The 115,343-nt window shown below is 65.0% G+C and carries 95 protein-coding genes and 2 tRNA genes (1 of these 97 running past the window's edge); 60 read left to right on the top strand and 37 right to left on the bottom strand.

The window, feature by feature from the left end:
- Positions 1-1,209, top strand: partial view of an aminotransferase class V-fold PLP-dependent enzyme gene (locus tag JOF48_RS13965; RefSeq protein ID WP_209681621.1) — the 3' portion only. The gene continues 24 nt to the left of window position 1, outside the view; the window shows 1,209 of its 1,233 coding nt (coding positions 25-1,233); its start codon lies beyond the left edge, outside the window; the stop codon is at positions 1,207-1,209.
- A gap of 86 nt (positions 1,210-1,295) precedes the next feature.
- A complete protein-coding gene (locus tag JOF48_RS13970) occupies positions 1,296-1,739 on the top strand; it encodes an SRPBCC family protein (RefSeq protein WP_209681623.1) in 444 nt (147 codons plus the stop codon).
- 125 nt (positions 1,740-1,864) lie between these two features.
- Here JOF48_RS13970 and JOF48_RS13975 read toward each other — a convergent pair whose 3' ends face one another.
- The 3 genes from JOF48_RS13975 to JOF48_RS13985 form a co-directional block, all read right to left on the bottom strand.
- Complete coding sequence (locus JOF48_RS13975) at positions 1,865-2,044, bottom strand: LuxR C-terminal-related transcriptional regulator (protein ID WP_209681624.1); 180 nt, start codon at positions 2,042-2,044, stop codon at positions 1,865-1,867.
- 131 nt (positions 2,045-2,175) lie between these two features.
- A complete protein-coding gene (locus JOF48_RS13980; RefSeq protein WP_209681626.1) occupies positions 2,176-2,883 on the bottom strand; it encodes a response regulator in 708 nt (235 codons plus the stop codon).
- Between the two features lie 3 nt (positions 2,884-2,886).
- Positions 2,887-4,206 carry a sensor histidine kinase gene (locus tag JOF48_RS13985; RefSeq protein ID WP_245346547.1) on the bottom strand — a complete coding sequence of 440 codons (1,320 nt, stop codon included), beginning with the start codon at positions 4,204-4,206 and terminating at the stop codon, positions 2,887-2,889.
- 315 nt (positions 4,207-4,521) lie between these two features.
- Between JOF48_RS13985 and JOF48_RS13990 the strand changes: the two genes are divergently transcribed.
- The 9 genes from JOF48_RS13990 to JOF48_RS14030 all read left to right on the top strand — a co-directional run bounded on the left by JOF48_RS13990 (position 4,522) and on the right by JOF48_RS14030 (position 13,061).
- On the top strand, positions 4,522-5,610 hold the full coding sequence (locus JOF48_RS13990; protein ID WP_209681627.1) for a 3-isopropylmalate dehydrogenase: 1,089 nt from the start codon (positions 4,522-4,524) through the stop codon (positions 5,608-5,610).
- A gap of 116 nt (positions 5,611-5,726) precedes the next feature.
- Positions 5,727-6,839, top strand: coding sequence for a branched-chain amino acid aminotransferase (locus tag JOF48_RS13995; protein ID WP_209681628.1), 1,113 nt, complete (start codon positions 5,727-5,729; stop codon positions 6,837-6,839).
- A gap of 184 nt (positions 6,840-7,023) precedes the next feature.
- Positions 7,024-7,404 carry a DUF4282 domain-containing protein gene (locus JOF48_RS14000; protein WP_209681630.1) on the top strand — a complete coding sequence of 127 codons (381 nt, stop codon included), beginning with the start codon at positions 7,024-7,026 and terminating at the stop codon, positions 7,402-7,404.
- A gap of 340 nt (positions 7,405-7,744) precedes the next feature.
- The gene (locus JOF48_RS14005; RefSeq protein ID WP_209681632.1) at positions 7,745-8,233 is read left to right on the top strand and encodes a hypothetical protein; all 489 of its coding nucleotides are present in this window, start codon (positions 7,745-7,747) and stop codon (positions 8,231-8,233) included.
- Between the two features lie 64 nt (positions 8,234-8,297).
- Positions 8,298-8,807: an RNA polymerase sigma factor gene (locus tag JOF48_RS14010; RefSeq protein WP_209681633.1), complete on the top strand. Its 510-nt coding sequence runs from the start codon at positions 8,298-8,300 to the stop codon at positions 8,805-8,807.
- Between the two features lies 1 nt (position 8,808).
- The gene (locus JOF48_RS14015) at positions 8,809-10,002 is read left to right on the top strand and encodes a hypothetical protein (protein WP_209681635.1); all 1,194 of its coding nucleotides are present in this window, start codon (positions 8,809-8,811) and stop codon (positions 10,000-10,002) included.
- A 62-nt stretch (positions 10,003-10,064) separates the two neighbouring features.
- Positions 10,065-10,841: a fumarylacetoacetate hydrolase family protein gene (locus JOF48_RS14020; protein ID WP_209681637.1), complete on the top strand. Its 777-nt coding sequence runs from the start codon at positions 10,065-10,067 to the stop codon at positions 10,839-10,841.
- 241 nt (positions 10,842-11,082) lie between these two features.
- Positions 11,083-12,408 carry a sensor histidine kinase gene (locus tag JOF48_RS14025; protein WP_209681639.1) on the top strand — a complete coding sequence of 442 codons (1,326 nt, stop codon included), beginning with the start codon at positions 11,083-11,085 and terminating at the stop codon, positions 12,406-12,408.
- Entirely contained in the window at positions 12,405-13,061 is a 657-nt protein-coding gene (locus JOF48_RS14030) for a response regulator (protein WP_209681640.1), read from the top strand. The genes JOF48_RS14025 and JOF48_RS14030 overlap by 4 nt, the downstream gene beginning before the upstream one ends.
- Before the next feature lie 62 nt (positions 13,062-13,123).
- Here the strand turns inward: JOF48_RS14030 and JOF48_RS14035 are convergent, their stop codons facing one another.
- Positions 13,124-14,488, bottom strand: coding sequence for an MFS transporter (locus JOF48_RS14035; protein WP_209681642.1), 1,365 nt, complete (start codon positions 14,486-14,488; stop codon positions 13,124-13,126).
- Positions 14,489-14,566: 78 nt separating this feature from the next.
- Here JOF48_RS14035 and JOF48_RS14040 point away from each other — a divergent pair, with 78 nt between their 5' ends.
- The 6 genes from JOF48_RS14040 to JOF48_RS14065 all read left to right on the top strand — a co-directional run bounded on the left by JOF48_RS14040 (position 14,567) and on the right by JOF48_RS14065 (position 21,604).
- Positions 14,567-15,190 carry an ArsR/SmtB family transcription factor gene (locus tag JOF48_RS14040; RefSeq protein ID WP_209681644.1) on the top strand — a complete coding sequence of 208 codons (624 nt, stop codon included), beginning with the start codon at positions 14,567-14,569 and terminating at the stop codon, positions 15,188-15,190.
- 189 nt (positions 15,191-15,379) lie between these two features.
- Complete coding sequence (locus JOF48_RS14045; RefSeq protein WP_342591249.1) at positions 15,380-16,822, top strand: amino acid permease; 1,443 nt, start codon at positions 15,380-15,382, stop codon at positions 16,820-16,822.
- 252 nt (positions 16,823-17,074) lie between these two features.
- The gene (locus tag JOF48_RS14050; protein ID WP_209681645.1) at positions 17,075-18,232 is read left to right on the top strand and encodes an ROK family transcriptional regulator; all 1,158 of its coding nucleotides are present in this window, start codon (positions 17,075-17,077) and stop codon (positions 18,230-18,232) included.
- A 64-nt stretch (positions 18,233-18,296) separates the two neighbouring features.
- Complete coding sequence (locus tag JOF48_RS14055) at positions 18,297-19,556, top strand: extracellular solute-binding protein (RefSeq protein WP_209681647.1); 1,260 nt, start codon at positions 18,297-18,299, stop codon at positions 19,554-19,556.
- A gap of 114 nt (positions 19,557-19,670) precedes the next feature.
- Positions 19,671-20,654, top strand: a complete 984-nt coding sequence (locus JOF48_RS14060) for a carbohydrate ABC transporter permease (RefSeq protein ID WP_209681649.1) — start codon at positions 19,671-19,673, stop codon at positions 20,652-20,654.
- Positions 20,655-20,734: 80 nt separating this feature from the next.
- The gene (locus JOF48_RS14065) at positions 20,735-21,604 is read left to right on the top strand and encodes a carbohydrate ABC transporter permease (protein WP_425353739.1); all 870 of its coding nucleotides are present in this window, start codon (positions 20,735-20,737) and stop codon (positions 21,602-21,604) included.
- Positions 21,605-21,707: 103 nt separating this feature from the next.
- On the opposite strand, the gene JOF48_RS14070 is transcribed toward JOF48_RS14065, so the two are convergent.
- The 3 genes from JOF48_RS14070 to JOF48_RS14080 form a co-directional block, all read right to left on the bottom strand.
- Complete coding sequence (locus JOF48_RS14070; RefSeq protein ID WP_209681650.1) at positions 21,708-23,294, bottom strand: family 20 glycosylhydrolase; 1,587 nt, start codon at positions 23,292-23,294, stop codon at positions 21,708-21,710.
- A gap of 313 nt (positions 23,295-23,607) precedes the next feature.
- Positions 23,608-24,093 carry an SRPBCC family protein gene (locus JOF48_RS14075; protein ID WP_209681652.1) on the bottom strand — a complete coding sequence of 162 codons (486 nt, stop codon included), beginning with the start codon at positions 24,091-24,093 and terminating at the stop codon, positions 23,608-23,610.
- Positions 24,090-24,449, bottom strand: a complete 360-nt coding sequence (locus JOF48_RS14080; RefSeq protein WP_209681654.1) for an ArsR/SmtB family transcription factor — start codon at positions 24,447-24,449, stop codon at positions 24,090-24,092. The genes JOF48_RS14075 and JOF48_RS14080 overlap by 4 nt, the downstream gene beginning before the upstream one ends.
- Before the next feature lie 244 nt (positions 24,450-24,693).
- On the opposite strand from JOF48_RS14080, the gene JOF48_RS14085 reads away from it, so the two are divergent.
- From JOF48_RS14085 to JOF48_RS14115, 7 genes are all read left to right on the top strand, one after another.
- Positions 24,694-26,610, top strand: a complete 1,917-nt coding sequence (locus JOF48_RS14085) for a S53 family peptidase (protein WP_209681656.1) — start codon at positions 24,694-24,696, stop codon at positions 26,608-26,610.
- A 198-nt stretch (positions 26,611-26,808) separates the two neighbouring features.
- Positions 26,809-28,308 carry a glutamate--tRNA ligase gene (gene gltX, locus JOF48_RS14090; RefSeq protein WP_209681657.1) on the top strand — a complete coding sequence of 500 codons (1,500 nt, stop codon included), beginning with the start codon at positions 26,809-26,811 and terminating at the stop codon, positions 28,306-28,308.
- A 70-nt stretch (positions 28,309-28,378) separates the two neighbouring features.
- The gene (locus tag JOF48_RS14095; protein ID WP_245346549.1) at positions 28,379-29,149 is read left to right on the top strand and encodes an HAD family hydrolase; all 771 of its coding nucleotides are present in this window, start codon (positions 28,379-28,381) and stop codon (positions 29,147-29,149) included.
- 130 nt (positions 29,150-29,279) lie between these two features.
- Positions 29,280-29,351 (top strand) — tRNA-Gln (locus tag JOF48_RS14100).
- An 88-nt stretch (positions 29,352-29,439) separates the two neighbouring features.
- Positions 29,440-29,512 (top strand) — tRNA-Glu (locus JOF48_RS14105).
- 504 nt (positions 29,513-30,016) lie between these two features.
- Entirely contained in the window at positions 30,017-31,798 is a 1,782-nt protein-coding gene (locus JOF48_RS14110) for a dynamin family protein (RefSeq protein WP_209681662.1), read from the top strand.
- The gene (locus tag JOF48_RS14115; RefSeq protein ID WP_209681664.1) at positions 31,795-33,405 is read left to right on the top strand and encodes a GTPase; all 1,611 of its coding nucleotides are present in this window, start codon (positions 31,795-31,797) and stop codon (positions 33,403-33,405) included. Before JOF48_RS14110 ends, JOF48_RS14115 begins: the two co-directional genes overlap by 4 nt.
- 145 nt (positions 33,406-33,550) lie before the next feature.
- Here the strand turns inward: JOF48_RS14115 and JOF48_RS14120 are convergent, their stop codons facing one another.
- The 3 genes from JOF48_RS14120 to JOF48_RS14130 are packed head-to-tail and all read right to left on the bottom strand — an operon-like array spanning position 33,551 to position 36,414.
- Entirely contained in the window at positions 33,551-34,090 is a 540-nt protein-coding gene (locus JOF48_RS14120; protein WP_209681665.1) for a DUF1697 domain-containing protein, read from the bottom strand.
- 56 nt (positions 34,091-34,146) lie between these two features.
- Positions 34,147-36,174, bottom strand: coding sequence for a hypothetical protein (locus JOF48_RS14125; RefSeq protein ID WP_209681667.1), 2,028 nt, complete (start codon positions 36,172-36,174; stop codon positions 34,147-34,149).
- 42 nt (positions 36,175-36,216) lie between these two features.
- Complete coding sequence (locus JOF48_RS14130) at positions 36,217-36,414, bottom strand: hypothetical protein (protein ID WP_209681669.1); 198 nt, start codon at positions 36,412-36,414, stop codon at positions 36,217-36,219.
- On the opposite strand from JOF48_RS14130, the gene JOF48_RS14135 reads away from it, so the two are divergent.
- Positions 36,413-36,796 (top strand): CAP domain-containing protein, encoded by a 384-nt coding sequence (locus tag JOF48_RS14135; protein ID WP_209681670.1) that lies wholly within the window; start codon positions 36,413-36,415, stop codon positions 36,794-36,796. The two genes, JOF48_RS14130 and JOF48_RS14135, sit on opposite strands and share 2 nt — an antisense overlap.
- 68 nt (positions 36,797-36,864) lie before the next feature.
- Here JOF48_RS14135 and JOF48_RS14140 read toward each other — a convergent pair whose 3' ends face one another.
- Together JOF48_RS14140 and JOF48_RS14145 are read right to left on the bottom strand one after the other, a co-directional pair.
- Positions 36,865-37,503, bottom strand: a complete 639-nt coding sequence (locus tag JOF48_RS14140) for a hypothetical protein (RefSeq protein ID WP_209681672.1) — start codon at positions 37,501-37,503, stop codon at positions 36,865-36,867.
- Positions 37,504-37,621: 118 nt separating this feature from the next.
- The gene (locus JOF48_RS14145) at positions 37,622-38,338 is read right to left on the bottom strand and encodes an IclR family transcriptional regulator (RefSeq protein WP_203315162.1); all 717 of its coding nucleotides are present in this window, start codon (positions 38,336-38,338) and stop codon (positions 37,622-37,624) included.
- 193 nt (positions 38,339-38,531) lie between these two features.
- Here JOF48_RS14145 and leuC point away from each other — a divergent pair, with 193 nt between their 5' ends.
- Entirely contained in the window at positions 38,532-39,995 is a 1,464-nt protein-coding gene (leuC, locus tag JOF48_RS14150) for a 3-isopropylmalate dehydratase large subunit (protein WP_209684575.1), read from the top strand.
- Between the two features lie 10 nt (positions 39,996-40,005).
- A complete protein-coding gene (gene leuD, locus JOF48_RS14155) occupies positions 40,006-40,605 on the top strand; it encodes a 3-isopropylmalate dehydratase small subunit (protein WP_209681674.1) in 600 nt (199 codons plus the stop codon).
- A 247-nt stretch (positions 40,606-40,852) separates the two neighbouring features.
- On the opposite strand, the gene JOF48_RS14160 is transcribed toward leuD, so the two are convergent.
- Positions 40,853-41,779, bottom strand: a complete 927-nt coding sequence (locus JOF48_RS14160; protein WP_209681676.1) for a hypothetical protein — start codon at positions 41,777-41,779, stop codon at positions 40,853-40,855.
- Between the two features lie 604 nt (positions 41,780-42,383).
- Here JOF48_RS14160 and murA point away from each other — a divergent pair.
- The 13 genes from murA (at position 42,384) to JOF48_RS14225 (ending at position 58,646) form a co-directional block, all read left to right on the top strand.
- Complete coding sequence (gene murA / locus JOF48_RS14165) at positions 42,384-43,709, top strand: UDP-N-acetylglucosamine 1-carboxyvinyltransferase (RefSeq protein ID WP_209681678.1); 1,326 nt, start codon at positions 42,384-42,386, stop codon at positions 43,707-43,709.
- A gap of 93 nt (positions 43,710-43,802) precedes the next feature.
- Positions 43,803-44,633 (top strand): lysophospholipid acyltransferase family protein, encoded by an 831-nt coding sequence (locus tag JOF48_RS14170; protein ID WP_209681680.1) that lies wholly within the window; start codon positions 43,803-43,805, stop codon positions 44,631-44,633.
- Positions 44,630-45,667: an NAD(P)H-dependent glycerol-3-phosphate dehydrogenase gene (locus JOF48_RS14175; protein WP_209681682.1), complete on the top strand. Its 1,038-nt coding sequence runs from the start codon at positions 44,630-44,632 to the stop codon at positions 45,665-45,667. Before JOF48_RS14170 ends, JOF48_RS14175 begins: the two co-directional genes overlap by 4 nt.
- A gap of 4 nt (positions 45,668-45,671) precedes the next feature.
- Positions 45,672-46,808, top strand: coding sequence for a D-alanine--D-alanine ligase family protein (locus JOF48_RS14180; RefSeq protein ID WP_209681684.1), 1,137 nt, complete (start codon positions 45,672-45,674; stop codon positions 46,806-46,808).
- 467 nt (positions 46,809-47,275) lie between these two features.
- On the top strand, positions 47,276-48,019 hold the full coding sequence (locus JOF48_RS14185) for a hypothetical protein (RefSeq protein WP_209681686.1): 744 nt from the start codon (positions 47,276-47,278) through the stop codon (positions 48,017-48,019).
- Complete coding sequence (locus tag JOF48_RS20035) at positions 47,991-49,889, top strand: glycosyltransferase (RefSeq protein WP_209681688.1); 1,899 nt, start codon at positions 47,991-47,993, stop codon at positions 49,887-49,889. The genes JOF48_RS14185 and JOF48_RS20035 overlap by 29 nt, the downstream gene beginning before the upstream one ends.
- A 94-nt stretch (positions 49,890-49,983) precedes the next feature.
- On the top strand, positions 49,984-51,363 hold the full coding sequence (locus JOF48_RS14195; protein WP_209681689.1) for a UDP-glucose dehydrogenase family protein: 1,380 nt from the start codon (positions 49,984-49,986) through the stop codon (positions 51,361-51,363).
- A complete protein-coding gene (locus tag JOF48_RS14200) occupies positions 51,360-53,765 on the top strand; it encodes a glycosyltransferase family 2 protein (RefSeq protein WP_209681691.1) in 2,406 nt (801 codons plus the stop codon). The genes JOF48_RS14195 and JOF48_RS14200 overlap by 4 nt, the downstream gene beginning before the upstream one ends.
- Positions 53,762-54,847 carry a glycosyltransferase gene (locus JOF48_RS20040; protein WP_209681693.1) on the top strand — a complete coding sequence of 362 codons (1,086 nt, stop codon included), beginning with the start codon at positions 53,762-53,764 and terminating at the stop codon, positions 54,845-54,847. Before JOF48_RS14200 ends, JOF48_RS20040 begins: the two co-directional genes overlap by 4 nt.
- A gap of 28 nt (positions 54,848-54,875) precedes the next feature.
- The gene (locus JOF48_RS14210; RefSeq protein WP_209681695.1) at positions 54,876-55,943 is read left to right on the top strand and encodes a GSCFA domain-containing protein; all 1,068 of its coding nucleotides are present in this window, start codon (positions 54,876-54,878) and stop codon (positions 55,941-55,943) included.
- Positions 55,940-56,725, top strand: a complete 786-nt coding sequence (locus JOF48_RS14215) for a hypothetical protein (RefSeq protein WP_209681697.1) — start codon at positions 55,940-55,942, stop codon at positions 56,723-56,725. Before JOF48_RS14210 ends, JOF48_RS14215 begins: the two co-directional genes overlap by 4 nt.
- A 96-nt stretch (positions 56,726-56,821) precedes the next feature.
- Positions 56,822-57,967 carry a methyltransferase gene (locus tag JOF48_RS14220; RefSeq protein ID WP_209681698.1) on the top strand — a complete coding sequence of 382 codons (1,146 nt, stop codon included), beginning with the start codon at positions 56,822-56,824 and terminating at the stop codon, positions 57,965-57,967.
- Between the two features lie 121 nt (positions 57,968-58,088).
- The gene (locus JOF48_RS14225; protein ID WP_209681700.1) at positions 58,089-58,646 is read left to right on the top strand and encodes a GIY-YIG nuclease family protein; all 558 of its coding nucleotides are present in this window, start codon (positions 58,089-58,091) and stop codon (positions 58,644-58,646) included.
- A 54-nt stretch (positions 58,647-58,700) separates the two neighbouring features.
- Here JOF48_RS14225 and JOF48_RS19895 read toward each other — a convergent pair whose 3' ends face one another.
- Complete coding sequence (locus JOF48_RS19895; protein ID WP_281067984.1) at positions 58,701-58,826, bottom strand: hypothetical protein; 126 nt, start codon at positions 58,824-58,826, stop codon at positions 58,701-58,703.
- Entirely contained in the window at positions 58,823-59,281 is a 459-nt protein-coding gene (locus JOF48_RS14230) for a DUF3515 family protein (protein ID WP_209681701.1), read from the bottom strand. The genes JOF48_RS19895 and JOF48_RS14230 overlap by 4 nt, the downstream gene beginning before the upstream one ends.
- A 153-nt stretch (positions 59,282-59,434) precedes the next feature.
- Between JOF48_RS14230 and JOF48_RS14235 the strand changes: the two genes are divergently transcribed.
- The 9 genes from JOF48_RS14235 (at position 59,435) to JOF48_RS14275 (ending at position 71,979) form a co-directional block, all read left to right on the top strand.
- The gene (locus JOF48_RS14235; protein ID WP_209681702.1) at positions 59,435-60,505 is read left to right on the top strand and encodes an LCP family protein; all 1,071 of its coding nucleotides are present in this window, start codon (positions 59,435-59,437) and stop codon (positions 60,503-60,505) included.
- Positions 60,506-60,707: 202 nt separating this feature from the next.
- Positions 60,708-61,100: a hypothetical protein gene (locus JOF48_RS14240; RefSeq protein WP_209681703.1), complete on the top strand. Its 393-nt coding sequence runs from the start codon at positions 60,708-60,710 to the stop codon at positions 61,098-61,100.
- The gene (locus JOF48_RS14245; RefSeq protein WP_209681704.1) at positions 61,093-62,394 is read left to right on the top strand and encodes a glycosyltransferase family 4 protein; all 1,302 of its coding nucleotides are present in this window, start codon (positions 61,093-61,095) and stop codon (positions 62,392-62,394) included. Before JOF48_RS14240 ends, JOF48_RS14245 begins: the two co-directional genes overlap by 8 nt.
- A complete protein-coding gene (locus tag JOF48_RS14250) occupies positions 62,394-64,154 on the top strand; it encodes a glycosyltransferase family 4 protein (RefSeq protein WP_342591250.1) in 1,761 nt (586 codons plus the stop codon). Before JOF48_RS14245 ends, JOF48_RS14250 begins: the two co-directional genes overlap by 1 nt.
- Positions 64,147-65,034: an ABC transporter permease gene (locus JOF48_RS14255; RefSeq protein WP_209681705.1), complete on the top strand. Its 888-nt coding sequence runs from the start codon at positions 64,147-64,149 to the stop codon at positions 65,032-65,034. The genes JOF48_RS14250 and JOF48_RS14255 overlap by 8 nt, the downstream gene beginning before the upstream one ends.
- The gene (locus JOF48_RS14260) at positions 65,021-65,917 is read left to right on the top strand and encodes an ABC transporter ATP-binding protein (protein ID WP_245346551.1); all 897 of its coding nucleotides are present in this window, start codon (positions 65,021-65,023) and stop codon (positions 65,915-65,917) included. The genes JOF48_RS14255 and JOF48_RS14260 overlap by 14 nt, the downstream gene beginning before the upstream one ends.
- On the top strand, positions 65,917-67,818 hold the full coding sequence (locus JOF48_RS14265; RefSeq protein WP_209681706.1) for a glycosyltransferase family protein: 1,902 nt from the start codon (positions 65,917-65,919) through the stop codon (positions 67,816-67,818). Before JOF48_RS14260 ends, JOF48_RS14265 begins: the two co-directional genes overlap by 1 nt.
- On the top strand, positions 67,799-69,091 hold the full coding sequence (wecC, locus tag JOF48_RS14270) for a UDP-N-acetyl-D-mannosamine dehydrogenase (RefSeq protein ID WP_342591251.1): 1,293 nt from the start codon (positions 67,799-67,801) through the stop codon (positions 69,089-69,091). Before JOF48_RS14265 ends, wecC begins: the two co-directional genes overlap by 20 nt.
- A gap of 116 nt (positions 69,092-69,207) precedes the next feature.
- Complete coding sequence (locus JOF48_RS14275; RefSeq protein WP_209681709.1) at positions 69,208-71,979, top strand: glycosyltransferase; 2,772 nt, start codon at positions 69,208-69,210, stop codon at positions 71,977-71,979.
- Between the two features lie 51 nt (positions 71,980-72,030).
- On the opposite strand, the gene JOF48_RS14280 is transcribed toward JOF48_RS14275, so the two are convergent.
- The 5 genes from JOF48_RS14280 to JOF48_RS14300 all read right to left on the bottom strand — a co-directional run bounded on the left by JOF48_RS14280 (position 72,031) and on the right by JOF48_RS14300 (position 78,524).
- Positions 72,031-74,268 (bottom strand): putative transposase, encoded by a 2,238-nt coding sequence (locus JOF48_RS14280; RefSeq protein WP_209677061.1) that lies wholly within the window; start codon positions 74,266-74,268, stop codon positions 72,031-72,033.
- A gap of 566 nt (positions 74,269-74,834) precedes the next feature.
- On the bottom strand, positions 74,835-75,611 hold the full coding sequence (locus tag JOF48_RS20045; protein ID WP_209681710.1) for an acyltransferase: 777 nt from the start codon (positions 75,609-75,611) through the stop codon (positions 74,835-74,837).
- Between the two features lie 249 nt (positions 75,612-75,860).
- Complete coding sequence (gene wecB / locus JOF48_RS14290; protein ID WP_209684581.1) at positions 75,861-77,003, bottom strand: non-hydrolyzing UDP-N-acetylglucosamine 2-epimerase; 1,143 nt, start codon at positions 77,001-77,003, stop codon at positions 75,861-75,863.
- A 98-nt stretch (positions 77,004-77,101) separates the two neighbouring features.
- Positions 77,102-77,905 carry an acyltransferase gene (locus JOF48_RS14295; RefSeq protein ID WP_209681712.1) on the bottom strand — a complete coding sequence of 268 codons (804 nt, stop codon included), beginning with the start codon at positions 77,903-77,905 and terminating at the stop codon, positions 77,102-77,104.
- Positions 77,906-77,936: 31 nt separating this feature from the next.
- Positions 77,937-78,524: a YdcF family protein gene (locus tag JOF48_RS14300; RefSeq protein WP_209681714.1), complete on the bottom strand. Its 588-nt coding sequence runs from the start codon at positions 78,522-78,524 to the stop codon at positions 77,937-77,939.
- A gap of 1,498 nt (positions 78,525-80,022) precedes the next feature.
- Between JOF48_RS14300 and JOF48_RS14305 the strand changes: the two genes are divergently transcribed.
- The gene (locus tag JOF48_RS14305; RefSeq protein WP_209681716.1) at positions 80,023-85,140 is read left to right on the top strand and encodes a peroxidase family protein; all 5,118 of its coding nucleotides are present in this window, start codon (positions 80,023-80,025) and stop codon (positions 85,138-85,140) included.
- Between the two features lie 90 nt (positions 85,141-85,230).
- Here the strand turns inward: JOF48_RS14305 and JOF48_RS14310 are convergent, their stop codons facing one another.
- The 4 genes from JOF48_RS14310 to JOF48_RS14325 form a co-directional block, all read right to left on the bottom strand.
- Positions 85,231-86,982: a glycosyltransferase gene (locus JOF48_RS14310; RefSeq protein ID WP_209681718.1), complete on the bottom strand. Its 1,752-nt coding sequence runs from the start codon at positions 86,980-86,982 to the stop codon at positions 85,231-85,233.
- A 151-nt stretch (positions 86,983-87,133) separates the two neighbouring features.
- Complete coding sequence (locus JOF48_RS14315) at positions 87,134-90,793, bottom strand: CDP-glycerol glycerophosphotransferase family protein (RefSeq protein WP_209681720.1); 3,660 nt, start codon at positions 90,791-90,793, stop codon at positions 87,134-87,136.
- 76 nt (positions 90,794-90,869) lie between these two features.
- On the bottom strand, positions 90,870-91,568 hold the full coding sequence (locus JOF48_RS14320; protein WP_209681722.1) for a phosphocholine cytidylyltransferase family protein: 699 nt from the start codon (positions 91,566-91,568) through the stop codon (positions 90,870-90,872).
- Positions 91,569-91,847: 279 nt separating this feature from the next.
- Positions 91,848-93,587, bottom strand: a complete 1,740-nt coding sequence (locus JOF48_RS14325) for a glycoside hydrolase family protein (protein WP_209681723.1) — start codon at positions 93,585-93,587, stop codon at positions 91,848-91,850.
- Positions 93,588-93,947: 360 nt separating this feature from the next.
- Here JOF48_RS14325 and JOF48_RS14330 point away from each other — a divergent pair, with 360 nt between their 5' ends.
- Positions 93,948-94,697, top strand: a complete 750-nt coding sequence (locus JOF48_RS14330; RefSeq protein ID WP_209681725.1) for an alpha/beta fold hydrolase — start codon at positions 93,948-93,950, stop codon at positions 94,695-94,697.
- A gap of 24 nt (positions 94,698-94,721) precedes the next feature.
- Here JOF48_RS14330 and JOF48_RS19900 read toward each other — a convergent pair whose 3' ends face one another.
- The 5 genes from JOF48_RS19900 to JOF48_RS14355 all read right to left on the bottom strand — a co-directional run bounded on the left by JOF48_RS19900 (position 94,722) and on the right by JOF48_RS14355 (position 99,839).
- Complete coding sequence (locus JOF48_RS19900) at positions 94,722-94,988, bottom strand: iron chelate uptake ABC transporter family permease subunit (RefSeq protein WP_209684814.1); 267 nt, start codon at positions 94,986-94,988, stop codon at positions 94,722-94,724.
- Between the two features lie 25 nt (positions 94,989-95,013).
- Positions 95,014-96,828: an iron ABC transporter permease gene (locus tag JOF48_RS14340; protein ID WP_209681727.1), complete on the bottom strand. Its 1,815-nt coding sequence runs from the start codon at positions 96,826-96,828 to the stop codon at positions 95,014-95,016.
- On the bottom strand, positions 96,825-97,916 hold the full coding sequence (locus JOF48_RS14345) for an iron-siderophore ABC transporter substrate-binding protein (RefSeq protein WP_209681729.1): 1,092 nt from the start codon (positions 97,914-97,916) through the stop codon (positions 96,825-96,827). Before JOF48_RS14345 ends, JOF48_RS14340 begins: the two co-directional genes overlap by 4 nt.
- Positions 97,913-98,788: an ABC transporter ATP-binding protein gene (locus tag JOF48_RS14350; protein WP_209681731.1), complete on the bottom strand. Its 876-nt coding sequence runs from the start codon at positions 98,786-98,788 to the stop codon at positions 97,913-97,915. The genes JOF48_RS14345 and JOF48_RS14350 overlap by 4 nt, the downstream gene beginning before the upstream one ends.
- A 223-nt stretch (positions 98,789-99,011) precedes the next feature.
- Positions 99,012-99,839 carry a helix-turn-helix domain-containing protein gene (locus tag JOF48_RS14355; RefSeq protein WP_209681736.1) on the bottom strand — a complete coding sequence of 276 codons (828 nt, stop codon included), beginning with the start codon at positions 99,837-99,839 and terminating at the stop codon, positions 99,012-99,014.
- 228 nt (positions 99,840-100,067) lie between these two features.
- Between JOF48_RS14355 and JOF48_RS14360 the strand changes: the two genes are divergently transcribed.
- Together JOF48_RS14360 and JOF48_RS14365 are read left to right on the top strand one after the other, a co-directional pair.
- A complete protein-coding gene (locus JOF48_RS14360) occupies positions 100,068-100,604 on the top strand; it encodes a PadR family transcriptional regulator (protein ID WP_209681738.1) in 537 nt (178 codons plus the stop codon).
- 29 nt (positions 100,605-100,633) lie between these two features.
- A complete protein-coding gene (locus tag JOF48_RS14365; protein WP_209684583.1) occupies positions 100,634-102,313 on the top strand; it encodes an ABC1 kinase family protein in 1,680 nt (559 codons plus the stop codon).
- On the opposite strand, the gene JOF48_RS14370 is transcribed toward JOF48_RS14365, so the two are convergent.
- Together JOF48_RS14370 and JOF48_RS14375 are read right to left on the bottom strand one after the other, a co-directional pair.
- A complete protein-coding gene (locus JOF48_RS14370) occupies positions 102,260-102,736 on the bottom strand; it encodes a nuclear transport factor 2 family protein (protein WP_209681740.1) in 477 nt (158 codons plus the stop codon). The genes JOF48_RS14365 and JOF48_RS14370 overlap by 54 nt on opposite strands.
- Positions 102,733-103,110 carry a DoxX family protein gene (locus JOF48_RS14375; protein ID WP_209681742.1) on the bottom strand — a complete coding sequence of 126 codons (378 nt, stop codon included), beginning with the start codon at positions 103,108-103,110 and terminating at the stop codon, positions 102,733-102,735. The genes JOF48_RS14370 and JOF48_RS14375 overlap by 4 nt, the downstream gene beginning before the upstream one ends.
- Before the next feature lie 119 nt (positions 103,111-103,229).
- Between JOF48_RS14375 and sigJ the strand changes: the two genes are divergently transcribed.
- Together sigJ and hutU are read left to right on the top strand one after the other, a co-directional pair.
- Entirely contained in the window at positions 103,230-104,117 is an 888-nt protein-coding gene (sigJ, locus tag JOF48_RS14380; protein ID WP_209681743.1) for an RNA polymerase sigma factor SigJ, read from the top strand.
- Between the two features lie 187 nt (positions 104,118-104,304).
- Positions 104,305-105,984, top strand: a complete 1,680-nt coding sequence (hutU, locus tag JOF48_RS14385) for a urocanate hydratase (protein WP_209681745.1) — start codon at positions 104,305-104,307, stop codon at positions 105,982-105,984.
- A gap of 100 nt (positions 105,985-106,084) precedes the next feature.
- On the opposite strand, the gene JOF48_RS14390 is transcribed toward hutU, so the two are convergent.
- On the bottom strand, positions 106,085-107,146 hold the full coding sequence (locus JOF48_RS14390; RefSeq protein WP_209681747.1) for an acyltransferase family protein: 1,062 nt from the start codon (positions 107,144-107,146) through the stop codon (positions 106,085-106,087).
- A 127-nt stretch (positions 107,147-107,273) separates the two neighbouring features.
- On the opposite strand from JOF48_RS14390, the gene JOF48_RS14395 reads away from it, so the two are divergent.
- Positions 107,274-108,182, top strand: coding sequence for an SRPBCC family protein (locus JOF48_RS14395; protein ID WP_209681748.1), 909 nt, complete (start codon positions 107,274-107,276; stop codon positions 108,180-108,182).
- 95 nt (positions 108,183-108,277) lie between these two features.
- A complete protein-coding gene (locus JOF48_RS14400) occupies positions 108,278-108,766 on the top strand; it encodes a hypothetical protein (protein ID WP_245346553.1) in 489 nt (162 codons plus the stop codon).
- 28 nt (positions 108,767-108,794) lie between these two features.
- On the opposite strand, the gene JOF48_RS14405 is transcribed toward JOF48_RS14400, so the two are convergent.
- Positions 108,795-109,169, bottom strand: coding sequence for an ArsR/SmtB family transcription factor (locus tag JOF48_RS14405; protein WP_209681751.1), 375 nt, complete (start codon positions 109,167-109,169; stop codon positions 108,795-108,797).
- Positions 109,170-109,298: 129 nt separating this feature from the next.
- On the opposite strand from JOF48_RS14405, the gene arsB reads away from it, so the two are divergent.
- From arsB to JOF48_RS14420, 3 genes are read left to right on the top strand one after another with little or no spacing between them, the layout of a single operon-like run.
- Positions 109,299-110,402 carry an ACR3 family arsenite efflux transporter gene (gene arsB / locus JOF48_RS14410; RefSeq protein ID WP_342591252.1) on the top strand — a complete coding sequence of 368 codons (1,104 nt, stop codon included), beginning with the start codon at positions 109,299-109,301 and terminating at the stop codon, positions 110,400-110,402.
- Positions 110,399-110,812, top strand: coding sequence for an arsenate reductase ArsC (locus JOF48_RS14415; RefSeq protein WP_209681755.1), 414 nt, complete (start codon positions 110,399-110,401; stop codon positions 110,810-110,812). The genes arsB and JOF48_RS14415 overlap by 4 nt, the downstream gene beginning before the upstream one ends.
- 31 nt (positions 110,813-110,843) lie before the next feature.
- Positions 110,844-112,319 carry an FAD-dependent oxidoreductase gene (locus tag JOF48_RS14420; protein WP_209681757.1) on the top strand — a complete coding sequence of 492 codons (1,476 nt, stop codon included), beginning with the start codon at positions 110,844-110,846 and terminating at the stop codon, positions 112,317-112,319.
- Positions 112,320-112,366: 47 nt separating this feature from the next.
- Here JOF48_RS14420 and JOF48_RS14425 read toward each other — a convergent pair whose 3' ends face one another.
- From JOF48_RS14425 to JOF48_RS14440, 4 genes are all read right to left on the bottom strand, one after another.
- Positions 112,367-112,732 (bottom strand): hypothetical protein, encoded by a 366-nt coding sequence (locus tag JOF48_RS14425; RefSeq protein WP_209681758.1) that lies wholly within the window; start codon positions 112,730-112,732, stop codon positions 112,367-112,369.
- Positions 112,733-112,739: 7 nt separating this feature from the next.
- The gene (locus JOF48_RS14430; RefSeq protein WP_209681760.1) at positions 112,740-113,522 is read right to left on the bottom strand and encodes a GNAT family N-acetyltransferase; all 783 of its coding nucleotides are present in this window, start codon (positions 113,520-113,522) and stop codon (positions 112,740-112,742) included.
- A gap of 230 nt (positions 113,523-113,752) precedes the next feature.
- On the bottom strand, positions 113,753-114,688 hold the full coding sequence (locus JOF48_RS14435; protein WP_209681762.1) for a DMT family transporter: 936 nt from the start codon (positions 114,686-114,688) through the stop codon (positions 113,753-113,755).
- Positions 114,685-115,314: a TetR/AcrR family transcriptional regulator gene (locus tag JOF48_RS14440; protein ID WP_209681764.1), complete on the bottom strand. Its 630-nt coding sequence runs from the start codon at positions 115,312-115,314 to the stop codon at positions 114,685-114,687. The genes JOF48_RS14435 and JOF48_RS14440 overlap by 4 nt, the downstream gene beginning before the upstream one ends.
- Positions 115,315-115,343 lie beyond the last annotated feature (29 nt).

Raw genomic sequence — 115,343 nt, forward strand, 5'->3', positions numbered from 1 at the left:
CCGTCCTCCGTGCTGACTCCGGAAGGGGAACCGGCCGTTGCCGACTGGACCCTGGCGCCGGACTCCATACACCTGAACCACGGATCCTTTGGCGCCGTTCCCCGGGTTGCGCAGGAGCGCGCCCTTGAGTTGCGCCGCGAGATGGAGGCCAACCCGTGCACCTGGTTCAAGGGGCAGCCGGCGAGGCTGGCCGCTGCGCGGGCTGGCATCGCGGAGCACCTGCGGGTCCGGGCCGGCGACCTCGCCCTGGTCACCAATGCCAGCGCGGGTGCCAGCGCCGTGTACAACTCCCTGCCGTTCCGCGACGGCGTGGAGATCGTGGTCACCAACCACGGCTACGGCGCCGTCACGGAAGGTGCCCGGCGCATCGCACGGAGGCACAACGGCCTGGTGCGCACCGCCGAGGTGCCGCTGGACGCGGACGCGGCCCTCGCCGTCGAACGAGTCATGGAACAGGTGGGCGGGCGCACGGGGCTGATCGTCGTGGACCAGATCACCTCGGCCACGGCCCGCCGCCTGCCCGTGGAGGAAATTGCCGCCGCGGCGAAGGAGCTCGGCGTCCCTGTGCTGGTGGACGGCGCCCATGCACCGGGCGTTTTGGCCAGCCCCGTGCCGGACGTTGACGGATTTTGGATCGGCAACCTGCACAAATTTTCCTGTGCACCGAGGGGGACCGCCGCGCTTGTGGCCCGCGGCCCCTTCCGGGAACACCTCCGCCCGCTCATCGATTCATGGGGCTATCCGCACGCGTTCCCGGACAGCTTTGACCACGTGGGGACACAGGATGTGACGCCGTGGCTGGCTGCGTCGGCATCGCTGGAGAGCATCGGGGAACGCTTTGGCTGGGACACCTTCCGCAGTTACGCCGCCCAGCTGGCCGGCTACGGGGCGGACGTGATTGCCCAGGCCTTTGCCGCCCTCGACGGCGTGCCGGCGGCGGTCGAGGTGGGCATGCCCGTGGGGCCGCTGCGCCTGGTCCGGCTGCCGGACGGCCTGCCGTGGCCCGGGGCCGATGTCGGGGCCATCCGCACCATGCTGTCAGGCTCGCTGGGTTTTGAGACTGCCATTACCCAGTTCGACGGCGTGGGCTACCTTCGGCTCTCGGCCCACCTTTACAACACCCCGGCAGACTACGAGGCGTTTGCCGAGCGCGCCGTCCCGGAGCTGGTGCGGCTGGCGCGGGCAGGGCGGGCCCGGACGCAGCCCTGAGGGGCTGGAAGTTGTCAGCAGGTCCCCGGCCAGCTCTCGCTTGAGGGCGATTCGGCCAGGAACAAGCCACCTGACATACTCTGACCATGACAGTCTCCTTCGTGCGCACCACGCGGACCAGCATGCCGCAAGCACAGCTGTTTGACCTTGCCCGCAGCATTGATGCCCATAAAGACTCGATGTCGCATGCTCGTGAAAAGGCCGTGGCTGGCGTCACCTCTGGCTTCATTTCTTTGGGGGAGGAAGTGACCTGGCGGGCTTGGCATTTTGGGGTGCCGATGCGAATGACGAGTCGGATAACACAAATGGAAATTCCCAATTCATTTACCGATGAGCAGGTCAAGGGCCCATTCCTGAGGTTCCGTCACGTCCACGAGTTCAGGCAGGATTCAGGCGGAACCACAATGATTGATCGCATTGAGTTCGCAGCACCCTTTGGCGGGATCGGGCTTCTCGTCGAAAAGCTGGTCCTGGCCCGCTATATGCAGAGGCTGATTGAGACGAGAAACCGGCACCTCACACAAGGGTAATTCGGCCCTGTCCACTGGTTGGGCGCCGTCCTCCGCACTGTCGTCATCCGGGCCACCGCACTGGAAGCGACACCCCCAGCAGCGGTTGGCACGCCGTGGACGCGGGCGGCGGAATCCGCCATTGCCTAACCCTGGGGGACAACGCCACCTTGGTACGCCATGACGGCTGCCTGCACACGGTTGCGCGCACCCAGCTTGATCAGGATGGAGCTGACATGGCCCTTGACGGTGCCTTCCACCAGGAACAGCCTGGCCCCGATCTCTGAGTTGGAATAGCCGGCTGCAGGTGATGCCGCGTTCGCCAAGACAGCGACTTACATGATGCGGGGATCGTGAAAAATGCGGCATATCTGATGCGGCGTTTGACCGCGGCGTTTGAAGAGCATCGGAAGGGTGGCTGGAGGGCCCGTGGCGGGCGCGCGGGCGACGGGCGGGGTCAGCGCGGGGTGACGATGCCTGTCTCGTACGCGATGACAACCACTTGCACGCGGTCGCGGGCGTTGAGCTTGGCCAGGATGTGCCCCACGTGCGTCTTGACCGTGGCCTCGGAGACGAACAGCTGTGCCGCGATCTCGGGGTTGGAGAGGCCGTTGGCGATCAGCACAAACACCTCGTGCTCGCGCGCGGTCAGCGAGGCGACGGCGGCGGCGTTGGCGTCGTTGGCCGGGCTCGGCGCGGACAGCATGGGCGCAACATGGTCCAGCAGCCGCCGCGTGGTGGAGGGCGCAATCACCGCGTCCCCGGCAAATACCGTCCGGATGGCTCCGAGCAGTTCCTCCGGCGGCGCGTCCTTGAGCAGGAAGCCGCTGGCCCCGGCCTGGATGGCCGCAAGGGCGTACTCATCCAGGTCGAACGTGGTCAGCACCACGATCTTCAGCTCCGACAGCCACGACCCGGAAGGCGCCGCCTTGGTCCGCTCCATGAGCCGCCGCGTGGTCTCGAGCCCGTCCATCCCGGGCATGCGCACGTCCATGAGCACCACGTCGGCGGCGGTCGCGGCGAGCCCGGCCAGCGCCTCGATGCCGTTGCCGGCCTGCAGCACCACCTCGAGGTCGGGCTGGGAATTGATCAGCATGCCAAAGCCGGACCGGACCAGCTGCTGGTCGTCCACCAGGGCCACGCGGATGGGGGAAAGAGTGCTCATGAATCAATGCTCCGAATAGGGGATGAAAACTGCAATGCCAAAACCGCCGCCCGCCACCGGGCCCGCCGACAGCGTGCCCTCATACAGCCGCACCCGCTCGGACATGCCGCGCAGGCCGTTTCCGCCGCCTTGGGCGGGGACCGCATCGGTGGGCCGGGCGCCCGGGTGATGGCCGACGTCGGACTCTGCCTTGGTGCCGGCCGGCGCGGACATGGCGGGAACCTTGGGGGACGGGACGCGCGGGACCGGTGCCGTGGCGAGGGCGGCGGTGGCGCCGCGGCCGTCGTCGCGGACCGTGATCTCCAGGCCGCGGGCGTTCCAGGCGAGCGCCACGGAGGCGGTGACGTTGGGGCCGGCGTGCTTCATGACGTTGGTCAGGCCCTCCTGGACCACGCGGTACGCGGTGAGCTCGGCTCCGGGCGGGAGCTGGCGCCGGGGGTCGCCGAGTGCGCTGAAGTCGACCGGCAGGCCGGCGGCGCGGGTGCCGAGGAGGAGTTCGTCGAGGTCGCCCAAGCCGGGAAGGGGGCGTGTGGATGCTTCGTCGCCGCCGCGCAGCACGCCCAGCAGGCGGCGCATTTCCTGCAGGGACGACCGGCCCGTGGCGGCGATCGTGGCGAGCGTTTCGGGTGCGATCTCGGGGTTGGCCACGGAGGCGTAGCGGGCGCCGTCGGCCTGGGTGATGATGACGGAGAGGGAGTGGGCCACGATGTCGTGCATCTCGCGGGCGATGTGGGCGCGCTCGTCGCTGGCGGCCAGCTCGCGCTCATGCTGGGCCTCAATTTCCAGGCGGTGGGCGCGGTCGGAGAGGGCCTGCTCGCGCAGCCGCTTGGTGCGGGTGAGGTCGCCGGAGGTCCAGCTGAACAGCACCAGCACCCAGACCATCAGGACCGTGATGACGGTGTAGGGCAGGTCGCTCAGGCTGATGGTGGAGAATTCGTAGAAGTAGCGCGTGACCAGCATGATGGCGCCGAGCAGGGCCAGGGCCAGGCCGCTCAGGCTTGCCCAGCGGGGGCCGAATGCGGCCAGGGCGTAGACAACCAGAGGTACCGCGATGTCGGCCGGCAGGGGCTGTACATTGAGAGCCCACTGCGCGATGGCAACGCCGGCGATGATGGAGCCGGCCATGACGGTGCGGGTGCGGCGCCAGGCCAGCGGCACTATCAGCGCCGTGGCGAAGGTGCCCGCCACGAGCATGTCGAGCAGGGTGCTGGAGTAGCCGCCGTCGGCGAGGCTGAAAGGGATCACCACGAGCCACAGCACGGACATCAGGACAAAGTCCACGGCAAAGCGGTGCCGCCGGAACCAGTCGTAGATGGAATGCATGATCACACCTTCAACCTTAGGCTGTGCGGTGGGCGCCAGCATCGTGCCGCGGGTGGAGATTCCGGCGTGTTCCGGGCCACAGGCGCGGCAGGGCTGCAGGGCGCAGGTGCAAGGGCGCGGATTCTGCCGGGGCGGGGGAGCGGGGTCTGGGCGGGGGAGCGGGGTCTGGTGGACACGCCGTCCGGCTGAGCCAGCTGCTTGGTGTCTTCTGCTGCCTCAACCCCGCCGCCTGGCAACCGCCCCGCAAGCACCCCATCAAGTCTCAAATAGTGAGATGCTTTGCCCATCATGTGGATGGTTTCGTAGGCTGAATCCATGAGCGCATCGAATGACACTGCAGTTAACGCACCCGCCCCCTCCGCGATCGACATTGCCGTCATCGCCGGCGATGGGATCGGCCCCGAAGTCACCGCCGAGGCCGTCAAGGTCCTGCAGGCCGTGACCGCGTCAGATGGCCTCGAGCTCAAGCTCACCGACTACAAGCTCGGCGCCGAGCACTGGCTGGCCACCGGCGAAACGCTCCCCGAATCCACCATCGAAGCCCTGCGCGGACACGACGCCATCCTCTTCGGTGCTGTCGGCGCGGCCCCCGGCGACACGTCCATCCCCTCGGGCCTGATCGAGCGCGAGATGCTGCTCAAGCTGCGCTTCAGCCTGGACCACTACGTCAACCTGCGCCCTTCTTTCCTGTACGACGGCGTTCCCTCGCCTTTGGCGAACCCCGGCACCATTGATTTCGTTGTCGTCCGCGAAGGCACCGAGGGCCCCTACGTCGGCAATGGCGGCGTGCTGCGCAAGGGCACCCCGCACGAGGTTGCCACGGAAGTTTCAGTCAACACCGCCTTCGGCGTCGAGCGCCTGGTCCGCGACGGCTTCCGCCGCGCCAACGAGCGCCCCCGCAAGAAGCTGACCTACGTGCACAAGCACAACGTGCTCGTCTACGCAGGCCACCTGTGGAAGCGCACGGTCGAGGCCGTGGCGAAGGAATTCCCGCAGGTCTCGGTTGACTACCTGCACGTGGACGCGGCCATGATCTTCCTGGTCACCGACCCGTCCCGCTTTGACGTGATCGTCACCGACAACCTGTTCGGCGACATCGTCACCGACCTGGCCGCAGCCGTCACCGGCGGCATCGGCCTGGCCGCATCCGGCAACATCAACATGGACCGCACAGCTCCGTCCATGTTTGAACCCGTCCACGGCTCCGCACCAGACATTGCGGGCCAACAAAAGGCAGACCCCACGGCGGCCATCCTGTCCGCGGCACTGCTCCTGCACCACCTGGGCCACCACGGCGCGGCCACCAAGATCGAATCTGCCGTCGCCGCCGACATCGCCACCCGCGATGCCTCGTCCCCCAGGCCAACCAGCGCCATTGGCGACGCCATCGCGCAATCCCTCTAACGCCGTCGTCCGCGTCCCGGAGTAGGCTTGGAGTCAATACGTGTGAGTGCCGGCACGAGCCACCGCCACGGGGCGGCGTCCGGACACTTGCCAGGGCAGAAAATTGTGGAGGAAGCATGACCCAGATCGCCAGCGAACTGAGCTTTTCGCAGCAGCTGAACCAGAACCCGAAGAGCCCGGCCGAGCGTGAAGCCATTTTGGCCGATCCCGGTTTCGGCGACTATTTCACCGACCACACGGCCGTGGTGGATTTCAAGGTCGACGCGGACGGGCAGGGCGGGTGGTCGAATGCGCGCATTGAACCGTACGGGCCCATCCAGATGGATCCGGCCGCGGCAGTGCTGCACTACGGCCAGGAGATTTTCGAGGGCATGAAGGCGTACCGCCACGCCGACGGCTCGATCTGGACGTTCCGCGCCGAGGCCAACGCCGCACGCCTGAACGCCTCCGCCCGCCGCCTGGCCCTGCCGGAGCTGCCGCCGGAGACATTCCTGGAATCGCTGCGCCAGCTGGTGCAGGCGGACCAGGACTGGGTGCCCTCGCGCGACGGCGACGCCCTGTACCTGCGCCCGTTCATGATTGCCACCGAGGCATTCCTGGGCGTGCGCCCGGCCCGCGAGGTCTCCTACCGCGTGATCGCATCGCCGGCCGGAAACTACTTCGGCGGCGAGCTCAAGCCCGTCTCCATCTGGCTCACCACCAGCTTTGCCCGCGCCGGCGAGGGCGGCACAGGAGAGGCCAAGTGCGGCGGGAACTACGCCGCATCGCTGGCGGCCCAGATGGAGGCCGAGGCCAACGGCTGCAAGCAGGTGCTGTTCCTGGATCCGCACAACGACAACGCGGTGGAAGAGCTCGGCGGCATGAACATCTTCTTCGTGTTCAAGGACGGCACGCTCGTCACCCCGGAACTCAACGGGCACATCCTGCATGGGATCACCCGTTCCTCGGTCATGCAGCTTGCCGCAGACCGCGGGTTGAAGGTTCAGGAACGCAAGATCACGATCGACGAATGGCGTTCCGGCGTTGCCTCCGGCGAGATCACCGAGGTGTTTGCCTGCGGCACGGCGGCAGTCATCACCCCGATCGGCGAGCTGAAGACGGCCGAGGGCACCATTGCCTCGCCTGCCCAGGGCATCGGCGAGGTCACGGCCGCGATCCGCGAGCAGCTGGTCGGCATCCAGACCGGTGTCATCGAGGACCTGCACGGCTGGCTGACCCGCCTGGCGTAGCCCCCGTCCGCGGCGCCCCCGCCTGCCTTGCGGCGGCCGCCCGTTTTATGCGCCCGTTCCCCCTAAATGCGCCCCGACGTCCGGGCGCATTTAGGGGGAACGGGCGCATTTTTGTTACGCCGGACGGCGGGGCACCGCCCCCGGCTTGGGCGGCCGTGGTGAACTTGGGGTATTCATTGGTGAAATGACTGTAGGGGGAATTGTGAAAGAACTGTTCGACTTGTCGTTTACGCGGTTTGTGGCGCCCAGCGTTGCCCGCATTGTTTACATTGTGCAGATCGTGGTGGTGGCGCTGTCCTACCTGATCGGCGTCATTGCCGCGTTCAGCGAGGGCATCGGGCTGGGCCTGTTTGTCCTGGTGATCGTGGGCCCGCTGCTCGCCGTGTTCTACCTGGTCCTGGCCCGCGTGGGCCTGGAATCGCTCATCGCCACCATCCGCACCGCGGAAAACACGGCAGAGCTGGTGCGCCTCCAGGGCGGGAACTACCCCACCGCACAGCAGGGCACGCCGCCCAACTACCCGCCGGCACCGCAGGATCTTCCCCCGGCGCCGCCGCAGTTCTAACTGCCGCCAGTTCACAGAAGTGGCCCCCAAAACACCCCACACAGGGTGATTTGGGGGCCATTGTCCGTTTTGGGGAGCCTGCCCTGCCTGAAGCACGACGGCGGCGCGCGGCCTCCGCCGGAAGCGGCAGCTCCGCCGTCGGGCCCGGTGACGGCACGGTCAAGACGCCCGGGACCCGGTTCTGCCGGTGGTAGTGCACCGCCGCCACACTGTGGCCCGGCACCTGGGCGCCGCCGAATTGGACAGGGCTGTAACGTCCGGGCCGGATCCGGAAACTATGGGGGTATGGCGGCATTTACCGGCCGTTCGGACAGGCAGCTGAGGCAACAGGAGGATGGCCATGTGGATGCGAACAGCCGCGGCGGCGGCAATTTTGGCGGCAGGGGGACTGGCAGTGCCGGCCGGTGCCACGGCGGACCAGGCCTCCGGCCCGGACCCCGTCCAGCAGCCGACCCTGGCCGCCCACCCGCTTGAGGGCACCGACCCCGTGTCCACCGGGTGCCACATCGGAGCCCATGTGGTGACGTCCTGGGGCATGCACAATGACGTCTACGACGAGGTCCAGGGCCTGGCCCAGTTGGTTTACTCACCGGCGTGCGGCACCAACTGGGTCAATGTGTACGGGTTCACGCCCGGCAACTCCTACAGGGTCGTTCTCTTCGACCACGATGGCGGCAGCGCGTCCTTTGAAACCAGCGTCGGCGCGGGCAGCAATGACGCCACCTTGCAGAAATATGCTCCGGGAAACAGCTGCGTGGCAGTGATGTGGCAGATATCGAACACCACCAGCCTGTTCCGTGAAGGCTGGGGCACCAGCACCATTTGCTGAACCGTGGCGGCCGCCCCGCGGCTGCACCAGACTGGTGAACGAGGACGACGGATGGAGGGATCCGGTGCCGCAGACACAGCAGGACAGCTTTCTGGCACTTTATGAGGCTTTCAGCCCGCGCGTGCTGGGCTATGTCAGACGCCGGATTTCTTCGGACCAGGCCGCCGAGGAGATCACCGCGGATGTCTTCCGGATCGCCTGGCAGAAATCCGGCGTCGAGCCCGATCCGTCCATCGGCTGGCTTCTCAATGTGGCCAGGAACCTGATCGGCAACGAGTACCGCCGCAGGGCCCGGGCCGCGCAGCTGCAGGACAGGCTTCGTGAAAGTGAACGCCTCAATGCCCAGGGCGGCGGTGACGACGGATCCAGGGCCGCCATCGCGGCAGCCCTGGAAAAGCTGAGGGACAAGGACCGGGAAATCCTGCTCCTGAGTTATTGGGAAGGGCTCACACTGGCGGAAATCGCCACGGTGCTTGCCTGCCGGGAGGCCACAGCGAGGGTCCGGCTGCACCGGGCCCGGAAGTCTTTTGAACTGGCGCTGCCCCAACGGCTCCGCCCCACCGGGAGGGATTGAGATGGACCCCATCGAAGCAATGCTGCGCAGCATCAACCCCGTGCCCGACGAGACAGCACCCACCACCCCGGCACCCATGCCGGACCTGGCCGCCACGCCCCGCAGCCACGCACGCCCCTCCCGGCTTGCGCCGCGCAATCCATGGTTCACTGCGGTGCGTGCCGCAGCCGTCGTCCTGGCCGCGGTCGTCGTCATCGCAGCCGCCGGCTTCCTGGGTGTGCTTGCCGAGGGCCTGCTGAAGCCGCAACCTGCCATTCCCACGCCCGTTCCTTCACCAAGCACGACGGCGGCCCCCACCCCAGCGGCCTCGCCGCCGCCGAGCACGTCCCCGGCACTTCCTGCCGCACCTCCCAGCGATCCGTACACCGGGGCGGCCTGCGCCTTCCGGAACGTTTTGGCCGAGGGGCAGGGCGGGCAGCTGGCGGGCAACATCGAGCAGTTCCCCGACGACTTCAGGGTCCTCGGCTGCGCCGGCTCATGGCTGGCGTTTGAACTGACTGACGCCGGCTACCAGCGGCTCCTGGACCAGGGGGCGGGCGAAGGGGCTTTCGGGGTGTACCACTTTGCCCGGTTCAACGTCGGCGGCTACGTCTTCCACCCCGAGCTTTCGGTCGCCGGCTGGAACACCGTCGAACCGGTTGGCGGGACCATGGCTGAGAAGGCCGTGGAAATGGACCGGCAACTGCAGGAAAACCTGGGCCTCCTGCCGGTGCTGCGCCCGGCCCTGGTGGGCGGGGCGCCGGCCAGCCCCGACGCGACACCCGCACCCCCTCTGGAGGCCGGGGTGGACGACCCCAACAAGGGCTCGGACTGCAGCATCGGCAAGATGACAACGGTGGCCGGGAGCGGTGACTGGGTCGCGGAGGACATGGCAGCCCACCCGGAGAATTACCGGGTGGTGCACTGTGCCGGCGGCTGGCTGGCCTTCCAGCTCAGCGAGACCGGCCGGCAGGCCTGGCTCGACGACACCCGCGCCAGCGGCCGGGTCCACGAAGGCGCCGACTCCTTCTATTTTGCGCAGCACGATGGCACCGCGTACGCGTTCACACCCGGGACATCCATCCCGGACTGGGCGTCCCGCACAGGTGCCGGAGCCGGCCCGGAAGCCATGATTGAATCCTTGGAGCGGGACATGGTCGCGGCCGGAATTCCTGCCAGGATCCGGATACTGCTGCTGGGCGAGCCTCCGGAGTGACCGGCCCGGGCGCCGTCGTTCGCAAACAACCGGCCGGGCCTGGAACCGATACACTGAAATACATGCGCATAGCCCGATTTGTAGTAGACAATGACCCCATGTACGGCATCGTGGAAGGGGAGTCCGGCAGTGAAATCGTCACCGTCATCAAGGGTGACCCCTTCTTCAACGGCATCGAGCGGACCGCCGAGAAGCACCCGCTGGACGATGTCCGCCTGGTGGCCCCGATCATCCCGCGCTCCAAGGTCATCGGCGTGGGCCGCAACTTCGCCGAGCACGCCCGCGAACTCGGCAACGAGGTGCCCGAGAACCCGCTGATGTTCCTCAAGCCGAACACCTCGGTCATCGGCCCGAACGAGCCCATCGTGCTGCCGGAATTCTCCGAGGAAATCTCCTACGAGGCCGAACTCTGCGTGGTCATCGGCCGCATCTGCAAGGACGTCCCGGAAGACCGCGTGGAGGAAGTCATCTTTGGCTACACCTGCGGCAATGACTTGACGGCCCGCGACGTCCAGGCCGGCGACGGCCAGTGGGCCCGCGCCAAGGGCTTCGACACCTCCGCCCCGCTCGGGCCCTGGATCGAGACCGAGCTGGACCCCGACGACGTCTACATCAAGGGCTGGCTCAACGGTGAGCTCCGCCAGGACGGCAGCTCCAACCAGATGGTGCGCAGCGTCCGCGAACTCGTCTCGATCGTCTCCCACGCCTTCACCCTGCTCCCGGGCGACGTCATCATGACCGGCACCCCCGCCGGCGTCGACCTCCTCCAGGCCGGCGACCGCTACGACGTTGAAATCGAGGGCATCGGCCGCCTCTCCAACCCGGTGGTCCGCCGCTAGCAATCGTCCCGCAGGTGCCGCCGCCGTCTTTCGCCAGGAAGCACGACGGCGGCACTTGCGTTTTGCCTCCCCGTTCCCGACGCCGCATCAGATAAGTCCCTTTTTTCCCCAACGCCGCATCAGATAAGTCCCGCTTCTCTCCGACGCCGCATCACCCGTCCCTGACCCAGCGCCGGTGCCTCACGGAATGGACAACTTTAGTCGGATGTGGCGGCACTGCACCGAAAATTAGGCTCGAAGCATGAACATGAACAAACGAGTTGTGAACCGCCGCCTGGCGGCCGTGCTGCTGATTTTTGTAGTCGCCGTGGCCGATGTCCTGCTGTCCTTTGTCTCCATCGGGATGGGGCTGGAGGGCGGAACCGTCCCCGACTTGACCGACGGCGGCGGGGCCGAGAACCTGCTCTGGGCCAGATTCGCCATTGCGCCGCTCCTGGCCCCGCTGGGTGCGGTCGCGCTCATCTGGCGCCACCGCTTCCCCCGGTCGGTGGCGGCGGCAACGTCCGTCCTTGGAGCCCTGTCCCTCAGTGGCTTCGCCTTCATCGTGGCCCTGTTCCTGCTGGCCAGGCGCCGCCTGGACTGGTGGGTGGCTGCTGTCATGGCACTGGCACTGGCCGCAGAGGCCCTGCTCGGCACGGAGGCGATGGACTGGCAGATTGCACTTTTGGGTGTGGCCATGCTGACGGCCATTGCGGCTTTGGGAGCGTACCGCGGCCAGCGGGCGCGGCACCGCGAAGCCCAATTGAATGCCCTGAAGGAGCGGGCAGACCAGACGGAGGCCAGGCATGCCGCTGACGTAGAACACAGCCGGCTCGCAGAGCGGCACCGGATCGCCCGCGAAATGCATGACACACTTGCCCACAGGATGTCGCTCGTGGCAGTCCAGGCCGCAGCCCTGCAAGTGGATGCCCCGGACGAGGAGACCGCCGGCTCAGCCCGCCTGATCCGCGAAACAGCACACGCGGCCCTGGGCGAATTGCGCGATGTCCTCGGCGTGCTCCATCAGGACGGCGCCGCGAGCGCGGATGCAGCGTCGGCCGGGAGCCAGTGGATTCCCGTGGCGAACAGCCGTCCGGGAGTCGCTGCTGCCGGAACCGATGGCCAGGTCCGCGCGGCGCCGTCGGGGGTTGCACAGATCCCCGGGCTGCTGGAGGAGTGGCGCCAGGCCGGGGTGGCGGTTGACTACGACCCGGACCCGAACCTGGGGGAAAACCTGCCGGACGCCGTCAGCCGGGCGGCCTTCCGCGTGGTCCAGGAAGGCATCACGAATGTTGCCCGCCATGCCGCCGGGGCAGATGCCGAGGTGAGACTGGAAACGCACGGTGCCGAACACGACGGCACCGGCGCCGGCCGCAAGGAACTGCGCATCGTGGTCTCCAACGGCCCCGGGGGCACGGCCGAACCCGCTGCGGGTGCCGGGCTGGGCCTCGTCGGCTTGGGAGAACGCGTCCAGCTTCTGGGCGGAACCCTGGAACATGGCCCCACCTGGTCCGGTTTTCAGCTGGAGGCCCGCATACCATTTACGGAGCAGCCCCCAAGCGGCACCCCGGAAGGAACCACCGAGTGAGCGCGAAGATCCGCGTCATCGTCGCCGACGACGAACAGCTCGTCCGCGCGGCCCTCGTCAAGATGGTCAACTCCCGCCCCGACATGGAAGTGGTGGGCGAGGCGGCCAGCGGCCCGCAGGCAGTGAGGTGCGCGCAGACGCAACGGTCCGACGTCGTGCTCATGGACGTGCGCATGCCCGGCGGCGACGGCATCACGGCCACCGCCGCCCTCCGTGCCCTGCCCGCCCCGCCGCAGGTCCTGGTGCTGACCACTTTCGACCTTGACGACCATGTGTTCGCCGCGCTCGAGGCCGGGGCGGCCGGGTTCCTGCTCAAGGACACGGACCCTGAGCGGCTGTTCCACGCCATCCGGGCCGTGGCAGCGGGAGAGGGGATGCTGGCGCCGACGGTGACGAAGCGGCTGATCGACCGAACCCGGGAGCGGGCCGCGGCGGCGAGGTCGAATGCCGCGGCGGCCCGGCTCGAGCGGCTCACGGCGCGCGAGGCCGAGGTGCTGGACGCGATTGCGCAGGGCATGAGCAACGACGGGATCGCGCGGTCGCTGTTCCTGAGCGAGGGCACCGTGAAGACTCACGTCTCGCGCATCCTGGCGAAGCTGGAGCTGGAAAACCGGGTGCAGGCGGCCCTGCTGTTCCGGGATTCCCGGCAATGAATGCCCGACGGCGGACACCCGGCCTGGGTGCCCGCCGCCACCCCGGCGCGGGGTCGGGTGTGTTACCCGGCGGCGGCGGAAATTGCGGCGGCGTGCTCCGCCCAGTGGTTGGAGGCCGGCAGCGACCGCAGACCCTTGTTGAACAGGGCAAGAAATGCGGCGGCTGCGCAGGTGGCGGCACAGGCCAACAGAATTCCCGTCCAGCCCAGCCAGGCGTAGCCGAAGCCGGCAATGAGCGGGGACAGGGGAGTGGCGCCCAGGGTCAGCAGGTCCAGGGCGCTGCCGGCCCGGCCCAGCATGTCGGAGGGCACGGCCACCATGAAGTAGCCCAGAAGTGCGGCGTTGATGGACGGCCCGCCGAAGATCGCCACGGCCTGGACCACCAGGACGGCAGGCACCTCGTGGACGAACGGCAGCACGGCCAGGGCGGCGGTCATGAGCAGCAGCCCGGCGATGACGACCCGCCCCGCACCGGCCCGCTTGACCAGGGGCGCCGCCACGAAGGACCCCAGCAGCATCCCAACGCCGATGCCCGCCGAGACCATGCCGATCACAGCCGGCGTCTCTCCCCGCTGCTGGAGCCCGAACACCACCGCCGTGATGGCCGAGTTCAGCCCCAGGTTGATGACGGTGGCCAGGATGACGATCCCCCGCAGCTCCCGGCGGTGGAACAGCCAGGTGATGCCGGAGGCCGCCTCCGCTGCGAACTTCCGAAAGACGCCCCGGCCCGCCACCGCAGGAGCGCCGGGTGCGCCTGCCGTGGATCCGCCCGGATCGCCAGCGGCCTGGCCTGCGTCCCGGGCATCTGCGGGTACCGACCCCGGCCGCAGGTCCGTTCGGATCATGAGGGCTGAGACGACGGCGATGAGGTGGGCCGCCGCCGTCGCCGCAAACGGCAGCGCCCGCCCGAATCCCATGAGCACGCCGCCAACCGGGCCGCCGGAGAGGGCGATCACGGAATCGCGGGCCTCGTTGGCGGCCATGGCCGGGCCGATCTGCCGGGCCGGCACCACGGATTTCAGTGCCGCGTTCGAGGTGGAACTGAAGAAGCCGTTGCGCATGGCCATGAGCAGGTTCAGGACGGTCAGGAGCCAAAAGTCCAGGTGCCCGGCCATTTGCAGCCCGGTCAGCACGGAGGCAATGGCCAGGCCTGTCAGCCCGCCAACAACCATCAGGGTGCGCCTGTTGTGGCGGTCGGCCACCACGCCGCCGGGGAGCGTGGCCGCGATCCGCCCCACCTGGCCAATCCCCGCGATGATGCCGGCCTGGGCCGGGCTGCCGGTGATGTAGAGCGCCAGCAGCGGCACGGCAAAGCCATGCAGTGCCGAGCCAAATGCGGTGAACGTGTCGGTGGCAAGCCACCAGCGGTAGTGGGGGTTTGCGAGGAGCCGTGTGGGGGTGGCATCGGCCTGCCGGGTGGTGGACATGCGCCGAGCCTATACCCGCAAATAAACTTGCGCAATATAAATTGTGCAATTATTTCTGCCTGTTTGTACACTGGTCCCATGGCAACGGAAACACCAGGCACGCCCGCGGGGGAGCGGCCCGCCCGTAAGCGCGCACAGCCCCGCACCATGACCTCGCCCATGCTCAAGGCCATGGCGAGCCCGCTGCGCCGGCGGATCGTGTCGGTGCTGGCCGCCCAGGACTACGCCCGGGCCACGGACCTTGCGCAGCAGCTGGACGTGCCCGCGAACAAGCTCAGCTACCACCTGCGTATCCTGGCCGACGCCGGCATGGTCCGGGAAGCCCCGCAGTTTGCACGCGACAACCGCGACCGCGTCTGGCAGGCCGCCAACGAGGTCTACCGGCTCGGCTCGCCGGAGGACCCCACCCCGGACCGGGAAGCGCTGTCGCTCGGCGCCTACCTTTCCCAGATGGAGCTGGACCAGCACGCAGCCCTGTCCCGCGTGCTCGCCTGGGTGCCTGACTACGCCACCGGCCGCGACGCCGAACCCAAGGCGGAACTGGCCATCGGCACGCTGCGCCTGACCCCGGCCGAGGCCAAGGACCTCTTCCAGGACATCGAACGCGTCGTTGAGGCAGCCCGCAAGCTGCACCGCGAGCCCGGCGAGCCCGGCGTGAAAACGTGGGACTACACGTTCATGGCGGTCCGCGAAGACCTCTAGAAATTCCATGCCCGACGGCGGAGCGTGCCAGCCGCAGCCGGCAAGCCTTGCGCTGTGGCCGCCCGCGCCCGGGCCTCTGCCCAGCTGCGCATAGTAGAATCGACAAGTCTTTCGCCGGCCGGGTCGAGATTTTCCGCGACATCACGCGGTTCTGCACAGAAAGGCAGTCACCTATTTAAGGATTCCTGCGTGTCACACGACGTCACAGACACAGCCCCCACGCCTTCCGGCGGAACCCACGTCTCGGCAGAGGGCTACCAGCAAACGCTCTCCCGCCGGCACGTGACCATGATCGCCATGGGCGGGGCGATCGGCGTCGGACTCTTCATGGGCGCAGGCGGGCGGCTGGCCTCAACCGGCCCGGCACTCATCTTCTCCTACGCCATTGCCGGCGTCATCGCATACCTGCTGATGCGGGCGCTGGGCGAGCTGATCATGTACCGGCAGACGTCCGGGTCCTTTGTCTCCTACGCGGGGGAACTGTTCGGCAAGAAGGGTGCCTACCTGTCCGGCTGGATGTACTTCATCAACTGGGCCATGACGGGCATTGCCGAGCTCATCGCGATCGGCCTTTACTTCCAATACTTCTTCCCGGGCGTTCCGGTGGAGCTCAGCGCCCTCTGCGCCCTGGCCCTGCTGGTGGCGGTGAACCTGCTCAGCGTGAAGGCGTTCGGCGAGTTTGAGTTTTGGGCCGCGTGCCTGAAGGTCGGCGCCATCGTGATCTTCCTGCTCGTGGGCACGGCGATGGTGCTCATGAACACGCAGGTGGGCGCCTCGGAGGCCTCGGTCGGCAACCTTTTCATCGGCGGGAGCATGTTCCCCAAGGGCGGGCTGGTCATGATCCTGGCCCTGAACGCCGTCATCTTCGCATACAACGCCATCGAGCTGGTGGGGATCACGGCCGGAGAGATGAAGAATCCGGAACGGGAAGTGCCCAAGGCGATTCGCGCCGTCGTGCTTCGAATTGTGGTGTTCTACGTGGGCTCGGTGTCGCTGCTGGCGATGATCATGCCGTACGACCAGTACAAGTCCGGCGAAAGCCCCTTCGTGACGGTGTTTTCGGCGATGGGCCTGGACTGGGTGGGCTCCGCCATGAACTTTGTGGTGATCACGGCGGCCCTGTCCTCGTGCAATTCGGGGCTGTATTCCATTGGCCGGATCTTCCGCACCATGGCCAACAACGGCCATGCGCCGCACTGGCTGACACGGATGTCCTCGCGCTATGTGCCCTACGCGGCCATCCTGAGCATCGCCGCCGTGTACGTGGTGGGCGTGCTTGCCAACATTTGGCTGGGCGGCTCCTACGCGTTCGACCTGGCGCTGAACACCGCATCCATCGGCGTCATCTTCACCTGGGCCTCCATTTTCGCCTGCCAGATCATGCTGCGGCACCGGCGCGGCAAGGTGTCCTCGCTGCCCATGCCGGGGTCTCCTTGGACCAGCTGGGTGGGGCTCGGCTCGCTCATGGTGATCACGGTGCTCATTGGTTTTGACACCATTGCCAAGCCCGACGGCGGCCAGTTCCTCCTTGGTCTGTGGACCCTCTGCACGATTCCGGTCCTGGCGCTGGTGCTGTGGTTCGGCTGGCAGTTTGTGAAGAAGAACGAGCCGAAGAACGAGCTGTTCAGCTGAGGTAGGCGGCGGCAGGCGCTGAGGCCGGGCCTGCCGCAGGCACCGATCAATTTGCCTCGAACCAGGCTTGGCCCGGGCCTGGAAGCCGCACGCCGTGCGATGCTGCGGGCCCTCCGGCATCCCCACCCGGGTATGGCCCGCGTGCCCACCCGGCATCTGCGATCCGGCCAATATGACGAAGATTACAGCCATGTGACGTGGAGCGCATCGAAAACTTTGGATTTATTTTGTTAGTGAAGTTTACTAACAAACATGAATTCAGTGTTGTTTGGCCACGGACGGAGCCTGCGGGCCTCGTCAAAAGTGCTGCTCGAGCACGTCCGTGGACACAACCGCTCGCTTGTTCTTCAAACGCTCTACAGCGGCGGTGAGCAGTCGCGCGCCGACCTTGCCCGCCAAACGCGCCTGACCAAAGTGACAGTCTCCGACCTCGTTTCCGAACTGCTGGCAGATGGGCTAATCATCGAAACCGGGCCGCGCGAATCCGGTGGCCCGGGCAAGCCGTCGATCGGTTTGGACATTGCACGGTACAGCTGGCACGTGATCGGGATCGATCTTTCCGACGCTGAATCGTTCGTCGGGGCACTGCTGGACCTGGACGGCCAGATCATTGCCCGCGTCGCCGTCGGCCACAACGGATCAAGCGGGGCCGAAGCTGTCACCGTGATCACCAACATTGTGCTGCAGCTCAAGGCGGCGGCCACGGCCCCCATCATGGGTGTCGGCGTGGGCACCCCAGGTGTTGTCGACCTCGACGGCGTGATTGTCTCGGCACCCAATCTGGGCTGGGTCGGCATCGACCTGCGGCGCGAACTCGCGGCAGCTTCCGGGCTCACCGTCGTCGTGGCGAACGATGCGAACGTTGCCGTTCTTGCCGAGCACACCTTTGGCGGAGTTGAGGACGACCTGCTGCTCATAAGGGTTGGTCTCGGCGTGGGGGCCGGGCTTCTTGTCAACGACACAGTCGTCTACGGACGCGATTTTGCCGCAGGGGAGCTCGGCCACGTGGTGGTCGGCACCGGTGACGGGCCGCTCTGTGCCTGCGGCATGCGCGGATGTCTCGAGGCCTGGTTGAATGTTCCCCGCCTCACCGCCCAGATCAATGCCATTCCCAGCGACTCGGTGGACCCCGCCGAAGATCGCGCCCACATTCTTCGGGAGGCCGGACGATGCCTCGGGATCGTCCTGGCTCCTGTTGTCGGTGCACTCAACATCAACGAAATCGTGTTGAGTGGACCAATTGCTCTTCTTGATGGTCCGTTGGCGACAACAACTGTCGAGACCATCCGGAGTCGCTCGATGGCTGAGTTCACTTCAGACCTCAGCCTCCGGATGACCTCGGAAGGTCAAGACATCGTCTTGCGAGGCGCGGTTGTCTTGGTCCTCTCCGGACAACTCGGAGTTTCCTAGAAGCTCCTGCATCAACGGTGGTGGCAAAACGCTTTCACCTTCATCCCCGAAAGGAATCAACAAAATGCGCAAGTTAGGCCTTGTAGCGATTGGCGCTGCCGCCATCCTCGCCATGTCCAGCTGTTCAACCGGAGGCAACGATAAAGCCGCAGCCGACTCAGGCAAGATCACGGTCTGGGTCGTCGGAAGCGACACCCCCGACACTGCCCGTGCCTACTTGAAGGACACCTTCGAGGCAGAGAACAAGGGCTGGACCCTGCAGGTTGAAGAAAAGACCTGGGCCGATGTGAGCGACACCTACGCGGCGGCGCTGCAGTCGAACGACGCGCCGGATGTGGTCGAGATTGGCAACACCCAGACGGCAAGCTTTGCCGACCAGGGTCTTATCGCTTCGATTGAAGACCAGCGCAAGGCCCTCGGCTCAGAGGACTTCCTCCCCGGCCTGGAAGAGTCAGCCACCTACAACGGTGAGCTCTTTGCGGCTCCCTACTATGCCGGTGGACGCATCGTCTTCTACAGCAAGCAGATCCTGGGCAAGACCCCGGTTCCCACAACGCTCGACGAATACGTTGCCACAGGCGTCTCCACCGCGACCGACAAGCGCTCGGGCATCTGGGCTCCGGGCCGTGACTGGTACAACGCACTTCCCTACGTGTGGGCACACGGCGGTTTCATCGCCGAGCAGGAAGGCGACACCTGGAAGGCCGGCTTCTCGAGCGACGGCGGTGTCAAGGGCCTGACCCAGCTGCAGGAGGTCTACACCAAGGCTTCACGCGCTGCCAAGGATGGCGACGAAAACGGCCCGCAGGTTGCGTTCTGCGCCGGCGAGACCGTCCTGCTCTCCGCACCGGCGTGGGTGCAGTCCTCGATCACGGCACCGGCCGACGCAGAGAACCCCGGCTGTGCCGACACCTACGGTTCAGACCTTGAGGCCTTCGCACTTCCCGGCCTCAAGGCAGGCGAGACCGCACCGATCTTCGCCGGCGGCTCCAACATGGCTGTAGCCACGAAGAGCGCCAGCCCGGAGAAGGCCCGTGCCGCACTGGCCGTCATCACTTCCAGCGGATACCAGAAGCTCATGGCAGAGGGCGGCCTGACCCCCGGCATCCTCTCCGCCGCAGAGTTCCTGCCCGACACCCCGGTTGCCAAGGCGCAGGCCAAGGCGCTCGCCAACTCGAAGGTAACCCCGACCACCCCGAAGTGGGCCGAGGTTGAGGCAGCACAGATTATTCAGGAGGCGCTGGTCAAGATCGCCCAGGGCGGCGATGTCAAGAAGGTCGCGACCGACCTCGACGCGCAGATCGAAGGCATCCTCAACAGCTAGTCTCCACCGCTAGTTCGTTGCAACGTTGAAGGTGAGGGGCGGTGCCCGCCATGGGTAGCGCCCCTCACCTTCAACGTTGCCCCCAGCATCCGAAACAATCCAGAGGAGCAGCCGATGAGCGCGCCCCCACTTGAGCGGCAATCTGCCGCTCGCCCGACAAAGTCGGGCAAACGGCAACCCAAGCCATTCAGCATTACGGTGCGTGGGCACAAGATCCCCATCGCCCCGTGGGCGTTGCTCGCCCCCAGCCTTATATTGCTCGCCGTCATGGTCGGATATCCAACCATTGTCATGGTGATCAACTCGTTCTCTGATTACCAAATCAAGAACAAGATGACCGGCACTCCAGCCAACTTTGTTGGTTTCGACAACTACATCGCGATCTTCAGCAAGGGAGACTTCCCGGCGGTGCTCGCCAGGAGCCTCGGCCTCATGGTGGTGCTCACCATTCTCATCCTTGTCGGCGGCATGCTCTGCGGCCTGCTCATGACCAAGCTAACCAAGGGTTGGCGCCTGCTTGTCTCGATCGGCCTGCTGCTCGCATGGGCCATGCCGCCGCTGTCCGCGACTGTCGTCTGGGGCTGGATCTTTGACACCAACTATGGGCTGGTCAACTGGCTCCTGAACACCATTACCGGCTCAGAAACCTTCTACGGGCACTCGTGGCTGATGAACCCGTGGTCATTCATGATGGTGCTCGTGATCATCGTTGTATGGCAGGGCATCCCCTTTGCCGCCTTTACGTTCTATGCCGGGCTCGGCCAGATTCCCGGCGAGGTGCTCGAAGCCGCGCAACTCGATGGCGCCACCCCCTGGCAGCGCTTTCGCTTCGTCGTCACTCCCTACATGCGCAACATCATCACGGTGGTGCTGATCCTTGAAACCATTTGGAACCTTCGCATCTTCACCCAGGTTTATGCACTGCAGCAAAGAGGCGGGCTCGCCTCTGAAACAAACGTGCTCGGCACCTACCTTTTCCGCCAAGGCCTTGGTGAATTCGGCATCACAGCCGCCATCGGCGTGGTCATGGTCCTGTTGCTCATGGGCATCTCGTACTTCAACGTTCGCAACACCCTGAAAGAGGAGGAAGAGCTGTGAGCAGCAATGCCACTACCGCTACACGAACGCCCAACCGCCAGCGGCAGGGCCTCAACCACAGTGGATTGAGCGAGGCATCAATCGCCGAGCTCAAGCGCGGCAGGGTCAAACGCGCCGCCAACCGAACCTTGATCAACGTTGTGGCACTCCTCGTGTTCCTCGGCTCCATCTTCCCGGTCTATTGGATGGTGAACATGTCGTTCACCCCGAGCAACAAGATCATCAGCCGGGATCCCAGCTTCATTCCGCTGGACTTCACCTTGAAGAACTATGTCACCGCGTGGACGCGGGAGGCTGCTCCGGGCCAGACGGACTTTCCGCACGCCCTCGCCTCCAGCCTCACACTCGCCGTGTGCGTGGTTGCCGCCTGCCTGCTGTTTGCCTTTCTTGCCGCAATCGCCTTGGCCCGCTTCGCGTTCCGTGGCCGCGTAGCCTTCATTCTCTCCGTCCTGGTCGTGCAGATGATCCCTGGCGAAGCCATGATGTTCACCATCTACAACATGGTGGATGACTGGCGCCTGCTCAACACCCTGTTGGGCCTGGGCATTGTCAACCTCGCCGCGGTGGTTCCCTTCACCATCTGGACGCTTCGAGGCTTTGTCAACGGCGTGCCAGCCGATCTTGAAGAAGCCGCTCAGATCGACGGCTGCACCAAGTCCCAGGCCTTCTGGAAGGTCACCTTTCCGCTGCTCGCCCCCGGTCTCGTCTCCACCGGCATCTTCTCCTTCATTCAAACGTGGAACGAGTTCACCATGGCGTTGCTCATGATGAAGGGGTACAACCTCACATTGCCGCCGTGGCTGAACTCCTTCCAGTCGGCCACCGAGGCCACCAACTGGGGCGCCGTCATGGCCGGGTCGACCCTCATCGCGTTGCCCGTTGTGGTCTTCTTCCTCTTTGTCCAGGGCCGCATGACGGGCGGGCTCGTCAGCGGAGCTGTGAAGGGCTGATCACACAACTGCCCGCGTTTTAACAACGAGAGGCCCCGACACAACACAACCCATGGGTTGCGTTGTGTCGGGGCCTCAAGCATGCCGGGCGGAAAGCCTCCCGCTAGACGCCCGCATCCGTGGCCAGGGAAGCCGCGTCAGGTGCTCCCGCCCCAAGCTCGGGTGAGCGGTGAAAGTTGATGCCAAGCCGGTCAAGGCGGGCGCAGAACGCGGCAAGGCGTGGCGCGATCTCTTCGAAGCGACGCGGCCCGGAGACCTGTGACCACGCGATCTCCGCCACGCACGCCAGCCGGGGAAAGACCATGAACTCAACATCGGAGGACGTCTCCAACGTCTCCGTCCAGACGGGCGCCTCCACACCGAGCAGTTGCGCCTCCGTGATGCCCTCGACCAGCGTGGCCGGGTCCCATTCGTAGGAGTCGGCGAGTGAAATTGTTCCGGCCCAGCCTTGTCCGAGGCGGGTCTCGTCCGGGTAGTGCATGTCGAGGTAGCTGTGCTCGGCGGGGGACATGATGACGCTGCCGCCCTGCTCCACGAAGGAACGGATCTGCGGGCCCACCTTGGCATGATCTGCATGGCGCCCCCAGTATTGCCCGATGGTGCCCGTTGGCAGCGCATCGGCCTGTCCCATTTCATGCCACCCAACCAGGGTCTTTCCGGTTGCCGCAGCGACTGCGGTGGCGCGGTTGATGAATTCCACGAATTGTTCCTGTGTCAGCGTGAGTGATTCATCGCCGCCGAGGTGGAGGTACGGGCCGGGGGTCATGGCCGCGACTTCCCGGACCACGTCATCAATGAAACGGTAGCTGGAGTCCTTGTTGATCGCCAGGGATGTGAAACCGACTTCGATGCCGCGGTAGGGCTCGCGGAGGACACCGTCTTCGTTCAGCTCGGCATAGCTGGCCAGTGCTGCGTTGGTGTGCCCGGGGATGTCGATCTCGGGAACGATGGTCACAAAACGTTCGGCCGCGTATGCAACCAGCCCTGCGTAGTCTTCCTTGGTGTAGAAGCCGCCGGGCCCGTCCCCGGTCTCGCTGGCGCTGCCGATCTCGGTGAGCAGTGGCCAGCTGTCGATTTGGATGCGCCAGCCCTGGTCGTCGGTGAGATGCAGGTGAAGATGGTTGATCTTGAGCATGGCGATCGCATCGATAAAGCGCTCGACGTCGGCCACCGGGAAGAAATGCCGGGCGACGTCGAGCATGGCGCCCCGGTAGGCAAAGCGGGGTGAATCGTTGATCGTCACGCTCGGCACGTGGTGCGCGGCTGCCGGGAGGGCGTCGGATGCAGCCCCGGCTGCGTCCGGGGCAGGAACAAGCTGACGCAACGTCTGGGCGGCGGCGAAAAGTCCCGCCGGGTGTGCAGCGCCCAGCCATGCTCCGGAGGCGTCCGTTGTCAGGGAATATGTCTCGGTTTCCGGCCACGCAAGGTCTTCGCACGTTTCTGCCGAACCGCCGGTGAGGGCCAGCACGACGTCATGGGCGCCTGCCTTGACGGCGTCGGCGCCTGTCCCCGTCCCGCCGTCGACAACGGGCAGTGCGAGCCCGGTGTCCACGCGCAACCAGTCCGCAAGCTGTGCGGCCACGGCGGCGGCACCCCCACCCGTCGCAACGAGCCGCGATTCCGGCGTGAGGGTGAATGCCTCGGCGGCATGCTCAATCAGGGACACAGGATGGGGGATGACAGAGACCATGGGGGAAGCTCCAAGAGGTGGCAGGTGGCAGGTGGCAGGTGGCAGGTGGCAGGTGCACGGGAGCGTGCAGCACAGGACAAATTACTCTGCTCTACAAGGTATGTCAGGAAACCTAACAAACAAAGCAGTTACCAGGCATGTGTCCTCCATGGGGCCCGACTTGATTCGCAGGCAACTTGGGGCTAGCGGCCATGGCCCGAATGGGGGTGTCGCAGGCCAGTGACGTGACGCTCCAGGGCCAGCCCGGAACACGGTGATGGCCCCTCCATGGGCGGGGGCCATCATCCACTGTGCGGGATACTTCCCGGCGGACTTACTTCGCCAGGATTCCGTCGATCTGGCCCATGGCCTCCTTCATGCCTTCCTCCATGCCCATCTCCAGCATCTTTTGCATCTGCTCGGTGTTTTCAAACGTGGTGGTGATGGTCATGGCGGTGCGCCCGCCGCCGTCAACAATCGAGACTTCCATGAGCGCCTGGCCCATTTCCTCAACCCGCTTGCCGTCGTCGTCGGCGAATCCGTCGTTCAGCGCCAGCCGGGTGGGGCCGTCGACCGAGGTGAACTGCCACCAGCCGCGCGCCTTCGTCCCGTCCGGGCCGGTCATGTAGTAGTCGGCCTGGCCGCCGGGATGGAAGTCGTACGTCTCAAACGTTGCCGGCCAGGTGGGCGGCCCCCACCAGCGCTCCAGCTGGCGCGGGTCCTCCCAGATCTGCCAGACGCGTTCGACGGCGGCCGGAAACTCTGCGGTGATGGCGAGGGTGAGTGCCTCGGGACTTTTGATGGAACTGGTGACGGTCATGATGGTTCCTTTGCTTGGGCTCCGGGGGCTTGGCCCAGGAGGTCCGTAATCCGGGCGGCGCGCTGCCGCCAGATTTCCTCATATTCATCGAGCAGCCGGCGGGCCAGGGCCAACCCGTCCGGATTTGCCTGGACCAGCTGCTCACGTCCGCGCTTTTCCTTGGTGACAAGGGTTGCGCGTTCCAGTACGGCCACATGTTTTTGGACCGCGGCAAAGCTCATGGCGTAGAAGGTGGCGAGTCCCGACACGGACATGGGGCCGGCGGAGACCCGCCGGACGATGTCGCGGCGGGTGGCGTCCGAGAGGGCCTGGAACAGGCGGTCCACGACGTCTTCACTGAGCTGATCTACAACCATTTGGTTGCACATTACTCCCGTCGAAAAACCATGTCAAGGACTTTTCTCAAGGCGCGCCCGCGAGGCAGCCAGAGGCCGGCCCGGTGCCTTTCCGCGAGCATGTTTGGATGGGGCGCGCTTTGCATCTTTCGGCACCTTGAATGAGGCACGCAAAACCATTGCCGCGGCAGCCCTCGAGTCCTAGCCTTGACCCGTGGGCTCCGACAGCCGTCATTGAGCCCCTTGAATGTATGGAGATTCTGCAATGCACAAGCACTTTATCGGAGTGTCAATGGTGGTTGTGGTGGCATTTGTCGCCGCGATTACCGGTGCCGGCGCCGCAGACGCCGCCCCGACACCCACCTCGAAAACAATCCCGAATTCACAACCTGGCTGGCTCACCCACGGCAAAAACCTCGGTGCCGCCTCCCAGAACGCCCCCGTCAATGCGCGCGTCTACCTCGCGCCCAACGGTGGGGTCAGCGCATTGGAAGCCGCTGCGAAGGCAGCCTCCAACTCCAACCAGTACCTCACACCGGCCCAATACCACGCACAGTTTGACGCCACCGACGCAGCAGTCAGCGCCGTCAGCAACTGGCTGACGGGCTCTGGCCTGAAGGTGAGCGTGGAGGCGAACCACCGCTACGTTGACGCTGCGGGCAGCGTTGGCGCGGCCAACAAGGCCTTCAACGTCAAGATCTCCAAGTACAGCCACGACGGTCTGACCGTTCAGGCCCCCACGGGACCGGCCAGTGCGCCAGACAATGTCGCGGCATCAGTTATTGCCGTCTCGGGACTGGACACCACGGTCTCCGTGGTCGCACCGGCAACGAAGAAGCCCTCGCCTCCCAGCGACGGCTTCCGCAACGCGCCGGTCTGCTCGCACTGGTACGGGGACCAGACCCCCGCCACGCTTCCCACCCCGGATGGAACCGTCATGCCACAGCTGAACGGGGCAACGCTGCCCTACGCACCGTGCGGCTACACGGGCCCGCAACTGCGCGGCGCCTATGAAGCCGGAGCCCCCGCAGGCCTGGACGGCCGCGGCGTGACCGTGGCCATCACCGATGCCTATGCCTCCCCGACCATCGAGGCAGACGCCAACCGCTACGCCGTCGACACCGGCGACCAGCCCTTCACTGCCGGCCAGTACTCCCAGGTCCTGCCCAACGCCTTCACCCAGGTCAACGCCAACAAGTCGCCGCACCAGTGCGACGCGTCCGGCTGGTACGGCGAGCAGACCCTCGACGTCGAGGCCGTCCACGCCATGGCCCCGGCAGCCAACATCCGGTACTACGCCGGCAAGAGCTGCCAGGATGCAGACCTGCTGGACACCTTCTCCCGCATCAACGATGAAGGCATCGCCAACATCGTGACGAACTCGTGGGGCGGCTTGGGCGATGCTGTCAGGCCGGCACTTTTCCAGGCGTACGAGATGGCCTTCCTTCAGGGTGCAGTCCAGGGCATCAGCTACGTGTTCTCCACCGGCGACTCCGGCGATGAGGTTGGCAACCTCGGCACTCCGGAGACCGACTACCCGGCCTCGGACCCGTTCGTCACCGGCGTCGGCGGCACCTCAACCGCCATCACCACGGCGGGCGTCACGGGCGAAACCGGCTGGCAGACCACCAAGTACTCCATCACCAATGGTGCCTGGACCCCGTCCATCGCATTCCAGTACGGCGGCGGGGGCGGCTACTCCTCCAACATCCCCGAACCCGACTACCAGCTGGCGGCCGGAATCCAGAGCCCCAACGGCGGCCGCGCGCTGCCGGACGTGTCCATGGACGCCGACCCCACCACCGGCATGCTCGTCGGCCAGACGCAGGGCTTCGGCAAGACGGCTTCCTACGACAGCTACCGGATCGGCGGAACAAGCCTCGCCTCGCCGCTGTTCGCGGGCATCACCGCGCTGAAGATCCAGGCCAGCGGCCACGGACTGGGCCTGCTCAACCCGAAGATCTACACGGACCATTCGGGCTTCCACGACGTCTCCGGCGCCGGCATCGACGCCGGCAACATCCGCGTCGATTTCGCCAACGGGGTGGACGCCGGCGGCGGCTACCTCTACTCGGTGCGCTCGTTCAACACCACCAACACCACGCTGTCGGTCGGAAGCGGTTGGGACAGCGAAACCGGCTGGGGCAGCGCCCGCGCCGGCTGGCTCACCCCGGCACAGTAGGGCACCATCCACCAAGCACGAAACGGCAGGGGCCGGCAGCACGCCGGCCCCTGCCGCCTGCCGTGCAGCCCGGCGCCCAAGGTGCCGGACGCCAAGGCACCCAAGGTGGGGCGGTCCGGCGTCGTGCTTAAAGGCAGGCGCAGGGAAACCAGGTGAATGCGGGCAAGAATCGGCGGGACGGCTAAACTGGGAACCATCATGACTAACGCTGCCTTAATCCCCCTTGTCACCGCTGAAACCCCTGTCCGTGTGCGGTTCTGCCCGTCGCCCACGGGAACGCCCCACGTGGGCCTGATCCGCACCGCCCTGTTCAACTGGGCGTATGCGCGCCACACCGGCGGGAAGATGATTTTCCGCATCGAGGACACCGACGCCAAGCGCGACAGCGAGGAAAGCTACCTCCAGCTGCTCGACGGCCTGAAGTGGCTGGGCATCACCTGGGACGAGGGCGTTGAGGTGGGCGGGCCGCACGAGCCGTACCGCCAGTCGCAGCGCGGGGACATCTACGCCGGCGTGATTGAGAAGCTGGTGGCCGGCGGGCACGCATATGAGTCGTATTCCACACCCGAAGAGGTGGAAGATCGTCACAAGGAGGCCGGCCGGGACGTTAAACTTGGATACGACAACTTTGACCGTGACCTCACGCCCGAGCAGATTGCTGCTTTCAAGGCGGAGGGCCGCGCGCCGGCGCTGCGACTTCGCATGCCGGATGCCGACATCACGTTCACCGACTTGGTCCGGGGCGAGATCACCTTTAAGGCAGGATCAGTCCCGGACTACGCCATTGTCCGTCCCAACGGTGCGCCGTTGTACACGCTGGTCAACCCCGTGGATGACGCCTTGATGGGCGTCACCCACGTGTTGCGCGGCGAGGACCTGCTCTCCTCCACACCCCGCCAGATCGCCCTGTACCAGGCGCTGTTCGAGGTGGGCGTGGCCGAGTACATGCCGCTGTTCGGCCACCTGCCCTACGTCATGGGCGCCGGCAACAAGAAGCTCTCCAAGCGTGATCCCGAGGCGAGCCTGTTCCTGCACCGCGACAACGGCTTCATCCCCGAGGGCCTGCTGAACTACCTGTCGCTGCTGGGCTGGTCGCTCTCCGCCGATGAGGACATCTTCACCGTGGCGCAGCTCGTGGAGAAGTTCGACATCCACGACGTCGTGGCCAACCCGGCCCGCTTCGACATCAAGAAGGCCGAGGCCATCAACGGCACGCACGTGCGCATGCTTGAGGCCGGCGACTTCCGCAACCGCCTGGTCCCGTACCTGCAGGCCGCCGGGCTGGTGGGGGAGACGCTGACCGATCGTGAGAACGAGATCCTCGACGAGGCCGCCCCGCTGGTCCAGGAGCGCATCACCCTGCTGGGCGAGGCGCCTGAGATGATTGCCTTCCTCTTCAAGAAGGACGACGCCGTCGACGTCGCCGAGGATGCCCTGAAGGGCATGCCGGAGAACCTGGCCGAGGTCCTGGATGCCGCACTGGCCGCCCTGGAGCCCCTCGAGCCCTGGGACGCCGAGTCCATCCAAGCCGCGCTGAAGGGCGCACTGGTGGAGGGCCTGGGCATCAAGCCGCGCTTCGCCTTCGGCCCAGTCCGCACGGCCACGTCGGGCCGGAAGGTTTCGCCGCCGCTCTTTGAGTCCATGGTGATCCTGGGCAAGGAATCCTCGCTGACCCGCCTGCGCGCGTTCCGGGGCTAGTTCCTTGACTTCTTCCGCTTTGCACAACACCCCTGGCTCCGCCCGTCTCCCGGGCCGGGTCAGGGGTGTTTTGTTTGACATCGACGAGACCATCGTGGACCTCTACAAGGCCATGGCTGATGCCATGGTCGCCGCGTCCGCCCACCTGCTGCCCGGCCACGGCGACGCCGACTGGGAACAGTTCGCCGCCATCTACATGGCCGACGCCGAGGACTACTACGACCGCTATGTGGCCGGCGAGTTCACCTTCAACGAGCAGCGCGGCCTGCGGGCCCGTGCCGTCTTCGCCCGCCTCGGCGTCCCCTTTGGTGCGGACGCCGAGGAACAGTGGATCGAGGACTTTGAGAGGGCCCAGCCGCTCTCCATCCGCGCCTTCGAGGACGTTGTGCCCGTCCTCGATGCTCTGGACGCCGCAGGGATCGCCTACGGGGCCGTCAGCAACAACGTCCACGACTACCAGCGCGCCAAGCTGGACCAGGCCGGCCTGCAGCGGATCTCCGTCCTGGTGGGCATCGACACGGTCGGCGTCTCCAAGCCGGCGCCGGAGATCTTCCTGGAAGGCTGCCGGCAGATTGGGCTGGCGCCGGGGGAGGTGCTGTATGTGGGGGACAACTTCATGGTCGACGGCGTTGGCTCCGTCCAGGCCGGCCTGCACGGCATGTGGTTGAACCGGCTGGGGCAGGAGGTGCCCGCCTTCGGTGGCGGCTCTTCCCTGGGCGGCGGCGCCTCCGCGGGCGGGGAGGCTGCGGCAGCTGACGCGGCGGCCCAGGTCGCCGTCGTGTCTTCGCTGGCTGAAATCCCCGTGCTTCTGGGGCTTTCAGAGCCCGCGAAGCAGGTGTGACGCACGACTCACCGAAAAGCGGCCTTCTCGTTTTGGACTTCCGGAAAGAGTCCGGTATAGTTTTATCCCGGCGCGAGGGCCGCTGAAGGGCCGGGGAAACCCGCTCACTTCAACGGCAGAACGCAGCCATTGGGATATGGTGTAATTGGCAACACATCGGTTTCTGGTACCGACATTCTAGGTTCGAGTCCTGGTATCCCAGCGCTTGCAAAAGCCGCCTTCCATTTGGCGGATGAAGCAAACTTCAGCTAGTATTCTGAAGTTCGTTTCGTCAAAAATGAATGTATTAGGGCCCCATCGTATAGCGGCCTAGTACGCCGCCCTCTCACGGCGGTAACGCGGGTTCGAATCCCGCTGGGGTCACAAGCAAGGCCGGGAAGCTGAAAAGCTTCCCGGCCCTTTTTGCATTCCCCGAAAGCATCCCCTTAGGAAAACGGGGTTGGCGGCCAAACTGGGGTTTGAGTGACGACTGCGCCGACTCGGAAAAGTGATCCCGATCCCGCCTTCTGAAGCCGGGATCCCGGGATCAGGAAGCGGGATCGGGATCATTTCCGGACGCAGGTGAGTCTAGGCGTGGAAAAGGACGGCGTTTCCGGGATCGGACGTGCCTATACCCCCGTCCGATTCCGGAAACACCGTCCGTTTTGGCTCCAGCCTTCCGCCCTGCCCCCTCTGGTGCCGTTCTGGCCCGTGCCAGCCCGTCCGATCCCGCAAACTCCGTCCCTTTTGGCCGCAAGCCCCGTTTTGGCTCGCACCAACCCTACGCAGCAGCCAGCCAGCAACCCAATACAACCCCCGCCACAACAATTTGGCACCGGATCGCCAGCAATAGCCTGAATCCCGGCCCGCAACTGGCATGATGAAGCTGTGAACCCCACCGAATCGCGCCACCCCGGCTCCAACCACGCAGCCGCGGAGCAGGAAGCCGCCGTCGAGCTCCTGGAGCGCGTCCGCACGGAACTGGCCGGACTGGGCCTCCCCCTGGAGCTGCCCACCGCGCAAGAGGCCCGGACCACGGCGGCCAACGCCCTCGGCCAGCTGGACGACTACATCCTCCCGCGCTGGCGCAGCCTCGACGCCCCGCTGCTCGCCGTCGTCGGCGGCTCCACCGGCGCCGGCAAGTCAACGCTCGTCAACGCCCTCGTCGGCCACCCCGTCACGCGCTCCGGCGCCATCCGCCCCACCACGCGCCAGCCCATCCTGCTCCACCACCCGCAGGACGCAGACTGGTTCACCTCCACCCGCGTCCTGCCCACACTGCGCCGCATCCAAGGCGAAATCGTCAAGGGCGGCACCCCTGCATCCAAGGCCGGGGCAGCCCCGGAGGCAGGGGCCATCACCTCGCTCGTCCTGGTGGGGGATGAGGCGGTCCCGCAGGGCATCGCCATCCTGGACGCCCCGGACGTGGATTCCATCTCTGACGACAACCGCCAAATGGCCGGCCAGCTCCTCGCCGCCGCGGACCTGTGGCTGTTCGTCACCACCGCCAACCGCTACGCCGACGCCGTCCCGTGGAAGCTCCTCCTCGACGCCGCCGGACGCGACATCACGGTCGCCGTCGTCCTGGACCGCGTCCCCGCCGGAGCCGAGCAGGAGATCGCCGCGGACCTCCACGCCATGCTCATCCGCGAAGGCCTCGCCGGAGCCCAGCTGTTCGTGGTCCCAGAGGCCACCCTCAACGAGCTCGGCATGCTCCCCGCAGACTCCGTCGCCCCCATCCACACCTGGCTCGCCGGCATCAGCGAGGACGCGGCCGGCCGGGCGGAAATCGTCCGCCGCACGCTCAATGGAACGGTGCGTTCACTCTCGGACCGGCTCACCTCGCTGGCCGGCGCCGTCCAGGACCAGAACGACGCCGGAGCCCAGCTGGGCGATGACGTCCGCGCCGCCTTCGCGGACGCCGGGACGAGGATTGGCCAGGCCACCAGCGACGGCACCCTCTTGCGCGGGGAGGTCCTGTCACGCTGGCAGGACTTTGTTGGCACAGGTGAGTTTTTTAGGGCCGTCGAGACCAACATCGGCCGCGTCAGGGACCGGATCGGCGCCTTCTTCAAGGGCCAGCCGCCGCCCGCCGTCAAGGTGGAGACCGCCATTGAAACCGGGCTGCAAGCCGTGATCCTGGACCAGGCCGCCCGGGCCGCGGAAGACGCAGACCAGCGCTGGCGGGCCGATCCCGCGGGCCGCCAGCTGCTGGGCACCGACGACCTCTCCGGCACCACGGCAGACTTCCCGGCCGAGGTAGCCGCGGAAATCCGGGCCTGGCAGGGCGGGGTCCTGGCTCTCATCCGTTCCGAGGGATCCTCCAAGCGTTCCCAGGCCCGCTGGCTCTCGTTCGGCGTCAACGGCCTTGGCGTTGCACTGATGATCGTGGTCTTTTCCTTCACCGGGGGACTCACGGGAGCCGAGGTTGGCATCGCAGGAGGCACCGCCGTCGTGGGCCAAAAGCTGCTCGAAGCCATCTTCGGCGAGGACGCGGTCCGCCGCCTGGCCAAGCACGCCAAGGACGACCTCGACCAACGCTGCGCCACCCTCCTGGAACGCCAGCAACAGAAATTCCTGGACAGGCTCGCACCCGTGCAGGCCGACGCGCAGCGCCTGGAGGGCCTCGCCGCGCAACTTGCCGACCTCGGAAAGGGCACGAACGCATGAGCCGGCACCGCCAAGACCGCGCCGAATCCACGCTGGCCCGGCAGCTCGTCGCCCTCAACGAGGCCCGCGAACTGGGCGAGGGCCGCCTCGACGACGCCTCACTGCAGGACGTCTATGACGTGCTCGAGCGGGCCACCGAGCGCCGCTCGCTCAGCGCCGATCACACCGTGGTGGGTTTTTTCGGCGCCACGGGCAGCGGGAAATCCTCGCTCTTCAACGCGGTGGCGGGCACGTTCGCGGCCACGGTCGCCGTCCGCCGCCCCACCACCAGCGAACCGCTCGCCATGGTCTGGGGGATGGAGGGCAGCGCGCCGCTGCTGGACTGGCTGGAGGTTGCCGACCGCCGCGAGGGCGCCCCGGTTCCCGGCCTGATGGACGACGCCGGAGGACTGGTTTTGCTTGACCTGCCGGATTTTGATTCGGTGGAGTTGGGCAACAGGGCCATCGTGGAACGGCTGGCCGGGCAGGTGGATGTGCTGGTGTGGGTCATGGACCCGCAAAAATACGCCGACGCGGCCATCCACAACGATTTCATCCGGGCCTTCTCCTCGCATGCCGATGTCACGCTCGTGGTGCTCAACCAGATCGACCGCCTGGACCCCTCAGAGGTCAAACCTGTGCTGGAATCGCTGTCAGCCATTTTGGACCGCGACGGGCTGCGCAACGTCAAGATTTCCGGTGTCTCGGCCACCACGGGGGAGGGCATTCCAGAGCTGCGGCAGCGGATCGCCGCCGTCGTGAAGGCCAAGGCTGCCAAGTCCGCACGGCTTGCGGCCGATGTTGCCGTGGCGGCGCAGCGCCTGGCCGACGCCTCCGGTGACGGCGTTGCAGCAGGCGTGCACCAGCAGGACCGCAAGGCGCTGGCGGCCGGGCTGGCCGGGGCCGTCCATGTGGAGACAGTGGTCTCGGCCGTGAAGACGTCATACCAGTTGGAGGCCACGCGCCGCACCGGTTGGCCGGTGACCCGGTGGGTTTCGCGCTTCCGCAAGGATCCGCTCCGGCGCCTCAGCCTGCGCCGCGAAGGCACCTCCGAGGTCAACCGGACGTCGCTGCCTCCCGCGGGTGCCTCGGAGCAGGCCCAGATTGACTCATCCGTGCGCGAGTTTGCCGATGCCGCCAGCGCGGGCGCATCCGGACCGTGGCGTGCCTCCATCCGGGCCGCGGCACGCAGCAACCGTGACCAGCTGCCCGACGCACTGGACCAGGCCGTCGCAGGCACGGACCTGAAGGCCAACACCAGGGCGTGGTGGTGGCCGGTGTTCTCGGTCATCCAATGGCTCGCGCTGCTGGTTGCCGTCGGCGGTCTCGTGTGGCTCGGCGTGCTGGCCGTGCTCGGATACCTGCAGCTGCCGGTGCCGGAGACCCCCAAGGTGGAGGGCTGGCCACTGCCCACCCTGATGCTGCTCGGGGGAGCGGTGCTGGGCATTTTCCTGGCGGTCACCAGCAAGTTCATTGCACTGGCGGGGGCCAACGGCCGTGCGGCCCAGGCGCGCAGGAGGCTGCGCGAAAGCGTCGCCGAAACGTCGGAGGCTCTGGTGGTGGATCCCACCGAGGCCGAGGTAGCCGCCTCGCGCGCCTTCGCCGAAGCCCTCAAGAACGCCCGCTAGGACAAAGCTGGCTTCCCCGCCCCGCCTTCTCGACGCTGTCGCACCATTGGTGGCTTTTTCCTTGACGCTGTCGCAGCAATGGCGGTTATTCTCTCAACGCTGGCGCAGCCGGCGGTGGCTCAATTTTCCGCAATGCCGGTGCAAATCAGGCGAAGGCGGCCATGGCCTCCTGGCACTTGAGCAGCGTGCGCAAGTTGCGGGTCGTCGTCGTGCTTTTGTAGCGCGGGCGCGCAGTGAGCTTGCTGAACGGGCTGTCCAGGGTGCCGCCGGCCTTCGCAGGCCACGCAATCGCTTCGGGGCTGAGCCTGGCAAATTCGACGCCGGCGATCTCGCCGCCGTGCCGGGCCAGCTCGTCGAGGACGGCCGGAACGGAGGACAGCGTCACGTAGCTGTGGGTGGAGGCGTCGTCGGCGGGCCAGGGACAGGCCGCGATGATGGCATCGAGCTGGGCGGCCGTGGTCACGACCACCCAGGCGTCGTAGCCGAAGCGTTCGCGGAGCAGGGTTTCCACCATGACCTTGAGCTTCGCGGCGGTGCCGTCGAACGCGCAAACCACGTTCCCGGACGCCAGCAGTGTCTTGGTGCGGCCAAGTGGCAGGGTGGCGAGCGCGGCGCGGAGGTCAGCCATTTTCAGGTTGATGCCGCCCACGTTGATCCCGCGCAGGAACACTGCATAGTTGGTCATGGGAAAACAATACTCGTCGCTAAGGTGGACGTAGCTACATTCCGTTCTGGGGGAGGTCACATGAACGCTTCGCTGTTGAGACAACGATTGATATTTCCACTTTTGGTGGCGTTGACGTTGGGGCTCATGGGCATGACACCTGCGGTGGCGGCAGGGACGCTGTCCGCGCCGGTTCCGGCCATTTCCGGTTCGGCGGCGGTGGGCAAGAGACTGACGGCGTCGCCTGGGAAGTGGACCTCGGGGACGTCCTTGAAGTACCAGTGGTACCGATCAGGGACAGCAATTTCCAGGGCGACCGGATCCTCACTTGCCCTGGGCGCTGCGGACCGAGGCAAGCTGATCTCAGTGCGGGTGACCGGCTCAAAGCCTGGGTTCAAGACGGTTTCCAAGACAAGCAGGACGACGGCGGTCGTGGCCACGGGGACGCTGTCGGCCCCCGTGCCGACAGTTTCCGGTTCGGCAGTGGTGGGTAAGAGACTCACTGCGTCGCCTGGGCAATGGACGACGGGTACAACGCTTAAATACCAGTGGTACCGATCCGGTGCGGCAATTTCCGGGGCGACCGGGTCATCATTGATGCTGGGTGCGGCGGACCGCGGCAAGACCATCACTGTGCGGGTGACGGGATCGAAGTCCGGGTTCAAGTCTGTGGCGAAGATGAGCAAGGCTACGGCGTCCGTGGCTGTGCCGTCGTTGGCGGCACCGGTGCCGGCCATTTCCGGTTCGGCGGCGGTGGGCAAGAGGCTCACGGCCGTGCCCGGGAAATGGACCGCGGGTACAACGCTGAAGTACCAGTGGTATCGATCGGGGGCAGCAATTTCCGGGGCGACCGGCTCCTCACTTGCCCTGGGCGCTGCGGACCGGGGCAAGGCGATCTCAGTGCGGGTCACCGGTTCAAAGTCAGGCTTCAAGTCGGTGGCGAAGACCAGCCGGGCGACCCCGGCTGTGGCGACGGGGACGCTGTCGGCCCCCGTGCCGACAGTTTCCGGTTCGGCAGTGGTGGGTAAGAGACTCACTGCGTCGCCTGGGCAATGGACGACGGGTACAACGCTTAAATACCAGTGGTACCGGTCCGGTGCGGCAATTTCCGGGGCGACCGGGTCATCATTGATGCTGGGCGCGGCGGACCGCGGCAAGACCATCACTGTGCGGGTGACGGGATCGAAGTCCGGGTTCAAGTCTGTGGCGAAGATGAGCAAGGCTACGGCGTCCGTGGCTGCGCCGTCGTTGGCGGCACCGGTGCCGACCATTTCGGGTTCGGCAGCGGTGGGCAAGAGGCTCACGGCCGTGCCAGGGAAATGGACGACGGGTACAACGCTTAAATACCAGTGGTACCGGTCCGGTGCGGCAATTTCCGGGGCGACCGGGTCATCATTGATGCTGGGCGCGGCGGACCGCGGCAAGACCATCACTGTGCGGGTGACGGGATCGAAGTCCGGGTTCAAGTCTGTGGCGAAGATGAGCAAGGCTACGGCGTCCGTGGCTGCGCCGTCGTTGGCGGCACCGGTGCCGACCATTTCGGGTTCGGCAGCGGTGGGCAAGAGGCTCACGGCCGTGCCAGGGAAATGGACGGCGGGTACAACGCTGAAGTACCAGTGGTACCGATCGGGGGCGGCAATTTCCGGGGCGACCGGCTCCTCACTTGCCCTGGGCGCTGCGGACCGGGGCAAGGCGATCTCAGTGCGGGTCACCGGTTCAAAGTCAGGCTTCAAGTCGGTGGCGAAGACCAGCCGGGCGACCCCGGCTGTGGCGACGGGGACGCTGTCGGCCCCCGTGCCGGCCATTTCCGGTTCGGCGGCGGTGGGCAAGAGGCTCACGGCCGTGCCCGGGACGTGGACGTCGGGAGCCACCTTGAAGTACCAGTGGTACCGCTCGGGAACGGTGATATCCGGGGCGACTGGCCCGTCGTTGACCCTGGGTGCGGCTGACCGCGGGAAGACCATCACGGTGCGGGTGTCGGCGACGAAGTCCGGGTATGCCTCGGCAGCCAGGACCAGCCGGGCGACCCCGGCTGTGGCGACGGGGACGCTGGCGGCCTCCGTGCCGGCCATTTCCGGTACGGCGGTTGTGGGCAAGAAGCTCACGGCCGTGCCCGGGACGTGGACGTCGGGAACCACATTGAAGTATCAGTGGTACAGGTCAGGCGCGGCAATTTCCGGGGCGACGGCCTCCACAATGACCTTGGGTTCTGCAGACCGTGGCAAGACCATCACGGTCCGGGTGACGGGGTCGAAGTCCGGGTATGCATCGGCAGCCAGGACAAGCCGGGCGACTGCCGTCGTGGCTGCACCGCCGCCGAAGGTTCCCTCATTATCCGATCCCATGGTCTCGGAATCACTCAAGCTGGTGAACGACTACCGCGCCAAGAACAAACTCAAACCGTTGAAATGGAACCCGGGCCTGGCCACGTGGTCGCAAAAATGGGCCGACCACCTTTACATGGACTTTGCCTCACCGCGCTGGAGCGGAAACTGGCACAACCCCACCTTCTACACCAACTATCCGGCCGGCTGGTCAGGCGCCGGGGAAAACGTAGCCCTCAACACAAGCGCGAAGACAATGTTTAGCTTTTGGGTGAGCTCCCCGGCACACCGGGCCAACATGCTCAACCCCAATTTCACGGACTTCGGGTTCGGCTACACACGCTACACATCGGGTGACTACGCGGGCCTTGCCATTGGGGTGCAAAACTTCGCCCGCTACTGAACCGGCAAGACCTGCGGCCCGGCCAAGACCGCGGCGCTGCAAGACAAGCCGCAGTCGAGGCAGCGCGGTCAGGGGCAGGTTTTGCCGATGGGCAGGTGGAGAGTTTCGACCTGCTCGCCGTGCTTGACGGTGAGGGGCACGCAGGCCGGGGCATCGAGCCAGAAGCAGCCGGGGTACACGAGCCACTCCGCATTGTCCGTGTTGGCCGTGCAACCGGGGGAGTGAAGAGAATCAGCCAGCGTGTAGCCGGAGTTCGACCAGCCAATTTTCATGTGCCCGCGAAGTTCGGCGGGAACCTCCAGCGTGAAAGACCGGCCTGCCTTCAGGACCAGCCCGACCTTGGAAAGATGGAGGCCCTGGTAGCTGGCCCCGCCGACCCACTGGATGATGGTCCCACCGGTGGCGGAGGCGCTTATGTACACGAGGTCCGGGACGCCGATGGCGTCGGGTCCCGCGAGCTTGGCAGCCGCCGGCCCTGAACCGATCGGGTTTCCGCATTCAAAGGGAAGTGAGGGTCCGACGGCGTGCGGCGCAATGTCCGTGCCTGGCGCCGAGCTGGACCCGGAAGCTTCGACGGAGACCGAGGTTCCAGCCGACCCGGTCGGGCCGGGCACCGGAGTTGCGGTGCAGCCCGGGACCAGCAGCGCTGCCACGGCAGCGGCTGCCATCAATGCGCCCGGAAACCGGCCGCCGGATTTGCGTCCCATGACCGCACCCTAGTCCTGTCCGGCAGGCACAAACAACTGTGGCGCACCAGCTGCAGGCCATGCAACCAATGTTGGTCGGGCATGCGGCAGGTGCGCCACAGGTCGGAGATGGGGTCGGTCAGGAGCTCTTGCGCAGGGCCTCGGTCAGGATGCGGGAGGCGTTGCACACGATCTCTGCGTGCAGGCGGCCGGGCTGGCGGGTCAGGCGCTCGATGGGGCCGGAGATGGAAACGGCGGCGATGACCCGGCCGGAGGGGCCGCGCACAGGTGCCGAGACCGAGGCGACCCCAGGCTCACGTTCGCCGAGGGACTGGCCCCAGCCGCGCCGTCGGACGCCGGCCAAAACGGTGGGTGTGAAGCGGGCGTTGTGCAGGCCCTCCAACAGGCGCTCGTGGTCCTCCCAGGCGAGCAGGACCTGGGCTGCGGATCCGGCCTTCATGGTCAGCTGCGTGCCGACCGGAATGGTGTCGCGCAGGCCGATGGGGCGCTCGGCCGAGGCCACGCACACGCGGGAATCGCCCTGGCGGCGGAAGATCTGGGCGCTCTCGCCGGTGGAGTCGCGAAGCTGCAGCAGAACGGGTCCCGCAGCGGCAATGAGCCGGTCCTCGCCTGCGGCCGATGCCAGCTCGACGAGCCGGCTGCCGAGCACAAAACGGCCCTGCATGTCGCGGCTGACCAGCCGGTGGTGTACCAAGGCCAGTGCCAGCCTGTGCACGGTAGGCCGGGCCAAACCAGTGGCTGCAACAAGCTGAGCCAGGGTGGTAGGGCCGGCTTCCAGTGCATCAAGCACAAGGGCCGCTTTATCGATGACGCCAACGCCACTAGAATTGTCCATGTAATGATATTGACGTCTCAGCATGTGAGATGCAAATCGGCTGGCTGGCTTCAGCGCCAAACTGGCTGGGACAGTAGGACTATACAAACCAACGAACCCGCCGCGTGGCCTGCAAAACGGCGCCGCGGAACACGGGTTCAACTTTAGGAAGGGAGCTGCTGTGAGCGAGTCATCCACACCCGACGCAGTAGCGGTGGCACCGTCTGCCCCGCGCAAAGAAGCGAAGACGCTGGCTGAAAAGGTATGGCGTGACCACGTCGTGCGCCAGGGTGAAGGCGAAGGCGATGCCGCACAGCCGGACCTCCTGTACATCGACCTCCACCTGATCCACGAGGTCACCTCGCCCCAGGCCTTCGAGGGCCTGCGCCTGGCTGGCCGCCCGCTGCGCCGCCCCGACCTGACGATCGCCACGGAGGACCACAACACCCCCACGCTGGCCATCGACAAGCCGATCGCCGACCTCACCAGCCGCACCCAGATCCAGACGCTGCGCAACAACTGCGCCGAGTTCGGTGTCCGCCTGCACTCCCTGGGCGACGCCGAGCAGGGCATCGTCCACGTGGTGGGCCCGCAGCTGGGCCTGACCCAGCCCGGCATGACGGTTGTCTGCGGCGACTCGCACACCTCAACCCACGGCGCAGTCGGCGCACTGGCGTTCGGCATCGGCACCTCCGAGGTGGAGCACGTCATGGCCACCCAGACGCTGCCGCTGAAGCCGTTCAAGACCATGGCCATCAACGTCGAGGGCACGCTGCGCCCCGGCGTCACCTCCAAGGACATCATCCTGGCCATCATCGCCAAGATCGGCACCGGCGGCGGCCAGGGATATGTCCTGGAATACCGCGGCTCCGCCATCCGCGCACTGTCCATGGACGCCCGCATGACCGTCTGCAACATGTCCATCGAGGCCGGCGCCCGCGCCGGCATGATCGCCCCCGACGAGGTCACCTTCGAGTACCTCAAGGGCCGCGCCCACGCACCGGAGGGCGCAGACTGGGACGCCGCCGTCGAGTACTGGAAGTCACTCACCACTGAGGACGACGCCGAATTCGACGCCGAGGTCTTTCTGGACGCCGACACGCTGGAACCGTTCGTCACCTGGGGCACCAACCCGGGCCAGGGCGTCTCGCTGAGCGACACCGTCCCGTTCCCGTCCGACTTCGGCGACGAGAACGCCAAGGCCGCCGCCGAGCGCGCCCTGACCTACATGGACCTGGAAGCCGGCACCCCCATGAAGGACATCCGTGTTGACACGGTCTTCCTGGGCTCCTGCACCAACTCCCGCATCGAGGACCTGCGCGCAGCGGCGGACATCATCCGCGGCCGCGAAAAGGACCCGAACATTCGCATGCTCGTGGTCCCCGGCTCGGCACGGGTCCGCCTGGAAGCAGAAGCCGAGGGCCTGGACAAGGTGTTCCTGGACTTCGGTGCCGAGTGGCGCTTCGCCGGCTGCTCCATGTGCCTGGGCATGAACCCGGACCAGCTGGAGCCGGGCGAGCGCTGCGCGTCCACGTCCAACCGCAACTTCGAGGGCCGCCAGGGCAAGGGCGGACGCACGCACCTCGTCTCCCCGGTCGTGGCAGCCGCCACCGCCATCCGCGGAACCCTCAGTTCGCCGTCGGACCTCGAACCTGCCCTCGCCGGCACCGTAGCGTAAGGAGCTCACCATGGAAAAGTTTTCCTCCCACACCGGCATTGGTGTCCCGCTGCGCCAGAGCAACGTCGACACCGACCAGATCATCCCCGCCGTCTACCTCAAGCGGATCACGCGCACCGGCTTCGAGGACGCATTGTTCTCGAGCTGGCGCAAGAACGAGGACTTCATCCTGAACCAGGAGCCGTACAAGGCCGGTTCGGTGCTGGTTGCCGGTGCCGACTTCGGTACGGGTTCCTCCCGCGAACACGCCGTCTGGGCGCTGAAGGACTACGGTTTCAAGGCCGTGCTCTCGAGCCGCTTCGCCGACATCTTCCGCGGCAACTCCGGCAAGCAGGGCCTCGTCGCCGCCGAAGTCGCCCAGGATGACATCGAGCTGATCTGGAAGGTTCTCGAGCACGCCCCGGGCACCGAGGTCACCGTCGACCTGGTCGCGAAAATGGTCACCGCCGGCACCGTCGTGGCGCCGTTCCAGGTGGACGACTACACCCGCTGGCGCCTCCTCGAGGGCCTGGATGACATCGGCCTGACGCTGCGCAACGAACCGGACATCACCGCGTTCGAGGCCACCCGCCCGTCCATCAAGCCCACCACGCTGCCGGCAAAGTTCTAACGCCGCCCGCGCAGCGATCGCCGGTCCGTCCCTTCCCCGGGGCGGGCCGGCTTTTGCCGTTTCTGAAGCACGACGCCGGGACCTCGCCTTGCGCTGCCGGCCGGACTTGGGCAGTGCCCCGCCACCGGGGCAGCCGATTCATCTCCGGGGCAATTATTTCTGCCGCGGGGCAGACATCGTGATGCGATGTAGGTTCACAGGTGGCGGATCACGTTTTCTGCCCCCATCAGCTGTGTTGCTGCGGGCTTCAGTGCCGCAGGGGTTCGCCTTGGGGCAGGCCAGCCTCTGTCAGCAGCCTGATCAGCCGTTGCGGATTGCGAATGTCTTCCCACAGCCAACGGACCACCTTGTATCCTTTGGCTCGGAGTCGGTCCTCACGCTTCTTTTCCTCAACCACCACCTCCGACGGCGTCTTGCCCTTGAGGTAGCGCTGGGCAGAGTATTTCTCGTAGCCGTCAAATTCGCCCAGAAGCTTGAACTCTTCCCAATCAAAGTCTGGGAAGCCAATTCTTCCTCGGGAATCGTTGAACTCCTTTTGGAGCGCCGGTGCCGGGAACCCGTTGAGGATCATGACTGCCCTGCTCAATGATTCCCCGGCGGACCCGGACAATCCGTTTGCAAACTCCAGCACCCGTTCCACCCGCCTGCGTTGTGTTTGGTTGGGCAGCAAGGCCACGCTGGCCAGAACATCTTCTCGTGTGAACAGTCGGGTCCCGTTGAGAGGGGCGTCAGGCAAGGGTTTCGCCAAGAGCACGCGGTCCATGGCTGGCAAGGCTTGTGTAAAGGGCAGGCGCAAGGCAAGATCCCTGGCCGTTTGCGGCGGTGGGGTCATCCGCAGTCCGGATAACTCCCACGGGGCCGGGTCGCCCACAATGGCATTTGCCCGGATGATCCCTGCACTGCTTTGGCCGCCACTTCTCCCAGGCGACACCACGGTGTAGATGGAGCCTGGGATGTGGATGATGGGCAGCCCCATGATTTGGGCGGCCGATTCACGGGAGAACACAGGAGGTGTCAGTGCCAGCTCATGGACGGCCTGAATAGTTACACGGTATTTTTCCCATGGAGCCAGCGACGCCCATAACTTTGCTGGCAAGTACAGCCCCCTGCGAACACGGTATAGCTCACCTGACTTTGCCAGTGCCGCCACTCGTCGGAGCCCGTACTCTTCCATGAGCTTGCTCTCCGGCCTGATGAATTCGGGAACTTGGAATCTTGTCATGTTTCAAGGCTTGCCCAGCCCCGCCCCCGACGGGAGGGTCCCGAGCCCGAATGTGGACAGTCCACCCGCTGGGGCGTCCTGTGGAGGAAGCAACAGGCCAGTCTGGCGGCGGGATGTGGCTGCTGGTGGGCATCAGGGGGCAGCTAATGCACCGCGGGGGCAGATAACGTGATCCGCCACAGGGCAACAGGCGGCGGATCGCGTTATCTGCCCCCGCGAGTCTTGTTGCACGTGTGGAACGGTGGCGGATCGCGTTATCTGCCCCTGGCCGGTGTTCCGCTACAGGAGCTGACCCACGGGAGCCCGCGCCGCGGGCCGGTCATGCGTACCGCAGTGCCGCCCCGCCGCCCATCTCACAGAGAACGCCTGCGCAAGCGAGGCATCCGCCACATCCCCGCTGTGCTTTTACGCTTCCCGCGCCGGAGAAACTATGCTTGACGCAGGCCCCGGACCATACTGGGGCAGGACCCCGGCGAGTGCCGGGATGCGCCCGCGGGCACGGGAGTACCCCGGCCGGCCCGGCGGGCAGAGTTTGGAACAGAGGATTTAGGTGACGATGAGCAGAATTCTGACAGTCCGTGGTGGTGTTCCACTCAAGGGACGTGTGCAGGTGCGCGGTGCCAAAAACCTCGTCCCCAAGGCGATGGTGGCGGCAATTCTGGGCAATTCGCCCTCAACGCTGCGCAATGTTCCGGAGATCAAGGACGTCGAGGTGGTGACCTCGCTGCTGCAGATCCACGGCGTCACTGTGGACAAGGACCCCGTCACCGGCGACCTGACCATGAACCCGGCCAACGCCAAGAAGGCCTCCAGCGCCGAGATCAACACGCACGCCGGCGACTCCCGCATCCCCATCCTGCTGTGCGGGCCCCTGATCCACTCGATCGGCCACGCCTTCATCCCGGACCTTGGCGGCTGCAAGATCGGCGACCGCCCCATCGACTACCACCTGGAAGTCCTGCGCCAGTTCGGTGCCGTCGTGGACAAGACCGCCAGCGGCATCTCCATCTCCGCACCCACGGGCCTGAAGGGCACCAAGATCAACCTGCCGTACCCCAGCGTCGGCGCCACGGAACAGGTACTCCTCTCGGCCACGCGCGCAGAAGGCATCACGGAACTGACCGGCGCCGCCACGGAGCCGGAAATCATTGACCTGATCGCCATCCTGCAGAAGATGGGCGCCATCATCTCCGTCCAGACGGACCGCACCATCCGCATCGAGGGCGTCACCGAGCTGACCGGATACGACCACACCGCCCTCCCAGACCGCAACGAGTCCGCCTCCTGGGCCTCGGCGGCGCTCGTCACCGGCGGCGACATCTACGTCGAGGGCGCCAGCCAGCGCGACATGATGACGTTCGTGAACACCTTCCGCAAGATCGGCGGCGGCATGGACATCCAGGACGACGGCATCCGGTTCTACCACAAGGGCGGCGCCTTGAAGCCGCTCGTCCTGGAAACGGACGTCCACCCGGGTTTCATGACGGACTGGCAGCAGCCCCTCGTCGTGGCGCTGACCCAGGCGGAGGGCGTGTCCATCGTCCACGAGACCGTCTACGAAAACCGCTTCGGCTTCACCGAGGCCCTGCGCCGGATGGGTGCCAGCATCCAGCTGCACCGCGAATGCCTCGGCAGCATCCCGTGCCGCTTCGGCCAGCGCAACTTCATCCACTCGGCCGTGATCTCCGGCTCCACCCCGCTCAAGGGTGCGGACATCCACGTCCCGGACCTGCGCGGCGGCTTCAGCCACATGATCGCAGCCCTCGCAGCCCAAGGCACCTCCACGGTCACGGGCATCGATGTCATCTCCCGAGGCTACGAGCACTTCACGGCCAAGCTGGACGGCCTCGGCGCCGACTTCGACGTCCACGAATCCAAGTAGCCAGCCAACCACCCCAAGCCAAGCACCCGACACGAGCACCCGAGGCGGATCACCACAGTGGCAAACCAGAAGCGGCCCTTCAAGCCCCACAGCATGGCGCTTGGCACGCGCATGTTCTTCGCGCTGCTCGCCGGAGTCGCGCGGCCCCTCATGAACGTCGTCATCGGCAAGGAATGGCACGGCCTGGACAAGCTGCCCCGCGACGAGGGCTTCATCGTGGTCCCCAACCACTGCACCGAAATCGACCCCATCGTCGTCGGCCACATGCTCTACAACCAGAACATCATGCCGCACTTCCTCGCCAAGGACGGGCTCTTCAAGACCCCCGTCCTCGGCGCGGCCCTGCGCGGCGCCCACCAGATCCCGGTGGAGCGCAGCGGTGCGGGCGCCGGCAAGTCGCTCACGGCCGCGCAGGAAGTGCTCGACGGCGGCGGCGCAGTTGTGATCTACCCTGAAGGAACGCTCACCAGGGACCCCGAGCTGTGGCCCATGAAGGGGCGCACCGGTGCGGCCAGGCTCGCCCTGGGCACGGGCGCCAAGGTGGTGCCCGTGGTGCACTGGGGCGCCCAGGAAGTGTTCCCGCGCTATGCCAAGGGGTTCAAGGTTTTCCCGCGCAAAAAGGTCAAGGTGGTCGTCGGCGACCCCGTCGACCTCAGCGAATTCAACGGCCACGACGCCGACAAGGCCACCCTGGAGGCCATGACCGAGAAGATCATGGACGCCATCACGGCCCTGCTTGAGGAGCTCCGCGGCGAGAAGGCCCCCACCCCGCGCTGGGACCCCGCCGCGCACCACCAGTCCAGCCACGGCCGCTTCGTCGAACGCGGCGCTGACGCCCAGGCCCCTGCGCGGGACACCGGGGCAGCCAAGACCAACAACACCGGGCACGACGCCGGAACAACAGATAAAGGGGACGTCCAGTGAGTTTCGTGGATGGCATTGCGCCGGTCAAGACAGCAGTTCTGGGTGCCGGCAGCTGGGGCACCACCTTCGCCAAGATCATGGGGGACGCCGCCGCAGGCACCGACCGCAAGATCGTCCTGTGGGGCCGTCGCCAGGAAGTCGTCGACCAGATCAACGACCACCACCGCAACCCGCGCTACCTCTCCACCACGGAGCTGCCGGAGAACATCTCCGCCTCCACGGATGTTGCCGAGGTCCTCAAGGATGCCCAGCTGGTTGTCCTGGCCGTACCCGCCCAGACGTTGCGCGAGCAGCTTCGCGGGTGGGCCGGGCTCATTGCCGAGGACGCCGTCGTGGTCAGCCTGATGAAGGGCCTGGAGCTGGGCACGGACCAGCGCATGTCCCAGGTCATCGCGCAGGAGCTGAACCTCACCGAGGACCGCATCGTGGTGGTCTCCGGGCCCAACCTGGCCATGGAGATCGCGCGCCAGGAGCCCACGGCATCCGTTGTTGCGTGTGCCAGCGAGGCCACGGCCAAGTGGGTTGCCAACGTGTGCAAGCCCAGCTATTTCCGCCCCTACACCATCAACGATGTGGTGGGCGTGGAGATTGGCGGCATCGTGAAGAACGTGATCGCGCTGTGCGTGGGCATCTGCGAGGGCCAGAAGGTTGGCGACAACACCAAGGCCTCCGTCATCACCCGCGGGCTCGCCGAGACAACGCGGCTGGCCCTCGCCCTGGGCGGGCGTGCCGAGACCATGGCCGGGCTGGCCGGGCTGGGCGACCTCGTGGCCACCTGCTCCTCTTCCCTGAGCCGGAACCACACCGCCGGGCGCATGCTGGGCGAGGGTCTCACGCTCGATGAGGTCAACAACCGCATGACGCAGACCGCCGAGGGCATCAAGTCCGGCCGCGCCGTCTCGGACCTGGCCGCGAAGGTTGGCGTTGACATGCCCATCACCAACGCCGTGGTGGGCGTGCTTGAAGGTAAACTGACTGTCGATGATCTGGGCCCGCTCCTCCTGGCCCGCCAACTGAAATCCGAAGGCGATTAAACGCGTGATAACTGATTCCCCCGCCACCACCGCGCGCACCCGCGTGGCCATTCTCTTCGGCGGGCGCTCCAGCGAGCATGCCGTGAGCTGCGTGACGGCCGCCGGCGTCCTGGGCGCCATTGACCGGGGGAAGTACGACGTCGTTCCCATCGGCATCGCTAAGAGCGGCCAGTGGGTTTTGGCCGGGCCGGAGATCGAAGGCTGGTCCCTCAAGGACGGTGCCCTGCCGGAGATCAAGGCGGGGGACAAGACGGTGTCGCTGGCCCACCTGGGCGGCGGCCACCAGCTGGTGGTTTCCGCCGCGGCCGAGGTTCCCCAGGAACTGGGCGCCGTTGACGTGGTGTTTCCGCTGCTGCACGGGCCGTGGGGCGAGGATGGCACCATCCAGGGCCTGCTGGAACTCTCCGACACCCGCTATGTGGGTGCGGGGGTGCTGGCGTCGGCCATCGGCATGGACAAGCACTTCATGAAGGTGGTCTTTGAGGCTGCCGGGCTGGCTGTCGGCCCGTACGTCGCCGTGACGGACCGCGAGTGGACCGTCGATCCGGCCAAGGTGCGCGCGCGGGTTGAGGCCTTGGGCTTCCCCGTGTTCGTGAAGCCTGCGCGTGCGGGCTCGTCCATGGGCATCTCCAAGGTGGATTCCGTGGAGGAGCTTGATGCCGCCATTGCCGAGGCACGTGAACACGACCTCAAGCTCGTCATCGAGGCCGGCATCACCGGCCGCGAAATTGAGATCGCCGTCCTCGAGGGCCGGGGGAGCAATGCCCCGCGCGTCTCGCTGCCCGGCGAGATCGCCATGGTCGACGGTGCCCACCACGCCTTCTACGACTTCGAGGCGAAGTACGTCCAGGGCGATGCCGTGGCCCTCAGCTGCCCGGCCGACATGCCGGAGGCGGACGTCGCCCGCATCCAGGAACAGGCCGCCCTGGCCTTTGACGCTGTCGGCGCCGAGGGACTCTCCCGCGTGGACTTCTTCTACACTGCAACCGGCGAGCTCATCATCAACGAGATCAACACGATGCCCGGCTTCACGCCGAGCTCCATGTATCCGCAGATGTGGGAGGCCTCGGGCCTGCCCTACGCGGACCTGATCGACGAGCTGATCCAGCTGGCACTGCACCGCAAGGTCGGCCTCCGCTAAACCCCCTACTGACGCCGCATCAGATATGTACCGTTCTTCCCCGACGCGGCATCAGATAATCCGCTTTTTCCCCCGACGCGGCATCAGATAAGTCCCGTTTCTCGCCGACGCCGCATCGCCGACGGACCTTGACAGGCGGGACGCTGCCATGCCGGCGCCTCAGCCGGAGCCGCGCGGCCGGTTCCCGGTTCCGTGAACGACGGCGCACATCTCTCCCACGCTTTCGAGCGGCTGCGCCTCCTGCATGGGTGGTCTCCGCGTGTCACAAAGTGAACAGCCGGAAAACAGCAGGTTGCATTGTGACATTCACTTCGCGCCAACCACCTGAACTGTTGGTTAACTTCCTTCAATTCCGCGAAAAACAGCCCTTTTCGGGCGGTTCCCTGAACTAGCGTCATCACTGAACGCGGCATCTGCGGATGCCGGAAAAGTTGAAACGTTGAATCAGGCGATCGGAGATGGGCGGCATGCTCGTTGAATCGAAACACGAACCAGGGCAGCTGGCGGCATGGCTTGCTGACGCCGGCCTGGCGCTGCGTCCCTTCATGGGACCGCGCTCCGGCCGCGGCCGGCTGTCCGTCGTGCTGCTCGGTTCCGGCAACGAGCAGGAAGCCGCACTGACCATTGCAACGCTGCTGGACTCCTCGTTCCAGGACTTCCGCGTCGAGCTTCCTGCCGGGATGCTCAAGCAGGGCACCGAGATCGGCCGGTGGCTGGCCGGGGACGACCGGTTCAGCGATGCCTCGGTGTTCGCCAAGCATGTGGCCCAGTCGGAGACGGTGCTGGTGCTTCCGGCGGGGCTCCTGCTGACCAAGTACAGCATCGAGGCCATCTATGAGGCGCTGCAGCAGCCGGGCACCAGTGTTGTCCGCACTGTTGTGCCCGGCAGGCCGCAGGCACTGGAGTTCTGGGATGCCCAGTTCCTGCGCAACGAAGGTTTCGAACAGGCCGAGGCGGCCGCACGCCGGGCCGGCGCCGAGCGGTGGATCGACGGCGCAGCCCTGGGCCTGCACTTTGTCGGCGAGCCGGCACCCAAGGTGTTCTTCCGGCGCGGTGCGGCGGAGCGGCACATCGTGGATGTCAACGTGCTGCCCGGCCCGCCCAAGCAGGGCAGGGGCGGTGCCAAGGGGGCAAGGCACTACGCCCGCGCCATCCTCCGCCGGCTGAAGGCACTCGGCAACCGTGCAGGCGGAACGGCAGCCCGTGGATAGTGTCGTCGTCCCGCTGGGGACCATTGACGCCGCAACAGCCGTGGCATCCCTGGGGCTGGATGCCAACAAGCCGGGGTGGCACAAGCGCGACATCCTGGACGCCGGCCTGGCCCGGGACCTCAGCAACCCGCCCGGCCCCTGGCACCAGGACTATGTTGTCGTCGTCCAAAGCCTGGGCAGGCTCCGCGAAACCCTGCCCCTGTTCTCGGCCGAAGGCCGGGCAAAGCACCTTGCCGTCGTGGTCGAGCAGTCGGACCCCACCCGCCCCTTCCACACGGGCCTCGCCGCAACAGCGGCCGAATCCGTCACACTGGGCACCCTGGACTGGCTTCCGGGAGCAAGGGTCATCGAGGTGGCCTCCGCCGGCTGGCTGGACGTCCACGGGGTCCTGGCCGCTGTGGCTGCCCAGGGCCGGCGCACGCTGCCGCTGGGCGGGCTCCGCCTCGGCGTCGCAGGCAAGGACACTGCTGCCTGGGCCGCCGCCGACCCGCAGGCCCGCTGGGTCTCACCCGACGTCGACATGGACATGGTGGAGCCGGTCGACTCCATGGACGTCATGGCCGGGCCCGCAGAAGGGCCCGCAGAAGGCCTCGCCGCGCAACTGGCACCCGTGGATCCGTTCAACAGCTCACCCGCCGGATTCAAGACATTCCCGGGGCGCAGCACCGCATCGCTGGAGGCCATCGACGGCGGCACCTGGTGGAAGCTGACCGGGCAGGAAACAGCCGGCACCGAGCCGCTCCTGCTGGACACCAGGACCGGCGGCTTCACCGAAATCCACATCGGCGCACTCCGGAACTTCTGGAGCGTGCAGCTGGAAGGTCTTGAGTCACTGACACCCATGGCCTGTGCCAGGGCCCTGTCCCAGCTCGCCGCCTCAGGCGTTCCGCTCACCCTGGGTGCCATCCCGCCACTGGCGGAAGGCCTCCTGGGCACGGAAACCATGGCCGCCCTCCGGGAGAACGCGGGCCCCACAGATTCCGCCACCGACCGCGAAGCGGCCTCCATCGCCACCCGCCGCACCGCGCTGCGCGCCTTCCTGCCGCGCTACCGGGGCGGGGTGCTCCGCCGGGCCGCAGGCCTTGCCGATTCCCTGGACCCGGCCATCTCCGTCCTGCTCGCATCCAAGCGCCCGGCCATGGTGCCGCATGCGCTGGCGCAGGTCGCCCGGCAGAGCTGGACCAACACGGAAACCGTCCTCATCCTCCACGGCGTGGATGAGCTTGGCCCCGAAGGCGACGCCGCCGTTGCCGCCTTCCCCGGGTTGCTCACCGTCGTCCACGCGCCGCAAAGCCTGACCCTGGGCGGCGCACTTAACCTGGGCGCGGGGCAGGCCTCGGGCGAGTACCTCGCCAAGATGGACGACGACGACTGGTACGGCCCGCGGCACCTGGAAGATTTGTTTTTGGCCCGGGAATACTCGGACGCCGTCCTGGTGGGCAGCCCCGTTGAGTTCACCTACCTGGAGGGGCCGGACATCACCACCCGCCGGTCCCATGCGGGGGAGCAGTACACCCGCCACGTGGCAGGGGGAACCATGTTCATCTCCGCCCACGACCTGCGGGCAGCCGGCGGCTGGCGCAACGCCCCCAGGGCCGTGGACCGGGCCCTCCTGGACGCAGTCCTGGCAGCCGGCGGCACCGTCTACCGCAACCACGGACAGAACTACATGATGCACCGGCGCTCCGGCAGCGGCCCCGCCCACACGTGGCAGGCCGACGATTCAGTCTTCCTGCAGGACACCCTCGAGCAGTGGAACGGCTTCCGGCCGGCCCCGCAGATGGACCTGCCGCCACGGGAACCGCTGCAGGAGCGCCGCTCCGCCGGATACCGGAGCTGGTTCTCCGCGGGGCACCATGCCCCGGCCTGACCGGCACCGGCCCGGGAGCGCCACCCACTTGCACACACAACAAACCATTCGGGGCCACGCCGGCTCCAACCATGAATCAGGGAGCACTATAACCATGCGAATCAGCGTCATCGGCACGGGATACCTCGGCGCCACACATGCCGCATGCCTGGCCGAGATGGGTTTTGAGGTCATCGGCATGGACACCGACCCCGCCAAGGTCGCCGCGCTCGCCGAGGGGCGGCTGCCCTTCCACGAGCCGGCGCTGCCGGAACTGCTGCGCAAGCACGTCCAGTCGGGCCGACTGAGGTTCACCACGTCCATGGCCGAGACCGCAGCCTTCGCCAACGTCCACTTCCTGGCCGTGGGCACCCCGCAGGCCAGTGAGGACGGCACGGCCGATGTCTCCCAGATCGACGGCGCCCTCCGCGCCCTGCTGGCCCACGTCGACCAGGACGCCCTGGTCATCGGAAAGTCCACAGTCCCTGTCGGCACCGCACGCCGCCTGGCCTCCATGGCCAAGAAGCTCGCCCGCCCGGGCACCACGGTGGAGCTCGCCTGGAACCCCGAATTCCTCCGCGAGGGCTACGCCGTCAAGGACACACTCGCCCCCGACCGCCTGGTCTTCGGCACGGACAGCGGCACCGGGCTCCCCATCCTCCGCAACGTCTACGCCACGGCCCTGGCCGCCGGCACGCCGCTGGTCGAGACGGACTTTGAAACCGCCGAACTCGTCAAGGTCGCAGCCAACGCCTTCCTCGCCACCAAGATCTCCTTCATCAACGCCTTCGCCGAGATCACCGAGGTGGCGGGCGGGGACATCACAACCCTGGCAGACGCCATCGGCATGGACGAGAGAATCGGGCGCCGCTTCCTCAACGCCGGCGTGGGCTTCGGCGGCGGCTGCCTCCCCAAGGACATCCGCGCGCTCCAAGCCCGCACCCGCGAGCTGGGCCTCGGAAACACCATGGACTTCCTCGCATCGGTCGACGCGCTCAACCTGCGCCGCCGCGACAAGGTCGTGGAACTCGTGGAGCTCGCACTCACGGGGTCCGGGGCCCGGCCCCAGGTGGCCATCCTCGGCGCCAGCTTCAAGCCCGAGAGCGACGATGTCCGCGATTCGCCGGCCCTGGATGTCGCCGCCCGCCTGCATGAACGCGGCTTCGCCGTGTCCGTGTTTGACCCCATCGCCCGCCACAGTGCCGCGCAGCGCCGCCCCGAGCTTGACTACCCGGAAACCATCGAAGGCGCCGTGGCGGGGGCCGACGCCGTCGTCCTCCTGACCGAATGGCGGCAGTTCCGCGAGCTCGTGCCGGGCGACCTTGACGCCCTGGTGCGCCGCCGCAACATCATCGACGGCCGCAATGTGCTGGATGCCGCCCAATGGCTCGACGGCGGATGGAACTTTTGGCAGCTCGGCCGGAAGCCCGCGGATGGTTGCGCGGCCGTGCCCGCTGCCGCCGCCGGGCTGGACGCGCTGGCGGTGCGCGCGTGAAGAATGGAGCCCCGGGACGCCGGCCGGCACTGAGCATCGTCGTCCCGGTCTACAACGTGGCCCCGTGGCTGGACGAATGCCTGAACTCCCTGCGGAGCCAGTCCTTCTCCGACCTTGAGATCGTCGTCGTCAATGACGGCTCCACGGACTCCTCCGGCGCGATTGCCCGCAGGCACGCCCAGGCCGATGCGAGGGTCACGGTCCACGACTTTGCCAACGGCGGGCTCGGGCGGGCCAGGAATCGCGGGCTGGAACTGTGCCGCGGAAGCTACGTCCTGTTCACCGACAGCGACGACCGGGTCCCGTCGGGCGCCGTCGCCGCCATGATGGCGCAGCTGCAGGAGAGCGGCTCCGACCTGGTCACCGGCAGGGCAGTGGACTTCTACACCGACCCCGAGAAGTACTCCGACTACTGGACCACCGTGTCCTCGGTGTTCACCCGCTCCCGTCAGGGCGTGACGCTGGCGGCCCACCCTGAACTGATCCACGACCACACGGTGTGGAACAAGGTCTACTCCCTGGCCTTCCTGCAGGAGCACGGCATCCGCTTCTCCGAAGACACCCTGTGCGAGGACGTCTACTTTTGCGCCCAGGCCTATGCCAAGGCCGTCAGCGTGGACATCGTCAGCGACTACGTCTACGAGCACCGACGCCGCCGCGGCGCCATTTCCAACTCCCTGGGGGACGCCAAGCCCCTCACCGACTGGATGGCCGAGACTCAAAAGGTCCTCGGGCTGCTCACGGACCAGCCCGCTGCCGTCCGGGACGCCTACGTGTCCCGGCTCCTGCGCATCGAGGCCTTTGACCGTGCCCGCTGGGTCGACGCGGGCACGCCGCAGGAAGTCAAGGCTGCCCTTGCGCAGCTGGTTGCCGGGCTGCTGGACCTTGGCTCGGCGGAGGCCGTCCGGGCGGTGCCGCAACGGCATCTGGCCGTGCTGGAGTCACTCCGCCTCGAGGTGCTCAGCGCCTCGCGGCCCCGCATGGAGGCACCGCAGCTGTCCGTGGTGGTGCCCACGCTGAACGTCGAACGCTGGATCGACGACTGCCTCCTCAGCATCCGCCGCCAGGATTTTGCCAATCTTGAGATCATCGTGGTCGACGACGGCAGCGAAGACAAGACCGTCAACGCCATTGCCGAACACCTCCGCGACGATCCGCGCATCCACTACGTGCGGTCCTACGGCGCCGGCGGGGGAACGGCCCGCAACACCGGCACCGACGCCGCCCGCGGCGAGTTCCTGGCCTTTGCCGACGGCGACGACATGGTCCCGCAGGGCGCCTACACCCGCTTCATTGAACAGCTGGAGCGCAGCGGCTCGGACATGGCCGTGGGCGACTACCTGCAGCTGAGCAAGGACGGGGTGTGGCACCCCCACTGGAAGAACAAGCGCTTTTCCGTGCTGCGCGAGGCCATCACCATCGCGCAGTTCCCGGAGCTGGTCATGAACCGCTGCTGCTGGGACAAGATGTTCCGCCGCCAGTTCTGGGACAGGAGCGGCAACTTCTTCCCTGACGCGCGGCGGGCCAACGACATTGCGCCCATGGTCCGCGCCTATGTCGGTGCGGCCTCCCTGGACGTGGTCCCGGGCCCGTCGTACGTGTACCGCAAGCGCCCCGGCAACTCCTCCATGACCGCCAAGGCGTCGAATCCCGCCAGCCTGCAGAACTACCTGGAACAGGAACTTGCCTGCGCCCGCATGGTGCTGGCCACGCACAGCCCTGAACTGGCGCAGGCCTACTTTTCTGCAGTTGCGGAGCGGGACCTGTGGGTGCACCTGAAGGGATTCCTTGCCAGCGGGGGAGCCAGGAACCCCCTGGTGGCCCGGCCGGTGTTTGACGCGGCCGCCTCACTGCTGCGCGTGGTGCCCCGGAGCTACCTCGCGGCGCTGGAGCCCACCAAGAAGCTCGTCTACCAGCTGCTCCTGAGCGGCAACACGGGACCGCTCGCCAACGCGCGGCGGGGCGCCCTGGACATGGAGCGGGGCGGCATCGGGGCACTGTTCCCGTGGAAGGATGCACTGATCGTGTCCGCAGATGAGCACGTGCAGCTGGAACTGCGCCGCCAGGCGTACAGCCGCGGCGTCCTGAACCGCCTCGTCAACGACTGGCCCCGCCTCCCCGAGGACCAGCGGCGCCTCGCCAGGGCCAGGGTCGTGCGCTTCGCCGGCGCCAACATCGGCCGTCTCGGCAGCCTGCACCGGTCGCCGGCCGACAGGGTGCGGTTCACCCTGATTGCCGCAGGCAGCACCGGCGCCATCGGTGCCGTCCAGGCGCTCTCCGGCAAGGGCCACCCCAAGCGCCGGATGTGGCGGATGCTGAACCGGCAGCCGCTGGCCGTGCAGCGCGTCGTCCGCCAGGGCTGGAAAACCGTCCAGCGCGCCGCCCTGGCGGTGTCACCGTGACCGCACCACAGACAGAAAGCACCCCATTGCAACGCAGGATCTTCGTCTTCCCCTACTGGGCAGACAACGCCTTCATCGACATCATGTACATGGCCAGCGCCAGCCGCGGGATCGGCATCGTCAAGACCTATTACCTGGATGACCTCCAGCGGGCCATTGAAAGCGGCAACCCCGGCGACGTGCTCCACATCCACTGGACCACGCGCGTCTGCCAGGAGGCTGCCTCCGAGGAGGACGCGGAACAACGCCTCACCCGGTTTGCAGGCACCCTGGCCCTCGCCAAGGAGCGCGGGGTCCGGATTGTCTGGACCGTGCACAACGCCATGGCCCACGACGCCCGGTACGTGGAGCTGGAGACGCAGCTGTACCGTGTCCTGGCCGAGGCCGCGGACAAGATCCACATCATGAACCCGCAGACGCCGGAGATCGTGCGCGAAACCTTCACCATCGATCCGGCGAAGACCGTGGCCATACCCCACCCCAGCTACCGGGGCTGGTATGACAACAGCCTGAGCCGGAAGTCGGCCCGGGCCTCGCTGCGCCTGCCGCAGGACGCCAAGGCCGTGCTGTTCTTTGGCAACATCAAGCCGTACAAGGGCGTGCTGGAGCTCATTGCGGCCATCAAGTGCCTGCAGGAGATCGACCCCTCCGTGCACCTGCTGCTGGCCGGCCGCGTCTCGGACGCAGACCGGGGCGTCCTGGACGCGGCCCTCTCGTCCGGGGTGAAGCACATCAAGGAGCTGGGCTACATCCCGGCGGAGGACACGCCCCGGTGGTTCAACGCGGCGGACCTGACAGTGCTGCCCTACAAGCGCTCGCTGAACTCCGGCTCCCTGCAGCTGGCGGCCTCCTTCGACCTGCCGGCCCTCGTGCCGGACCAGGCCGAGCTGCGGGCCGTGTATGGCGGCGAGCAGTGGGTGGGCTTCTACGAAGAGGACCGGGAACCGCGCGAGCTCGCCTTCCGCATCGCGGCCTCCCTGGCGGAGGCCCCCCGGCAGCGCCGGGCAGCCTACGAGTTCTCACGCCAGTACCCTCCCTTCGCCATGAGCAACGACTTCGCCGATGCCGTTGCGCAACTCTGAAACCACCTCCGGAAAGGGGCCCGCAGCCATGGTAGTGGACCAGGAAAGCCGCCGCTCACCCTACAAGGGGAGGGAGGCCAAGTCCTTTTGGAAGCAGTCCGTCGCCGGCAGGGCGCCGCACCAGCTGCCCGGCCTGTACAGCAGGAAGTTTGGGATCGCCCCCACCGACGGCATCATGACGGCAGGCAGCTGCTTTGCCCAGCACATCGCCAGGCACCTCCGCGCCGCCGGCTACAACGTCCTGGACACGGAACCGGCCCCGCCGTGGATGTCCGGGGAAACGGCCCAGCGCTACGGCTTCGGCACCTACTCGGCCAGGTTCGGCAACATCTACTATGTCCGCCAGTTCCTCCAGCTCGTCCAGGAAGCCACAGGCCGGCGCACCCCGGCGGACATCGCCTGGGAAAAGGACGGGCGCTACTTTGACGCCCTGCGTCCCGCCGTGGAGCCGCACGGGCTCGAGACTGCCGAGCTGGTCAGCCTGCACCGGGAGCAGCACCTGGCCCGCGTCAGGCAACTGCTGGCCGGCACCAGCGTCCTCGTCTTCACCCTGGGCCTGACGGAGGGCTGGGTGCACACAGCCTCGGGAACGCTCTATCCGACGGCGCCCGGAACCATCGCGGGCGACTACGACCCCGCCACGTACCACTTCCACAACTTCAGCTACGCCGAGGTGCACGCGGACCTCATCGAGCTGCGCCAGCTCCTGCAGCAGCTGTCCCCGGGCCTGAAGATCATCCTGACGGTCTCGCCGGTGTCCCTCGCCGCAACGGCCGGCGGCGAGCACGTGCTGCCGGCCACCGTGTACTCAAAGTCGGTCCTGCGCGCCGCCGCGGGCGCGCTCGCAGGCGAGTTTGCCGACGTCGACTATTTCCCCTCCTACGAGGTCATCACCGGCGCACCATCCGGCAACTCGCTGCTGGATGCCACGCTGCGCAACGTCACGCCGGAGGGCGTGGAAACCGTCATGGGGTACTTCTTCGCGGAACACCCGGTCCATGCAGTGGCGGCGGACCCCGCCCCGGGGCAGCCGGCGGCGCCAAGCGCCGAGGCCGTCCTGTGTGAAGAAGCACTATTGGAGGCATTCGGATCATGAGAATTTGCTTTGTCGGCGACTCGCACCTGGGCCACGTCAAGCCCGCCTGGGACGAACTCGCCCAGGCCCACCCGCAGCTCTCGGTGGACTTCAAGATTGAACGCACCTACGGTGAAAACCCCCTCGTCATCCGGGACTCCGGGCTGGGGGAGCAGGACGTGCCGGCCGTGTTTGAGGACATCAGGCTCGTCTACGGTGAGATCCTGGACTGCGCCCGCTACGAGGTCTTTGTGGTGTTCGGCATGCACTACTCCATGAACACCCTCGCCCGGACCTACCCGCGCTTCTGCAGCGACCACCAGGCCCGGGGTGCCGGCACCTACATGCTCTCCCGTGAGGCATACCAGGCCTCCGCCAACGAGCTGCTGATGAGCCACAAGGCCGGGCGCATCATCCGGGCCCTGCGCGCCCGCACGGACAAGCCGATCGTCTATGTCCAGCAGCCGCTGCCGCTGGAATGGATCGCCGCCCGCAGCGACCTGGACTTCGGCTTCTACCAGGATGTGCTCGGCAATGCCGACGACGCCGGGCTGGCCGCCGTCTACGCCAACTCGCTCGCCCACCTGGACACGCTGGGCGTGCACGTCCGCCCGCAGCCCGCAGCCACCCGGTCGGGCAACATCTTTACCCAGGCCCGGTACGGGCTGGCGGATGCGGCGGACACCTCGCCGGAATCGCTCTACAGCCGCGGCGACTACTACCACATGAACAAGGACTACGGCCTGCTGGCATTGGACGACCTCTTCACCTCGGAAACGGCCGCCCTGTTCCGCCGGCAGTGACCCGGGGCCCCTCCTGCCGCGAGCCGCTAAACTGGGGCGTCGGCCATTCCGCCGGCACAGCACCCCAGACAGGCCATCCAAGGAGCCCTTCCGCCCATGAGCACCGAGCCGTCCACCGCGCAGTCCGCCCCCACCGTGAGCTGGATGCGCGACGGCGCCGAGCACACCGCCCGCTGGTTCTCCGCCGGCGGTGCCGCCGCGCCCAGGAACGTCACCGCCGTGGATGACTCCCTCACCGCCGACGACGCCTACCGCCTCGCCGCGCAGGGCACCGCCATGCTGTGGCAGGGCGACTACCACAACGCCCGCCAGCTGCTCTCGGCCATGGCCCGCCGCCTGCCCGCCTTTTCCAGGCACGACGGCGAGGATGTCGCCAAGGCCTTCTACCGCTACCGCCAGGGGAGGACGCAGCGGGCACGGATGCTCGGGCTGCTGCTGGTCCCGCTGGAGCCCGGCCCTGCAGTCGCCCTGAGAAGGGCGCCGGACGTGGCACAGGCCTGGGCTGCCGCGGCAGGGGACGTCGCGGAGGCAACCGTCACGCCGCTGCAGGATGTCCTCGGCGCCGTCGGCGCCTTTGAGTGGCGCCGCAACGGCGTCTTTGTGGAGGAGCTGGACGCGGTCATCCATCCCCACTACGGCACCTTTGCCCCCATCCGCAGCGAGTACCTGGGACTCGTGGACCGGGCGGAGCTGCCATCCACGGAGCTGGCCTTCGACATCGGCACCGGCACCGGCGTCCTCGCGGCCATCCTGGCCAAGCGCGGGGTCAAGAAGGTCATCGCCACCGACACCGAACCCCGGGCCATTGCATGCGCCCGGGAAAACCTGGCCAGCCTCGGCCTGGACGGCATCGTCGAGCCAACCCTGGTCAGCATGTTCCCGGACGGCAAGGCGCCGCTGATTGTCTGCAACCCGCCGTGGCTGCCCGGCACCGCCAACACGCTTCTGGACAATGCGGTCTACGACCCCAAGAGCCGCATGCTCAAGGCGTTCATTACCGGCCTGCGGGCCCACCTGGCTCACGGGGGAGAGGGCTGGCTGATCATCTCGGACCTGGCCGAGCACCTCGGCCTGCGCTCCCGCGACGAGCTGCTGCAGTGGATCGCCAACGCCGGCCTCGAGGTCAGGGACAAGCTGGACACCGAACCGCGCCACCCGCGCTCGATGGACCGCAGCGACCCCTTCTTCGACGCCCGCTCCCGCGAGGTCACCTCGCTGTGGAAGCTGGCGGCACGGAGTTAGCCAGGCCGTGGTGTGCTCTGTGAAGCAGTGAAGACTGTGATGTAGTTAACGGATCGCCAGATCGTGACCCTGAAATTCTTGGAGTTTGTCGCAGGGCATTGAATTTCAACGAGGAGTTCCCATGGCTGCTGGATATTTGTACCTCACACGAAATGTGGATGACGGCTGGGTCTATGTCGGCCAATCTAGCCGTCTGGATGAGCGGAGTGTTTCAAAATATCTTGGCAGCGGTGACTTGATGTCCCAAGCGATTCAAGAACACGGGGAATCCGCATTCAGGAAAGAGATCCTCGCGTACTACGACGACCAGAACGAACTCGACTATGCCGAAATTCTTGAGATCGCCAGGCTCCGCGCGGGGGGATTTGAGCTGTACAACTCCGGGGTCGGAGGCCCCAGGACAGAATCTCGGTTCATCGGCGCCATGCACTCCGAGTTTGGGGTTTCTCCGGTGGTTTTTCCGGCGTGGTACCGGGTAGTTAGAAGTCATCCTGAAGCGGTAAAAGGACTGCTCAAAGACATCGGTGCACCCTCAACCGAAGAATTCTATTGGGAATTAGAGCGACAACTGCAAGTGACACAAGACCTGAACAGGAAGTGTGCGAAGTGCGGTGCTGGAATCGCCCAAGTCTGTCGAACCAAGACCGGCAAACCGGCACGCAACCACGCTGGACGGTAGCCGCGCGGATGCCAGGAAAATAGTATGGGCCGGGGCCCTTACGTTGTGACGGGCTCAGTTGCTCACAAAAGTGTCGGAAGGCTTCGTGAGCAACTGCTCCCAGTCGTCGAATTCCTGTTCCTGGGCTTTCGGAACCACGGCATCCAACAGATCGTCAACGTCGGTGCTTGGCCAGATCACAGGCAGCCGCCGGTCGAGGGGATCTTTGCCGCCGCGGCGGAGATCTGGGTCAGGGCCGTGTCGGACGGGATCTTGTTCTCGGACAGGATCAGTTCGGTGGCAGGGTTGCGCCCGTACGTCGTGAACGTCCACGAATTGTTCTCCGTCTCCTTCATGACCCAGTCCACGCCGTTGATGGTGACGCACTTGTCTGTCGTCGGACCGGGCACCGTGACACCGCAGCGCAGCACGGCCACGGACGGCTCGCCCCATGCCGCCGTCGCCTGGCTCGTGGTGGTGCGGCGCTTGGCTTCGGCCAGGGAATCCGGCAGGGCCACCATCATGGGTGCGCAGGCCGGGTTGTTGGCATCGGCGGCTGCATCGATCGTCACGGTGGGGGCGCAGGCGGTCAGGACCAGCAGGGCGGCGGCCGCAAAAGGCACAGCAATCCGCCAGGAACGAGAAATCAAAGGCATGCCTAGAAGCTTATCCGGTGAAGCTGGGAACCTCCCGGCCCTGGGGCGGGCAGCGAACACGCTCCGGGCGCGGCCACGCCGAAAAACAAGAAAGCCGTGGACATTCAGCCGCCACGCAGCAATCGTCCAGAAAACCATGGCACCATGAAACATATGACTGATCTCCTCGATGCGGCCGGCCCCGGCGCGCCCGGACACGGCCCGCGACGCCAGAACCGCAGCCAAGAACCCAAAAAGAAGAAGACCGCACGCAACGTCCTCTTCTTTTTTCTTGGCCTCTTCGTCATCGCGGCCTTGGTCGCCACCTTCTTCGTGGCCAAGCTCGCCAGCGACTTCAACAGCGGTGCACAAACCATCACCAAGGAAAAGGTCTTCCCCAAGGAGGACAGCCGCCCGGCACCAGCCTCAACCGGCGCCAAGAACATCCTGCTGCTCGGCAGCGACAGCCGCGGCGACGGCGTGGACATGGCAGAAGGCGGGCAGGCTTCCGACCAGCGCTCCGACACCATGATGTGGGTCCACATCCCGGCCAACCGCAAGAACGTCACCATGATGTCCATCATGCGCGACACCTGGGTTGACATCCCCGGCTTCGGCGAGGCCAAGATCAACGCGGCCATGGCCTACGGCGGCGTCCCGCTCGTGGTCCAGACGCTCGAGGGCATGTTCCAGAACCGCATCGACCACGTCGCCATCGTGGACTTCGAGGGCTTCAAGGCCATCACGGACGCCCTGGGCGGCGTCACGGTCCCGGTCACCGTGCCGTTCACCACATCGCACGGCAACCACACCTTCGCAGCGGGCCCGCAGAAGATGAACGGAGACCAGGCGCTCGCCTTTGTCCGCGAACGTTACTCCTTCGCCGACGGCGACTACCAGCGCGTACGCAACCAGCAGCTCTTCCTCAAGGCAGTCATGAACACCGTGCTGACCCCGGCGACGCTGACCAATCCCATGAAAATCAGCGAGTTGGTCGGCCAGGTCTCCCCGTACATTTCCGTGGATGAGAGCCTGGATGCAGGAACCCTCGGCGCCCTCGCGCTGAGCCTTCGTGACGTCCGCAGCGCAAATGTGATCTCTTTCACGCTGCCAAATCTTGGCACCGGAACCAGTGCGGACGGCCAGTCCATTGTTATCAAGGACGATGCCGCCGTGCAGGGCATCGCAGATGCACTCACCAAAGATTCGCTCGTGTCATACCTCTCCCAAAACGGTCTCGGCTGATCCCTCCTTCCCGGAAGCGGCCGTGGAAATATGCGATAATAACGTGTTCGGACTTCGCGGTTTGATAGATTCTCGCTGCTGACAGTCCAACGCTCGTACTTTCTGCGGCCACGTCGTGGCCGGGGTGTTTGTGGATGAAGGGGAAAACTTGGGGCTAATGCTCACCCGCAGGTGGCCTGCCGCTGCCTTGGCGGCTGTCGTTATGGCGGCCCTCTGGAGCCTTCTGCTTGCCGGACCGGTCCTGGCCGTCAATGCCGGGCACTCCGGCCCCTCCGGGATTCCCGCAAGCAGCCACGCAGCTGTCCAGGCGTCATCCGCCCGGGCATCCATCCCGCAGCAGGCGGCACCCACACCCGGCAAGGCCACCTACGAGTCCACCCGCACGGCCACGCCCAAGACGGCACCCGAGGGCAGCCCGTTCTACGTCCAACTCATCATGATTGTGCTGCTCGTCGTCCTTGGCGTCGGCTACTTCAAGCTGATGGGACATTCCGGCCGCCCCACGCCGTCCACCCAGGCCGAAAAGGCTGAAAAGGCGGCGCAAGCGGACCCCGCCAAGGCACCGGCGGCAGAAAAGCAGCCCTCAGATGCTTGACAAGGTCCGCGCGCAAAAGCGCGCCGCCACACGGACGCCCGCCAAGGATGCCGAATCATCCGGCAGGCCCGCAGGCCGGGGCAAGCCACTGCGCATCATGCTCATGATCCACTCATACTGGCCGGAGAACAGTCCGCCGCAGCGGCGCTGGACAACCCTCATCCGTGAATTCCGCAAGGCCAACTGGAACGTGGAAGTCGTAGCCCCCGTGGCCCACTTTCCGCTGGGCAAGCGCACCCTCCCCACATCACTGGCGGGACGCCCCTTTCGAGGCCAGCAGGGACCCCTGGGCGAGAGCATCAAGCGTGCCCCCTACATACCCCACAGCGGCAACTCCCACGTCGCCCGGCTCATGGACCAGCTGGTGTCAGCCGCCATGTCGGTTCCTGCGGGCCTGATGTGGCGCAAGTCGGAGGTCGTCATTGTCACGGCCCCCAGCCTGCCCATCATGGTCGCCGGCTACATCGTGGCCAAGGCGCGCCGTGTGCCGCTCATAGTCGAAATGCGCGACGCCTGGCCGGACCTGGCCCGCGATGCCCGCATCGTCAAGGGCAGCGTCAAGAGCCTGGTGGAGCGCGTCGTCGAAGCAATCCAGCTGCGGGCGGACATGGTCGTCTCCGTGACGGAAGGTTTCGCCGAAACCCTGAGGGCCCGCGGCGTGAAAAACGTGGTCACCGTCAGCAACGGCCTGGACCTGGACTCCGTTCCGGTCTTTGACCCGCCCCCGATGGATCGCGAAATCTTTGAGGCCCTGTACCTCGGCAACCACGGCGAGAGCCAGCGGCTGGACGTAGTCATCCGGGCCAGCGCCCTGGTCGGCGACTCCATGGTCCTGCACATGGTCGGCCACGGCACCCAGCGCCCGGGCCTCATGGAGCTGGCGGCCGAACTCAACGCACCCGTCATCTTCCACGATTCCCTCCACGGCAAGGACGTGCTGGACCGCTACGAGAAGGCGGACACCTGCATCGTCTCCCTGCGTGACGACTGGAAGTCCTTTGAAGCCACGGTGCCGTCCAAGACCTATGAAGTCATGTCCATCGGCCGGCACGTGACGGCAGTGGTCCGCGGCGAAGCTGCCCGCATCGTCAAGGAAGCCGAGTGCGGCGACGTCGTCGCCTGGAAGGCCGAGGCCATCGCCCAGCTCTGGCGCGAACTCGCCGCCGACCGCAGCCGCCTCCAGGCCGGCACCAGCGGCCGCGAGTGGGTCCGCAAGAACGCCAACTACCCCATGCTGGCCACACAATACATGGAGGCCATTGAGGGCCTGGTCCGTGAAAGGAGTGCTGTTTAGTGGGGTTGTTGAAAAACTTCTCGCTGGCGGCGACAACCGCCCTCAGGCATGTTTCAGATGATCCCGTGGTGCTCGTGCTGCAGCTGTCCCGCCGACTGCCCGCCAAGATCGTCCAGCCCGCCGCCAAGGCCGTCTGCAAGGCGATGCCCTCATCCACCGCACCCGCTGCCCTGATCGCAGCGCATGTCGCCGGCGACAGCAACGGCCTGGAACGGCGCCTTGAGTCGGCCCGCGCCAACGGCGTCTCCGGCAACCGCGCCCGCCTGGCCGCAGACATCGCCCTCGCCGCCGGGCAGCCCGAGTGGGCGGACCAGTTCCTGCCCGCGGCCGCAGGCAGCGCACGCCTGCCCGCCACGGTGGCCCGCCGCAAATGGTACGACGGCGACATGTCAGGCGCCGTTGCCGCCCTCGCCGGCCAGCGGGGGAGCCTGGGCAGGCACCACGACCGCCTTGCTGGAGAGCTGAAGACTTTTTCGGGCTGGACCCCGCTGCTGCCGTCAGTCCACATGGTTCCCGTGCCCGGACGGGTCCTGCACTTCTTGACCAACTCGCTTCCGCACACCGCCAGCGGCTACGCCCAGCGCAGCCACTCCATCATGGCGGCACAGCGCGACGCCGGCTGGGACGTCCTGGCCGTGACCCGGCTCGGGTACCCCGTCCAGGTCGGCAAGGTGCTCGCGGAGGAACAGGATGTCGTTGACGGCATCACCTACCAGCGGCTCCTGCCCCCGCGCATGGCTGCCACCGCTGACGCCCGCATGCAGCAGGAAGCGGAAGAGCTCCTTCGCGCCGCCCTGGAATTCCGGCCCGAGGTCCTCCACACCACCACGCACTTCGCCAACGGGCTTGTCGTGGACGCTGTCGCTCGCGCCCTCGGCATCCCGTGGGTGTATGAGGTCCGCGGCCAGTTGGCCGACACCTGGGCATCCACCCGCGCCGACGCAGCCAAGGAAAGCCAGCGCTACCTTGAATTCCAGGCCCGCGAAGCATCGGTCATGAACGCAGCCAGCTCCGTCTTCACCCTGGGTGAGACCATGAAGGACAGCATTGTGGCCGCGGGCATCCCGGCGGAAAAGGTGCTGCTGGCACCCAACGCCGTGGGCGGGGAATTCCTCGGGGAGCCCAAGAACCACGTGCAGGCCAGGTCAACCCTGGGGCTCGATCCGGACCTGTCCTACATTGGCACCGTCAGCTCGCTCGTTGACTACGAGGGCATGGACGACCTTCTGGACGCCTTCGCAATTTTGTCCCCGGACTTCCCCAAGTTACGCCTGTTGATTGTGGGAAGCGGCACATCAGCCCCGTCACTTCAGGACCAGGCCAAACGCCTCGGCCTGTCGAACAAGGTCATCTTCACCGGCCGGGTTCCCCGCGAATCCACGCCGATTTACCATGCGGCGCTTGATATTTTCGTTGTCCCCAGGAAAGACCTGGCGGTCACCCGGGCCGTGACCCCGCTCAAGCCGGTGGAAGCCCTGGCCAGTGCCCGTCCGGTCGTGGCAAGCAATTTGCCCGCGCTCCGTGAGATAGTTGAGGACAACGTTAACGGCAGGCTGAGTGCTGCGGATGATCCCGCGGACTTGGCCACGGTTTTGTCTGGGCTGTTAACGGATCCGGAATTGAGAAAGCGCCTGGGTGCGGTCGGTCGCAGCCGTGTACTGGAGACCCGCACGTGGGCGGCCAATGCTGCTGCCTACAGCGCGGAGTACAAGAAAGCAGTTAAGTTGTCGTTGGAAAGTCGCAGTGGAACGCATGACTGAAGCTGTAGGGCAGCTGCCACAGCCTGCTGCAGTACATGACGTCCCCGTGGACCTGAGCAAACTGAAAAGGGTGGGCGCGCGCCCCAAGTTTCTGGACTACCTGGTCCAGCTGTGGGACTTCCGCCAGTTCACGTACTATGACGCACGTGCCCGGATCCAGAGCGGCACCCGTCGCGACAAGCTGGGCAGTGCGTGGCTGATCCTCAACCCGATCTTCAACGGCCTGACCTACTTCCTGGTGTTTGGGCTGCTGTTGAACACCAGCAAGGGCATCCCCAACTTCATCGGCTACCTGGTCATCGGCGTGTTCATGTACCAGATAACCTCCGGTGCCATCATGAGCGGCGCACGGTCCATGCAGCAAAACAAGGCGCTTGTGCAGGGATTCAGCTTCCCCCGTGCCGCCCTGCCCATCGGCGTAAACCTGCGTGAATTCCTTGGCAACGTGCCGATGCTCATCGCCATGCTGCTGATCGTCCTGGTCGTTCCGCCGGCAGAGCCCATCACCTGGCGCTGGCTGCTGCTGCTGCCGGTTTTGGTGCTGCAGTTTGCCTTCAACCTCGGCGTCGGCCTGATCCTTGCCCGCATGATCTCCAAGGTCAATGACATCACGCACCTTCTGCCGTTCTTCCTGCGCCTTGTCATGTACTTGTCCGCGGTGTTCTACTCCCTGGACCGCTTCAAGGACCACCCCACCATCTTGAGGCTCATGGAAGCCAACCCCATGTTCATCATCATCGACATCACCCGTGACTCGGTCCTGTACGGGGTCACGCCATCTCTTTCGTCATGGGCCATGCTGACCGCGTGGGCCTCCCTGGTGCTTGTCATTGGCATGGTCTTTTTCTGGCGGGCGGAGGAGTCCTATGTCAGGGGATAGCACTGTGCCCGGCGTGCTCGCGGACCCCTGTGTCGTGGCCGAGAACGTCGCCATGAAATACAAGGTCATCTCCACCGAAGAGCAGGCCAAGACGCCAAGCCTCGGTTGGAAGTTCCTGCGCCGCATCAAGCCCAACCCCAACACCGTCACGGTCAACGCCCTGAACGAGCTGTCGCTGATCGTGCGCCGCGGCGAATCCGTCGGCGTCATCGGGCGCAACGGATCCGGCAAGAGCACGCTCATGAAGCTGGTCAGCGGACAGGTGCGCCCCACCAGCGGTGCCATCCACGCCACCAGCACGCCCATCATGCTCGGCGTCAACGCCGCCCTCGTCCCGGAACTCGCCGGTGACCAGAACGTCATTCTGGGTGGTTTGGCCATGGGCCTGACCATGGAGGAGATCGAAGCCCGCTTCGATGAGATCGTGGAAGTGTCTGGCCTGGAGAAGTCCATCCACCTGCCCATGAAGTCCTACTCCTCCGGCATGGGCGCGCGCCTGCGCTTCGCCATTGCCGCCTGCGGCAACCCGGAGATCCTCCTGGTCGATGAGGCACTGAACACGGGTGACGCCCAGTTTGCCGCCCGCAGCAAGCGCCGCATGGATGAGCTGCGCGAAAAGGCAGGCTGCGTCCTGCTCGTCAGCCACAGCCTGACCACCATCAAGGACATGACCGGACGCGTCGTGTGGCTGGACAAGGGCGACCTCATCATGGATGGCGAGCCCAAGGAAGTCACCAAGAAATACATGGAATTCACCAAGCTGCTCGCCAAGGGCAACAACAACTCTGCCTTCGAACTGCGGGCGGAACTGCGTTCCTCCCTTGAGATGGTCAACGTCGTCAACGCCCCGGAATCCAGCCGGAGTGCGCAGGTGGTGCGCTGATGTACACCGTCAACGAAGCAAAAACCGCACTGTGGCACCTGCGCTCCGGCGGCCCGGAGCAGCTGAAGGAATGGCAGGCCCGCCGGCGCGTGGACCTCGGCTTTGCCGCGCCAACCAGCGTCCAGGGCGTTGAAGGCGGATGGGTGGGTCGCGGCAAGAAGCGCCACCTGTCCTTCACCCCGGCAGACATCCCCACCGGGGAGGCCCGCCGCAACGACCTCAAGGTCGGCGTCATCCTCGACGACTTTTCCGCCATGGCCTTCCGCTTTGAATGGAACGCCGTAGCCCTTGACCCCGCCGCCTGGGCACAGCAGCTCGACGGCCTGGACTTGGTTTTTATCGAGTCCGCATGGGCCGGCAACGAGCGCCTGTGGCGCGGCAAGATCGCCAGCGATGACGGCCCGGCACAGCCCTTCATTGACATGCTCGCCGCCTGCAAGGCCCAGGGCATCCCCACGGTCTTCTGGAACAAGGAGGACCCGCCGCACTACGACGACTTCCTCCCTGCCGCCAAGCTCTTCGACGTCGTCTTCACCTCGGATGAGGGACGCATTGAAAGCTACCGCCGGGACCTCGGCCACGACCGCATCGACGTGCTGCCCTTCGCAGCACAGCCTGCAGTCCACAACCCCGTCCGCCCCGCCAAGGGCTGGCACAAGCGCGACGTCGCCTTCGGCGGCATGTACTTCGCCCACAAGTACCCCGAGCGCCGCGAGCAGATGGACCTTCTGCTCAACGGTGTCATGGACGCCTCCAGCAAGATGGACACGGGCCTGGAGATCTTCTCCCGCCAGCTCGGCGGCAGCCCGGAGTACCAGTTCCCGGCACCCCTTGACTCGCGCGTGGTCGGTTCTCTGACGTATCCGCAGATGCTCTCCGCCTACAAGGCGTACAAGGTCTTCCTCAACGTCAACTCGGTGGTTGACTCCGCCAGCATGTGCGCGCGCCGGATCTTTGAGATCTCCGCCGCCGGCACACCTGTCATCACCACCCCCAGCGCCGCCATCCGCAACTTCTTCACCGAGGACGAGGTCCCCGTTGCAGAAACACGCGAATCTGCTGCGCACCAGAGCCGGGCGCTCGTGAAGAACGCCGAGCTGAATGACCGGACGGCACACCTGGCCCAGCGCCGCATCTGGCAGGAACACACCTACGCCCACCGCGTGGAAAGTGTCCTCGCCAGCGCCCTGCCCGGGCGCGCTTCCGGCATGGCCCGTCCCACCGCATCTGCGCTTGTCCCCACAATCCGCCCGCAGCAGATCGAAAACGTGTTCCGCACCGCTGCCTCGCAGAACGGCATCGAAACCCAGCTCGTCCTGCTCACCCACGGCTTTGAGCTTGAACAGGACCGGCTGCGCAAGCTGCAGGAGCAGTACAACGTGCCAAACGTCGCCCTGCTGACCGCCGGCCGCGACGTCTCCCTGGGGGAGTGCCTGAACCGCTGCGTGGCAGCAGCCGACGGTGATGTGCTCGCCAAGATGGACGACGACGACCACTACGGCGTCGACTACCTCTCCGACCAGATCTTTGCCCTGGATTACTCACGGGCCCAGATCGTCGGCAAGCAGGCGCACTACATGCACCTGGAGTCGTCCAAGGCCACCATCCTGCGCTTTGGCCATAAGGAGCACAGGTACACTGACTTTGTCATGGGGCCAACCATCGTGGCGGCAAAGGAGACTTTCATTGCCAACCCGTTTCCTGCCCTCGGGCTGGGGGAGGACACCGGGTTCTTGCGCAATGCAGGACAATCAGGGATGCAGATCTACTCTGCTGACCGTTTCAATTTTTACCAGGTGCGTGCCGGCGACGGCCATACCTGGCAAGTGGAAGACGCCGAACTACTCGCATCCGGCGACCTAAAATTCTATGGGGATCCCAGTGAACACACCGACATTTGAATCAGCAAAAGCAGCCGGCATTGAGACCGTTGCCGTTATTGGCTTGGGCTACATCGGCCTGCCCACCGCCGCCATCCTGGCCACCAATGGCCTGAAGGTCATCGGCGTAGACGTTTCCTCCGCCACCGTCGAGGCCGTCAACCGTGGCGAGGTGCCCTTCGTGGAGCCCGACCTCGGCACCAGCGTTGCCGGGGCAGTCGCCCAGGGCTTCCTGCGCGCACAGAAGGAAACCCCGGCTGCGGATGCCTTCATCGTCGCCGTCCCCACGCCGTTCCAGGCTGACAAGTCGGCTGACCTCAGCTACATCGAGGACGCAGCACGCGCCATCGCCCCGCAGCTGCGCGGCGGCGAGCTGATCATCCTCGAATCCACCTCCCCGCCCCAGACCACGGCCCACATGGCCCAGGTCGTGCTGGAGGCCCGCCCCGACCTTAGCCTGGACGGCTCCGAGGGCCGCCCAGCCGTTCTCTTTGCGCACTGCCCGGAGCGAGTCCTCCCCGGCCGTGTCATGATCGAGCTCGTCACCAACGACAGGATCGTCGGCGGCCTCAACGCCGGCGCCGCCGCTGCAGCAACTGCCCTCTACAAGGTCTTCTGCAAGGGCGAGATCCTGGAAACGGACGCCACCACTGCCGAGCTCTCCAAGTTGGTTGAGAACGCCTACCGCGACGTCAACATCGCCTTCGCCAACGAGCTCTCGGTCGTCAGCAAGAACCTGGGTGTGGATGTCTGGGAGCTCATCGAGCTGGCCAACCACCACCCCCGCGTGAACATCCTGCAGCCGGGTCCCGGCGTTGGCGGGCACTGCATTGCAGTTGACCCGTGGTTCATTGTCGCCGCCGATCCAGAGAACGCACGCCTAATCCGCACCGCCCGTGAGGTCAACGACTCCAAGCCGCAGCGCGTTGTGGAACAGATCCTTGAGCCGCTCGATGGCAACGGCGCGCCCACAATTGCCGCCCTCGGCCTGGCCTTCAAGCCGAACATTGATGACATGCGCGAATCGCCGGCCGTGGACATCGTCCACAAGCTGGCCACACAGCGGCCGGACGCCAAGATCCTCGTTGTGACGCCACACTCCAAGGTGCTGCCCAAGAAACTCGAGGGCTTTACAAACATCACCTCGGCAACGGCTGAGGAAGCCATCGCCGCCGCTGACGTGGTGGCCCTGCTGGTCGACCACGACAAGTTCCGTGAAATCGACACTGCAACCCTTGCAGGCAAGCACGTCGTGGACACCCGCGGCTTCTGGCACATTCGCGACAATGAATAATTGCCGAGCAATAGCCGAATATCCATTCATAATTGCGTTTCGGTAGCTTTTAGTAAAATTATGTCGGACCTGAGCTGGCCTTACTTTCGGATTCGATGAAAAGAGATTATATAAAGATGAAATCAAGTGAAAGTGCGATACAATTTAGTATTGTATTAGCGGTATATAATAATGAGACCTACGCGCAAGATCTTTATCGATCGTTGGATAGTCAGACCATTGCGCCAGAAAAGCTCGAAATTATCATTGTTGATGATGGATCAACAGATGAATCATTCAAAATAGCGCGTGAGTGGAAAGCGGATACTCGTTTCACTGTGAAACTTCTCTCTCAAGAGAATGCTGGTGTTTCTGCCGCCAGAAATACCGGGATATCCGCAGCTTCGGGCCGTTGGATCGCATTTGTAGATTCCGACGATGTGCTACATCCGGACTATTTTAATGCGCTATCAGAATTTGACATCCGCGACTCGTATGGTAGCGCCTCCATGCTCTCCTCACGATCGGTTATATTTCTCGAAGACAAAGGACTGACGATAGACAATCACCCTCTAGGGTGGAAATATAAGCGCGGTGACCGTCTAGTAAGTCTGATTGACGAACCCCACGTGGTCCATTTGGGTGGACACTCCACCATAGTCCGCCGGGATATTGTCGATGACAATGGCTTGCGCTTCAACGGCGAGGTTAGGCCTGGGTTTGAAGATGCGGACTTTAATGGTCGTTACCTGTCACATTTTAGTGAGCCAGTGCTTGGACTGGTCGCCAGCGCGAGGTACTACTATCGGAAACGAAGTGACGGCACCTCGTTGATCGACACGGCCTGGACAAAAACAGAAAAGTTCACGCATGAACCAAAATATGGTCACTTGGGTATGTTGCGCTATGTAACTGATCAGCTTGGATACACGCCCGTTTGGGCCCAGAACATGGTTCTATATGGTCTCTACTGGTACTTCACTGCAGACCGAAGCTGGAAGAATCCCTTTGCGTCTCTGGACGAGAAAGTTCTGGATGATTTTTGGGAGACGCTTGATGAAATATTTAAACTAATAGAGGCCTCAACGTTACGAAATTTTCCGATTAGGAATTTTGGCTGGTATCTGTCCGAAGGTCTGCTTCGATACTTCAAAGACGAAGCGTGGGTTGAATCGAACAAGAGTGTCGTCTATCAGTGGGGCGGCGTTGAGAAGAAGCTTTCAGCCCAGAAGTATGTGTACTCCTACAAGGGAAAGATGCCCAGGGAGAAATTCTATTCAAATGGCAGGCGTGTAAAGGCAATCTATTCTAAGTCGATCCGACATGATTTATTCGGTCGGCACCTTATGAATGAACGAATTCTGGCGCTGCCAGCCAATACTAATATCGAAATACGTCTTGGTGGTAAACGATCCATAATTACGAAAGTCCCCGCTTTCAATCGAATTCCGAGTTTCAAATCAAACGTTCCGAAGCGCCTCGTGCTGCTCCCTGGAACCGCAGTAGTATCGCCACACGAAGAGGTGGCTGAATTCCGTCAAAGTTTGAATCGCATGTCAACCATATCGTTCAGCCCAAGGCTCGTCACGGGGAGAGTCCGAGCAGCAACCGCAATCTTGCAGACCAAAGCAGTCGAAGAAGCTTGGGTTAGTGGAACCACGGTTCGGGACGCAAAGATTCGGATCTTGAAACGGTCTGCTAAACGTGTTGGGGGATCACTGAGGAGCTCTTTCGATAGAAAAAGGAATCGTAGGTTCGTCAAGTCTACGCTGGCTGCGAAGGATAATCGGGCATATCAAGGTGCTTGGATATTTATGGATCGACCCGATAGGGCTGATGATAATGCGGAACATCTTTACCGCTACGCTAGGGTCAACCATCCTGAAATAAACTCATGGTTTATGCTCAGTCGAAGCTCCAAAGACTGGAAACGTCTCACGGATGAGGGATTTAGACTGATCCCCTATGGTGAACCGACGGCTATCCCTGCTGTTCTCAAGGCGGCTTTTATATTGTCTTCCCATATGGACACTGATGTTTATGAGCCGATCGATCGAAAGAAGTACGGTGGAATCGGTGCGCGGCGGATCTTCCTGCAGCACGGTATTACAATGAATGACATCTCGCGATGGATTAATACCAAGAATCTAGCGTTGGTCGCGGCTTGTAGCCCAGGAGAAGTTGAATCGATCGTCGCCGATGAAACTCACTATAGACTAATGAGACGCCAAATCAGCATGACCGGTTTCCCTCGACACGATCGCCTTAGTATGCTTGCACAGGCTAGCCCGATGTCGGAGCGCGATCGACTGATGATCGTTCCGACATGGCGAAAGGACCTCGCGGATCAATTACGTGATTCGGAGACCGAGACTGCCAGAATTGATATTCTTCACCGTAGTGAGTTTTATCGAGCATGGGCAGATCTGTTGACAAACAGCGATTTTATCATGTGGATCAATACTCAGGGGCTAAAGCCAATGTTTGCTCTTCATGATCATCTGAGTCCCTATGCTGAGGTGTTTAATTTCGGAAATACTGTTGAGGTTGTTCCCTTCTCGGAAATTTCGATACAGGAAACGCTTGCTGATTCAAAAATCGTTATCACTGACTATTCGTCACTTGGTATAGAAGCGGCGGTTGCTGGTGCCGCTGTAGTTTACTATCAGTTTGACGCTGGTTCCATTTATGAAGGTGGTCATACTTTCAAGAAGTCTTGGTTTAGCTATTCAGATCATGGAGCTGGGCCTGTGGCCGCTACTGTAGATGAAATCATGTCCGGCTTGAACGATCTAGCTGACTCTGGCTGGAAGATTCCACTTGTCTATCAAGATCGACTCAAGACACTGCTTCCGAATCTGGATGGGTCTGCATCGGCACGTGTCATTGAGGCTGTCAAGCAACTCTAAGATGGCCTGGACCCAGGGCTCCGGTCATGGTGAGGTAATTGCTGTGGGGTGCTAGGTGGTGTTCTTGATTTTGTAGCGCAGGATGAGCTCGGTGCTGGGGTAGCGAGTTTCGGCGCTGTTTAGGTGCTCGCATAGTTGGGCGGCGGCCGCGGTTTTGGCCTTGGTGGGTAGCGGGTCCAGGGTGATGGTGAGGAGGCCGGGCTTGGTGGTGTCGATGTCGCCGGGCTGGTTGAATATCTGACGCATGAGGGCGTGGGCTTCCTGGCTGGCGCGCCGGTAGCCGGTGTTGGTGCGGATCTCGCGGGCGATGGTCATCGCGGTGTTGTAGGCGGCCATGCGGATGCCGGTATGGATGAGCTTGACCTCGGTATCCAGGACTTGCTGGCCCGGGTTCAGTTCCCCGAGACGGAGTTTTGCCGGAATGGCTTTGTGAGCCTTCTCGGCCGCGATCAATGCGTTTTCGGCGTCCCAGAGCGGTGCCATGGCCTGGTTGTGCATGGCGCTGGTGACCGTGACAGCCAGTTCCGTGGAGCCTTCTGCCGGGGTTTTCAGCGCCATCAGGTTCGTCTCGGCGATCGCAGCGGCCTCGGCATGAGCATTCCGGGCGGCAACGACTTTTTGGTACGCCTTGGCCTTGGCAGGGTTCGGCACCATCCGCTCCTCATCGTCACCGGTGCTGGTGTAGGAATCGTGGGAGTCAAGATCGAAGTGCATCCGGGCGTAGCGGAACTGATTTTCCTGCCTCCACCTATTGCCCATGCGATACACAACCTCCCCGGCACTCATGGTCCGGTCGGTGGTGAGGATATGGATTTGCCTGCTCCCGTCACCGGTGGTGCCCACGACCCTGCTGATCTGCCGGATCGTGAAGACTTCACCGCTGGTCTTGGTCGTTGCCAGGGGCAGATCAACGAGCGTGTCCGCCACCGACCATTTGCGTCTCTGCCCGTGGTCGTCGGTGTGCGTGACCTCTGTGAAGAGATCTTCGCTGATGTCCTCCGTAACGCCTTTGCGCCAGGTCAACACATCAAAACCGGCTGAGTCCATGTGCTTGAACAATGCCGGTGACCAGCCGCCGCGGTCGAAGCCGACCAACACGCGCCGGTCATCCCCAACGGCTGTGCGCAGCTCGGGCAGGAGGTCGCGCAGTTCGGCGGCCAGGGACGCGCCGGGTGCGGCCATGACAACGAAGACCGGTGAACCATGGGCGTCGGTGACCCAGGTTTCTTCGGTCGCCGGGACTGGGAACTTGAGCCTCGTGGAGTAGATCTTCCCAATCTTTTTCGTGCCTTGATAGGCGCGCACGTGCCCGTCAACATAAAGCACCGCAGCCAGGTCCTCCCCGCCAGGCCCGGTGCCTGTCAGATGGTGTTTGGCCAGGGCGGCAATCAGTTCCCCGGCCTTGCCGGTTTCGGCGAGTTGGCTGATCCGGCGGCGGATGGTTTTTACTTCCGGGGCCCGATCCAACCCCAACACCCGCCCGAGCTCACCCGGGTCAAAGCGCGTCGCGCCCTCAGCCCTAGATTCCCCGGCCAGTGCTCGCAGCACGCTATCAATCAGGACGGTCTCGAGGCCGTAGAAACCATTCGGCAACGCCCCGTACACCTCTTTCGCACAGCTGATCAGACCGGTGGATTCCAGTGCGGGGAAGGCCAGGAACAAGCCGGCGTGGCGAACGTTGGCGGCCGGGGCAAACAAAGGCGCTGCAGCCTCGAGCAGGCCGGCAGCGGCCCGCTCGGCATCGCGGGCCACCGGGGCTGGTAAGAGCGGCAGTGCACGCTGCCCCGCTGCTTCAAGGGGTACCAGAGAATCGTGGGCAGCATCAGTGGTCGGTGTTTCTGCCGTGGTGGTCATGGCCATGGCGCGCCGGACCGTGTCGGTGGAAACCCCCGTCGCTTCAGCGGTGGCCCGCAGGCTCAAACCGCCGGCACGAATAGCACGAATTTCTGCTGCTTTGGCTTCCGTGAGCAGGGAAGGGCGTTTGGGTCCCTTCTTTACCGGTGCCAGGCCCATCAGGCCAGTGCCTTCAAGGGACTTGCGCCAGCGCCGCAACGACTCCGTGTTGACGCCGAAAGCTGCGGCGACCTCGTTGACCTGGGCGGCACCGGTATCGACCAGTTGAGAGGCCGCCAACCGGCGCAGACCGTCCTGGCCCGCACCCCACACATAGGCCAGCTGCCCGTTAATGAAGACCTTGCCACCAGAGGCGTTTTCCAGCAGGGCCGCACGCTCGCCCATGAGCACAGCGCCAAGGTCCGGAAGTACGGGAAGGGCGGTTTGGGTAGTCATTGAAACCATTGTTTCACCCACCCACACAAGAAATCATCACGCCTTTATTATCTCACAACAGGCGTGAAATTAACAGCCTCAGCCGCAGTAAGAACCGCGGCAATTCAACAAACTACAAAAACCGCGCACTGACCATGTCCGGAGGCCTGGTGCCATGGTGCCCATCCTTTCAAGGAATCAACACCCTCCATTAAACCCGGGGCGGTTCAATCCATCGACCATGACAGAGCCACCTGCCAGCAAACTGTCCACGAAGTCATGAGACATCACGTCCACGATGTCATGAGATCGTGTGTCCACGAAGTGCTGAGACAGGACATGCAAACTCATGACCCCCGGTGTCACCGAAGATATGAGATCCGGTGTCTACGAAGTGCCGAGGTTACACACCGAATGCCTCGGCTAAACACATGGCAAAATTCAATACCCAAAGCCTGCCGCAAATCGCAACTGCCTAGCCCAAAAGTAGCTAACCAATTGTTTCAAATCCTTGTAACACCTCACGTCACGGGACGCGCACGATGCTGCTTCCAAGCTGGTCACGTATCGCTTAGGGGCTTAATCGGCTAATTGTTGAATAATCGCTGCCTCACGTGCCATGCCCGGCGCCGAAGGTTGAGTGCGAATCTGTCAGTAGGACTCAGGCTACGGGCCGGTTCCTGTGTAGGATTCCAGTATTCTTCGCTCTTCTCAACGGTGCTGGCATCAGGCTTGTAGGGTGGAGCGACATACGACAGGTGGGGCCGTTCCCATGCAATATTCTTTCGCACGACCTTTGCCGGGGACCCAACCGCGACGCAATTGTTTGGGATTGTATTGGTGACGATGCTGCGGAAACCAATGACAGATCCATCACCTACTACGGCGCCGGCAAGGGCAACAGCCTGGTCGCCGAACCACACGTGGCTGCCGATGGTTATGTCCTTGACAGGGTTGACCCGTTTCTGAGAATAGATGTCGAATATTGGATGGCTGTCGTCCGCTCGAAAGTGGTTTCCGCTTGCGATCATGACGTCATTGCCGAAGGTGACGTTCGCCCCCTCAACGGCGCTGACGATGGAGCGCTCAGTTGTAGTTACGTCCGCACCCAACTTAACCGTCGCATCTTGTCCGATGCGAATGAACATGTTGAATCCATGCTTACTGCTTGGCCCCACAATCAAGGTGCCGTTGTCGCAGTCGAATTGGAGCCTTAGCCCCGTAATCTTTGCCTCACGATCAATCAGGACACGATTGTTCTTTCCGCGAATAGTGATTGATATGTTGCGATCGAACACAGTCGGAGAGTCAATGACGTTGCCGTAGTCATCTTGGAAGTTCGAAAGTACAGTTAAGGTCTTCACCCCATGAGTCTACTAGTGACGCAGTCGCTAGGATGACCTGGCATTTGCACATTCCCGTACTGAAGCAAACCTAGATTGACTCAGCAGATGTCATGTTGATTAGGGTTGTCATCGGCCGTGAAATAATGCCCGTTGAGGGCAGAATGCGGACAGGTATTCGGTGGCAGTCGCTGGGTCTGCGACAGGGTTGATGCAAAGTCGTTTGTGGAGTGGTTGCGACTTGAAATGTGAGAGGTGGGCAATTGCGTGCTAGGAAGCGAAATCCGCCATTCGCCTTCCCGTGCCCAGCAGTTGTGCAATTGCGGCTACCGTGCGGGCTGCGGCCTTGCCGTCACCGTAGGGGTTGACTGCAGTGGCCATGGCGTCAAAGTGTGCGGGGTCATGAAGCAGCTGGTTGACTTCGGAAACGATTCGTTCTTCGTCGGTACCGATGAGTTTCACTGTGCCGGCCACTAGGGCCTCAGGGCGCTCGGTGTTCTCTCGCATGACCAGGACAGGCTTGCCCAGGCTGGGAGCCTCTTCCTGTACTCCGCCGGAATCTGTCAAGACCACATGGGCGAGCGAGAGCATACGTGTAAATTCACCGTATGCGAGCGGCTCTGTGACCATGACGTTGGGCGGACCCTCGATCGCCGGCAGGACTGCATCCCGGACGACGGGATTCTTGTGGATGGGCAGCACAATCATGAGATCTGGTTCGGCTTTTGCGATTCGGGCCAACGCGCGGCCAACACCGCGCATGGCATCGCCCTGGTTCTCGCGGCGGTGGGTGGTGACCAACAGAATTTTCTGTCCACTGGCTGCAAGTTCCTCAAGAGCCGGGTCGGTGAAGGGGATTTTCTTGTCCACCGTTGTCAGCAGCGCGTCGATGACGGTGTTTCCCGTGACGACGATGTCGGCGGCATTGACGGACTCGGCCAGGAGGTTGGCCTTGCTGGTGCTGGTGGGCGCCAGGTGGAGACTTGCGATTTGGGTGGTGATCTTGCGGTTCGCTTCTTCAGGGAAAGGCGAGAAGAGGTTGTGGCTGCGCAGGCCGGCTTCTGCATGCACAACGGGGATTCCACGGTAGAAAGCCGCGATGGCGCCGGCCGTTGACGTGGTGGTGTCGCCTTGGACAACGACGGCATCCGGTTTGGACTCGGCAAAGAGCTTGTCCAGGCCATTAATGGTTCTGGTGAGAATGTCCGAAAGAGACTGCCCGTGCTGGAGGATGTCCAGGTCGTGGTCCGGGGTGATGCCGAACAGATCGTTGACCTGGTCGAGCATTTCGCGATGCTGACCCGTTACCGTTACGACGCAGTCGAAATCCTCTGATGCATTCAATGCTGCAACAATCGGAGCCATCTTGATGGCTTCTGGACGCGTGCCGTAGATCGGCATGATGACGGGCATTATTCCCCCAGTGAAAGTGGACATGGACTGCGACCAGTCTAATCCAAACTGCACTCGGGAAAGGCCGGAGTGCCACTGGATGAGGGCCGTCTCACTGTTCAGCGTGCCAGGAGCCGCCGTCGGAGCCTCCAAGCCTTGGCCCGAAGTGATCGGATCCTGATTCCGAACCATCTCGTCTCCTTGCCTTTGGCCTTAATGGGGAGCTGAGGATCCAGAAGCTCGGCCTCATCGGTGAGATCCCAGTAACCGGACTTCTCGATGCTGCTGGAGTCGGGCTTGTAGAACGGTTCACGCAGAGACAGATGCGGGCGCTCCCACACGACGTCACGGCGGACGACCTTTGCCGGTGTGCCGACGGCAATGGAGTTGTTTGGGATCTTTCCTGTCAAGATGCTGCCGAACCCCAGGACGGAACCGTCGGCGATGGATGCGCCCCCGAGCACTGCCGAACGCTTGGCAAGCCAGACGTGGTTGCCAATGCGAATCGAGCGTGAAGGGTTGCTGCGCTTGCCCGTGCGAACGTCAAAGATTGGGTGGGCATCGTCCGTGCGAATCTCGACCTGGGACGACAGCATGCAGTCGTTGCCAATCGTGATGTGGGTTCCTTCGACTGCGGAAATGGTGACGGTTGTGCTGTTGGACACGTTGTCGCCGATGGTGACGGTGGAGTCTTGTCCCACCCGGATGTAGGCCTTGAGGGGTGTGACTCCACGCGTGCTGCCAATGCTTACTTGGCCGTTGTCGCAATCAAAATGAGCGGTTAGGGCATGGAGTGAGGATTGCGGGTGCAGCGTCAGTGTGTTGTTGGATCCCGAAAATCGAACCTGGATTTGCTGGTCCATGATTCCGTCGTAGACGATCTTGTTGCCGCGCTCATCTTCGTACGCCTCGAGCCTGGTCAAGGTGGTCATTGTAGTTCTTGAAGCTCCGCTGCTAGTTGGATTTGGTGTCGCACTGGGGGTTGAGGTTGACGTCGATGAGTCCACCGGTCTCGATGATGAACCGGCGGAACCACTGCCAGGGTGTGAACTGCGGGGTTGTCGACACCATGGTGGTGTTGGCGTCGACGCATTGTTGCATGAGCAGCCCTGCACGTTCGATGTGGTAGCTGGACGTGACTACGACAATGTTCTCCCATTGGTAGTCCTTCGCCAGCTGGGCGATAGCTGTGGCTTCTCCTCGGGTGTCCATTGGCACCGGGGTGAAGCAGATGACGTCGGGGTAGATTTCCTTGTTGCTGTGGGTGTCACAGTACTCGTCGGCACTCGCATTTCCACGTGTATCCGTGTTGGAGAGGACCAGGTACGGGGCCTTCAAGTCAAACCTGACCATCATGGCATCCAACATGCGTTCATTGCTGGCGCCGCCCAACATGACGACAGCGTCAGCCTGCTTTGGTGGTGCTGTGTGGACGTTGTAGAACAGCTGGAAAGCGGCGAAGAGCCAGCCGAGGAAGAGGACGAGGAGAACAGCCCCTGTAATGAAGACGGTCTTCTTGCGGGGCTTTCTGATGGCAGGCACGGCCCTAGTCTAGCGGGCAATTCTAGGCGTCCCGGGTCCTCCCGGGCCCCTTGTCAAGCACCTCTCACAGTCCGCGCACACTATGGCAGCGATTGTGCGAGAGAGATGCGCAATTCGGACTGCTCACCTCTCACCACGGTGAAATCACTGTCATCACCCTGCCATTCGTTGCCGCCTGACGTGCAGCGAACCTCAAAGTTGTAAGTTCCTGGTAGCAACGCGATCTCATTGGCGACAGCCACCGTTATCTGCCCCAAGGGAACGGCCGCTCCGGCCAGGCCTCCACCGCCGGACAGGACAGATTCTGTCCTTTGTGCGATTCCCGTGCAGGCGGCTCCCACGGGAGGTTCCGCGCCATCGAGAGTCAGTAACACCGTTCCCGAATTTGCAGAGGAAGGGAATGCGCCGGGCGGGCTGGGATCCCGGGGCGCCTCCGGCGTGGCTTTGGTTTCAGGTACGGCCGGCGTCGGGCCCTTGCTGATGGATGGAGGTGGCGGAGTTGTGGGATCTGAACTCTGAGAGTTCGACGGAGCCGGCATTGATTGGGGTTCCGGCATGCAGGCATTGACGCCGCCCAACATTGTGATTGCGCAGGCCATGCCAATCCCCGTCGCAGCAAGCTTCCCTCGTCCCATGCCTGCAGTCTCGCAGGGATGTTCGGCGCTTGATAGTGGGGCCGGGGGATCGAAACGGGAACGTGACCATGAGAGTTAAGGAAATTGAAATTGTTAGATCTTTTTGGGAAATATATATTTCTGAAAGTTAATGCATTAAACGCTCGTCGCCGACTTCCGTTCTGGAAATGGGAGTTTCTCGATGCTCTCCGGGAACGGGCAGATCCGGGTATTGATCCTAAAGGGATCGCGTCCATGCGTGGCCTTTATTTGACGTCATATTTGACGTCATATTTGACGTCAAATATTGCTATAGTCAACTAACTAATTAATTTAGGTTGCTATAGTCAACTATTGCTATGTGTGAATTTAAAGAAAGTATTTACTTATTCAATAAACTGCTGAATAGTTGAGCGCACCTGAGCCGGAACTTCGCCAGTTTGAAGGGGCGGAGGTGTGCTCAAGTGATACCGCGGCCCAATGGCGAACCGCGTCGGGCCACTGTTTTGGGGAGTGCTGCTGTGCAGGGTAGACAAGGAGTGCCTGGAAGTGCAGGCAAGAAACTGGGTACAATCGCCATCGCGATAGCCATGGTGGCAACGGGAGCGCTCATGAGCGCTCCCGCTGCCATTGCGGCACCGCCGCCAGGGCAAGATTTCAACGTTTCGCAGGGTGATCTTGAGTTCATCATCAAGCAGATCGAAATCTCAGAAGCCCACGCCGAAGACACTTTGACGGACCCAGGTTCGTCACCGTTGTGCAAGGCGACATCAACGTTCGATATTCCATCCCAGACGCATTTCGATTTGGACGGAGATCCGTGTGTCGGTTCACCGCTATTGCCTTTCGGACTGCGTACGGTGGACGGGCGCTGGAACAACCTCATGCCGGGACAAGACGGATATGGAACGGCCCAGGAAGTCTTTCCAAGGCTGTTGGAAGCCCGGTACCGGCCAGCGGAAGTCACTCCGCCGTTTGCGCCAGGGAATGACTCAGCCCAGCCGGGAGCCCAAACGAGTTACGAGCAAACTGACGGGTTTGTCTACGACTCAGAACCGCGCAGCATCAGCAACCTGATTGTTGACCAAACGTTGGCCAACCCGGCGGCAGGTGCCGTGGCTGCTCGCGTGGAAGGCGCAGGACGGGAACCGGGAGGCGCCACGGCGCGGCTCTTTGGAGCGACGTCCACAGCCACGTCAGCAGAGATCAGCCAGGCCAACTTCCCTGCCAATGTGGGCACCGTGGTTGTGGCCCGCGTGAACCACTACTCTGACGCACTGACTGTCAGTGCCATTGCAAAGGCTGCAGGGGCTCCCGTGCTGCTGATCAATACAAACAGCATCCCCGCGGAGTCGGCTGCAGAGCTGACCAGGCTCAGCCCCGACAAGATCATTATTGCCGGCGGGCCAAGTGCGATCAGCGCTGCTGTCGCAACCAAGCTGGAAGCTTACGCACCAGGGGGAGTGACCCGCATTGCCGGTGCCAATTCCTATGCGACTGCCGTGGAGATCAGCAAGTACGCCCACCCGAACCCGGCGACGGACAACCCCTTAGGAACCCTCTACGTCGTTACAGGGCAGCGGTTCCAGGACGCACTGGCGATTGCAGGACCCGCAGCGCGCGACAATTCACCTGTCCTGCTCGTGCAGCAGAATGCAATTCCACCGGTGGTCCTGGCTGAAATACAGCGGCTGGCACCCAAGAAGATCGTGATTCTGGGTGGCCCCTTGGCAGTGTCTGCTGACGTTCAAACAACGCTCAGCAAGAGCTGGCCAACGGAACGAATTGGCGGCGCGAACTCTGCGGAGACAGCAGCCTTGATTTCCGCGGCCAATTTTGGTCCGCCAGTCGACACCGTGTATCTCAGCACGAATGCGAACTTCCCCGACGCGCTGTCCATCGCCTCGGTGGCCGGCGCCAAGGGAAGCCCGGTCCTGCTGGTTCCCAAGGACGGAACCCTGCCTGCCGTGGTGCAGGCAGAACTCAAGCGGCTGCAGCCAGCCAACATCGTCATTCTCGGTGGGAACATTGCGATCCAGGCACCACTGGATGCAGCGGTGGCTCCACTGACGCTAGGGGCGAACTTCCAGATTCCGGACATCGCAACCGACGAAGGACTGTCGGCATCGGCAACGAGCCTGTTCACGATCTTTGGCCAGTTCTTTGACCACGGGCTGGACCTGGTTTCCAAGGGCGGCAACGGTACGGTGGTGATTCCGCTGAAGCCCGATGATCCCCTGTATGTTGACGGCGCGCAGACAAACTTCCTGACATTGACACGCGCAACCATTGATACAACGGATGGGCAGCGTGAACACGTCAACAGGACCACGCCGTTTGTGGACCAGAACCAGACCTACGGCTCGCATGCCTCACACCAGGCCTTCATGCGAGAGTACATCTTGGACGCCAATGGCTGGCCCGTCCCCACGGGCAAGATCCTCAACGGAACCACTGGTGGCGGCCTGCCCACGTGGAAAGACATAAAGGACCAGGCACTCAACGTGCTGGGCATCAGAATGAATGACTTCGATGTGCTGGACGTGCCGTTGCTGGCCACGGATCCATATGGTTCACTGATCCGGGACGGGAACGGCCAGGCACAGCTTGCATTTGAGGCGGGTCTAAAGTCCGGCAATCGCGCTGAACCCCTTTCAACGGAAGGTTCACTGACGGCCAATGCGTCCTTCCTCGATGACATCGCCCACGGGGCAACACCTGTTGCTCCGACCATCAGTGAAAGTGGGGTGGTGATTCCCGGTTACGACAACGCCGCCTTGGATGCCCACTACATCACGGGGGACGGTCGAGGGAACGAAAACATCGGTCTCACCTCCGTCCACCATGTGTTCCACTCCGAACACAACCGCGTGCTGGATCAGGTCAAGGATGAACTGGAAAACAACATGCCGCCGGAACTCCTGGCACGATACCAGGCAGGGGGATTCTGGAACTACGGTGAACGGCTCTTCCAGGCGGCACGATTCCTGACTGAGATGGAGTACCAGCACCTGGTCTTCGAAGAGTTTGCCCGGCGTGTGGTTCCGACCATTGACCCGGTTGTCCTCAACGAGAACTCCTACCAGCCCAATGTGAATTCGTCCATCAATGCAGAATTCGCACACGCCGTCTACCGGTTCGGACACTCAATGCTGCGTGAATCCGTCCCACGGATGCATGGCACCACGGTGACGGAAATGCCGCTGCTGGATGCATTCTTGAATCCGACGGCATTCGCCAACGGTCCGGATGGTGCGCCCATGTCAGCCAGTGATTCTGCCGGCGGCATCCTCAAGGGGCTCGCCAACCAGACAGCCAACGGTGTCGACGAGTTTGTTACGGACACACTGCGCAACAAGCTGTTGGGACTGCCGCTGGACCTCCCCGCCATCAACCTGGCGAGGGCCCGCGACGCAGGTGTGCCACCGCTGCAGACCGCCCGGACGACCTTCTACACCGAGTCCGGGGATTCGCAGTTGAAGCCCTATGCCAGCTGGGAGGACTTCCGTCTGTCCATGAAGAATCCCGAATCCATCGGCAACTTCCTGGCAGCCTACGCCAACCACCCCTCGGTTGCTGACGCCACAACGTTCGATGCCAAGCGTGCTGCCGGGCAGGTCCTGGCAGCAGACGTCGGCTTCATGAACGCACCGGCCGCAGACACCGGAGTCAACGACATTGACCTTTGGATGGGCGGCATGGCTGAAAAGCCGTACATCTTCGGAGGCATGTTGGGATCGACATTCAACTACGTGTTCGAGCAACAACTCGAGGACCTGCAAAACGGTGACAGGTTCTACTACCTCACCCGAAACCTGGGCAACACCCTCTTCCACTCGCTGGAAGCGAACTCACTGTCCCAGATCGTCCTGCGCAACACTTCGGCGGACCGTGTGCCGCACGATGTGTTTGCGTCTCCCCAGCTCACCTTCAACCTCGATGCCGCCCAGGCGGACTTGAACGCAGCCGGCCTCACGGGCGACGCTGCAAGCGGCTGGAGATTCACCGGACCCGAGCATGTGGTCATCCAAGACACAGAAGCTTCAAGCACCATTCGAGGCGGGCTCGGCGATGACTCCATCTGGGGCAAGGCCGGAAACGACAGGATCGAAGGTGACGACGGCGTCGACTCCCTCATGGGAGGTGACGGCGATGACATCCTCACCGACCTGTTCGGCGACGGCGACAGGCTCCAGGGTGAAGCCGGGAACGATGTCATGAACCCGGGTCCCGGCGTTGCTGACATCACCTTCGGCGGTTCAGGCATCGACTACATGATGGGCGGCCAGGACCGTGTGACCGCCCATGGCGGGCTCGGCGACGATTTCCTGATCGGATCCACCGGTCCGGACATCCTCTACGGCGATGAAGGAAACGACTGGCTCGAGGGCCTTGGCGGTGCAGACCTGGTACAGGGCGACATGGGCAACACCATGTTCAACGACGCCAACCTGTACCACGGAGGCCACGACGTCCTCATCGGCAACGGCGGCAACAATGACCTTGACGCCGAAGGCGGGGACGACATCATGGTTGCCGGCCCAGGAACAGACCGGTACTCCGGTGTCCTGGGATTCGACTGGGTGACGCACAAGGGTCACACGACGCCAGTGAATGCCGACATGGGCTTCATTGTCGGCATGCCCCAGGACCTGACAGCCATCAGGGACAGGTTCCTGCAGACCGAAGCAACCAGCGGATGGGACGGCAACGACATCATCCGCGGCTCGCAGGGAGGGATCGACCTAACCTTTGATCCGTCGGGAGGCGCCATTGGGTACGGACACGACCTGACCCAGGCCCATCTGGACAGGATCAACGGGCTGCGGGAACTGCTCGGCGGTGGAGACATTCCGATCTACGCCAGGCCGTTCCTCCAGGACGATCCGGTCGCGTTTGACGGCGACTTCAACAACAACATCCTGCTCGGTGGCATGGGTTCGGACTTGCTGGAGCCCCGCGACGGCCGGAACTTCGTCGACGGCGATGCTTGGCTGAACGTGCGGATCGAATACCGTCCGGCGAACGGAGGGCCGGTGGAGTCGCAGGATTCCATGGCCGCATTCAATACAAGGATGCTGGATGGCACGATCAACCCGAGCGAGCTTCACATTGTCCGGGAGGTCCTGCAACTGGAGAACCAGGCCAACAACATTGACACTGCGGTGTTCGAGGGCATTGCCGGCGACTACACGCTGACAGAGCTTGAGCCCAATGTTGTCAAGGTGGTCAACACCCTCGAGGGCGAAGAAATGTCCAACGTCCTGAGAAACATTGAGCGAATCCAGTTCAATGACAAGGCGGTGTGCCTGCCTCTAGGGACGGAAGCGAACTGTGGACAGGCAGCCGGCGACGTGCTGCTGCAGCACGACGATCCGATTGCCGAAGACGGAACGCTGACGACGGATGCTTCGGGTGTCAGTGACGCTGACGGCATTGACTCGGTGCTGACATACTCACTGCAGTCATTTGTGGAAGCCGGAACTGATCCATTCTCGAATGCCTGGGTCACGACCCAGACAAACGAGACGGGCATCTTCACCCTCACCGACGCCGAGGTTGGCGCACCGGTACGTGTCCAGGTGACCTACATCGACGGACTGGGAACCCACGAACAGATCGCCTCCGCCGGAACCGCGGCTGTGGCCAATGTGAATGATGCCCCGGTCGGTGCCGTCATTGCCCCGCTGGCGCCGCAGGTTGGCGACATCCTGAGGATCACCACCCACATGAGTGATGCCGACGGTGCCGAATCCGTGCTCGAAGAGCCAGGTGGGGTCTATACCTGGCAACAGAGCCCGGACGGGACGGAATGGAGCGACATCCCCGGAGCCACCGGGGATGGAACCAACATGGCCTCATTCACGGTCACGGCCGGACAGCAGGACAACCACGTCCGTCTGGCCATCGCCTATACAGATGACTTGGGAACCAACGAGGTGGCATACTCGAACGCCACCGAGCTGGTCCCGAGCCCAAACAACCCGCTCCCGGCGCCATAGGAATCCCCAACCTGTGACAAAACGGAGCGCCTGAACGAAGGGTGTTGCTTCCATCGCTGGGAAGCAACACCCTTCGCATGTCTGCCCTTGTCAGCGGAAGCTCATGTTCCCGTACTTGGTTGAGTAGACCTGGACATGGCCACCAACACCCTCAAGCGGCACCCGGGTGCGGATCCGGCTGTTCAAAAGACGGCTTTCAATCGACACATCCGTCAGCTGGCCTTCAAGGCTCGCGACGAGGGATGGGGGCAGCACAAATTCGAGGTACCTGCCGCCCGCCCTGTCTTCTGCCCTGGCCGCCTGTACACGCTGCCAGGTGCCATCCCCGCGATTGACCAGTACCGCGAAATGCTCCGCGGCGGAGTCGGGATCTCCCGCCACCTGAATTTCGACGAACAACGTGGTGCGGCCGCCGGACTCGAAGGTGACCCCGCTGCTTGAGACGGCGGTGGACAGCTCCGGACTGGGCCGTGCCTTGCGGGCGGCTGCCCGCTGCATTTCCTGTGCCCACAGCCGGGAGATCTCCTCATCGCCGAAGCGTGATGCTTCCTGAATGCCGTGCTGGCGGAGTGCACGGACATCTGCATTCGACAGATTCCGCGTAGTCACAATGGAGGCAGCCAGCGCATCGATGTCCCCGTCCGGGACCAAAAAACCGTCGCGTCCTTCATCAATGACAAAAGACGGGCCGTACTTGATGTTGTAGGCAATGGGGATGCACCCGACGGCAAGGCTCTCGACAAGAACAAGGCCGAAGCCCTCGGCCGAGCTGGTCAGCAACGACATTGAGGCAGCGGCGAAGGCGTCATTGACAGATTCGGTGTGTCCGCGAAGTTTGATGAAATCACCGGCATCCAGGTCGGCGATCACGCCTTCGATCCGCTCCCTGTCCTCACCATCACCGTAGATATCGAGCGTCAGTGGATGTCCTGAATCGTGCCTGGCCTTCACCACGGCACGAATGGCGTGGTCGAGCCGTTTGCTCCGCGTCAGCCGTGCCACGACGATGAGCGCATTCGTGTCCCGGTGCGGTGCCGACTTGGAGGTTTCAACGGCCGCCCGGCTGTTGGGGATGACACTGAAGTTATCGGCGCCCTGGTACCTCTCGAGGGCGTCGTTGCACTGTTCCTGTGTGAGAAACACCAACGAGTCGTACTGATCGACCTTGGCAAAGGCATCGATCCTGCCGACGCTCAGCCGGGAGTGCGGCCCATCCTTGGCGCGTGCGAGGTGGGAACCGTGGACCAGGTGCAGGACGACACTGTTTGCCCTGCGGTAGCTGCTCATGAAGCGGGCCGAAAACTTGCTGTCGACAATAAAATACGCAGCTTGTCCGCCGGACAGTGCGTCCAGCCATGCATGGTAGAGACCGGTCATGGAATTCCAGCGGCGCACCGGGATCCCGTTGAGATCGCAAAAGAACACGGTGCGGGTGGCTTTTCCCTCCGCTGTGAACCCATCCAGCCGGTCCGACAGGTACATTGATCCATCGACGCGGAAGTAGTCGGTTTGCATGACGCTGCCGGAGTCGTTGTCCATGCGACGCCGCCTGCTGGGCCCCCCTGACGTGCCGGCCCGGTTGATGACTGGGTGGGTGGTGTCCAGAGGTTCAAAGGACGACAAATCAACGTCAGCCTGCGGGGGGAACACCGGAGGGTTTTGCGGGTCCGCCAACTGTTCCCACATATTCACGACCCTCAGCCCCTTGACCAGGTATCCGCCACGCTCAAGGGTGCGCCGGACGGAATCGTAGGAGTCGTTGTAGTCGAACGTCACGATGTCTATGTCCCGGCGCCCCAGCCGGGCAAGCGCCTTGGATCTGTGGAACAGGACATTCGTCATGCCGCCAAACTGGTGGGAGACAGCCCAAGTCACGGCAAAATGCCGGCCACTGGGAAGATCAACGGTGGCTGGTTTTTGCTTGCGCCAAGGCAGCATGGTCACTCCACTTTCTTGCGTTCGTCGGTTTGCATCGTGGGATAGCAGTTTTCGGTCATTTGCTGCGGCCGGACAAGAATCCGGGGATCTTTGCCAGTTCATGCATGGTTCGTTCCGTGGCGTGGCCGTCGCAGTGCGGAGCAAACTTGGCAACGAATGCCTCGTATCGTTCGGAATAGCGTTCCGTGATCTCGGCAATGTTCCCAATTGCGTCGATGACCTGGCCGGAGGTGCTCAAAAGGGGCCCCGGCGCCTGTGACTCGAGGTCGAAGTAGAAGCCGCGTGTTGAGTCCCGGTAGCGGGCGATGTCAGGGGTCAGATAGACGATCGGCTTGCGTGTGACACAGAAGTCGAACATGACCGATGAATAGTCGTTGACCAGCATGTCGGCGGCCAGGTACAGGTCGTTGACTTCCGGGTATTCGGTGACGTCGACGATGAATGAGTTTTCTGCGGTTTGGCGCTGTCCGGAGATGTTGTGGTGGCCGCGAAGCAGGATGGTGTAGCCGTCGCCCAGTTCCCGCTGTGCCTGCTCGAAATCAAGGTAGGTGACGAGTTCGTAGTTGTTGCTGGCGGAGCGGACGTCGTCGCGCCATGTGGGTGCATAGAGAATGACGGTCTTGCCGGCGGGGATGCCCAGCCTTGCACGGGTCTCCTGCCGAATCTGCTCCGACCGTTCGGACCTCAGCGAATCGTTCCGGGGATAGCCCTGGGCGATGACGGGGCCGTTGAAGCCAAAGCAGGTGGCCAGGACGTGCGCGGCGTAGTCATTCTGGGCCAGCAGTGCGTCCCAGTATGTCGCCTCCCGCCACATGAGATTCCAGTAGGAGAGCGAGAAATTTGTCCGCGCCACGTCGTTGCCGAGGCGTTTCAGGGGTGTGCCGTGCCATGTCTGGATGTAGGTCTGCCCCGGCCTCTTCCTGAAATAGAACGGGAAGTTGTTGTTGTTGATCAGCAGGCGCGCTGTGGACAGGACCTCAAACCACTCCCTTGAACCGATGACGGTTCGGACGGCGCCGTCGGGGACGGGGACCGAGGCGTCTGCAACCGCCCAATGCACTTTCACGTGTGGCGCCTGGACCTGGAGCTCTTCAAAGAGCCGCCGGGGACTGTCGGTGGCCCGCTTGCCGCCGAAGCACATGATCAGGGCCAGGTTGTCCTGAATGGGCCCGTGGCCGGTGTCCGCCCTGAGCTTCTGCTGGTTGAACCGTCCTATCTCATCAGCCCGCAAGCTGGGGCGGAGGTGAATCACCAGCGCGGCACTGTTGGGGGTGCGCGAAACTCCGACCTCAATGTTGTTCCCGTGGATCCGCTGCGGCATGGTCTGCTGGAGGCGGGGGGTGGAAATAATCCAGTGGCCTGAAGACGGTGGCACCCCGGTGTCCACTTGTCGCAGGCTGTACGCGCCGCTTTCCCTGTAGACGGGACCCAGCGACCATTCGTCGTGGACGAGCGGGAACGTAGCCAAGTATTCGCCGGACGAGCCGGAAGTGTGGTTCAGCTCGACGTGGGAGGGGGTGATGACTGCCTTCCCGCTGTGCAGCACAAGATTAGGTGCATCGGGGGAGTCGAATGACCACGACCCCTTGATTCGCAGCGACGACTCGTCGTCTGACAGGGTGACGTCGTCGGCCAGAATCAGGTTTCTTGACGAGGACGTCCGCAGGTAGCCGTGCCCGGTCTGGTCAATGGAGAATTGTTGGAGCGAGCAGTTGCTGGATTCCATGGTGGACGAGCCGCCGGGGAGGGCAATGGGGACCTGTGCTCCGTCGGGCAGAGCCAGGGTCAGGTCCCATGAACTTGCATCGTACTTGCGGTGCCCTTGTGGGCCCTTCGGCAGCTGCAGGCGAACGGACGCCGAGCCTTCGGCGCTGAAGGAAAACTCCTTCGCATGTGTGCGTCTTCCCGTGGTGGAAACCGCGAGCAGGCGTGACGTGGTGCCGGCCAGGGCCGGGTCACTGGTGTGGAGTTCGAGGCTGAGGAACATGTCATGGTCAAATGAAGCGGAGGCAGCCTGGACGCGGGGTGCCACGCGCAGGACGCTGAGCCCGGTGTCGGGGGAGAACTCAATGGCCATGCGGGTGCCATTGGACATGGGGCCGACAGGAACGAATCCACCGGAGCCGCGCATGTCACGGGTGGTTTCCAGCTGGTCAAATTCACGGCCGAAGACTGTGAGTGCCAGCACAAGGTTCCAGCGGTTGCTGCTGTCGTCCTTGGCAGCTTCAAAGAGCTCGGCAGGATTGATGGACAGCTTGAACCCTGATGCCGCGTAGCTGGTCCAGTTGTCGTTCGCGGTCCAGTCGATCGTGTGATCGGTTACTGGAAGTGCGGCCAGCGACTGGACGGCGGCGCCTTCACCATCCACCAGTGTGGCGTTCAGCTGCGACATGCCGGCGACAGGATCCAGGCCCTTGACGTAGGCGTGGCCCTGAATCTCCAGTGTTCCGTCGTGGAGCCACGAGAAGTGCGTCAGCCTGGCGACGGACACCTGGTCCACCGGGTTGAATTCAAGGAGTTCCATCGGTTCCGGTGCCTGGATCCGCTTGAGGTATTCCGGTTCCGCGCGCAGGGCACCGTCTGCTTCCTTGACCACATAACTGGAGGCGTAGTCGCTGCGGGAAATCGATATCGTTTCCACATCGGAACGATGCCCCTTGAGCATGTTTGCCAGAAGAAGGCGCTGGTGCAGCCGGATCTCCGGCCAAACGATTTCTCCGGAAGCGGCCAATCCGGTGACAGAGCGCTGAAGGGATTCCCAGTAGGCGCCATCCACCCTCGGCACCACTTCATAGAAGGGGAAGAAGTTTGTGCCGAGCTGCCGAGTAAGCCAAGTGGAGTAGACGGCGCCAGACAGTGCGGGCTTCAGGATCTTCGAAACGGCTTCAGTGGATGCCACGACGGCGTTCATGAATTCCGGATCGCACAGCACCGCGCGCCCCAAGGTCCGCAGGTTGTCCGGGACAGCCCTCCGAAGCGCCGGAATGGAAGTCAGCTCAAAGGATTTGGCGAGTCCGTAAGCCAGGTCGGGCAGGTCGGCAGTCCGGATTTCCGGATTGTCGCCGGCAAGCTCTGTCAGTTCGGCCAGGAACCGGCGCGAGAACAACTTGTTGCCCACCGCCCTGTCCAGGAAGACTTGGGGCAGCCCCTCCACATTGACTGCAGCATCGTCTTTGGCTGCAGTCTCACCGAACGCCGCACTGGCGCCCTTGCTCCCACGAACGGTGCCCACCAGAAATTGGGCGTTGCTTCGCCCCAGTTCGCCGATGACCGTCCTGAGGAATGCGGTTTGCAGTTGCTCACCTCCGCGGAGAACAAGCACACTGGGAGCAGTGGATCCTGCAAGGCAGTCGCCCACATCTCCGAGCTCGTTCCCGCCGCGGGAACTCAGCCAGGACACTCTGCGATCGGTGGGGGAGTCTGGGGAGCGGACCCACGGCACGCCGTCAACGTGCACCGGATGGCTGACGACAACCTCGATGGCATGGAGTTGTTGGCTGAGGACATTTCGAATCGTTTCGGCTGTCGATTCAGGGTCCGTCGCGATGACAATGACAGCAATCTTGGGCTGCTGAATCTTGACGCGTCCATTCAACGAAGCAGCCGCCGACAGCGCCTTCCCTGTGGCGCCCAGCGCCTTGCGGATCTTGGTGCGCCGGGCAGCCGGCAGCATGCGCCAGACAGGCAGGGCTGTGCTGCGCAGCGACTGTTTCAAATTCGGACCGGACTGTTGCAAGGGATGTCTATTTTCTTGTTGGTCTTTAATGGAGGAGCAATGAATCGGTGCAGGGTCAGAGGTGCTTGTTTGCTTGTTCGAGGTCTTCGGGGAAGTCGACTTCGACGGCGTAGTACTTGCTGATGTCGATGGGGAGCCACTGGATGCCGTCGTCCTTGATGGTCAGCTCGATGCCGCCTTCGAAGTAGTCCTGCTCCTCGACCTGTTCCAGGCGCTTGATGAACTTCTTCTTGTCCTTTTTGGAGACGTAGTTGATGCCGACGGCTTCGCCCAGGGCTACGTCTTGGGGGACGCGCTTGGAGAGCTGGTCAATGAACCCGTCCTCATCGACTGTGTACTTCACCTCTTCGTCGGAGACGGAGGAGACATCGACGGTGATGAAGGACTGGCCGGCCTTGATGTGCCCGCGAAGGGACTCCAGGATCTGCGGGTCAAAGACCACGTCGCCGTTCATCCACAGGACCCCGCCCTTGGGGGAGTTCTTCAACGCCTTGAGCAGGCTCTTGGACGTGTTCGTCTGGTCAAAGTTTTCGTTGTAGATGAAGGAGGCGTCCGGGACGTGCTCCATGATCTGTTCCATCTTGAACCCGACCACGATGGACAGGCGAAGTTTCTTCCCGAACGTGGACTGCAGGTTGCTCAGCTGCTGGTGCATGATGGTGCGCCCGTCCTCGAGCTCGGTCATCGGCTTCGGATGCGGACGCGCCAACCGCGTGCCCATGCCAGCAGCAAGAATTACAGCCTGAACAGTCATTTTTATCGTCTTTCCTAGATTTCTTGGAGGGGTGCCGCCAGCCACGCTGGTGGGCCTGTCAATCCGGCAGGTGCCGGCCCTGTCAATCCCACAGTGAAGCCTATCTGACCATTGTGTGAACACACTATGAACATGAAGTGAACCGGATGTGTGCAAGCAGGATGGATGCTGCATGCCCGCAGCTGGTGGCCTCGCCTGCCCGGCCACCCGGCAAACGGCAACGGCGGCACCCAAGGTGGGTGCCGCCGTTGTGCATGGATTGGTGAAGCTTGGCCGGGCCTAGAACGTGAAGTTCAGGATGGTTGCCGTGCCGGAATTCAGGGTGACCGTGAAGGTCTGGTCGCCGGCCTTGAAGCCGGGGATCCTGCCCTGCGTCTCGAGCGGCTCGCCGTTGGATTCCTGGCCGTCGATGCGGGTGGTGTCCTCGGACTCGAAGCTTTCACCGGCCATCTGGGTCATGGTTCCCGTTGCGGCCTGGGTGGGCAGTGTCAGGGTGATCTCTGCAGGGGCCTGCACCTGGGGATCGTTCTGGTTGACGACCATGATGCTCATGGTTCCGTCGGCGTGCTTGACGGGGTAGGCGTAGATGTTTTCATTGCCCGCCATTTCCGAACGGAGGAAGTCGCCGGCACCCAGCTTGTTGGTCATCATGATGCCGTAGAAGCCGGGGCGCATGACCATGTCGCCGGTGGGCTTTCCGACAGAGCCGGTGTCGCAGAGCGGGGACATGGGGGCGCCGCCGCGGCAGGCCTCGAAGCCGCCGTGGAAATTCAGCATGGTGACGCCGGCCTCCGCCTGGGTCAGTGCGTAGCTGAGCGTCCAGAGGCCCGAGGCATGGTTCTTGGTGACGGGGCTGGAGCCGGAGCAGGACGATGCGTTGGTTTCCGTGTTCCACGTCATGAGGCCGTGGGGTTCGGCAACTTCCACTGCCGCCCTGGCGTAGTCGAAGGCTGAATCGTGGGTTACGCGGGACATCATGTTGGCGATGGTGCGTTCCTTGGGGGTTCCCTCCGGTTCCTTCGGGCAGGCGGACAGGGGGTAGTTGTGGAAGGCAAGCGCCTCAAGGTTGGGGACGCCGGCGTTCACGTACTCCTTCCACCACTGCTCGGTGTAGACGTCGGGGCCGACAATCTTGACCTCGGGTGCAGCATCCTTCACGGCCTGGGCCAGGGGGATGGCTTCGGCAATGTACTTTTCAAACGACCACGGCTGCGGGCGCCGCGTGCGGTATTCGTAGGAGCTGGCGCCCCAGCCGTTGGGCTCATTGCCCAGACTCAAGCCAACCAGGCGGTCGCCGAAGATCTTGTGCGCCCACTTGGCAAGGTCAGCGGTCCTGGCGTTGTCCAGGTGTCCCATGTCCGCAGACATGAGGATTCGTGCGTTGCCTACAACCAGCAGGCGGTTGACGTTCTCAAGGACCTCCGGGGTGACCTTGATGATGGGGCGTTTGTCTGTGGGGTACGCCGGGACCAGTTCCCAGTCCGGGATGGGCTCATCCGTGGAGGTCCAGAAGAAGCGGCGGTCAACGCCCTGGCCGCCGAAACGCAGCACCGGGTTGTTGGCCATCTTCAGCCGCTCGGCAAGGTTGGAGTTGTCCGGGTTCATCTGGACGTCGACCATGTGGTCCGTGTCCAGGGACAGGCCGGCCAAACCTTCCGGCATTTTCTCGCCGGTGGGTTCTGCGCCGACCTTGATGGAAGTTGCCTCCACAGGCTCCGTTGCGCTGGGGGCGACCGCCGGCTGGACATAATCCTGGCGCTCAAATGTGGGGAAAGTCTCAGGCGTTGCGGGCGTGGTGATCACAACGGGGGGCGGGGTGGTCTTGCCTGCGGTGGCGTTCCCCTGAAGCATGGGCAGGCCGGTGAGGACAAGCGAGCCCAGCGCGACGGACAGGACAGCGCCGGATACTCCGGCCGCGACGAGGCGCTTGCGCTGCGTGGTGCCGGGCCGGGAGCGCTTGAGGCGCCTGGCCTGGCCCACGGGAGTGGGCTGTTCTGGTGTCTTGTGGTCCGGTGTCATAGAGGCTCCGTAAATACTGGGGAAAGTTCAGTGCATGCAAATCTTGTTTCGGGGCGAGTCTACCGGTGCAGGCTGGGGGAGGGCTGCAAGGGGGAGTGTGAGATTTGTCTGTGGTTAGTGGGATTGGGCGGCTGATTGAGGCGTCAGGCGGGAGCCGGCTATTCGGACCGGCCTGCAGCTGCCAACCGGACAGGCGCGGGTGTAAGAGGCTGAATAGCCGCGTGGCAAGCAATGGCGTTCGCCCCGTGGGGACGTCCTCACGATGCGGGAAGCAGGCGTGCGGCCCGGTGGTAGCATCCGACGGGTAAAGCGGTGCATGCGTGCGCCGGAGGGCTGGCGCCGGGAAGACGGTTGGACGCAATGACGTTTGTACGAATCAACGGAGCAGGGCTGTATTCGGAGGTCGAGGGGGCAGGGGATCCTGTGCTCCTGCTGCACGGCGGATTCTGCTCGCTGGAGTCCCTGCGATCGATTTCCGATGCCCTCGTCCCTGACCGCCAGATCTTTGCCTTTGAGCGGCCCGGGCACGGGCGGTCGGCTGACATCGAGGGCGGCTACAGCTATGAGGCCGGGGTGCGCGATGCCCTCGCATACCTTGATGCCCAAGGCCTGGAATCCGCCCACGTCATCGGCTACAGCGACGGCGGCATCATCGGGCTGATGCTTGCCATGGACCATCCGGAACGGGTGCGCTCACTTGTTGCCGTCAGTGCGAACCTGGACCCCACTGCCTTCACCCACTCGCCCGAAGGGGACGATGCGCCGAGGCTCAGCGCCTTGGCACCGTCGGCGGACCCGAAACCGGACGTGGAGCGCATGCACTACGACCGGCTCTCACCCGACGGCCCCGGCCACGCCGATGCAGTCCTGGCCAAGCTGTTCCGGCTGTGGACAAGCGAACCGCAGATCGACCCGGCCGGCCTGGCCGGGATCACGGCGCCCACCCTCATCATGTCCGGCGACCGCGACACCATCCGCCCCGACCACAGCCTGCTCATCGCCGCCTCCATCCCCGGTGCGCAGCTGTGCATCGTGCCCGGGACAAGCCACGGGCTTGTGGGAGAGCGGCCGGAACTCATCGCCTCCATCATCCGGGCGTTCCTGCCGTAGCACGTGGGCCCTTGGCTTGCATGCCTACCGGGACCGGCGCAGCAGCCATACAAAGTAGGGGGCGCCTATGAGTGCGATCATCAGTCCGGCCGGCAGCTGTGCCGGTGCAATGAGCGTCCGGCCCAGAATGTCCGCGACGGAGACCAGCAGCGCGCCCAGCAGCATGGATACCGGTATGAGCCGCCCGTGCCGCGCGCCGACCAAGGCGCGGGCGAGGTGTGGGGCAACAAGCCCCACAAACCCGACTGCGCCCACCGCCACCACGCTCAGGGCGGCCAGCACGGCCGCCACGGCGAGCAGGCCCAGCCGGGCCCGGTCAGACTTGATGCCCAGGATCCGGGGGGGTGTCCTCGTCGACCGCCAGCAGGTCCAGTTGGCGGCGCATGGAGAAGAGTAGCGGAACCGCCAGCAGCAGGCCGACGGCGACGGGGCCGACGTCGGCCAGGGACCGGCCATAGGTGGTGCCGGAGAGCCAGGTGAGGATCCGGGGCGTGTTCCATGGGTCGGCGCGCAGCAGCACAAACGTGGTGAGGGCGCTGAGGCCGTAGCCGAAGCCGATGCCGATGAGCACGAAACGGTCGGGCAGGAGTCCCCCGCGCCAGGCGAGCAGGGCGATGAGCCCGAACGTCGCCAGCGCCATCAGCACGGCCATGACGATCATGAGGGGGCGGCCGCCGGCCCCAGAGGTGACGACGCTGACGGCGCCCAGCCCGGCGCCGGCCGTCACGCCGAGGAGGCCGGGTTCGGCGAGCGGGTTGCGCACGGTTGCCTGGACCACGCAGCCGGCCAGGCCCAGTGCCGCCCCGGCGAGGACGGCGGCGCCGACGCGGGGGAGGCGTTCATCGAGGGCGCGCCCGATGAGGTCCGGCGCGGCGCCCTGGAGCCAGAGCCCGATGTCGCCGGTGCGCAGCCAGAGGCTGCCGGCCAGCAGGCCGACCACGACCGAGGCGGCGAGCAGTGCCGCGGCGACGGTGAGCGCCGTGATGAAGCGGCGGCGGGAGTGGATGCCGGCCCGGGCGTGCGGCGGCTGGCGGATGGGCCCGGAATCGCGCATGCGCATGGCGAGCAGGACAATCACGACCGCACCCAGCAGTGCCGTCGGAATTCCCGTGGGGACCGAGCTGGCACCCTCGGCGCTGAGGATGGCGCGCAGGGCGGTGTCGGCGAGCAGGATCAGCAGCGCGCCGAGCAGGCCGGATGCGGGGACCATGAACACGTGCCGGTGCAGCGCCGGGATCCTGTGTGCGAGCAGGCGGGCCAGCACCGGGGCGCCGAGGCCCACGAAGGCGATGGGCCCCGCGAGCGTCACGGAGATGCTGGTCAGCAGCACGGCGGCGGCGACGGCCATGATGCGGGTGCCGCGGACGGGGACGCCCAGCGTGGCGGCGGTGTCGTCGCCGAGCTTGAGCACGTCGAGCCGGCGGCACAGCAGCAGCGCCGCGGCGAGCGTGAGGATGATGACCGGGGCGGCACGCACGGAGGCGTCCAGGTTGAGCTGGGCGAGCGAGCCGCTGCCCCAGGCGAACAGGCCCGTGGTGTTTTCGTCAAACAGGATCAGCAGCATGGCGGTGGCAGCATCCAGGGCCATGGCCATGGCCGAACCCGCCAGGATGAGCCGCGTGGTGCCGCTGCCGGCGCTGCGCCCTGCCAGCCCCAGGACCACGGCGGCGGCAGCCACGCCGCCAATGAATGCGACGGCGCCGGAGGCCCACAGGGGCACGGCCAGGCCGAACGCGGCAACGACGGTCAGGGCAAGGTATGAGCCGGCCGTGACGGCCAGGGTGTCGGGGGAGGCCAGCACATTGCGCGTGACGGACTGCAGCAGAGCCCCGGCCACGCCCAGCGCGAAGCCCACCGCCACGCCCGCGAACAGGCGCGGCAGGCGGGACCCCGTCAGGACGTCGCGGACCGGCACGCCGCCCACCTCCTCCTGCGCGCCGGTGAGCAGGCGCAGCAGCTGCCACCCGCCGACGCCGGAGGTGCCCTGGGTCAGGTGCCACAGGCCGACCGCAACAACTGCCGCGGCCAGCACACCCAGGACGGCCGTGCCAACGGCGGCACTTCCGCCTGGTCCGGCGTCGTCCACCAGCGGCAGGGCCTCCCCGGTGCCGGTTTGGGTGCGGGTGCTCACGCCCCGGCGAGTGCGGCGACGTAGGCGTCGATCGCCTGCTGGCAGGACAGCGGGCCGCCGGCGCCCCACACCCCGGCGGGGAAGGCGTAGGCGCGGCTGTCCTTCACGGCGGGCAGGGCCGTCCAGATGGGGCTCTTGGCGAGTTCGGCGACGTAGCTGCCGGCTTCCTCGTCATTGGAGTAGAACAGGTTGGCGCCGCCCACGGCGGTTAGCCCCTCGATGTCCGTCTGGCCCAGGCCGTAGGCGGGATCCACGCCGCCGCTGCCGTACGCGGCGTTGATTTCCTCGGTCCAGGCCGTCTTCATGCCCAGCTCCTCGCCGAGCGCGGTGAACAGGGCACCCTGGCCGTAGGGGCGGATGACGACGTTGCCGCCCTCGATCCAGCCGTCAAAGAACAGGAAGCTCGACGTCGGCAGGCCGGCGGTTTCGACCTTGGCCTTCGCGTCCGTGAGGTATTGGTCGAACCCGGCGAGGACCTGTTCGGCGCGTTCGGTGCGGCCGGTGGCCTCGGCGATCATTTCCATGACCGTCTTCATGTTGCCGATGGGGTCCGCGCCGTTGGCGCCCAGGGTGGCCAGCACGGGGACGCCGCGCTTTTCCAGCGTGGCGATGAGCTCGTCGTCGGCGCTGAAGGCCTCCACAATGATGAGGTCGGGATCGGCGGCGTAGAGCGCATCAAGGTCGGGTTCCCCGCGGGTGCCGATGTCGGTGGTGCCGGCGGGGATTGTCTCGGCGCTGACATAGGTGCCGTAGCCTTCCGAATCCGAAACGGCCACGGGTGCCACGCACAACGTCAAGGCGTCCTCGATCTGCTGCCACTCCAGCACTGCGACGCGCTGTGCCGGCTTGTCGAGCGTGAGCGTGCGGCCCACGCCGTCGGTCATGCTGACAGGATCCGTGCTCGTGGCCGTGGTGTCGGCGTCGCAGCTGGCGGAGATGGACGCGGCGGTGCCGGCGGCCGGTGTTTCCACAGTGGTGGTGCCGCAGGCTGTCAGGGCAAGTGCGGCGGCGGCCAGCGTGGCGGCGGCCTTCATGGTGCGCCGGAGGGTTCTGTGGCCGGGCGTGGGCAGGGCGGGGGACAGGCTCATGGGTGGGCCTTTCGTGGGTTGGCTGCGGAATGCCGGCCGATCGGGTCGATGCGGAGGCGTTGCGTGCGTTCGTCGAGGGTGACCTCGACACGGATGGAGTAGACCTTGGTGATGTTTTCGGCCGTGAGGACATCGGCGGGAAGGCCCGCGGCGTGGATGCGCCCGGCATCCATCAGGAGCAGTTCGTCGGCGATGAGGGCGGCGTGGTCGAGGTCGTGCAGCACGATCCCCACCGCCGTGCCGTGCCCGTCGGCCAGGTCCCGGACCAGGTCAAGGGTTTCGACCTGGTAGCGCAGGTCCAGGTGGTTGGTGGGCTCGTCCAGCAGCACGACGCCGGTCTCCTGGGCCACGCAGGCGGCGAGCCAGACCCGCTGGACTTCACCGCCGGAGAGTTCCCCGACCGGCCGGGCGGCCATGTCGGCGACGCCGGTGGCTTCCATGGCGTGGTTGATGGCGGCCCGGTCCTTGACGTCCAGGCCCGCGAAGCGGCGGCGGTGCGGGTGGCGGCCGAAGGCCACGACCTCGCGGACCGTCAGGCCTTGTGGCGCCGGGCGGGACTGGGAGAACAACGTGACCTCGCGGGCAAACTGGCGTGCCGAGAGCAGGGCGGCGGGACGCTGTTGGCCGTCCGCGCCGCCGAGCGCAAGGGTGCCTTCTGCCATGCCGTGCAACCGGGCCATGGAGCGCAGCAGCGTGGACTTGCCGCTGCCGTTGGGGCCCACAAGGGCCGTGACACGGCCCGGCGCCAGGGCGAGGGAGACGCCGTCGACCACCGTCTCCTTGCCGTATCGCAGCACCAGGCCGTCGCCGGAGAGTGCGGCGGCGGGCCGGAGCGGCGTGGTCCGGGGAGCTGTGTTTGTGGCGGTGGGCATGGGCGACCTAGGGCATGAAACGGGAAGGTGGGGCGAAGCCAAACCTCATCGAATTAGGTAAGGGTAGCTTTACCTAATTGAGTATAGGGGCGTGTCCGGGTGTCTGCAATCGGGATTGCGGGACATGGGATTTGGGATTTCGGACAGCGTGAATCGCTCGATAATGCGGATTGCCAAAGGCCCGGCCGGACCGGGGATGTGCGGACGTGCCGGTGCTGGGGCGCTACTGGGAGGAATTGAGGAAGGCGCCGGGCGTGGTGCCCATGACGGCGTGGAACGCCTCAATGAAGGAGCTCGGCTGCGCGTAGCCGAGTTGTTCCGACGTGGCCCGCACGTCCCAGCCGTCGGCCAGGAGTGCGAGTGCGTGGTGGACGCGGAAGGTGCGGCGCCATTGGGCGAAGGAAAGCCCGGTGGTGCGGCGAAAGGCCCGCGTGATGGTGCGCCCGCTTGTGCCCAGGTGCAGCGCCCAGTCGTCCAGGGAGCGGCCGTCCGACGGGTCCGTCATGAGTGTCTTGGCAATGACGTCGATGCGGGGGTCGCCGGGCAGCTGCAGGTCGATTTGGCGGCTCGACGGCTCGACGACGTCGAACACCACCAGCTCGGCGCGGGCCCTGGCGGCATCGTCCAGGTCTGTGCGGGAGAGATGCAGGAGGAGCGACTCCAGCAGCGGATTCATGGTGATGGTGGTGGGCCCGTTGAAGGCCAGGGGCGTGCGCTCCGGGGTGAAGAATGCGCAATGGAATTCCACCTTGGCCGTGATTCGGCCGGCGTGGACGTGCCCTGCCGGGAGCCAGAGCCCTTCGCCGTCGGTGAGTGTGAAGATGCGGTTGCCCACCCGCGTGGTCAGCGTGCCGCCGCGGACCCAGACCAGCTCATGCAGGGGGTGTGCATGGAGGTCCCACTCCAAGGGGGCGGCGGGGGTTTCGGATTCGGCGTAAATGACGGACGAGGAAGGCTTGCCGGCCGGAAGGGCCCGGCCCGGGCGCACCTCCGTGCTGGGCTCGCGCCGCCACGCCCCGAGCCCCGCTGCGCTCTGCGAGTCCAGGTTCATGGGAACGAGCCTACCGGAGCTGCCGCCGGCCGCGCCTTTCGCGCGGCCTGGCCAAGGCGGCGGGCGCGCCGGCCGCGGAAGGCGACATCCCGCCGTCGGGCGTGGCTTGAAATCCAGGGTGCAGATTCACAGGAAACTTGCACCGCCGGCGGTTCAAAAACCATTGTCTCGAGGGGTCGGTAGACATATCGTTAGGTATATCGTTCGATAGCGACTGAGGTGGTCACGATGCATGAATCATTTCCCGTGGGCGGTTTCATGGGCGGCAACTTTGACAATGTCTGGCAGGCGGTGGAGGACTTCCGCTCGAAGTTTGAAAAGCGCTCCGGCACGCGGGCCGGGCGCGGCGGACTGAGGGCGGCGGTGCTGGCCCTGCTCGCGGAGCGGCCCATGCACGGCTACCAGATCATCCGCGAGATCGAGGAGCGCAGCGGCGGCAGCTGGAAGCCGAGTGCCGGCTCTGTTTATCCCACGCTGCAGCTTCTGGCCGACGAGGGCCTGGTGACCGCGGAGGAATCCGAGGGGCGCAAGGTCCACTCGCTGACCGAGGCAGGCCGTGCCGAAGCGGAAAGCGCGGAGTCGGGGGCGCCGTGGGAGCCGGGCGGAACGTCGTCGGGATTCTCCGCACTGCCCAAGGCAGGCGTTGAACTGGCCCAGGCAGCGGCCCAGGTGGGGCGCACCGGCACCAAGGGCCAGGTTGCCGAAGCCGTCAAGGTATTGGAAGAAGCACGGCGCAAGCTCTACGCGATCCTCGCCCAGGACTGACGTTGGCCGGTCCTGGCCGGCGCGCCGGAATGGAGGCCGGCGCCGGGAACACACGCGCCCGGTACCGGCGCATCCTGCGCTTTGCCGCGTGGAACCTGGCGGTGACGTGGTGGTTTGAACTGCTCCTGCCGCGCATCGGGCTTGCCCGCCTCGCCGGGCGCAACCGGGCGGTGCGGATGCGGCGCTTCGCGAGGCGCTTCCATGCGCTCGCCGTGGAGCTGGGCGGGCTGATGATCAAGGTGGGACAGTTCATGTCCTCGCGCCTGGACGTGCTCCCGCCCGAGATCACCGAGGAGCTGGCGGGCCTGCAGGACGAGGTTCCGCCCGTGCCGTTCCCCGCGATCCGTGGGCTTGCCGAGGCCGAGCTGGGCGCCCCGCTGGAATCCGTGTTTGAGTCCTTCGATGAGGTGCCCGTCGCGGCGGCGTCGCTGGGACAGGTGCACCGGGCCGTGTTGCTGCCGGCCAACGCGGCGGACACCGGATTTGGCACAGTTGTGTTCAAGGTGCAGCGGCCGGGCATCGGCGAGATAGTCGACGTCGACCTGGCCGCCCTGCGCCGGGTGGGCCGGTGGCTGAGCCATGTGCGGTTTGTGTCCTCCCGGGTGGACGCCCCGGCGCTGGTGGAGGAGTTTGCCAAGACCAGCCTGCAGGAAATCGACTACCTGAATGAGGCCGCGAACGCCGAACGGTTTGCGGAAGAATTTGGCGCCGACGCGCGGGTGGCGGTGCCGCAGGTGGTGTGGGAACGGGCGACGCGGCGCGTGCTGACCCTGGAGGACGTCACGGCCATCAAGGTCACGGACGCCGATTCGCTGCGTGCAGCCGGCATCGACCCTGTTGCCGTGGCGCCGGTGTTCGCCTCGGTGATGTTCGAGCAGCTCTTCAGCAACGGGTTCTTCCACGCCGACCCACACCCCGGAAACATCTTTGTCACGCCGGTTGCCGCCGGCTCCGGCGGCCTGCCCTGGCGGCTGACGTTTGTGGACTTCGGCATGATGGGCCACGTTTCCGACGAGACCCGGTCCGGCCTGCGGAAGCTGCTGATCGCCGCGGCCTCACGCGACGGCAAGGGGCTGGTGGCGGCGATCCGCGAGGTGGGCGTGCTGATGCCCTCCGCCGACACGCACGAGCTGGAGCGGGCGATGACAGCGCTGTTTTCCCGCTTCGGCGGCATGGGGTTTGCCCAGCTGCGCAGCGTGGACCAGCGGGAGTTCCGGGACTTTGCGGACGAGTTTGGCGAAGTGGCGCGCTCGCTGCCGTTCCAGCTTCCGGAGAACTTCCTGCTCATCATCCGCGCGATGTCCCTGACCTCGGGGGTGTGCAGTGCGCTGGACCCGGAGTTCAACCTGTGGGACTCGATCGAGCCGTTCGGGGCCAAGCTGCTGAAGGATGAACGCGGCGGGCTGGTACGGGACGTGTCCCGCGAGGCGCTGGAGATCGCCGGTGTTGCCGTGCGGCTGCCCAAGCGCCTGGACGCGTTCCTGTCCGACGTGGAGGAGGGCACTCTGGCGGTGTCGAACCCGCGGCTGGAGCGGCAGGCGGCGCGGCTCAACCGGCTTGTCCGGAGGGTGGGGTCCTTTGTGGTTTTCGGGGCACTGCTTGTGGCCGGTGCCGTGCTGCGCCCTACGGACATGGTGTTCGGGAACGTACTGATGTCAGTTTCCGTGATGCCGCTGCTGCACGGGCTCTGGGTGGGCCGGCGGCGGTGAGCCCGCCAGCGGACTGCCGTCTTGGTAAAGGACCTCGTAGATGCGTTCGGCAAACTTCCAGCCGTCCGGGGTGCGTTCATAGCGGTCGTGGTAGATGGCGTAGTTCAGGTGGGGGCTGCCGTCACGCATGAGCCCGAACTCTGCGGTGTATGCGCGGCCGGTCGCGGTGTCGCCGTCGAGCTGGATCGTGCCCGCATGGGTGGTCTGCACGAAGTAGTCCCACAGGCCATGCAACCGTTCGATCCCGGCGCGGATCTCCCCGCGGCCGGCCATCCTTGCGCCGGCAGCGGGAATCTCCCACACGCCATCCCCTGTGAACAGTGATGCGAAGCGGTCGTAATCACTCATCATCCCCGCATCGGTGAACTCCCCGTGCAACGCTTCGATCTCGACGCGGTCGGCGACCGCCTGGAGCCCGGTCATCGGATGACCGTTGCAGCAAGGGTGGCCACCGCGAGGGCCAGGAAGATCACCGGGCTGGGGAGTTGGCGGAAGGCGCCCGCCCTCAGATGCGTGATGACCGCACCAATGAAGAACAGCACGAGACCGATGGCGGCCGCGGTGCCGATGACGGGGACGCCGAGGAGCCCGAGAAGCAGGCCTGCGGCCCCGGCGCCCTGCAGCGCCGACAGCACGGGGAGCCACGAATCGGGGAGGCTGACCTCGCCCAGATTGTCGATCAGGAATTTCGCCCGGGCAAGGGTGGCCAGGGCGATCCCGCCGTTGGCCACGATGGCGATGGTGGTGATAATGACGTAGTACATGGCAATCTCGCATTCGTCAGTTGGTTCAGGCATTTGTGCCCTGCCCTGTTGACGACATAGCCGGGGAGAGTGTCAGGCGGATCTTGCCGCCTCACAATTCCGGGTGGCGTTTCGTCAGTACTGTGAGACACGCTTCGAGAGGAGGACGAGCGATGGAATCCGTTGACACGGATCGCGGCCTGCTCATGAGCGTCGCATACCGACTGCTCGGCTCGGTGTCCGAGGCAGAGGATGCGGTGCAGGAAGCCTTTGCGCGCTGGTATGCCCTGTCCGAGGACGGCCGCCAGGAAATCGGCTCTCCGACCGGCTGGCTCATCACCGTAACGACCAGAATTTGCCTCGATGTGCTTGGCTCCGCCCGGGCCAGGCGTGAACGGTACGTCGGCGAGTGGCTGCCTGAACCGGTTCCCGCCGAAGCGCAGTGGACGAGCCAGGCCGCATCCAATCGCGGGGCCGACCCGGCAGACCGGGTGTCGCTCGATGAATCGCTGAGCATGGCCCTTCTCGTCGTTCTCGAGTCGATGACTCCCGCCGAGCGGGTTTCGTTCATCCTGCACGATGTCTTCACATACACCTTTGCCGAGGTCGGCGAGATCGTTGGCCGCTCTCCCCAGGCCTGCCGCCAACTCGCATCCTCTGCACGGCGCCGGGTCCGGGATGCCCACGGTGATCACGTCTCGGCCCAGGAACATGCCCGCGTCGTGGCCGTCTTCCAGGGAGCGCTGGAAACCGGCGACCTCACCTCACTTATCGCCATCCTCGACCCGGAGGCCACGGCCATCCCCGACGGCGGCGGCCTCGTCAAGGCGGCCGTCGAACCGATCGAGGGGGCTGAGAAGATCGCCCGCTACCTGCTCGGCCTGTACAGACTGCAACCCGGGTTGAGTTTCCAGCCCACCACCGTGAACGGGAGGGCCGGACTCGTGGCCCGGGACGCGGCCGGACACGCGCTCGCTGTCGCTTCCGTCGCGGTCGCCCACGGCCTGGTCGAACGCATCTGGGTGATCCGCAACCCCGGCAAGCTCACCGGCTGGACGTAGGAGCATTCCTTGGGGCCGGCGGCGCAAGGCGGCGTCCCGCCGTCGTGCCTGGTCCTGGGCGTGTCTTGAATTACAGACAGGGTGGCGGGAAGCGGCCTATGAAAGCGGGGGCGGCGCGGCTTGGATGGAAGAAGAGGAACATCCGCCCGGGCCGCAGAGCGCCGGGCATTGACGCGAAGGAACCATCATGGCGACGATGCATGACCCCACCCGCACCATCCGCGCAGCCCGCGGCACCGAGCTGTCCGCGAAGTCGTGGCAGACCGAGGCGCCGCTGCGCATGCTCATGAACAACCTGGACCCCGAGGTTGCCGAGCGGCCCGAGGACCTGGTGGTGTACGGCGGCACCGGCCGCGCGGCTCGGTCGTGGGAAGCCTACGATGCGATCGTTGCCACGCTGAAGACATTGGACGACGACGAGACGCTGCTGGTGCAGTCGGGCAAGCCGGTGGGTGTTTTCCGCACGAACGTGTGGGCGCCGCGGGTGCTGCTGGCCAACTCGAACCTGGTGGGGGACTGGGCCACATGGCCCGAGTTCCGCAAGCTCGAGGCCGAGGGGCTGATGATGTACGGGCAGATGACGGCCGGTTCCTGGATCTACATTGGCACGCAGGGCATCCTGCAGGGCACTTTCGAGACGTTCGCCGCGATTGCCGAGAAGCGCTTTGGCGGCACCCTGGCCGGGACCCTGACCCTGACCGGCGGCTGCGGCGGCATGGGCGGCGCGCAGCCGCTGGCCGTCACGCTGAACGGCGGGGCGTGCCTGATTGTTGATGTGTCGGAGGAGCGGCTCAAGCGCCGCGTCGGCAAGCGCTACCTGGATGAACTGGCCCCGTCCCTGGATGCCGCGCTGGAGCGCGTGCTCGAGGCGAAGGCTGCAAAGACTCCGCTGTCCGTTGGCGTTGTGGGCAATGCTGCCGAGATCTTCCCCGCCATCCTGGAACGGCACAAGGCCGGCGAATTCACGGTGGACATCGTCACCGACCAGACTTCGGCGCACGACCCGCTCTCCTACCTGCCCACCGAATACTCGGTGGATCAGTGGGCTGCCGAGTCCGAGGCGGATCCCGACGGCTTCACCAAGAAGTCCCAGAACGCGATGGCCCGCCACGTGCAGGCCATGGTGGAATTCCAGGACGCCGGCGCCGAGGTGTTCGACTACGGCAACTCCATCCGCGACGAGGCCCGCAAGGGCGGCTACTCCCGCGCGTTTGAGTTCCCCGGCTTTGTCCCGGCCTACATCCGCCCGCTGTTCTGCGAGGGCCTGGGCCCGTTCCGCTGGGTTGTCCTCTCCGGAGACCCGGAGGACATCCGCGTCACCGACGAGGCACTGAAGGAACTGTTCCCCGAAAACGCGCACCTGCACCGCTGGCTCGATGCCGCCGCCGAGCACGTTGAATTTGAGGGCCTGCCGGCCCGCATCTGCTGGCTCGGCTACGGAGACCGTGCCAAGGCCGGTGTGCTGTTCAACGAGCTTGTGGCGTCCGGCAAGGTTTCCGCTCCGATTGTGATCGGCCGCGACCACCTGGACTCCGGCTCCGTGGCCTCGCCGTACCGTGAGACCGAAGCCATGAAGGACGGCTCAGACGCCATCGCCGACTGGCCGCTGCTGAACGCCATGCTCAACACGGCATCCGGCGCCACCTGGGTGTCCATTCACCACGGCGGCGGCGTGGGAATCGGCCGCTCCATCCACGCCGGCCAGGTATCTGTTGCCGACGGAACTCCCCTGGCCGCCGAGAAGCTTGCGCGGCTGCTGACGAACGACCCCGGCATGGGCGTCATCCGCCATGCCGACGCCGGCTACGAGCGCGCCCTTGATGTTGCCGCCGAGCGCGGGGTGCGGATCCCGATGCAGGAGCAATAACCCTCACCCGCGCTGACACCTGTTTCTCCATGCCGGGCCCGTGGAAACGACGAAGCCCCGCCGCGAAATGGTTCCGCGGCGGGGCTCTGCTGCGGGCCAATCACCGCCGCAAGGAGCGGCGTGTCACTGGCTCGCCGGCCGGCGCGAGAGTCGTTGCACCCTGCTGTGCCCCAATGCCGGCGGATTTTGGCTGGGCGAATGGGGCAGTGCTGATCTTTCGCAGCATCGAATCCAGTCCGGGGGCGGCGCAGATCGTCACCGTCCCGACCGCCAGCACGGCGACGAGCAGCAGCGTGCGGAGGTGTCCGGCGTCGAACATCCTGGCAAGGGACGCCGAAAAGGTGAGCACAAAGAATCCATGCAGAAGATACACGGACAGGCTCCGCCGGCCCACGGTGGCCCAGATGGTTTTGCGGTTTGGCAGGAATGCCAAGAGCGTGACGGTCAGGACCGCGGCTCCTACCATCAGCCCGCTGCGGACAACCACTGCTTCCAGCTGCCCGGCGTTGAGTGCCTCCGCGCTGGCGCTGCCATAGAACCAGCGCGGGGTGAGCTGGGCCCGCAGCAGAACGACAATGGCGACTACTGAACCGGCCGACAGGGCGCACTTGAGAGGCCACGTGGCGGCCGCGGTCCAAGCCAATATGCGCTTGCCGTACAGGAACCCAACGGTGAAGAAGGGGAGGAATGCCAGCATGCGTGCAGCGGAATAGGGGTAGCCGATCCATGGAACCGTGATTGCCATGAGCGCCGCCGCGATCACGACCGTGGTGGAGGCTTTGGGGAATCGGGCCATGACCGGGGTCAGCATGGTCCAGCATGCCAGTGCGAAGAGGAACCACAAGATCCAGAATGGCGTGTCCAACGCGAAGGTGCGTTTCAGCCCGAGCAACTGAACGGTCCAGTAATAGGCGATCTGGAACAGCACGAGCAAGACGAGCAGCGGCCCCACCCGGCGGACCAGGTTCGTGGGCTTGGTGGTGATGCCGGCGAGGAACGCGAAGGCAGGCATGTGGAATGCGTAAATGATGGTCAGGGGAACCCTGGATTCAGGGACCTTCCAGTTGTTCATTCCCTCGAGAAGGTGGCCGAGGACGACGAGGCAAATGAGGACGCCTTTGGTGATGTCGAGTCGATGATCCCGAACTGAGGTTATGGGCACCAAGAGATCCTAACCCTTCGGCGCCCTAGCTCAGTGGCTGCCGATATTTGTTGATTGACTTTTGTATCATGCACAGTGGGACATGTTGGGGGCCGGCCGGCGTCCAATCTATCAATCAGGAGCACAGGTGGGATACGCCTCATTCAGCAACACCGCACATTTCAAGGGCGACCCGGCGGAAATCTGGGACGCCTTTGCGAACCCGGCCGTGGCGGGCATCTACGCGGAGCACCAGACGGAGTTTTTCCCCGGCCCGGACTTCGCGCTCGCAGCCGGGAAGACCTGGCAGGAGCGCCACGGGGCCGAGTGCGACTTTGACGTGGTCGAGTGGACCATCACGGACTACGTGCCGCAAACGACGATCGCATTCAAGGGCAGGCAGAGCGGCATCCTCCAAAAGGTCCGGATGTCCATGGAAGCCGCGGACGGCGGCTGGACGCTGGTGGAAGACATTAGGTTCTCACCGACGGTCGGGGGAAAGTGGGGCACCAGCGTGGTTGCCTGGATCATGTGGGCCACGGGCCTGCTTGCCAAGTTCAGCGACGACCACGGCGACACATTTGACCGGCTCCGGAGGCATCTGGACGGGGAGAGCGGGGAAGTGGCCGTGCCGGATGAGGTTCGGCTGGAGTCCGCGATGGTCGGGCATGCTTCCAGCTTTGTCCCTGCCGTGCGCAACACCGTCTCTTCAGCAGCAGCGGACGAACTGGACGGGACCGCCGAGTCCATGGCCGCCGTCGACCGCGTCTTGGGGCACTATGGCGAGCGGACCGTGCCGCTGAGCGAGGACGACTACCTTCGCGCCGCCGCCTATGTGTTTGAGGTGGCGCGCGCGGAGTTTGGCGGCCGATACGTTGAAGACGAGGATGGCGAGGCCGTTGCGCTGGTGGTGGGCGAGCCGTCGTGCAGCGTCACGGTGATGGCGCTGGGCAAGGTCATGAAGCGTGTGCAGCACGGGCCGGCTGACAGCATCGAGTTCTTCTACGCGGGTATTGCGCCGCTCGTGGAGCGGGGGCAGTCGGCGGTGCTGCGCTGAGGCAGGAGGGGATCGGGGCAGGGCGGCCGTGTCTGCAGAAGCATCGCTGTCCGTGTTGCTCAAGCATGTCAGTGCCCCATGTCAGCATGGGAACCATGAAGAAACTACTGACTACTTTTGCCCTTGCCGCAGTCCTGGCGCTGACAGGTTGCGGAGGAACTGCCGATGCGCCGGCAGGCGAGGGCGTGTCCGGACAAGCCATCGAGGCCCCTGCAAAGGCCGAAGAGCCCGCTCCTGTCCAGGAAGCGCCCAAGGCTCCGGATCTGACCGGTTCCTGGAAGGAAGCCGACAGTGCCAGCAAGGAAACCTACCAGCAGGCCACGATCACTGCTGACACGATTACGGTCGAATGGGTGTCTGACGGTGGCGACACGACTGCAGTGTATTGGGTGGGGACGTTTGTGGCTCCGGTCGACGCCACGAAGCCGTACACGTGGTCTTCCCAACGGGACGCCGCCGCGACCGACATGGCGCTCCTGGCATCCTCCGATGACGCCAAGGACTTCACCTTCGACGGGGACACGATCAGCTACAAGGTCACGGCCCTCGGCACCACGGTGACCGCCAAGCTCAAGAAGGGCTGAGAAGCCGAACTGGTGGCGGCTTCCGCACTCACGCCTTCGTGGCCAGGGTTGCGGCGAGCGAGTCCAATGCGCCGGGCACCAGTGAGTAGTAGGCCCACACCCCGCGTTTTTCACGGGTGAGCAGCCCTGCTTCCACCAGAATCTTCAGGTGGTGCGAGACCGTGGGTTGGCCCAGTTCCAGCGGTTCGGTGATGTCGCAGACGCAGGTCTCGGCCGCGGGGTCGTTGGAGATGATCGACAGGATGCGCAGCCGGTTGGGATCCGCCAGCGCCTTGAACCGGGCGGCCAGGGCAATGGCCTCGTCCGTGCGCAGAAGCCCCTGCGCCGGTGGTGCATCGCAGCACGCTGCATCAGGCCTGCTGCCCGCAGCCGTGTTCAATTCATCAACCAGCGGTGTTGGCATGGTCCCGGTCCTGCCTTCATTCGACTCCCCAACGGGAGATTGACAACCATCGATATGTTCAACCATACTCGAAACATCGAAAACCGTCGATGTCTGACCGCAGGCGTCCCAAAGTGGAGAGTATCAATTGTGACAACCACCGCCGCCCCCGCACCGCCACACACGGGACAACTGCCGGGCAGGCTTTCCATCCTTGACCGCTACCTCGCCGTCTGGATCCTCGCAGCCATGGCACTGGGCCTGGCGCTGGGCAAGCTTGTCCCGCAATTGGGCGGGGCGATGGGCACCTGGCAGGTGGCGGGAGTGTCGGTGCCCATCGCCGTCGGACTTCTGGTGATGATGTACCCGGTCCTGGCCAAGGTCCGCTACAACGAGACCGGCCGGGTGCTGGGCGACCGGAAGCTTATGGCCACCTCGCTGGTGATCAACTGGCTGCTGGCGCCGGCCTTCATGTTTGCACTGGCTTGGATCTTCCTGGCCGACCTGCCCGAATACCGCACCGGTCTGATCATTGTGGGGCTGGCGCGCTGCATCGCCATGGTGTTCATTTGGAACGACCTCGCCTGTGGCGACCGTGAGGCTGCGGCCGTGCTGGTGGCCGTCAACTCGGTGTTCCAGGTGTTTGCGTTTGGTGCGCTGGGCTGGTTCTACCTGCAATGGCTGCCGCAGATGCTGGGGCTGCCCACCACGAGCGCCGACTTCTCGTTCTGGGCCATCACGCTCTCTGTCCTGGTGTTCCTGGGCATCCCGCTCGTGGCCGGATGGCTGAGCCGCACGCTGGGGGAGCGGGTGCGCGGACGGGACTGGTACGAGGGCACGTTCCTGCCGAAGGTTGGCCCGTGGGCGCTGTACGGGCTGCTGTTCACCATTGTGCTGCTGTTCGCGCTGCAGGGGGAGGCGATCACCGCCAAGCCGCTCGACGTGGTTCGCATTGCCCTGCCGCTGGTGGTCTATTTCGTGGTGGTGTTTGCCGCCTCGATGGCCATCGGCCGGGTGCTGAAGCTGGGCTACCCCCGCACCACAACCCTCGCGTTCACCGCCGCCAGCAACAACTTCGAGCTCGCCATCGCCGTGGCCATTGCGACCTTCGGCGTCACCAGCGGCCAGGCGCTCGCCGGCGTGGTGGGCCCGCTCATTGAGGTGCCGCTGCTCGTGGCACTGGTCTACGTGGCCCTGTGGTCGCGCAAATTCTTCACCCCGTCCCTTTCACCTACCGCCAAGGATGCCGCATGACCGCCACCAAGCCCTCCGTCCTGTTCGTCTGCGTCCACAACGCCGGCCGCTCCCAGATGGCCGCCGCCTTCCTGGCCAACCTCTCCGCCGGGCAGGTGGAGGTCCGCTCCGCCGGCTCCGCCCCCGCCGACTCCGTCAACCCCGCGGCCGTGGAGGCCATGCGCGAGGTGGGCATCGACATGTCTGCAGAGGTGCCGAAGGTCCTTTCCACAGCGGCAGTGGAGACCTCCGACGTCGTCATCACCATGGGCTGCGGCGACACCTGCCCGATCTTCCCCGGCAAGCGCTACGAGGACTGGGAACTCGAGGACCCCGCCGGGCAGGGCGTTGAGGCCGTCCGCCCCATCCGCGACGAGATCCGCAGGCGGGTTGACGGGCTCATCGAGTCCCTGTTCCCCGGCGCTGCCTGACATTTCCACCCGCATTAGGAGCCGCAAGACCATGAGTTCACGCCATCCAATTGTTGTCATCGGTGCCGGGCCCGTCGGCCTGGCCGCCGCAGCCCACCTGCTTGAGCGCGGGCAGAAAGTTGTTGTGCTCGAGGCCGGCGCCTCCGCCGGTGCCGCGATGGGGCAGTGGGGCCACATCAAACTGTTCTCCACCTGGCGGTACAACATCGACGCCGCCGCCCGCCGGCTGCTGGAGACCCCTGCAGGCGGGTACGACGGCGGATGGGCGGCACCGCGCGAAACGCGCCTGCCGACCGGGGCTGAGATGGTGAACGGGTACCTGGCGCCGCTGGCCGCCCACCCGTCGATGGCGCCCCGCATCAGGTACGGGCACAAGGTCACCGCTGTCACCCGGGTGCTGAACTCCGGGGCCGGGGTTGACCTCTCCCGCTCCGCCGGACGCGACGACTCCCTGTTCCTCGTGCGCACCGAGGCGGACGGCGCAACCGTGGACGTCACCGCTCGTGCCGTGATCGATGCCTCCGGCACGTGGGGAATGCCCAACCCTGCCGGGCGTTCCGGCATCCCGGCCATCGGTGAGGACGCTGCGCGTGCCGCCGGCTTCGTCTCCTCGCCCCTGCCGGACGTGCTGGGAGCGGACCGTGCGCAGTTCGCCGGGAAGGCCGTGCTGGTCCTGGGCGCCGGGCACTCGGCCGCCAACACGCTCCTGGCGCTGGCCCGGCTGCGCCAGCAGGATCCTGCCACGACCATCCTGTGGGGGCTGCGCGGTACGGCCAATCCCGTCAGGCTCTACGGAGGAGGGGCAGCCGACGAGCTGCCCGCCCGCGGCCAGCTCGGTACGAGCCTGCGCCGCTTCGTGGACAACGGCGACATCACCCTCGTGGAGAACGTTGCCGTTGCATCGATCGCATCCGGCGCCACTGCCGGCGTGGAGCTGGCGCTCGCAGACGGCCGCACCCTTTCGGCCGACGTGGTGGTTCCGGCCACCGGCTTCCGCCCCGACCTGTCGATCCTGTCCGAACTCCGCCTGGACCTGGACCCCGTTGTCCAGGCGCCGCGCGCGCTGGGCCCCCTGATCGATCCCGAGTTTCACAGCTGCGGCACGGTGGAGGCCCATGGGGAGCGGGTGCTTTCGCATCCCGAACCCAACTTCTACCTTGTGGGCATGAAGAGCTACGGCCGGGCCCCGACCTTCCTCATGGCCACCGGCTACGAACAGGTGCGATCCATCGCGGCAGCCCTCGCCGGGGACCGGGCCGCTGCAGACGCCGTCGAACTCCAGCTGCCGGAAACCGGCGTCTGTTCCACGGACCTGTCCGGTTCCTGCGACGCACCGGCTGCCGGGGCAGAAAATGCCGCGCAGGCAGGCTGCGGCGCCCCTGAGCCAAGCGCCGGGCCCGAAGCTGGAGGCTGCTGCGGTGCGCCCGAACCCGTCACGATCGGTTTCGCCACCGGAACCCTGCACGGTTTCACCGAAGTGGCCGGGGCACACGCTAGGCGCTCCTGAACTATGCCCTAATTGGGTGGTGGGTGCGGATGCAAGAAGTTCGCACTCTATTCCAGCGGCAGCTCGGTCCACGTGGCCGTGCCTGCGGTGAGGTGCCGGAGGACGTCGTCGCAGAAACTGTCGACGGCGTATCCCAGTGAGTCGGCCACGTCCTGGCCGCCGGAGCTGAACACGATGTCGGCTGCGCCGCTGCCCTGCGAGAGCACCTCAACGCCGAAGCCGCCCTGGAAGTATCGGCCGCGTTCGCCGTCGTTGTCCAGCCCTGCCAGCCAGCTTCCCAGCAGGGCATCGAGCGCCTCCGGATCGGCGCCGCGGAGGTTCAGTGCAAGGCGGGCGACCTTGTCCAGGAGCGGGTTGTCGGGACCCCACACCCAGCCGAAATTCATGGCGTAGCGCTGCGGCGAATTCGTCATGGCCTGCTCATCGCTTCCAGTTGTAGGGCGTGGTGGTGGAGACCTTGAGCAGGCCGGAGCGCTCCAGGATGGGGCGGGAGAATTCGGTGGAGTCGCTGTGCACCAGCGTCTTGCCCTGGGCCAGGGCGGAGCACGCCCGCGCTGCGGTAAGTGCACGGTAAATGCCGCGGCCGCGGAACGCCTCAAGCGTGGCGCCGCCCCAGATCCCGGCGAAGTCCGTGTTGGGCACCGGTTCGAGCCTGCCCGTGCTGACCATGCGCCCGCCAACCTCGGCCACCCACAGTTCCATGCCGTCATTGCGGGCCAAACGGGCGATAAGGGCGTCGGCCTGGCGGGTGCTGACTGCTTCGCCGAATGCTTCATCGGCCATGGCGCTCATGGCACGCACGTCGTCGCTGCCCGCCACCTTGCGCAGGCTCACGCCGTCGGGCAGGGGAGCATCCTGGCACAGGGCCTCGAGCGGGCCCACCATGATGGACTCGGTGTCGTCGGGGGTGAAGCCGTTGGCGATGAGGGCTTCGTGCAGGCCGGGCGCGTGGTCGTGGCCGCGGGTCTTCCACTCCACCTCCGTGATGTCCGGGTTGCTGCGGAAATGCTCCAGCGCCTGGTTGACGACGGCGGTGAGCCCGCCAACGCCGTCGAGGTCCTGGTAGGTGATGAATCCGCGGCCGCCTGCGAAGGTCACCAGCCGCAGCGGGCCCATCCGGGTGACATCAACGGCGCTGGGCGTCTCGGCGTCGGTGCGCAATTGCTGGTCATAGGCCTTGAGGTACTGCTCTTTGATGGTCATTGGGATTCATCCTCACAGCTACCGGGTGCACGGCGCAAGCATGGATGAACAGTGATGCGGTTCTTGCATCGGATGTAAGAAGTTCGCACCATCTTTGCACCCGCACCCGCACCCGCACCCAGCCCAGGCCCCGCCCAAGGTGGGGATGAACCGTGAAGGCGGGTGCCCGGCGTCGTGCCTCAACGGTGCAAGGGGCAGCCAAGGCCCAGCGGCTTGGGGGAGGGCGGCGCTCAGGCCTGGACGTGTGCCGGCCGTCCGGGAGGGTGTGAGGGCGTGCCGCTTTGTTTGGCGGGCGCCATGGTCAGCACGGCAAGGCTCGCGGCGATCACGCCAAGGCCTGCCCACCCCAGCGGGCTGAGCCGTTCCCCGACGACCACGACCGCCAGGACCGCGGCCACCGCCGGCTCACTGAGCGTGATGGTGGTGGCCGTGCTGGCGGGCAGCCGCGACAGGCCCAGGCCGAACAGGACGTAGCCGAGGAACATCGGGACCAGCGCCATGTAGGCGGCGACGGCGAATGCCTGCGGGCTCGCGAGAAGGGGAGCGCCGGTGGCGGCGAGAACCGGCATGAGCAGCAGCCCGCCCGCGCCGAAGACGGAGCCCATGGAGGCCGCGCGGCCGATTCCGTCGTCCATCAGGCGCCGGGCGGCCCAGGAGTAGAGGGAGTAGCTGGCGCCGGCGACCAGGCCCAGGCCGAGGCCGGCGAGGGTTGCCGGGGTGCCGGCGGGGTCGTTCTGCAGCTGGGAGAGGCAGAGCATGAGGCTTCCAGCGATGCCCAACGCCGCGGCTGCCATCCACCAGCGGCCCAGCGGTGCCCGGCCCGCCAGCCGTTCGAGCACGCCCGAGGCCAGCGGCGCCGACGCCAGCGAGACCACGGTGCCCAGCGCCACTCCTGCAAGGTGCATGGAGCTGTAGAAGGCGAGCGGGTAGACGGCGACCGCGACGGCGCCCAGGGCCACGGTCCGGCTGTTGGCCCGCAGGCGCGGAGCTTCTCGGCGAAGCTGCGGGATTGCGATGATCGCCTGCAGCAGGCCGCCGATGCCGAGTGCCGCGGCGCCAATGGCGAGGGGTCCGGCGTCGGGCGCAAACGTGGCGGCCGTTCCGGTGGTGCCCCACAGGATGGAGGCGGCGGTGACGGCGGCAATGCCGGCCAGGCGCCGGTTCACGCTGCGGCCTGGGCTGCGCGGACGATGGCCCCGGCGGCTTCGCGGGCGTGGCGGAGCCGCTCGGAGCTGCCCTCCAGGCCGGCCCTTGCCACGGCGCCCTCGAGCAGGAAGGAGAGTTGTTCCGCCAGTGGCGCCGCGGTGGCTGCCTCCAGGGACTCGGCCAGGGCTGCGCGGAGCAGGGACTCGACTTCCTCCTTGTGGATGCGCACCGCGTCGCGGCCGGGGGAGCCCGCGGGCAGTTCTGCGGCGGCGTTGAGAAGCCCGCAGCCGCGGAAGCCATGGATGTAGGCGGAGTCGGCGTGGTCGATGTAGGCGTCGAAGACGGCAAGGACCAATGCTTCGGCGTCCGGGGTTTTGGTGTCCGGGTATTTGGCGACCGTGAATTGGGCGGATTGTGCCCGCGCCGCATACAGGTCCAGCCATTCCTGGTGGCGCTCGCGGAGGTACTCGAGGACGAGCTCGTCCTTGGACGCAAAGTTGTTGTAGAGGCTCTTCTTGGCCACACCGGCGCGCGCTGTGATGGCGTCGATGCCGGTGGCTGAGATGCCCCGGGCGTAGAACAGCTCGGCGGCGGCCGCCATGATGCGCGACTTGGCAGGGCGCTCGCGGACAGATCGCTTGTTCATGGGCTCGACCTCGTGCACTGGCTTGTCCT

Origin of the sequence: Arthrobacter stackebrandtii (assembly GCF_017876675.1) — a bacterium.
GTDB classification, from domain to species: Bacteria; Actinomycetota; Actinomycetes; order Actinomycetales; family Micrococcaceae; genus Specibacter; species Specibacter stackebrandtii.

Coding starts and splice junctions, on each gene's coding strand:
- JOF48_RS14370 (WP_209681740.1), bottom strand. CDS start 102,736: ATGACCGGGCTCCAGGCGGTCGCCGACCGCGTCGAGATCGAAGCGTTG.
- JOF48_RS14085 (WP_209681656.1), top strand. CDS start 24,694: ATGCACAAGCACTTTATCGGAGTGTCAATGGTGGTTGTGGTGGCATTT.
- JOF48_RS14025 (WP_209681639.1), top strand. CDS start 11,083: ATGAACATGAACAAACGAGTTGTGAACCGCCGCCTGGCGGCCGTGCTG.
- JOF48_RS14210 (WP_209681695.1), top strand. CDS start 54,876: ATGGTAGTGGACCAGGAAAGCCGCCGCTCACCCTACAAGGGGAGGGAG.
- wecB (WP_209684581.1), bottom strand. CDS start 77,003: ATGCCCGTCATCATGCCGATCTACGGCACGCGTCCAGAAGCCATCAAG.
- JOF48_RS14170 (WP_209681680.1), top strand. CDS start 43,803: ATGGCGCTTGGCACGCGCATGTTCTTCGCGCTGCTCGCCGGAGTCGCG.
- JOF48_RS14405 (WP_209681751.1), bottom strand. CDS start 109,169: ATGCCAACACCGCTGGTTGATGAATTGAACACGGCTGCGGGCAGCAGG.
- JOF48_RS14350 (WP_209681731.1), bottom strand. CDS start 98,788: ATGCCCACCGCCACAAACACAGCTCCCCGGACCACGCCGCTCCGGCCC.
- JOF48_RS14355 (WP_209681736.1), bottom strand. CDS start 99,839: ATGAACCTGGACTCGCAGAGCGCAGCGGGGCTCGGGGCGTGGCGGCGC.
- JOF48_RS14070 (WP_209681650.1), bottom strand. CDS start 23,294: ATGGTCTCTGTCATCCCCCATCCTGTGTCCCTGATTGAGCATGCCGCC.
- JOF48_RS14280 (WP_209677061.1), bottom strand. CDS start 74,268: ATGACTACCCAAACCGCCCTTCCCGTACTTCCGGACCTTGGCGCTGTG.
- JOF48_RS14275 (WP_209681709.1), top strand. CDS start 69,208: ATGAAATCAAGTGAAAGTGCGATACAATTTAGTATTGTATTAGCGGTA.
- JOF48_RS14235 (WP_209681702.1), top strand. CDS start 59,435: ATGACTGATCTCCTCGATGCGGCCGGCCCCGGCGCGCCCGGACACGGC.
- JOF48_RS14430 (WP_209681760.1), bottom strand. CDS start 113,522: ATGACCATCAAAGAGCAGTACCTCAAGGCCTATGACCAGCAATTGCGC.
- JOF48_RS13990 (WP_209681627.1), top strand. CDS start 4,522: ATGAGCGCATCGAATGACACTGCAGTTAACGCACCCGCCCCCTCCGCG.
- JOF48_RS14195 (WP_209681689.1), top strand. CDS start 49,984: ATGCGAATCAGCGTCATCGGCACGGGATACCTCGGCGCCACACATGCC.
- JOF48_RS13995 (WP_209681628.1), top strand. CDS start 5,727: ATGACCCAGATCGCCAGCGAACTGAGCTTTTCGCAGCAGCTGAACCAG.
- JOF48_RS14220 (WP_209681698.1), top strand. CDS start 56,822: ATGAGCACCGAGCCGTCCACCGCGCAGTCCGCCCCCACCGTGAGCTGG.
- JOF48_RS14215 (WP_209681697.1), top strand. CDS start 55,940: ATGAGAATTTGCTTTGTCGGCGACTCGCACCTGGGCCACGTCAAGCCC.
- JOF48_RS14260 (WP_245346551.1), top strand. CDS start 65,021: ATGTCAGGGGATAGCACTGTGCCCGGCGTGCTCGCGGACCCCTGTGTC.
- JOF48_RS14145 (WP_203315162.1), bottom strand. CDS start 38,338: ATGGACAATTCTAGTGGCGTTGGCGTCATCGATAAAGCGGCCCTTGTG.
- JOF48_RS14135 (WP_209681670.1), top strand. CDS start 36,413: ATGGTCTCGGAATCACTCAAGCTGGTGAACGACTACCGCGCCAAGAAC.
- JOF48_RS14055 (WP_209681647.1), top strand. CDS start 18,297: ATGCGCAAGTTAGGCCTTGTAGCGATTGGCGCTGCCGCCATCCTCGCC.
- JOF48_RS14400 (WP_245346553.1), top strand. CDS start 108,278: ATGAAGAAACTACTGACTACTTTTGCCCTTGCCGCAGTCCTGGCGCTG.
- JOF48_RS14325 (WP_209681723.1), bottom strand. CDS start 93,587: ATGACACCGGACCACAAGACACCAGAACAGCCCACTCCCGTGGGCCAG.
- JOF48_RS14420 (WP_209681757.1), top strand. CDS start 110,844: ATGAGTTCACGCCATCCAATTGTTGTCATCGGTGCCGGGCCCGTCGGC.
- JOF48_RS13985 (WP_245346547.1), bottom strand. CDS start 4,206: ATGCATTCCATCTACGACTGGTTCCGGCGGCACCGCTTTGCCGTGGAC.
- JOF48_RS14240 (WP_209681703.1), top strand. CDS start 60,708: ATGGCGGCCCTCTGGAGCCTTCTGCTTGCCGGACCGGTCCTGGCCGTC.
- JOF48_RS13970 (WP_209681623.1), top strand. CDS start 1,296: ATGACAGTCTCCTTCGTGCGCACCACGCGGACCAGCATGCCGCAAGCA.
- JOF48_RS14120 (WP_209681665.1), bottom strand. CDS start 34,090: ATGACCAACTATGCAGTGTTCCTGCGCGGGATCAACGTGGGCGGCATC.
- JOF48_RS14230 (WP_209681701.1), bottom strand. CDS start 59,281: ATGCCTTTGATTTCTCGTTCCTGGCGGATTGCTGTGCCTTTTGCGGCC.
- JOF48_RS14005 (WP_209681632.1), top strand. CDS start 7,745: ATGTGGATGCGAACAGCCGCGGCGGCGGCAATTTTGGCGGCAGGGGGA.
- JOF48_RS14305 (WP_209681716.1), top strand. CDS start 80,023: ATGCCGGGACAAGACGGATATGGAACGGCCCAGGAAGTCTTTCCAAGG.
- JOF48_RS14020 (WP_209681637.1), top strand. CDS start 10,065: ATGCGCATAGCCCGATTTGTAGTAGACAATGACCCCATGTACGGCATC.
- JOF48_RS14140 (WP_209681672.1), bottom strand. CDS start 37,503: ATGGGACGCAAATCCGGCGGCCGGTTTCCGGGCGCATTGATGGCAGCC.
- JOF48_RS14265 (WP_209681706.1), top strand. CDS start 65,917: ATGTACACCGTCAACGAAGCAAAAACCGCACTGTGGCACCTGCGCTCC.
- JOF48_RS14330 (WP_209681725.1), top strand. CDS start 93,948: ATGACGTTTGTACGAATCAACGGAGCAGGGCTGTATTCGGAGGTCGAG.
- JOF48_RS14320 (WP_209681722.1), bottom strand. CDS start 91,568: ATGACTGTTCAGGCTGTAATTCTTGCTGCTGGCATGGGCACGCGGTTG.
- JOF48_RS14310 (WP_209681718.1), bottom strand. CDS start 86,982: ATGACGAATGTCCTGTTCCACAGATCCAAGGCGCTTGCCCGGCTGGGG.
- sigJ (WP_209681743.1), top strand. CDS start 103,230: ATGGAATCCGTTGACACGGATCGCGGCCTGCTCATGAGCGTCGCATAC.
- murA (WP_209681678.1), top strand. CDS start 42,384: ATGAGCAGAATTCTGACAGTCCGTGGTGGTGTTCCACTCAAGGGACGT.
- JOF48_RS14415 (WP_209681755.1), top strand. CDS start 110,399: ATGACCGCCACCAAGCCCTCCGTCCTGTTCGTCTGCGTCCACAACGCC.
- JOF48_RS14075 (WP_209681652.1), bottom strand. CDS start 24,093: ATGACCGTCACCAGTTCCATCAAAAGTCCCGAGGCACTCACCCTCGCC.
- JOF48_RS14035 (WP_209681642.1), bottom strand. CDS start 14,488: ATGTCCACCACCCGGCAGGCCGATGCCACCCCCACACGGCTCCTCGCA.
- JOF48_RS14080 (WP_209681654.1), bottom strand. CDS start 24,449: ATGGTTGTAGATCAGCTCAGTGAAGACGTCGTGGACCGCCTGTTCCAG.
- JOF48_RS14440 (WP_209681764.1), bottom strand. CDS start 115,314: ATGAACAAGCGATCTGTCCGCGAGCGCCCTGCCAAGTCGCGCATCATG.
- JOF48_RS14425 (WP_209681758.1), bottom strand. CDS start 112,732: ATGACGAATTCGCCGCAGCGCTACGCCATGAATTTCGGCTGGGTGTGG.
- JOF48_RS14245 (WP_209681704.1), top strand. CDS start 61,093: ATGCTTGACAAGGTCCGCGCGCAAAAGCGCGCCGCCACACGGACGCCC.
- JOF48_RS14365 (WP_209684583.1), top strand. CDS start 100,634: ATGGAGGCCGGCGCCGGGAACACACGCGCCCGGTACCGGCGCATCCTG.
- JOF48_RS14050 (WP_209681645.1), top strand. CDS start 17,075: ATGAATTCAGTGTTGTTTGGCCACGGACGGAGCCTGCGGGCCTCGTCA.
- leuD (WP_209681674.1), top strand. CDS start 40,006: ATGGAAAAGTTTTCCTCCCACACCGGCATTGGTGTCCCGCTGCGCCAG.
- JOF48_RS14000 (WP_209681630.1), top strand. CDS start 7,024: ATGACTGTAGGGGGAATTGTGAAAGAACTGTTCGACTTGTCGTTTACG.
- JOF48_RS14060 (WP_209681649.1), top strand. CDS start 19,671: ATGAGCGCGCCCCCACTTGAGCGGCAATCTGCCGCTCGCCCGACAAAG.
- hutU (WP_209681745.1), top strand. CDS start 104,305: ATGGCGACGATGCATGACCCCACCCGCACCATCCGCGCAGCCCGCGGC.
- JOF48_RS14375 (WP_209681742.1), bottom strand. CDS start 103,110: ATGCCTGAACCAACTGACGAATGCGAGATTGCCATGTACTACGTCATT.
- JOF48_RS14185 (WP_209681686.1), top strand. CDS start 47,276: ATGCTCGTTGAATCGAAACACGAACCAGGGCAGCTGGCGGCATGGCTT.
- JOF48_RS14255 (WP_209681705.1), top strand. CDS start 64,147: ATGACTGAAGCTGTAGGGCAGCTGCCACAGCCTGCTGCAGTACATGAC.
- JOF48_RS14040 (WP_209681644.1), top strand. CDS start 14,567: ATGGCAACGGAAACACCAGGCACGCCCGCGGGGGAGCGGCCCGCCCGT.
- JOF48_RS14115 (WP_209681664.1), top strand. CDS start 31,795: ATGAGCCGGCACCGCCAAGACCGCGCCGAATCCACGCTGGCCCGGCAG.
- gltX (WP_209681657.1), top strand. CDS start 26,809: ATGACTAACGCTGCCTTAATCCCCCTTGTCACCGCTGAAACCCCTGTC.
- JOF48_RS14130 (WP_209681669.1), bottom strand. CDS start 36,414: ATGGGATCGGATAATGAGGGAACCTTCGGCGGCGGTGCAGCCACGACG.
- JOF48_RS14345 (WP_209681729.1), bottom strand. CDS start 97,916: ATGAGCCTGTCCCCCGCCCTGCCCACGCCCGGCCACAGAACCCTCCGG.
- JOF48_RS14225 (WP_209681700.1), top strand. CDS start 58,089: ATGGCTGCTGGATATTTGTACCTCACACGAAATGTGGATGACGGCTGG.
- JOF48_RS13980 (WP_209681626.1), bottom strand. CDS start 2,883: ATGAGCACTCTTTCCCCCATCCGCGTGGCCCTGGTGGACGACCAGCAG.
- JOF48_RS14360 (WP_209681738.1), top strand. CDS start 100,068: ATGCATGAATCATTTCCCGTGGGCGGTTTCATGGGCGGCAACTTTGAC.
- JOF48_RS14015 (WP_209681635.1), top strand. CDS start 8,809: ATGGACCCCATCGAAGCAATGCTGCGCAGCATCAACCCCGTGCCCGAC.
- JOF48_RS14160 (WP_209681676.1), bottom strand. CDS start 41,779: ATGGAAGAGTACGGGCTCCGACGAGTGGCGGCACTGGCAAAGTCAGGT.